General features: G+C 71.4%; 99 protein-coding genes and 1 pseudogene (2 of these 100 only partly in view). 49 read left to right on the forward strand and 51 right to left on the reverse strand.

Going from position 1 to position 115,343, the window contains the following annotated elements; translation table 11 throughout:
- Positions 1-1,616, reverse strand: partial view of an acyltransferase family protein gene (locus AMYBE_RS41850; RefSeq protein ID WP_020660671.1) — the 5' portion only. 433 nt of this gene lie to the left of the window's left edge; only the first 1,616 of its 2,049 coding nucleotides appear in the window; it begins with the start codon at positions 1,614-1,616; its stop codon lies off the left edge, out of view.
- A gap of 151 nt (positions 1,617-1,767) precedes the next feature.
- On the opposite strand from AMYBE_RS41850, the gene AMYBE_RS0117420 reads away from it, so the two are divergent.
- Positions 1,768-2,292 (forward strand): amino-acid N-acetyltransferase, encoded by a 525-nt coding sequence (locus AMYBE_RS0117420; protein WP_020660672.1) that lies wholly within the window; start codon positions 1,768-1,770, stop codon positions 2,290-2,292.
- 30 nt (positions 2,293-2,322) lie between these two features.
- On the opposite strand, the gene AMYBE_RS0117425 is transcribed toward AMYBE_RS0117420, so the two are convergent.
- The gene (locus tag AMYBE_RS0117425; RefSeq protein ID WP_027927752.1) at positions 2,323-2,727 is read right to left on the reverse strand and encodes a hypothetical protein; all 405 of its coding nucleotides are present in this window, start codon (positions 2,725-2,727) and stop codon (positions 2,323-2,325) included.
- Positions 2,728-2,770: 43 nt separating this feature from the next.
- The gene (locus AMYBE_RS41855; protein ID WP_051124733.1) at positions 2,771-5,362 is read right to left on the reverse strand and encodes a DNA translocase FtsK; all 2,592 of its coding nucleotides are present in this window, start codon (positions 5,360-5,362) and stop codon (positions 2,771-2,773) included.
- 183 nt (positions 5,363-5,545) lie between these two features.
- Between AMYBE_RS41855 and AMYBE_RS0117435 the strand changes: the two genes are divergently transcribed.
- From AMYBE_RS0117435 to AMYBE_RS0117445, 3 genes are all read left to right on the forward strand, one after another.
- A complete protein-coding gene (locus tag AMYBE_RS0117435) occupies positions 5,546-6,385 on the forward strand; it encodes a lysophospholipid acyltransferase family protein (RefSeq protein ID WP_020660676.1) in 840 nt (279 codons plus the stop codon).
- A 34-nt stretch (positions 6,386-6,419) separates the two neighbouring features.
- Entirely contained in the window at positions 6,420-6,917 is a 498-nt protein-coding gene (locus tag AMYBE_RS0117440; RefSeq protein WP_020660677.1) for a flavodoxin family protein, read from the forward strand.
- A 246-nt stretch (positions 6,918-7,163) separates the two neighbouring features.
- The gene (locus AMYBE_RS0117445; protein ID WP_020660678.1) at positions 7,164-8,108 is read left to right on the forward strand and encodes an EamA family transporter; all 945 of its coding nucleotides are present in this window, start codon (positions 7,164-7,166) and stop codon (positions 8,106-8,108) included.
- Between the two features lie 203 nt (positions 8,109-8,311).
- Here the strand turns inward: AMYBE_RS0117445 and AMYBE_RS0117455 are convergent, their stop codons facing one another.
- The 6 genes from AMYBE_RS0117455 to thyX form a co-directional block, all read right to left on the reverse strand.
- Positions 8,312-10,009: a ribonuclease J gene (locus AMYBE_RS0117455; protein WP_020660680.1), complete on the reverse strand. Its 1,698-nt coding sequence runs from the start codon at positions 10,007-10,009 to the stop codon at positions 8,312-8,314.
- Positions 10,006-11,019, reverse strand: a complete 1,014-nt coding sequence (gene dapA / locus AMYBE_RS0117460) for a 4-hydroxy-tetrahydrodipicolinate synthase (protein ID WP_020660681.1) — start codon at positions 11,017-11,019, stop codon at positions 10,006-10,008. The genes AMYBE_RS0117455 and dapA overlap by 4 nt, the downstream gene beginning before the upstream one ends.
- A 112-nt stretch (positions 11,020-11,131) precedes the next feature.
- Complete coding sequence (locus tag AMYBE_RS0117465; RefSeq protein WP_020660682.1) at positions 11,132-12,652, reverse strand: serine/threonine-protein kinase; 1,521 nt, start codon at positions 12,650-12,652, stop codon at positions 11,132-11,134.
- An 84-nt stretch (positions 12,653-12,736) separates the two neighbouring features.
- A complete protein-coding gene (locus AMYBE_RS0117470) occupies positions 12,737-13,978 on the reverse strand; it encodes an Nramp family divalent metal transporter (protein WP_020660683.1) in 1,242 nt (413 codons plus the stop codon).
- A 220-nt stretch (positions 13,979-14,198) separates the two neighbouring features.
- Positions 14,199-14,597 carry an ACT domain-containing protein gene (locus tag AMYBE_RS0117475; RefSeq protein ID WP_020660684.1) on the reverse strand — a complete coding sequence of 133 codons (399 nt, stop codon included), beginning with the start codon at positions 14,595-14,597 and terminating at the stop codon, positions 14,199-14,201.
- Complete coding sequence (gene thyX, locus AMYBE_RS0117480) at positions 14,597-15,355, reverse strand: FAD-dependent thymidylate synthase (RefSeq protein WP_034287077.1); 759 nt, start codon at positions 15,353-15,355, stop codon at positions 14,597-14,599. Before thyX ends, AMYBE_RS0117475 begins: the two co-directional genes overlap by 1 nt.
- 83 nt (positions 15,356-15,438) lie before the next feature.
- Between thyX and AMYBE_RS0117485 the strand changes: the two genes are divergently transcribed.
- The 3 genes from AMYBE_RS0117485 to AMYBE_RS41860 all read left to right on the forward strand — a co-directional run bounded on the left by AMYBE_RS0117485 (position 15,439) and on the right by AMYBE_RS41860 (position 18,537).
- Positions 15,439-15,966: a toxin-antitoxin system HicB family antitoxin gene (locus AMYBE_RS0117485; RefSeq protein ID WP_020660686.1), complete on the forward strand. Its 528-nt coding sequence runs from the start codon at positions 15,439-15,441 to the stop codon at positions 15,964-15,966.
- 12 nt (positions 15,967-15,978) lie between these two features.
- A complete protein-coding gene (locus AMYBE_RS0117490; RefSeq protein ID WP_020660687.1) occupies positions 15,979-17,217 on the forward strand; it encodes a DUF4097 family beta strand repeat-containing protein in 1,239 nt (412 codons plus the stop codon).
- 222 nt (positions 17,218-17,439) lie between these two features.
- Positions 17,440-18,537: an ADP-ribosylglycohydrolase family protein gene (locus AMYBE_RS41860; protein WP_020660688.1), complete on the forward strand. Its 1,098-nt coding sequence runs from the start codon at positions 17,440-17,442 to the stop codon at positions 18,535-18,537.
- A 91-nt stretch (positions 18,538-18,628) separates the two neighbouring features.
- Here the strand turns inward: AMYBE_RS41860 and AMYBE_RS0117500 are convergent, their stop codons facing one another.
- The gene (locus tag AMYBE_RS0117500; RefSeq protein ID WP_020660689.1) at positions 18,629-19,843 is read right to left on the reverse strand and encodes a winged helix-turn-helix domain-containing protein; all 1,215 of its coding nucleotides are present in this window, start codon (positions 19,841-19,843) and stop codon (positions 18,629-18,631) included.
- Positions 19,844-19,893: 50 nt separating this feature from the next.
- On the opposite strand from AMYBE_RS0117500, the gene AMYBE_RS0117505 reads away from it, so the two are divergent.
- Positions 19,894-20,448: a GNAT family N-acetyltransferase gene (locus AMYBE_RS0117505; protein ID WP_020660690.1), complete on the forward strand. Its 555-nt coding sequence runs from the start codon at positions 19,894-19,896 to the stop codon at positions 20,446-20,448.
- Here AMYBE_RS0117505 and AMYBE_RS0117510 read toward each other — a convergent pair.
- Positions 20,438-20,914, reverse strand: a complete 477-nt coding sequence (locus AMYBE_RS0117510) for a GtrA family protein (RefSeq protein ID WP_020660691.1) — start codon at positions 20,912-20,914, stop codon at positions 20,438-20,440. The two genes, AMYBE_RS0117505 and AMYBE_RS0117510, sit on opposite strands and share 11 nt — an antisense overlap.
- A 153-nt stretch (positions 20,915-21,067) precedes the next feature.
- Here AMYBE_RS0117510 and AMYBE_RS0117515 point away from each other — a divergent pair, with 153 nt between their 5' ends.
- Positions 21,068-21,583 (forward strand): YqaA family protein, encoded by a 516-nt coding sequence (locus tag AMYBE_RS0117515; RefSeq protein WP_020660692.1) that lies wholly within the window; start codon positions 21,068-21,070, stop codon positions 21,581-21,583.
- Between the two features lie 95 nt (positions 21,584-21,678).
- Here AMYBE_RS0117515 and AMYBE_RS0117520 read toward each other — a convergent pair whose 3' ends face one another.
- From AMYBE_RS0117520 to AMYBE_RS0117600, 17 genes are all read right to left on the reverse strand, one after another.
- Positions 21,679-22,842 carry an IS30 family transposase gene (locus AMYBE_RS0117520; RefSeq protein WP_020660034.1) on the reverse strand — a complete coding sequence of 388 codons (1,164 nt, stop codon included), beginning with the start codon at positions 22,840-22,842 and terminating at the stop codon, positions 21,679-21,681.
- A gap of 178 nt (positions 22,843-23,020) precedes the next feature.
- The gene (locus AMYBE_RS0117525; RefSeq protein ID WP_020660693.1) at positions 23,021-23,470 is read right to left on the reverse strand and encodes a tetratricopeptide repeat protein; all 450 of its coding nucleotides are present in this window, start codon (positions 23,468-23,470) and stop codon (positions 23,021-23,023) included.
- The gene (gene dapB / locus AMYBE_RS0117530) at positions 23,467-24,216 is read right to left on the reverse strand and encodes a 4-hydroxy-tetrahydrodipicolinate reductase (RefSeq protein ID WP_020660694.1); all 750 of its coding nucleotides are present in this window, start codon (positions 24,214-24,216) and stop codon (positions 23,467-23,469) included. The genes AMYBE_RS0117525 and dapB overlap by 4 nt, the downstream gene beginning before the upstream one ends.
- Entirely contained in the window at positions 24,213-25,577 is a 1,365-nt protein-coding gene (locus AMYBE_RS0117535) for a M16 family metallopeptidase (RefSeq protein WP_020660695.1), read from the reverse strand. The genes dapB and AMYBE_RS0117535 overlap by 4 nt, the downstream gene beginning before the upstream one ends.
- A gap of 286 nt (positions 25,578-25,863) precedes the next feature.
- The gene (locus tag AMYBE_RS0117540; RefSeq protein ID WP_020660696.1) at positions 25,864-28,122 is read right to left on the reverse strand and encodes a polyribonucleotide nucleotidyltransferase; all 2,259 of its coding nucleotides are present in this window, start codon (positions 28,120-28,122) and stop codon (positions 25,864-25,866) included.
- 232 nt (positions 28,123-28,354) lie between these two features.
- Positions 28,355-28,624 carry a 30S ribosomal protein S15 gene (gene rpsO / locus AMYBE_RS0117545; RefSeq protein ID WP_020660697.1) on the reverse strand — a complete coding sequence of 90 codons (270 nt, stop codon included), beginning with the start codon at positions 28,622-28,624 and terminating at the stop codon, positions 28,355-28,357.
- Between the two features lie 169 nt (positions 28,625-28,793).
- Positions 28,794-29,276: an RNA 2',3'-cyclic phosphodiesterase gene (gene thpR, locus AMYBE_RS0117550; RefSeq protein WP_020660698.1), complete on the reverse strand. Its 483-nt coding sequence runs from the start codon at positions 29,274-29,276 to the stop codon at positions 28,794-28,796.
- A 6-nt stretch (positions 29,277-29,282) separates the two neighbouring features.
- A complete protein-coding gene (locus AMYBE_RS0117555; protein ID WP_020660699.1) occupies positions 29,283-29,759 on the reverse strand; it encodes a helix-turn-helix domain-containing protein in 477 nt (158 codons plus the stop codon).
- Positions 29,760-29,903: 144 nt separating this feature from the next.
- Positions 29,904-30,869 (reverse strand): bifunctional riboflavin kinase/FAD synthetase, encoded by a 966-nt coding sequence (locus AMYBE_RS0117560; protein WP_084470056.1) that lies wholly within the window; start codon positions 30,867-30,869, stop codon positions 29,904-29,906.
- A 40-nt stretch (positions 30,870-30,909) separates the two neighbouring features.
- On the reverse strand, positions 30,910-31,824 hold the full coding sequence (truB, locus tag AMYBE_RS0117565; protein ID WP_084470058.1) for a tRNA pseudouridine(55) synthase TruB: 915 nt from the start codon (positions 31,822-31,824) through the stop codon (positions 30,910-30,912).
- Positions 31,825-31,967: 143 nt separating this feature from the next.
- Complete coding sequence (locus AMYBE_RS0117570) at positions 31,968-33,284, reverse strand: MFS transporter (protein ID WP_020660702.1); 1,317 nt, start codon at positions 33,282-33,284, stop codon at positions 31,968-31,970.
- A 122-nt stretch (positions 33,285-33,406) separates the two neighbouring features.
- A complete protein-coding gene (locus AMYBE_RS0117575) occupies positions 33,407-34,231 on the reverse strand; it encodes a PhzF family phenazine biosynthesis protein (RefSeq protein WP_020660703.1) in 825 nt (274 codons plus the stop codon).
- 231 nt (positions 34,232-34,462) lie between these two features.
- Positions 34,463-35,800, reverse strand: a complete 1,338-nt coding sequence (locus tag AMYBE_RS0117580; RefSeq protein WP_020660704.1) for an MATE family efflux transporter — start codon at positions 35,798-35,800, stop codon at positions 34,463-34,465.
- A 179-nt stretch (positions 35,801-35,979) separates the two neighbouring features.
- Positions 35,980-36,666, reverse strand: coding sequence for an MBL fold metallo-hydrolase (locus AMYBE_RS0117585; RefSeq protein WP_020660705.1), 687 nt, complete (start codon positions 36,664-36,666; stop codon positions 35,980-35,982).
- Positions 36,667-36,679: 13 nt separating this feature from the next.
- Positions 36,680-38,032, reverse strand: a complete 1,353-nt coding sequence (locus AMYBE_RS0117590; protein WP_020660706.1) for an MFS transporter — start codon at positions 38,030-38,032, stop codon at positions 36,680-36,682.
- Positions 38,029-38,457, reverse strand: coding sequence for a MarR family winged helix-turn-helix transcriptional regulator (locus AMYBE_RS0117595; RefSeq protein WP_020660707.1), 429 nt, complete (start codon positions 38,455-38,457; stop codon positions 38,029-38,031). Before AMYBE_RS0117595 ends, AMYBE_RS0117590 begins: the two co-directional genes overlap by 4 nt.
- A gap of 42 nt (positions 38,458-38,499) precedes the next feature.
- Positions 38,500-39,510: a DHH family phosphoesterase gene (locus tag AMYBE_RS0117600; RefSeq protein WP_020660708.1), complete on the reverse strand. Its 1,011-nt coding sequence runs from the start codon at positions 39,508-39,510 to the stop codon at positions 38,500-38,502.
- Between the two features lie 25 nt (positions 39,511-39,535).
- Between AMYBE_RS0117600 and AMYBE_RS0117605 the strand changes: the two genes are divergently transcribed.
- Positions 39,536-40,570, forward strand: coding sequence for a TRM11 family SAM-dependent methyltransferase (locus tag AMYBE_RS0117605; protein ID WP_020660709.1), 1,035 nt, complete (start codon positions 39,536-39,538; stop codon positions 40,568-40,570).
- A gap of 5 nt (positions 40,571-40,575) precedes the next feature.
- Here the strand turns inward: AMYBE_RS0117605 and AMYBE_RS0117610 are convergent, their stop codons facing one another.
- The 7 genes from AMYBE_RS0117610 to rimP all read right to left on the reverse strand — a co-directional run bounded on the left by AMYBE_RS0117610 (position 40,576) and on the right by rimP (position 47,307).
- Positions 40,576-41,409: an alpha/beta hydrolase gene (locus AMYBE_RS0117610; protein WP_020660710.1), complete on the reverse strand. Its 834-nt coding sequence runs from the start codon at positions 41,407-41,409 to the stop codon at positions 40,576-40,578.
- Between the two features lie 4 nt (positions 41,410-41,413).
- Entirely contained in the window at positions 41,414-41,887 is a 474-nt protein-coding gene (gene rbfA, locus AMYBE_RS0117615) for a 30S ribosome-binding factor RbfA (protein WP_020660711.1), read from the reverse strand.
- Between the two features lie 33 nt (positions 41,888-41,920).
- Positions 41,921-42,214, reverse strand: a complete 294-nt coding sequence (locus tag AMYBE_RS0117620; RefSeq protein ID WP_020660712.1) for a DUF503 domain-containing protein — start codon at positions 42,212-42,214, stop codon at positions 41,921-41,923.
- 66 nt (positions 42,215-42,280) lie between these two features.
- Positions 42,281-45,265 carry a translation initiation factor IF-2 gene (gene infB, locus AMYBE_RS0117625; protein WP_020660713.1) on the reverse strand — a complete coding sequence of 995 codons (2,985 nt, stop codon included), beginning with the start codon at positions 45,263-45,265 and terminating at the stop codon, positions 42,281-42,283.
- A gap of 88 nt (positions 45,266-45,353) precedes the next feature.
- A complete protein-coding gene (locus tag AMYBE_RS0117630; protein ID WP_051124735.1) occupies positions 45,354-45,656 on the reverse strand; it encodes a YlxR family protein in 303 nt (100 codons plus the stop codon).
- 89 nt (positions 45,657-45,745) lie between these two features.
- Positions 45,746-46,792: a transcription termination factor NusA gene (gene nusA, locus AMYBE_RS0117635; RefSeq protein ID WP_020660715.1), complete on the reverse strand. Its 1,047-nt coding sequence runs from the start codon at positions 46,790-46,792 to the stop codon at positions 45,746-45,748.
- Positions 46,789-47,307, reverse strand: a complete 519-nt coding sequence (gene rimP / locus AMYBE_RS0117640) for a ribosome maturation factor RimP (protein ID WP_020660716.1) — start codon at positions 47,305-47,307, stop codon at positions 46,789-46,791. Before rimP ends, nusA begins: the two co-directional genes overlap by 4 nt.
- Before the next feature lie 112 nt (positions 47,308-47,419).
- Between rimP and AMYBE_RS0117645 the strand changes: the two genes are divergently transcribed.
- Complete coding sequence (locus AMYBE_RS0117645) at positions 47,420-48,349, forward strand: ferritin-like domain-containing protein (RefSeq protein WP_027927759.1); 930 nt, start codon at positions 47,420-47,422, stop codon at positions 48,347-48,349.
- 96 nt (positions 48,350-48,445) lie between these two features.
- Here AMYBE_RS0117645 and AMYBE_RS0117650 read toward each other — a convergent pair whose 3' ends face one another.
- The 5 genes from AMYBE_RS0117650 to AMYBE_RS0117670 form a co-directional block, all read right to left on the reverse strand.
- Positions 48,446-49,111, reverse strand: coding sequence for a hypothetical protein (locus AMYBE_RS0117650; RefSeq protein WP_020660718.1), 666 nt, complete (start codon positions 49,109-49,111; stop codon positions 48,446-48,448).
- Positions 49,112-49,143: 32 nt separating this feature from the next.
- Positions 49,144-50,154, reverse strand: a complete 1,011-nt coding sequence (locus tag AMYBE_RS0117655) for an aminotransferase class V-fold PLP-dependent enzyme (protein ID WP_020660719.1) — start codon at positions 50,152-50,154, stop codon at positions 49,144-49,146.
- Between the two features lie 171 nt (positions 50,155-50,325).
- The gene (locus AMYBE_RS0117660; RefSeq protein ID WP_020660720.1) at positions 50,326-51,090 is read right to left on the reverse strand and encodes an isocitrate lyase/PEP mutase family protein; all 765 of its coding nucleotides are present in this window, start codon (positions 51,088-51,090) and stop codon (positions 50,326-50,328) included.
- A gap of 79 nt (positions 51,091-51,169) precedes the next feature.
- Entirely contained in the window at positions 51,170-51,748 is a 579-nt protein-coding gene (locus AMYBE_RS0117665) for a GPP34 family phosphoprotein (protein ID WP_020660721.1), read from the reverse strand.
- Complete coding sequence (locus tag AMYBE_RS0117670) at positions 51,745-53,187, reverse strand: ArnT family glycosyltransferase (protein ID WP_020660722.1); 1,443 nt, start codon at positions 53,185-53,187, stop codon at positions 51,745-51,747. The genes AMYBE_RS0117665 and AMYBE_RS0117670 overlap by 4 nt, the downstream gene beginning before the upstream one ends.
- 167 nt (positions 53,188-53,354) lie before the next feature.
- Here AMYBE_RS0117670 and AMYBE_RS0117675 point away from each other — a divergent pair, with 167 nt between their 5' ends.
- Positions 53,355-54,566: a sensor histidine kinase gene (locus AMYBE_RS0117675; RefSeq protein WP_020660723.1), complete on the forward strand. Its 1,212-nt coding sequence runs from the start codon at positions 53,355-53,357 to the stop codon at positions 54,564-54,566.
- The gene (locus AMYBE_RS0117680; protein WP_020660724.1) at positions 54,563-55,213 is read left to right on the forward strand and encodes a response regulator transcription factor; all 651 of its coding nucleotides are present in this window, start codon (positions 54,563-54,565) and stop codon (positions 55,211-55,213) included. Before AMYBE_RS0117675 ends, AMYBE_RS0117680 begins: the two co-directional genes overlap by 4 nt.
- Here AMYBE_RS0117680 and AMYBE_RS0117685 read toward each other — a convergent pair whose 3' ends face one another.
- Entirely contained in the window at positions 55,214-55,891 is a 678-nt protein-coding gene (locus tag AMYBE_RS0117685; RefSeq protein ID WP_020660725.1) for an IclR family transcriptional regulator, read from the reverse strand.
- Between the two features lie 120 nt (positions 55,892-56,011).
- Here AMYBE_RS0117685 and AMYBE_RS0117690 point away from each other — a divergent pair, with 120 nt between their 5' ends.
- The 9 genes from AMYBE_RS0117690 to fahA all read left to right on the forward strand — a co-directional run bounded on the left by AMYBE_RS0117690 (position 56,012) and on the right by fahA (position 64,810).
- Positions 56,012-56,431, forward strand: coding sequence for a nuclear transport factor 2 family protein (locus tag AMYBE_RS0117690; protein WP_020660726.1), 420 nt, complete (start codon positions 56,012-56,014; stop codon positions 56,429-56,431).
- A 24-nt stretch (positions 56,432-56,455) separates the two neighbouring features.
- The gene (locus tag AMYBE_RS0117695; protein ID WP_020660727.1) at positions 56,456-57,289 is read left to right on the forward strand and encodes an SDR family NAD(P)-dependent oxidoreductase; all 834 of its coding nucleotides are present in this window, start codon (positions 56,456-56,458) and stop codon (positions 57,287-57,289) included.
- On the forward strand, positions 57,282-58,076 hold the full coding sequence (locus tag AMYBE_RS0117700; protein ID WP_020660728.1) for an SDR family NAD(P)-dependent oxidoreductase: 795 nt from the start codon (positions 57,282-57,284) through the stop codon (positions 58,074-58,076). Before AMYBE_RS0117695 ends, AMYBE_RS0117700 begins: the two co-directional genes overlap by 8 nt.
- Positions 58,073-59,479, forward strand: a complete 1,407-nt coding sequence (locus AMYBE_RS0117705; protein WP_020660729.1) for an FAD-dependent oxidoreductase — start codon at positions 58,073-58,075, stop codon at positions 59,477-59,479. Before AMYBE_RS0117700 ends, AMYBE_RS0117705 begins: the two co-directional genes overlap by 4 nt.
- Before the next feature lie 37 nt (positions 59,480-59,516).
- The gene (locus AMYBE_RS0117710; RefSeq protein WP_020660730.1) at positions 59,517-60,854 is read left to right on the forward strand and encodes an MFS transporter; all 1,338 of its coding nucleotides are present in this window, start codon (positions 59,517-59,519) and stop codon (positions 60,852-60,854) included.
- Between the two features lie 42 nt (positions 60,855-60,896).
- A complete protein-coding gene (locus AMYBE_RS0117715) occupies positions 60,897-61,436 on the forward strand; it encodes a MarR family winged helix-turn-helix transcriptional regulator (RefSeq protein WP_020660731.1) in 540 nt (179 codons plus the stop codon).
- A gap of 184 nt (positions 61,437-61,620) precedes the next feature.
- On the forward strand, positions 61,621-62,820 hold the full coding sequence (locus AMYBE_RS0117720) for a homogentisate 1,2-dioxygenase (RefSeq protein ID WP_020660732.1): 1,200 nt from the start codon (positions 61,621-61,623) through the stop codon (positions 62,818-62,820).
- Positions 62,787-63,644 carry a hypothetical protein gene (locus AMYBE_RS0117725; RefSeq protein ID WP_020660733.1) on the forward strand — a complete coding sequence of 286 codons (858 nt, stop codon included), beginning with the start codon at positions 62,787-62,789 and terminating at the stop codon, positions 63,642-63,644. The genes AMYBE_RS0117720 and AMYBE_RS0117725 overlap by 34 nt, the downstream gene beginning before the upstream one ends.
- The gene (gene fahA / locus AMYBE_RS0117730) at positions 63,641-64,810 is read left to right on the forward strand and encodes a fumarylacetoacetase (RefSeq protein ID WP_020660734.1); all 1,170 of its coding nucleotides are present in this window, start codon (positions 63,641-63,643) and stop codon (positions 64,808-64,810) included. The genes AMYBE_RS0117725 and fahA overlap by 4 nt, the downstream gene beginning before the upstream one ends.
- A 59-nt stretch (positions 64,811-64,869) precedes the next feature.
- Here fahA and AMYBE_RS0117735 read toward each other — a convergent pair whose 3' ends face one another.
- Positions 64,870-65,238, reverse strand: a complete 369-nt coding sequence (locus AMYBE_RS0117735; RefSeq protein WP_020660735.1) for a VOC family protein — start codon at positions 65,236-65,238, stop codon at positions 64,870-64,872.
- A gap of 62 nt (positions 65,239-65,300) precedes the next feature.
- On the opposite strand from AMYBE_RS0117735, the gene AMYBE_RS0117740 reads away from it, so the two are divergent.
- Positions 65,301-65,753 carry a MarR family winged helix-turn-helix transcriptional regulator gene (locus AMYBE_RS0117740; RefSeq protein ID WP_020660736.1) on the forward strand — a complete coding sequence of 151 codons (453 nt, stop codon included), beginning with the start codon at positions 65,301-65,303 and terminating at the stop codon, positions 65,751-65,753.
- A gap of 175 nt (positions 65,754-65,928) precedes the next feature.
- Here AMYBE_RS0117740 and AMYBE_RS0117745 read toward each other — a convergent pair whose 3' ends face one another.
- Together AMYBE_RS0117745 and AMYBE_RS0117750 are read right to left on the reverse strand one after the other, a co-directional pair.
- Positions 65,929-66,558 carry a CoA transferase subunit B gene (locus tag AMYBE_RS0117745; protein ID WP_020660737.1) on the reverse strand — a complete coding sequence of 210 codons (630 nt, stop codon included), beginning with the start codon at positions 66,556-66,558 and terminating at the stop codon, positions 65,929-65,931.
- Entirely contained in the window at positions 66,555-67,265 is a 711-nt protein-coding gene (locus AMYBE_RS0117750) for a CoA transferase subunit A (protein WP_020660738.1), read from the reverse strand. Before AMYBE_RS0117750 ends, AMYBE_RS0117745 begins: the two co-directional genes overlap by 4 nt.
- A 156-nt stretch (positions 67,266-67,421) precedes the next feature.
- On the opposite strand from AMYBE_RS0117750, the gene AMYBE_RS0117755 reads away from it, so the two are divergent.
- Positions 67,422-68,189 carry an IclR family transcriptional regulator gene (locus AMYBE_RS0117755; RefSeq protein ID WP_020660739.1) on the forward strand — a complete coding sequence of 256 codons (768 nt, stop codon included), beginning with the start codon at positions 67,422-67,424 and terminating at the stop codon, positions 68,187-68,189.
- A gap of 169 nt (positions 68,190-68,358) precedes the next feature.
- Here AMYBE_RS0117755 and AMYBE_RS0117760 read toward each other — a convergent pair whose 3' ends face one another.
- Complete coding sequence (locus AMYBE_RS0117760; RefSeq protein ID WP_020660740.1) at positions 68,359-68,730, reverse strand: winged helix-turn-helix transcriptional regulator; 372 nt, start codon at positions 68,728-68,730, stop codon at positions 68,359-68,361.
- 146 nt (positions 68,731-68,876) lie between these two features.
- Here AMYBE_RS0117760 and AMYBE_RS0117765 point away from each other — a divergent pair, with 146 nt between their 5' ends.
- The 4 genes from AMYBE_RS0117765 to AMYBE_RS0117780 are packed head-to-tail and all read left to right on the forward strand — an operon-like array spanning position 68,877 to position 71,544.
- Entirely contained in the window at positions 68,877-69,275 is a 399-nt protein-coding gene (locus tag AMYBE_RS0117765) for a hypothetical protein (RefSeq protein WP_027927762.1), read from the forward strand.
- Entirely contained in the window at positions 69,272-69,454 is a 183-nt protein-coding gene (locus AMYBE_RS0117770) for a hypothetical protein (RefSeq protein ID WP_020660742.1), read from the forward strand. The genes AMYBE_RS0117765 and AMYBE_RS0117770 overlap by 4 nt, the downstream gene beginning before the upstream one ends.
- Before the next feature lie 51 nt (positions 69,455-69,505).
- Positions 69,506-70,186 (forward strand): response regulator transcription factor, encoded by a 681-nt coding sequence (locus AMYBE_RS0117775; RefSeq protein ID WP_027927763.1) that lies wholly within the window; start codon positions 69,506-69,508, stop codon positions 70,184-70,186.
- Positions 70,183-71,544, forward strand: a complete 1,362-nt coding sequence (locus AMYBE_RS0117780; protein ID WP_020660744.1) for a sensor histidine kinase — start codon at positions 70,183-70,185, stop codon at positions 71,542-71,544. The genes AMYBE_RS0117775 and AMYBE_RS0117780 overlap by 4 nt, the downstream gene beginning before the upstream one ends.
- Positions 71,545-71,763: 219 nt before the next feature.
- On the opposite strand, the gene AMYBE_RS0117785 is transcribed toward AMYBE_RS0117780, so the two are convergent.
- Together AMYBE_RS0117785 and dprE2 are read right to left on the reverse strand one after the other, a co-directional pair.
- Positions 71,764-73,017 carry an LCP family protein gene (locus AMYBE_RS0117785; protein WP_020660745.1) on the reverse strand — a complete coding sequence of 418 codons (1,254 nt, stop codon included), beginning with the start codon at positions 73,015-73,017 and terminating at the stop codon, positions 71,764-71,766.
- 197 nt (positions 73,018-73,214) lie between these two features.
- The gene (gene dprE2 / locus AMYBE_RS0117790) at positions 73,215-73,958 is read right to left on the reverse strand and encodes a decaprenylphospho-beta-D-erythro-pentofuranosid-2-ulose 2-reductase (RefSeq protein ID WP_027927764.1); all 744 of its coding nucleotides are present in this window, start codon (positions 73,956-73,958) and stop codon (positions 73,215-73,217) included.
- Between the two features lie 91 nt (positions 73,959-74,049).
- Here dprE2 and AMYBE_RS0117795 point away from each other — a divergent pair, with 91 nt between their 5' ends.
- The 3 genes from AMYBE_RS0117795 to AMYBE_RS0117805 are packed head-to-tail and all read left to right on the forward strand — an operon-like array spanning position 74,050 to position 77,253.
- Positions 74,050-74,658, forward strand: coding sequence for a TetR/AcrR family transcriptional regulator (locus tag AMYBE_RS0117795; protein ID WP_020660747.1), 609 nt, complete (start codon positions 74,050-74,052; stop codon positions 74,656-74,658).
- A 34-nt stretch (positions 74,659-74,692) separates the two neighbouring features.
- On the forward strand, positions 74,693-76,252 hold the full coding sequence (locus AMYBE_RS0117800; RefSeq protein ID WP_020660748.1) for an MDR family MFS transporter: 1,560 nt from the start codon (positions 74,693-74,695) through the stop codon (positions 76,250-76,252).
- A 14-nt stretch (positions 76,253-76,266) separates the two neighbouring features.
- Complete coding sequence (locus AMYBE_RS0117805; RefSeq protein WP_020660749.1) at positions 76,267-77,253, forward strand: RNA polymerase subunit sigma-70; 987 nt, start codon at positions 76,267-76,269, stop codon at positions 77,251-77,253.
- Positions 77,254-77,448: 195 nt separating this feature from the next.
- Here AMYBE_RS0117805 and AMYBE_RS0117810 read toward each other — a convergent pair whose 3' ends face one another.
- Entirely contained in the window at positions 77,449-77,718 is a 270-nt protein-coding gene (locus AMYBE_RS0117810; RefSeq protein WP_020660750.1) for a WhiB family transcriptional regulator, read from the reverse strand.
- 431 nt (positions 77,719-78,149) lie between these two features.
- On the opposite strand from AMYBE_RS0117810, the pseudogene AMYBE_RS46185 reads away from it, so the two are divergent.
- Both AMYBE_RS46185 and shbA read left to right on the forward strand, forming a co-directional pair.
- A pseudogene (locus tag AMYBE_RS46185) lies at positions 78,150-78,542 on the forward strand (sigma factor-like helix-turn-helix DNA-binding protein); the annotation flags it as partial.
- Between the two features lie 168 nt (positions 78,543-78,710).
- Positions 78,711-79,274, forward strand: a complete 564-nt coding sequence (shbA, locus tag AMYBE_RS46190; RefSeq protein WP_034288751.1) for an RNA polymerase sigma factor ShbA — start codon at positions 78,711-78,713, stop codon at positions 79,272-79,274.
- 139 nt (positions 79,275-79,413) lie between these two features.
- Here shbA and AMYBE_RS0117820 read toward each other — a convergent pair whose 3' ends face one another.
- Positions 79,414-80,286, reverse strand: a complete 873-nt coding sequence (locus AMYBE_RS0117820; RefSeq protein ID WP_020660752.1) for a LysR substrate-binding domain-containing protein — start codon at positions 80,284-80,286, stop codon at positions 79,414-79,416.
- A 97-nt stretch (positions 80,287-80,383) separates the two neighbouring features.
- Between AMYBE_RS0117820 and AMYBE_RS0117830 the strand changes: the two genes are divergently transcribed.
- A complete protein-coding gene (locus tag AMYBE_RS0117830) occupies positions 80,384-81,406 on the forward strand; it encodes a bile acid:sodium symporter family protein (RefSeq protein WP_020660754.1) in 1,023 nt (340 codons plus the stop codon).
- Between the two features lie 144 nt (positions 81,407-81,550).
- Here the strand turns inward: AMYBE_RS0117830 and AMYBE_RS0117835 are convergent, their stop codons facing one another.
- The gene (locus tag AMYBE_RS0117835) at positions 81,551-81,985 is read right to left on the reverse strand and encodes a VOC family protein (RefSeq protein ID WP_020660755.1); all 435 of its coding nucleotides are present in this window, start codon (positions 81,983-81,985) and stop codon (positions 81,551-81,553) included.
- Positions 81,986-82,389: 404 nt separating this feature from the next.
- On the opposite strand from AMYBE_RS0117835, the gene AMYBE_RS0117840 reads away from it, so the two are divergent.
- The 14 genes from AMYBE_RS0117840 (at position 82,390) to AMYBE_RS41880 (ending at position 114,189) form a co-directional block, all read left to right on the forward strand.
- Entirely contained in the window at positions 82,390-82,938 is a 549-nt protein-coding gene (locus AMYBE_RS0117840) for a DUF1062 domain-containing protein (protein ID WP_020660756.1), read from the forward strand.
- A gap of 887 nt (positions 82,939-83,825) precedes the next feature.
- Positions 83,826-84,164, forward strand: coding sequence for a WXG100 family type VII secretion target (locus AMYBE_RS0117850; protein WP_020660758.1), 339 nt, complete (start codon positions 83,826-83,828; stop codon positions 84,162-84,164).
- A 31-nt stretch (positions 84,165-84,195) separates the two neighbouring features.
- Complete coding sequence (locus tag AMYBE_RS0117855) at positions 84,196-84,489, forward strand: WXG100 family type VII secretion target (RefSeq protein ID WP_020660759.1); 294 nt, start codon at positions 84,196-84,198, stop codon at positions 84,487-84,489.
- 63 nt (positions 84,490-84,552) lie between these two features.
- Positions 84,553-85,095, forward strand: a complete 543-nt coding sequence (locus AMYBE_RS0117860; protein ID WP_020660760.1) for a hypothetical protein — start codon at positions 84,553-84,555, stop codon at positions 85,093-85,095.
- Between the two features lie 45 nt (positions 85,096-85,140).
- A complete protein-coding gene (locus AMYBE_RS45800; RefSeq protein WP_027927767.1) occupies positions 85,141-88,701 on the forward strand; it encodes a hypothetical protein in 3,561 nt (1,186 codons plus the stop codon).
- Between the two features lie 13 nt (positions 88,702-88,714).
- On the forward strand, positions 88,715-92,737 hold the full coding sequence (locus AMYBE_RS41870; protein WP_020660761.1) for a type VII secretion protein EccC: 4,023 nt from the start codon (positions 88,715-88,717) through the stop codon (positions 92,735-92,737).
- Complete coding sequence (eccD, locus tag AMYBE_RS0117875) at positions 92,734-94,119, forward strand: type VII secretion integral membrane protein EccD (protein ID WP_020660762.1); 1,386 nt, start codon at positions 92,734-92,736, stop codon at positions 94,117-94,119. Before AMYBE_RS41870 ends, eccD begins: the two co-directional genes overlap by 4 nt.
- A gap of 22 nt (positions 94,120-94,141) precedes the next feature.
- Positions 94,142-94,378, forward strand: coding sequence for a type VII secretion protein EccB (locus tag AMYBE_RS0117880; protein WP_020660763.1), 237 nt, complete (start codon positions 94,142-94,144; stop codon positions 94,376-94,378).
- Between the two features lie 29 nt (positions 94,379-94,407).
- Positions 94,408-97,098, forward strand: a complete 2,691-nt coding sequence (locus tag AMYBE_RS45805) for a hypothetical protein (protein WP_020660764.1) — start codon at positions 94,408-94,410, stop codon at positions 97,096-97,098.
- 19 nt (positions 97,099-97,117) lie between these two features.
- Positions 97,118-100,414 (forward strand): right-handed parallel beta-helix repeat-containing protein, encoded by a 3,297-nt coding sequence (locus AMYBE_RS0117890; RefSeq protein WP_020660765.1) that lies wholly within the window; start codon positions 97,118-97,120, stop codon positions 100,412-100,414.
- 16 nt (positions 100,415-100,430) lie between these two features.
- Positions 100,431-100,826 carry a YbaB/EbfC family nucleoid-associated protein gene (locus tag AMYBE_RS41875; RefSeq protein ID WP_020660766.1) on the forward strand — a complete coding sequence of 132 codons (396 nt, stop codon included), beginning with the start codon at positions 100,431-100,433 and terminating at the stop codon, positions 100,824-100,826.
- Positions 100,823-101,578 carry a hypothetical protein gene (locus AMYBE_RS45810; protein WP_020660767.1) on the forward strand — a complete coding sequence of 252 codons (756 nt, stop codon included), beginning with the start codon at positions 100,823-100,825 and terminating at the stop codon, positions 101,576-101,578. The genes AMYBE_RS41875 and AMYBE_RS45810 overlap by 4 nt, the downstream gene beginning before the upstream one ends.
- Before the next feature lie 37 nt (positions 101,579-101,615).
- The gene (locus AMYBE_RS0117905; RefSeq protein WP_027927769.1) at positions 101,616-113,648 is read left to right on the forward strand and encodes a WXG100-like domain-containing protein; all 12,033 of its coding nucleotides are present in this window, start codon (positions 101,616-101,618) and stop codon (positions 113,646-113,648) included.
- Positions 113,641-114,189 (forward strand): type VII secretion system-associated protein, encoded by a 549-nt coding sequence (locus AMYBE_RS41880; RefSeq protein WP_020660768.1) that lies wholly within the window; start codon positions 113,641-113,643, stop codon positions 114,187-114,189. The genes AMYBE_RS0117905 and AMYBE_RS41880 overlap by 8 nt, the downstream gene beginning before the upstream one ends.
- Here the strand turns inward: AMYBE_RS41880 and AMYBE_RS0117915 are convergent.
- Complete coding sequence (locus AMYBE_RS0117915) at positions 114,175-115,185, reverse strand: helix-turn-helix domain-containing protein (protein WP_020660769.1); 1,011 nt, start codon at positions 115,183-115,185, stop codon at positions 114,175-114,177. The genes AMYBE_RS41880 and AMYBE_RS0117915 overlap by 15 nt on opposite strands.
- 137 nt (positions 115,186-115,322) lie before the next feature.
- Here AMYBE_RS0117915 and AMYBE_RS0117920 point away from each other — a divergent pair, with 137 nt between their 5' ends.
- On the forward strand, positions 115,323-115,343 hold the 5' portion of the coding sequence (locus AMYBE_RS0117920) for a putative Ig domain-containing protein (RefSeq protein WP_020660770.1). Its footprint extends 1,902 nt past the window's final position; 21 of the gene's 1,923 nt are visible here — the first part of the coding sequence; the start codon lies at positions 115,323-115,325; its stop codon lies beyond the right edge, outside the window.

The following is a 115,343-nucleotide window of genomic DNA, read 5'->3' on the forward strand; positions in this document are numbered from 1 at the left end:
GTCTCGAGCAGTTCGTCGGTCACCGCCTTGTTCCAGGCGACGCAGCCCGGGTCGCCCGGCATCAGGTCGGAACCGGCCGAGTACGGGCAGGCGCCCTTCAGCATGGTCTTGATCTGCCAGCCGTCGGAGACGATCGCGGGACGGAACGTCGCCAGGTACTGCTGGATGTGCGAATCCCCGACCAGCACGACGCTCTTGGTCGGCGGCCCTTCCGGGTCCTCGGTGCAGATCTGCAGCTCCTTGTTGCGCGGCGACGTCGAGCACTGGTCTTTCGAGCTGCGGGCCCAGTCGTCGGCGAGCTTCACGGTGGGCGGCACGATCGACGGGGCCGGCCCGCCGCGGTAGACATACCCCTGCGCGTGCGCGACCGCGCCCGGGTGGTCCGGGTCGCCGACAGCGATCTCGAAGTTCGCCCGCGTGCTGCTCACGCCCTGCCAGACCCCGCTCGCGACCAGCACCGGGGCGAGCGCGAGGACGCCGAACCGGTAGGCGCCCGACGGCTTGACGGCGCCGATCGCCGACAGCCGGACCGGGTTTTCGATGAGGTGGTAGGTCACGATCGCCAGCAGGAACGACACGCCGACGACGAACGTCCCGCCGAGCAGGCCGACCGCCGGCCGGTCGCGGGCGACCAGGTAGAACACCAGTACCGGCCAGTGCCAGAGGTAGAGCGAGAAGCTCAGGTTCCCGACGTAGTTCATGGACTTCGAGCTGAGCCAACGGTCCGCGCCGAGCGCGCTCTCGGTCTGGCCCGCCATCAGCACCAGGCCCGCCGCGACGGTCGGCCACAGCGCGATCCAGCCGGGGAACGAGCGGTCGACGTCGAGCAGCGCACCGCACAGCACGATCCCGGCTACGCCCGCCCAGCCGAGCACGATCCGCAGCAGCCGGGGCAGCGCGACCGCGTCGATGAACATCGCCAGCAGCCCGCCGAGCGCGAACTCCCAGACCCGGGTCAGGCCGTGGAAGTAGGCCAGCGGCTGGTCCGCCGAGGTCAGGTAGACCGAATAGGCCAGCGACGAGACGAACAGCAACCCCAGCACGAGGTTCACGGTGCGCCGCAACGACCAGCCGAGCCTGCGCACCAGCAGGCCGAGACCGGCGAACAACAGCGGCCAGAGGAGGTAGAACTGGCCCTGGATGGACAGCGACCAGAAGTGCTGCACCAGGCTCGCGCTGTTGTGCTGCGCGAAGTAGTCCACCGAATCGGACGCGAGCTGCCAGTTCTCGTAGAACAGCGCCGCCGCGACGACCTCGCGGATGGTCTGGAACCAGCGGTCCTGCGGCAGCAGGAACTGCGACACGACCACGATCGTCAGCAGGACGGTCATCGCGGCCGGGAAGAGCCGCTTGATCATCCGTCCCCAGGTGGCGCGCAGCTCGATCCGGCCGCGCAGCAGCGCCCGGTACACCTGGCCGGTGATCAGGAACCCGGAGATCAGGAAGAAGATGTCGAGTCCGCCGGAGATCCGGTCGAACCACACGTGGTAGACCACGACCAGCACCGACGCCAGCGCGCGCACGCCCTGCAGTTCGGGGCGGAACCGGGCCCTGGCGGCCGGGCCGGCCGGCGGTTTGCCGGGTCGCTCCGGGGCGGCCACGGTGCTACCGGACATGCGCTGTTCCCCTCCCGACGGCCGGCAGCCGCCGGCGCGGGCGGCTACGGGTCATGTGCGCCCATTAGCTATACGTGACATCCCGGGCCGCAACGCACCCGGGGGTCCCCGACACTCTTGCCCAGCCGCGGCGGTCGTTAATCTTGGCCGGGTGTCCCCCGAAGCCCGACCGCCGTCCGTCCGCCGCGCGCGGATCGCCGACGTCCGCAAGATCAAGGCCCTGGTCGATTCCGACGCGGGGCGGGTGCTCCTGGAAAAGGACCTGGTCACGCTTTACGAGGCGGTGCAGGAGTTCTGGGTGGTGACCGACGAGCGGGAAGGTTCGGCCGACGTGCTCGGCGCGGCCGCCCTGCACGTGCTGTGGGAGGACATCGGCGAACTTCGCACCGTGGTGGTCGACAAGGCGGCCCGCGGCCGCGGGATCGGCCACGCGCTGGTCGGACGGCTCGTCGAAGAAGCCCGGGAGCTGGGCTTGAAGCGGCTGTTCGTGCTCACCTTCGAGACGTCGTTCTTCTCCGGGCACGGGTTCGTGGAGATCGACGGCGCGCCGGTGTCGCACGAGGTGTACGAGGAGATGCGGCGCTCGCTCGACCCGGGCGTGGCGGAGTTCCTCGACCTGCCGTACGTGAAGCCGAACACGCTCGGCAATTCGCGGATGCTGCTCGAGTTCTCCTGAGGGCCGAGGCGGTTCTCCCGTCCTCGACCATTACGAGACGCGCAGCGTGACCCGGGTCCCGTCCGGGCTGACGCCGGCCAGCTTGACAGTCGTGCCCGCGAAATTCGCCTCGTGCGGGCCCGGCCGGTCGGTGTGCAGCTGGACCGTCGTGTGCTCGCCGCGGCCCGGCTCGGTCAGGACCAGCGCGACGACCGCGTCGCCGGCGACGAAACATTGCCGGCCCGGGCGGCAGCGCGAATCCGACACCAGGCCCCGGTAGCGCACCGTCAAGTCCCGCCCGGCGACGTGGACCTCCTGGCCGGTCCTGAGCACCGCGTCGCGGCCCGGCTCGGCCGTCGGGGGCGGCGGCTGCTGGGCGAGGGCTACTGAACCGCCGGCACACCCGGCCAGCGTCGCGGCTGCCGCGACGCCCACTGCGAGTTTCCTGAAGTCCATGCTTCCCGGACGGCCCGGCCGGGCCGTCCGGTTGCACCGCGGCTCAGAAGTCTTCGTCCTCGCCGCCGGCCGGTGCGCCGCCCGCGTCGGAGCCGCCGCGGATCATGAACAGCACCGACTCCAGTTCCTCCGGCTTGATCAGCACGTCGCGGGCCTTCGAGCCCTCGGACGGGCCGACCACGCCGCGGCTTTCCAGCAGGTCCATCAGCCGGCCCGCCTTGGCGAAGCCGACCCGCAGCTTGCGCTGCAGCATCGACGTGGACCCGAACTGCGACGTGACGATCAGCTCGGCGGCCTGCAGCAGGACGTCGAGGTCGTCGCCGATGTCCGCGTCGATCTCCTTCTTCTCGCCGGCCTTGGCGCTGGTGACGCCGTCGTTGTAGTCCGGCTGCGCCTGTTCCTTGGCGAAGTTGACGACCGCGGCGATCTCTTCGTCGCCTACGAACGCGCCCTGGATGCGGACCGGTTTCCCGGCCCCCATCGGCAGGTAGAGCGCGTCGCCCATGCCGATCAGTTTCTCCGCGCCCGGCTGGTCGAGGATGACCCGCGAGTCGGTGAGCGACGAGGTGGCGAACGCGAGCCGCGAGGGCACGTTCGTCTTGATCAGGCCGGTGACCACGTCGACCGACGGCCGCTGGGTCGCGAGCACCAGGTGGATGCCGGCGGCGCGGGCCTTCTGGGTGATCCGGACGATCGCGTCCTCGACGTCGCGGGGCGCGGTCATCATCAGGTCGGCCAGCTCGTCGACGATCGCCATGATGTACGGGTAGGGCTGGTAGACGCGTTCGCTGCCGGGCGGCGCGGTGATGTCGCCGGAGCGCACCTTGGCGTTGAAGTCGTCGATGTGCCGGACCCGGTTGGCCTGCATGTCCTGATACCGCTGCTCCATCTCCTCCACCAGCCAGGCCAGCGCGGCGGCGGCCTTCTTCGGCTGGGTGATGATGGGCGTGATCAGGTGCGGGATGCCCTCGTACGGCGTCAGCTCGACCATCTTCGGGTCGATCAGGATCATCCGGCACTCGTCCGGCGTCGCCCGGGCCAGCAGCGACACCAGCATCGAGTTCACGAAACTGGATTTACCGGAGCCAGTGGAACCGGCCACCAGCAAGTGCGGCATCTTCGTCAGGTTCGCGGTGACGAACTCGCCCTCGATGTCCTTGCCCAGCCCGATCAGCATCGGGTGGTTGTCCCGGACGGTGGACGGCGCGCGCAGCACGTCGCCGAGGCGCACCATCTCGCGGTCGGAGTTCGGCACCTCGATGCCGACCGCGGACTTGCCCGGGATCGGCGCGAGCAGCCGGACGTTGTCGGTCGCCACCGCGTAGGCGATGTTCTTGGTCAGCGCGGTGATCTTCTCGACCTTCACGCCTGGGCCGAGCTCGACCTCGTACCGGGTGACCGTCGGGCCCCGGGTGAAGCCGGTGACTTGCGCGTCGACGTTGAACTGCTCGAGGACGCCGGTGATCGCCTCGATCATCTGGTCGTTGGCCTTGCTGCGCGACTTCGGCGCGTCGCCGAGCTTCAGCAGGTCCGGCGGGGGCAGCGCGTAGTCGCCCTCGACCGCGCGGGTGACCGACAGCGCGGGCTCCGGAGCCTTCTTCGGCTTCTTCTCCGGAATCTCGGCCGGCGGCGCGACCGGCTTCGGCGGCCGGATCGGCATCGCCGGCTCGGCGAGCGCGGCTTCGATGTCGAGCTGCTCGCCTTCCTGGTCGGACGTAGCTTGCCGGCGGCGCGACGGCTTGCGCAGCCGCACCGGCTTCGGTTCGGCCTCGGGGACCGGGTCCGGCTCGAGTCCGGCTTCCTCGCCGTCGCCCTCGTACTCGGCCAGTTCGTGCTCGTCGAGGCCCCAGGTGCGCAGGCGGTGCGGGATGTCACGGACCGGAGTGCCGGTGAACACGAGGATGCCGAACAGCAGCGCGAGGATCAGCAGCGGCACCGCGACCCATGTCGTGACGCCCGCGGTCAGCAGGCCGCCGGAGAACGCGCCGATAATGCCGCCGGCGTACATCCGGCCGTCGTTGGTGTCCGGAAGCGCGGTGAAGATGTGCAGCATTCCGAGCACGGCCAGCACGACCAGCACGGTGCCGACGACCATCCGCGGCCGCACCTCCGGCCTCGGCTCGGACCGCATCAGCGCGACCGCGACCACCACCAGCACCAGCGGCAGGGTGACCGAGCCCGCGCCGAAGACGGTCCGGGCGGCGATCTCGACGCCGGTCCCGATCGGCCCGGCCGCCCGCCACCACACGCCGACCGCGGCGACGATGGCCAGCGCGATCAGCCCGAGCGCGAGCCCGTCGCGCCGGTGTTCGGCTTCCAGCTCCCGGGTGCGCCCGACCGTGCGGGCCAGCGAGCCGAGCCCCTTCGCAGCGAGGTTCCAGGCGCCGCGGACGCCGCGGCCGAACGCGCCGGTCGAGCTCGTGCGCTTCGCGGGCCTGCGGGCGGAGCTGCGGGGCCGGGCGGAGGAGCCGCCTCGGGACGAGCCCGACCGGGAGGACGATGCCCTGGTCGAGCCGCCTTTCGACGACCTGCTGGCAGCACCGGCCCGGGACTTCGCCGGCGTACGCGAACTGCGCGCCGGTGCCTTCCCGCCGCTTCCTGCCGTGCTCCGCTTCCTTGTCGCCGACCCAGCCATGTCTCCACGGTAACCGGCGAACCCCGATAGTCCCACGTGCCACTCGCAGCGCACCGGAAACAATCGTCCCGGGGAGCGTTGTGCGGGGCCGCCGGGAGAGCCCCGTCCCCCGGAGCCCGAGAGCTGCCCGCCGACAGCCGACCGTGCCGCCGGTCCGTCCCGGAAGCATGAAATGCTCTGCTCATGTTCGCGCTGCAACAGGACGATGTCCCGGCTCCGCGCCGCGCCCCGGCGATCTGGCGGACGATGCTCAACCTCGACCGCGGGCTGGTGAACCTCGTCGGGCAGCTCACCGTGACCGGTTCGGTGCCGCGCGAACTGCGCGGCAAGCCGCTGCTGATGGCCGCCAACCACATCGGCGTGTTCGACGCCTTCGTGCTCATGGCCGCCTGCAAGCGGATCGGCATCAACCCGCGGTTCATGCTGGCCGGCGGGATCCTGGACGCGCCGGTCATCGGACCGGCGCTGCGAGTCAGCGGGCACCTGCGGGTGGACCGGAAGGAAGCCGCGGCGCAGGCGACCACCGCGCGGGGCCAGTTCGACGAGGCGGCCGAAGCGCTGCGCACCACCCGGGAGCCGATCATCGTCTACCCGGAGGGCCGGATCAGCCACGACCCGGGACTGTGGCCGGAACGAGGCAAAACCGGCGCCGCACGGCTCGCGCTCGCCGCGGGCGTGCCGGTGATCCCGATCAGCCAGTGGGGCGCGCACGAGGCGGTGTACTGGGGCACCGAAACCGTGAACGGCCCCGGCGACCTGCTCCCGCTGGTCCGGTCCGGACTCAGCGCCCCGCTGCGCCGGCCGCGGTTCCAGGTGCATTTCGGCGCGCCGGTAGACCTCTCCGGCGTCGAACCGGAGCGACCCGGGGCGGGCGTGCGCGCGCACGCGAAGATCATGCAGGCGATCACCGACGGGCTGATCCCGCTGCGTCGCCAGGAACCGATCCGGCCGCGCTTCTACGACCCGACCCGGCCGACCGACACGGTCAGCCCGTGGAAGCCCCGGCGCCAGCCCGGACGGTGAGACGCTTTCCGTTGCGCAGCTAGGGTCTCGAGGGGTGAGCACTCGCATTCTCGTCGTGTACTACAGCGCCACCGGGAACACCGCCGCTCTCGCCGGCGCGCTCGCCGAGGGAGCTGCCTCGACTGGCGCCGAAGTTCGGGTCCGGACCGTCCCGGAATCCGCGCCCGCGGAAGCCGTGGCCAGCAATCGGCGCTGGCAAGCCTGGGTCGGCACCGGGCCGCACCACGACCTCGCGGCTCTCGCCGACCTCGAGTGGGCCGATGGCCTGGCGCTGGGCAGCCCGACCCGGTTCGGCGGGCCCGCCGCCCAGCTGAAGTCCTTTGTGGACACCACGGGTGGACTGTGGGCGCAAGGGAAGCTGGCGGACAAGGTCGCGACGTCGTTCACGAGTCGGGGAATCCGTACGGGATCGTTCGTGTCGGGCAAGTCGGCGGCACCGGATTCGGTTGCGCTGCAAGCATTGCGGCTTCAGGGGCAGCGGCTGGCTACGGTGGCTTCCCACGTGGCGACGGGGTTGAAGAAGCTGGATTAAGGCAGGTCTCGCCTGGTGCTGTCGTGCTGTCTGGGCGGCCGACTGCCCGTTTGCCGGTCTGTCCGTGCGGGGCCGGTTGAGGGAATCCAAGTCCCCCAACGGCCCCCTCACGGACAGACCAGCGCGGACCACGCCCTCGCCCACCGCACCGGGTCGTCAGCCCGACGGGACAACGGACCGCGACGGCGGACAATCCCGCACAAAAACGGCTGGCTTCGCCCGGTCCCCGATCCTTAGAGTCCGTCCGTGACCGCCGAGCTTCCCCTCCTCGCCCCGCCCCGCGCCGTCCACCGCGGCCGGGGCCTGGTGTTCGTCGTTCTCGCCGCCGTGCTGTTCAGCACCTCCGGGTCGTTGGCCAAACCCGCCATGACCGCCGGTCTCACCCCGGAACAGGTAGCCACCCTGCGGATCGGCCTGGCCGGCGTTCTCCTCCTCGCCGGCACCGCGCTGTTCGCCCCGCGCGCGCTGCGCATCCGACGCGGCGAGTGGCCGGTCCTGCTCGGCTACGGCGCGCTCGGCGTGGCCGGCACCCAGCTTCTCTACTTCATCGCCGCGGCAAGGATTCCGGTCGGCATCGCCATCCTGCTCGAGTTCATGTCGCCGGTGCTGATCGCGCTCTGGGTGCGCGTCGTGCGCAAGAAACGGCTCCCCGGCGTGCTCTGGCTGGGAATCGGGCTCGCGATGGCCGGGCTGGCCCTCGTCGCCCAGGTCTGGCAGGGACTCCGGCTCGACTTCGTCGGCCTGCTCGCCGGACTGGGCGCGGCCGTCTGCTCCGCCGGGTACTTCCTGCTCGGCGAGCGCGCGCTCGCCGACCGCGAGCCGCTCGGGCTGGTCACCTGGGGGATGGTGATCGGCGCGGTCCTGGTCAGTGTCGCGGCGCCGCCGTGGACGGTTCCGGTGAAAGCCACCGTGCAGACCGTCCCGTTCGGCCCCTGGACGCCGCCGTTGTGGCTGCTGCTCGCCGGGCTCGTCGTGCTCTCGACGGCGCTCGCCTACCTCGCCGGGATCACCGCGCTGCGGCATCTGCCGGCGTCGGTCGCGAGCGTCGTGGGGCTGGTCGAACCGATCGCGGCCGCCGCGTTCGCGTGGGCGTTTCTCGGCGAGGCACTCGCCTGGCCGCAGGCGCTCGGCGCGGTCCTCCTGCTCAGCGGCGCTTTCCTGGTCCAGCGGCGGACCGCCGCGCTCGCCTGACGCCCTCTCCCGGGGGAACGGGAACCAACCGCAAGCGGGATGTGTCTCAGTGTCCGACCGGGCACACTGGTCCGGTCGAATCTAGGGGGATCTCATGAAGAACCGGCCCAGCCGATCCGAGCAGCGGCGAGCCCGCAACGCGCTCGCCCGCCAGACAGCCACCGTCGTGTTCGCGTTGCTGCTGGCGGGCGCGCGGCGCTGAATCAGACCGGGATCACCGTCGGCACGATCATCGGCCGGCGGCGATAGGTGTCGGCCACCCACCGGCCGACCACCCGGCGCACCGCCTGCGCGATCCGGTGGGTGTCGGTGATCGCCTCGGCTTCGGTGCGGGCCAGTTCCATCTCCACCAGCGGCACGACGGCGGCCAGCGCCTTCGGGTCGTCGGAGAACCCGCGCCCGGAAACGGTCGGGCTGGTCACCGCCCGGCCGGTGTTCGAATCGACCGCCACGGTGATCGCGATGAAGCCGCCCTCGCCCAGCACCAGCCGGTCGGACAGGGTGGACTCGCCGACGTCGCCGACGGACAGGCCGTCCACGTACACGTGCCCGACCTCGACCCGGCCGGTGCGCGACGCCTTGCCGTCGACCAGGTCGACGACCACGCCGTCCTCGGCGATCACGACGTTGTCCGGCGCGACGCCGGTGCGGATGGCCAGCTCGCCGTTGGCGCACAGGTGCTTCCACTCGCCGTGCACCGGCATCACGTTGCTCGGCCGGACCGCGTTGTACAGGTAGAGCAGCTCGCCCGCGGACGCGTGCCCGGAGACGTGCACCTTCGCGTTGCCCTGGTGCACCACGTTCGCGCCGAGCCGGGTCAGGCCGTTCACCACGCCGAAGACCGCGGTCTCATTGCCCGGGATCATCGAGCTGGCCAGCACGACCGTGTCGCCGGCCCGGATCGAGATCTGCCGGTGCTCGCCACGCGCCATCCGGGACAGCGCGGACAGCGGCTCGCCCTGCGAACCGGTCGAGACGAACAGAACCTTGCTCTCCGGCAGGTTGCTCGCCTGGTCCAGGTCCACCAGCAGGCCCTCGGGAACCTCCAGCAGGCCCAGCTCGGCCGCGATGCCCATGTTCCGGACCATCGACCGGCCCACGAACGCGACGCGCCGGCCGTGCCGCGCGGCGGCCGCGAGCACCTGCTGCACGCGGTGCACGTGGCTGGCGAAACAGGCGACGATCACCCGCTGGTCGACCTTGCGGATCACGTCGTCGAGCACCGGGCCGATGTCGCGCTCGGGCATCACGAACCCGGGCACCTCGGCGTTGGTGGAGTCGACGCAGAACAGGTCCACGCCCTCGTCGCCGAGCCGCGAGAAACCGGCCAGGTCGGTCAGCCTGCCGTCGAGCGGCAGCTGGTCCAGCTTGATGTCGCCGGTGTGCAGCACGACGCCGGCCGGGGTGCGGATGGCGACCGCGAGCGCGTCCGGGATCGAGTGGTTGACGGCGAAGAACTCCAGGTCGAACGCGCCGACCTTGCGCCGCTCCCCCTCGCGCACCTCGATCAGCTTCGGCCGCTGGCGGTGTTCCTTGGCCTTGGCCGCGAGCAGTGCGTTGGTGAAGCGCGAGCCGTAGATCGGCACGTCCGGGCGCAGCCGGAGCAGGAACGGGACGGCGCCGATGTGGTCCTCGTGGCCGTGCGTGAGCACGAGGCCGTCGATGTCGTCGAGCCGGTCCTCGATCGCACGGAAATCGGGCAGGATCAGGTCGACGCCCGGCTGGTCGTCCTCCGGGAAGAGGACGCCGCAGTCGACGATCAGGAGCCTGCCGTCGTATTCGAAGACGGTCATGTTGCGCCCGACCTCGCCGATGCCGCCGAGCGCGACGACGCGCAGGGCTCCCTCGGGAAGGGCGGGCGGGAGGTGCGTCGGGCCGGGTCCGGCGGGAAGTGAGCTCACCGGGGCATTGTCCCAACGCTGGTGTGCGAGGTGGGGGCGGTGTAGGCCGCCTGCGAATCTGCTTGTGCCACCCGTGCACCATGCCAGGCCGAAGCCCCGCTGTCCTCCAGCGGCACGCCGCCCTGGGCGAGATCGGCCGCGATCTGGTCCAGCTGGTCCTCGGAAGGCGCCACGATGGGCAGCCGCGGGTCGCCGATCTCGAAGCCGCGCAGCCGCAGCGCCGCCTTGCTGAACGCGACGCCGCCGACCCGCGACATCGCACGCAGCACCGGCAGCATCCCGCGGTGGTTCGTGCGCGCGGTGGACGCGTCGCCCGCGTCGTAGGCGTCGAACATCGCACGGATCCGGCCGGCCACGACGTGCCCGATCACGCTGACCGCGCCGACCGCGCCGACCGACAGCCACGGCAGATTCAGTCCGTCGTCGCCGGAGTAGTAGGCGAGCTGGGTGTTCGCGATGACCTCGGACCCGGCGATCAGGTCGCCCTTGGCGTCCTTCACCGCGACGATCCGCGGGTGCTCGGCCAGCCGTTGCAGCGTGTCGACCTCGATCGGCACGATCGAGCGCGGCGGGATGTCGTAGAGCATCACCGGCAGCTCGGTGGCGTCGGCGACGGCGGTGAAGTGCGCGTACAGCCCGGCCTGGCTCGGCCGCGAGTAGTACGGGGTGACCACGAGCAGGCCGTGCGCGCCCGCTTCGGCGGCGGCGTGCGCCTGCTCGATGCTGTGCGCGGTGTTGTTGGTGCCCGCGCCGGCCACGACGGTCGCGCGGTCGCCGACCGCCTCGACGACGGCGCGGACCAGCGCGGCCTTCTCCTCGTCGGAAGTGGTCGGGCTTTCGCCGGTGGTGCCGTTGACGACGAGGCCGTCGTTGCCGAGGTCCACGAGGTATTCGGCGAGTTCCTGGGCCCGCTTCACGTCCAGCGCGCCGGCTCGGTCGAAGGGGGTGGCCATCGCGGTGAGCACGCGGCCGAACGGGCGTCCGGGCGCGGCGGCAGGTGAGGTGGACATGGTGACGACGGTACCTCGTGAGACCGGCAAACCCGGGCCCGACCTGGTGCGGCACAGCCAACCGCGGAGAATTTCCGCCGCCCGCGCTCCGGCGGCGGAACTTCTCGCGCGGTTACTTGACCTTGGCGGTGATCTGCGCCGGAATCTGGTCGTTGTTGGTGCGCGCCAGCACGCAGTAGAAGTCGCGGTTCGGGCCGCTGCCGCTGTCCTCGGACGGGGCCACCTGCCAAGCCTGCGCGGTCGGCACGATCGCCCGGTAGGTCAGGTCCCGGCGCCGCTGCTCGGGCACCGCCGCGGAATGGAACGTCAGCGCGCAGCGCGCCTCGGCCGCCCGGCTGACCTGTTCCAACCCGGGGTACGGCGCGACGGCCGCGTCGTTGGACGACCAGTTCTCCAGCGCCAGCGGCTCCGCGGTGTCGAAGACCTCGAGGGTGTGGTTGCGCTTGCAGTCGACGCTGTTGTCCGAGCTGATCACGACACCCTGCTGGACCACCGCGTTGTAGCAGACCTGGTACGAGGAGAGATCCGTCTTGAGGTAGCCGTCCGGGCCGTAGGTGACCGTTTCGAGCTGCTGGGCGTCCTTCGCCGGCGACCACACCGGCTTGCCGAGGAAGAACCCGCCGGCCAGAGCGGCGACGATCAGCGCCGCGAGCACGCCTGTCCACAAGCCGCGCCGGCTTCCCCGCTGCGGCTTCGCCGCCGCCCGGGTCGGCTGGCCGCCGACGCGAGTCATCTGCTGCGGCATGGCCGCGGTGGGCGGGTTGGCCGGCCGCGCCTGCGGACCGGTGGCGTACGCGAGCTGGGCCCGCGCCTGGTTCGCGGTGAGCCGGGCGTCCGGATTCGCCACCAGCAGGCCGAGGATGACCGCGCCGAGCGGGCCATGGACCCGCGTCAGGTACGGCACTTCGGTCATGATCGCGTGCAGCGTCGCGGCGGTGGTGGGCCGTTCGAACGCGACGATGCCCTCCACCGCGAAGTACAGCGTCGCGCCGAGAGACCACAGGTCCGATTCCGGCATCGCCTCGCGGCCTTCGACCCGCTCCGGGGCCATGAACGCGGGCGAGCCGACGATCATCCCGCTCGTGGTGAGCCGCGGGTCGTCGATCGCGTGCGCGATGCCGAAGTCGGTGAGCTTCACCCGCCCGTCCGGCGCGACCATGATGTTGGCCGGCTTGACGTCGCGGTGCACGATCCCGGCGGCGTGCGCGGCCTGCAGCGCCGACAGCACCCGTTCGCCGATCATCGCGACCTGCTGTTCCGGCATCGGCCCCTGCGAGCGCACCAGGTCGGCCAGCGTCGGGGCCTCCACCAGCTCCATGACGATCCAGGTGGTGCCCTGGTCGGCGACCACGTCGTAGACGGTCACCACGGCCGGGTCGTTCAGCCGCCCGCCGGCCCGCACCTCGCGCAGGATCCGCTCGGACAGCACTGCGGAACCCTCCACCGCGTCTTCGGGGGGCAGCCGCAGTTCTTTGATCGCGACGTGACGTCCGATGACCTGGTCCTGCGCGCGCCACACGATGCCCATGCCGCCGCGGCCCAGCTCCCCGAGCACCAGGTAGCGGCCGGCCACGACGCGGCCGGTCGGGGCCGTGCGGGACGGATCGTGCGGGCGGGTCTGTTCGTGGGTCACGGGGGCGGGCTCCTCGGTCGGCGTTCGCGCAGATGCTAGTCGGACCGCTTCGCCCGGCCGCCGGTTCCGTCCGGTTTCGCGACCTCAGCGGGAGAACGTGAGCGCGATCAGCACGACGTTGAGCGCGACGATGACGCCGGCGACGACGGCGGCGAGCACGGTCGTGGAGCGGCGGTTGACGTCCGCGCCCATCACGCCGCGGTCCGCGGTCAGCCGGATCAGCGGGACCAGCGCGAACGGGATGCCGAACGACAGCACCACCTGCGACACCACCAGCGCCGCGCTCGGATCGGCGCCAAGCGCGAGCACCACGATCGCCGGCGTGAGCGTCGCGAGGCGGCGCGCCAGGATCGGAATCCTCTTGCGCAGCAAGCCTTGCATGATCATCGCGCCCGCGTACGCACCGACCGAAGTGGACGCCAGGCCGGATGCGAGCAGCCCGATCGCGAACAGCAGCGCGACCCCCGGCCCGAGCGCGGCGGCGACCGCGCCGTGCGCGCCCTCGATCGTGTCGACGCCTTGCTGCCCTTGCAGATTCGTCGCGGCGACCAGGAGCATGCCGAGATTCACCGCGCCCGCCAGGAACATCGCGAATCCGACGTCGTAGCGCGTGGCTCGCAACAGCTTCCGGCGGCGCTCGGGCCCGGGTTTGCCGTGCCGGTCGCGGACGAGTCCGGAGTGGAGGTACACCGCGTGCGGCATGACCGTCGCGCCCAGCATCGCGGCCGCGATGAGGACGCTGTCGCCGCCCGCGAACCGCGGCACCAGGCCGTGCACGACCCCGGCCGCGGACGGCGGTTCGACGACCAGGCTGGCCAGGAACCCGACCGCGATCACCACGAGCAGGCCGGTCACGACGCGTTCGAACGGGCGCTGGCCGCCGCGGTCCTGCACCGCGAGCAGCACCAGGGAGACCAGGCCGGTGATCAGGCCGCCGAGGACGAGCGGGAGCCCGAAAAGGAGATTCAGCGCGATCGCGCCGCCGACGACCTCGGCCAGATCGGTGGCTACCGCGACGATTTCGGCCTGCGCCCAGTACGCGAGCCGCCCCGGGCCGGACAGCCGGTCGCGCAGCGCTTCAGGCAGCGACTGGCCGGTGACCAGACCGAGCTTCGCGGAGAGGTACTGGACGAGCACGGCCATCAGATTCGCGGCGACGATCACCCAGACCAGCAGATAGCCGTAGCGCGCGCCGGCGCTGACGTTGGCCGCGACGTTGCCCGGGTCCACGTAGGCGATCGACGCGACGAAGGCCGGGCCGAGCAGCGCCCAGCCCGCGCGCAGCCGGGCCACTCCGCGCGGGCGCACTGCCTCTGCCACCGCCATGCGCGCACGCTCCCTTGGTATTCGGTCGCCCCTAATCTCAAGTTTAGGCATGCCGAACTTTTCTGGGCAAGCGTGTGCTGCGCCACTCGGGCGACTGCCCCGGACCCTGACCGCCCTCTCCCCCGCGGCCAACGGTGCGTGAAGGGAACATTGAGGGAATCTGAGTCCCTCAATGTTCCCTTCACGCACCTGCTGTCAGCGGCCCAATGCGGCCGCGGGGTCAGCCCGGCAGCAGCACCTCGTGCCCCGCCTCGCGGAACGCGGCCGCCGCCCGGTCCAGGTCGTCCGCGCGGACCAGGATGTGGTCGGTGTCGTAGGTCGACAGCGAGAACAGCGCGACCCCCGCCGCAGCCAGTTCCGAGGCCAGGGCGGAGATGATGCCGGTCAGCGTGAACTCCAGAGGCCCGCGCACGGTGAACAGCCGCCAGGCGTTTTCGACGGTTGCGCTCCGCGGCTCGCGGCCCGACGGGCAGATCACCGACAGTTCGTCCGGCGTCCGGGTGACCGACACCAGACCGGGCTGCCCGGGTTCCAGCAGGTCGGCGGGGACCGGCGCGTCGGCCGGCAGCCGCACGACGGAGTAGGCGTCCGGGCGGAGGTCGATCGTCAGGTGTTTCATCAGCCTTCCAGCACCTTCGGGCTCGTGGCGATCTCGGTGCCGTCGGGCAACGTCGAAATCGTGAAGTCGGCGAACACGTTGGCCGCCGCTTTCTGCAGCTGCCGCAAGCATTCGACGGCCAGCGAACGGATCTCCACATCGGCGTGCTCGGTCGCACGCATCGCGACGAAATGCCGCCAGGCCCGGTAGTTGCCGGTGACGACGATGCGGGTCTCGGTCGCGTTCGGCAGCACGGCGCGGGCGGCCTGGCGCGCCTGCTTGCGGCGCAGGGTGGCGCTCGGCGTGTCCGCGAACTTCTCTTCGAGACCGGCGAGCAGTTCGTCGTACGCGGCCGCGCTCGCCTGCGTGGCCTTGACGAATTTCTCGTGCAGCACCGGATCGTCCGCGATCACGTCCGGCTCGACGAACTCGGCGTCGCGCTCGGGCACGTAGCGCTGCGACAGCTGGGAGTACGAAAAATGCCGGTGCCGGATCAGCTCGTGCGTCAGCGACCGGGAGATCCCGGTCAGGTAGAAGCTGACCGATCCGTGCTCCAGCACCGAGAGGTGGCCGACGTCGATGACGTGGCCGAGGTAGCCCGCGTTCGTCGCGGTCGCCGGGTTCGGCTTCTTCCACGACTGGTAGCAGGCCCGGCCGGCGAACTCGGCGAGGGCTTCGCCCCCGTCCGCGTCGGTCGACCACGGGACGTCGTCGGGCGGGAAGAACTCGGTTTTCGCGATCAGCTGCACCTTGGGCGGCACCGTTATCGCTCCCCTCATCTCGGCTCCGCCAGCCTAACCCGGAGTCACGGGTGACATCACCGCGCCTTGACATGACGTCACAGCGACGTCATAGTGGTGTCATGGATCTGACGCCGTACATCGCGAACCTTCGCGAAGACCTCGCGAACACGGCCTCCGCCGGGGACGAGCAGACCCGGCGGGCGGCCGCACTGCTGTCGTCTGCTCTGGAACCGGCGGTCCGGCTCACCTTGATGAACGCGCTGGCCGACCTGGCCGCCGAGGTGACCGCCGCGCTGCCCGGGCAGGTCGTCGACGTCCGGCTCGACGGCCGCGACGTCCGCGTGGTCGTGACCGGCGGCGAGGAACCGGCGCGCGGCGGGCCGCAGGCGCCTCCGCCCCCGCCTCCGGTCGACGGCGGCGACATTTCGCGGATCACCCTTCGCCTGGTCGAGCAGATCAAGGGTCAGGCCGAGCAGGCGGCGGCCGCGCAGGGGGTTTCGCTGAACACGTTCGTCGCGCAGGCCGTGCAGGGCGCGCTCGGCCAGGCGCAAGCGCACCAGCAGCGGCACCAGCGCTGGCAGGACCGCGGCACCGGCGGCGGGAGCCGCGGTGCCGAGTCCAAGCTGCACGGCTGGGTCGAAGGCTAGGAGGGGATCACCATGGGCGACAACAGGGATGACCAGGGGAAGAACGCCGAAGGCCGGGCTGGGGAGCCAGGATTCGGCACGGAAAGCCCGACGGGCGCCGCAGCCGCGGGCGGGTCTGGTGCCGCAGCTGAAGCCAGCGCGGCAGAGGCGATCGGGGCTGCGAGCGGCGCCGGAGCCGGGGGAACCGCCGATGCCGCGGACCAGACTGGTGCCGCGGAAGACGCGGGTGCCGCCGGCCAGCCGGCGGGCGAGGCGAGCCCCGACGAGTCCACTTCGGACAGTGCGCCGGGTGCCGGGACTGGCGCCGCCGGGGCCGAGGCCGCGGAAACCAGTGCCGGGACTGACGAGTCGGCGTCTGAGCCGGGGCCATACGTGCGGCTGCAGGACTTCGCCGCCGACGGTCCGGTGGAGCTGGACCTGGGCGTGACGATCGGCCGGGTCTCCGTAGAGCTCGACCGCGAATCCGGGGTGAGCGTGCGGTTGCAGCACGACACCGGCGAGCAGCCGTCCTGGGTGAACGGGGTCAGCAGCCTGCTGTCCTGGGTCGGCGAGAAGTTCGGCGACCAGTTCGGCGGCGGCCTGCCCGAGTTCTCGGCCGCCGACGCTGTGCGGCAGGCGCAGATCGAGCAGACCGGCAACCGGATCGTGGTGCGCGCGGCCAAAGCGTGGCAGCTGCGCAACGTGCCGATCTCGGTGACCGTGCACGCGCCGGCGGGCTCGCACGTCGAAGTCCGCGCTGGTTCGGCGGACGTGACGGTCAGCGGGCCGGCCGGGCGAGCCGACATCCTGACCGGTTCGGGCGAGGTCACGCTGGAGCGCGCGGACGGTGCCGCCACCGTGCGCACCGGCACTGGCGCGATCAAGCTCGGCCCGACGCTGGCCAGCCTGCAGCTGCGCAGCGGCAGCGGCTCGGTGCGGGCCTCGTCGATCGGCGGTCCGGCGACGCTCGCGACCGGCACCGGCGACGTCTGGCTCGGCGTGGTCGCCGGCGACGTGATGGCGCGTACCGGCAGCGGGAACCTCTCGGTCGCCGAGGCCGCGTCCGGCTCGCTGGAACTGATCACCGGCTCCGGCGAGGTGCGAGTGGGAATCCGCAGCAAGGTCCGGGCGGAACTCGAACTGGCCTCCGCGGCCGGGCGGGTGTCCAGCGAGCTGGAGGTGTCCGACACGCCGCCGGAGGGAGACGTCGCGCTGCGGGTGCGAGCGCGGACCGGCACCGGCGACGCGGTAGTCACCCGCGCGGCCGGCTGAACGGACGAGGTGCACAGGGGGCGGGCATCGCCCGCTGCGCATCGCCGCGCTCTCAGCCGGGGCAGGCACGGGCATCGCCCGCCTCGGCTGGCCAGCGGCGGACCGGGGACGCCCGGACGCTGTGCAAGGGGGAGACGGCGGACCGTCGCTGGGGCCGGGGGTGGCTCCACGGCGGTCCGCCGTCCGCTTGGTCTGACAGAATCCCGGCCAAGGGGGTATGCCATGCGACGCGACATAGCCGGCCAGGCCACGCATCTGTCCCGGGTGCGCGGCAGTCTGCTGGGCGGCGCGCTCGGCGACGCGCTGGGCAATCCGGTGGAATTCCTTTCCCTCGCCGGCATTCGCGACCGCTACGGCGATCGCGGCATCACCGAGCTGGCCACGAATCGCGCCGGCCTCGCCGAGATCACCGACGACACGCAGATGTCGCTGTTCACGATCGAGGGCCTGCGCGACGGGTACTACCGGGCCAGGACGCGGGGCATCGGCGGTGCGATCGCGAGCTTCGTGCACGCGTCGTACCTGCGCTGGCTCGACACCCAGGACTATCCGGAGCCGCCGGCCGCGGACAGCCTGCCGCACCGCACCGGCAGTCTCCGGAAGGAATCTTGGCTGTACGCGGTGCGCGCGCCGGGCAACGCTTGCCTGTCCGGCTTGCGGTCCGGGCAGACCGTCGAGCCGTTCGCGGAGCTGACCGGCAAGCCCGGCCCGGTGAACCCTGACTCCAAGGGCTGCGGAACGGTGATGCGTTCGGCGCCGTTCGGCTTCCTCGGCGACCCGCGCTCGGCGTTCCTGCTCGCGGGCAACTGCGCGCAGCTCACCCACGGCCATCCGACCGGCTACTACGCGGCCGCCTCGTTCGCCGAGATCATCGCCTGGCTGATGAACGGCGAGTCCCTGCGCGGTGCGGTCTTGCAGAGCCTGCGCACCCTCGCGAGCCACCCCGGCCACGAGGAGACCTCCGCCGCCTTGCGTGCGGCGCTCGACCTCGCCGACGAAGGAGACCCCACCGCGGGCAAGGTGGAGCGGCTCGGTGCCGGGTGGATCGCGGAGGAGGCACTCGCGATCGGGGTGTACTCCGCGTTGGCGACGGTGACCGGGTCCGACGAGTTCGACATCGTGAAGGCACGGCTTCGCCTGTCGGTGAACCACTCGGGCGACAGCGATTCGACGGGTTCGGTGTGCGGCAACCTGATCGGGGCCGTCCGAGGCGACGTCGGCCTGCCCTTCGACTGGCTCCGGCTCGTCGAAGCGCGCGGCCAGATCAGCGCGGTCGCGGACGACTTCGTCCTTTCCACCGGCCAGGCCCGAAGCTGGTGACCCGGGGCGCGCCCCGCTCCCGCTTGCCGCGGCAGCTGCGCCACTCGTCCCCGCAGCAGCGGCACCACCAGCCCGCAGCAGCACCACCGTCTCAACGCAAGGCACGCTTCAACGGCGCAGCGAGATCGCCCCGCTCCCCCACCGCCACGCCGGCCAGCCCGAGCCACTCCGCCATCCCGCGCAGTTCTCCGGCCAGCTCCGCCGCCACCCTTGCCTGCGCGGCCCCGGGTTCCGCGAACGCGCCCTGCACGCGCAGCACCCCGGCGGCCCGGTCCGATTTCAGGTCCACCCGGGCGGAGAGCGCGCCGTCCAGCAGGAACGGAAACACGTAGTAGCCGTACTCCCGCTTCGGCTCCGGCACGTAAATCTCGATCCGGTACCGGAACCCGAACAGCCGTTCGGTCCGGGCGCGTTCCCAGATCAGCGGGTCGAACGGGCACAGCAACGCCCGTCCGGACACCGCGCGCGGCGTGCGCGCCTCGCTGTGCCGGTAGGCGACCGCGCGCCAGTCGCCTACCTGGACCGGCTCCAGCACGCCCTCGGCCACCAGTTCCTGGACCGCGACGCGGCTGACGTCCGGGCCCAGCCGGTAGTAGTCGCGCAGGTCGGTTTCCGTTGCCACGCCGAGCGCCCGCGCGGAACGCTCGACCAGCCCGCGCGCCCCCTCCTCCGCGGACACCTTGCGGGACAAGATCTCCGGCGGCACGACCCGCTCCGTCAAGTCGTACAGCCGCTCGAACGACCGGCGCGTTCCGGTGCTCAGCTCGCCGACGCCGAACAGGTACTCGCACGCCTTCTTCACCACCGAGCGTTCCCACCACGCGCCCGGACCGCGTCGCGTCGCCTCGCTCTCCAGCTCCTTCTCGATCGCCCCGGCTCCGATCGGGCCTTGTTCCTTCACCACCGCCAGCACGTCTTCGATCAGGCCCGGCACCGTCTCGACGACCTTCGTGTAGTTCCGCCACCAGCCGTCCCGTTTCGCGCCGGAGCGCAGCAGCGGCCAGTCTTCGACCGGCAGCAGGCTCGCTTCGTGCGCCCACGACTCCACGAGCATCCGCGGTTTGCGGGCCCGATGGCTCCAGGCGGCATCGTCCACCAGTGCCGGGTCGTAGCCGCCCAGGCGGGAGAACAGCGGCATGTAGTGCGCGCGCACGGCGACGTTGACGGAGTCCAGCTGCAGCAACTGGACCCGGGACAGCACCTTGGCGAGGTGCCGCCGGGTCGGGGCCGCGGCGGGCCGGGGGTCGGCGAAACCCTGCGCGGCCAATGCGGTGCGCCGGGCGGCGGAAAGGCTGATCGTCTGCATGATGCGGCCATGGTGCCAGCCGCCACCGACAGTTTCGGTACATTGCCCGCGTGAGTGCCGCCGAAGTCCGCCCCGCGAAGCCGTCCGACGCCGCCGAGATCGCCCGAATCCAGCGGTTGACCTGGCGGACGGCCTACGCCGGCCTCCTGGGCACCGAAGCCATCGCCGAACTGGACGCCGCCGACCTCGAAGGCACCTGGGCGGAGACGATCGAGTACCCGGACTCCCAGGTCTACCTGGCCGCCGAAGGCACGTTCACGGTCGGCTACTGCGTGGCCGGCCCGGCACCGCGGGAAGAAGCCGCCGCGGCCGACGGGACGCAGCCGGAGGACGCGCCCGGGCTGATCGCGGCGCTGGTGGTCGAGCCGCGATGGGGACGGCGCGGGCACGGCGGGCGGCTGCTCGGGACCGCGGCCAAGGACCTCCGCGAGAACGGCCTGAGCCGCGGCATCGCCTGGGTCGCCCAGTCCGACCACGCGACGCTCAGTTTCTACCGCCGCGCCGGCTGGAACCCCGACGGCACCGTCCGCACCCTCGACACCGGCCGCGGCACGCTGCGCGAAGTCCGGCTCACCGGCACGCTCGAATTCGAGCTCACGCGCTGACCGGCTCCTGCTGCTTCGCGAACACCACCCAGCGCATCACCGAGTACATGAAGACGCCCTCGCACGCGCCGGCGATGATCCGCGACAGGTGGTATTCCAGGCCCAGCGCGGATAATCCGGCGCCGAGCCCGAGCAGGAACGCCGCATAGTTGACCACGATCGCGAGCACGTACCGCGCGGCCTGGCGGCCGACCGGTGCGTGCGAACGGAAGTTGAGCGCGCGGTTCAAGACGAAGCTCAGCCCGAACGCGATCAGGTAACCCAAGCTGATCGACAGCCACACCGGCCAGCCGAGACCGCCGTGGAACAGTGTCAGCAGCAGCAGATCGACGCCGAACGTGAAGCCGTTGATGACGGCGAAGCCGAGGAAGCTCGGCGCGACGATCCGGGGCAGCCCGAACGGCAGGATCCGCACCGCCGTTTCGCAGAGTCGGGCGAAACGGTCGGCGATCGGCACGGCGGGCACGGGTCCGATCCTGGCAGCGGAAGGTGTCCGAAACCGGTCCGGCAGGTGATGTTCTGGGGTCGGCCCCCAGGTGAAGAGTAGGGCCAACCCCCGTGATCTTTTCGTGACGGCTGCTAGCTTGGAGTGAGCGGGGACACGAAAGGAGGCGACACCATGGGATGGGTGCTCTTGACCCTCGGCGTCGCCTTCGGGTCGGCGATCGTCCCGCTGGTCAACGCCGAACTTTTCGTCATCGGGCTGTGCGCTAGCCAGCACAACGTGCACTGGCTGTGGCTCGGCGGAGCGGTGGCGGTGGGGCAGATCGCCGGAAAGCTGCTGTACTACCTCGCCGCGCGCGGCACGCTCCCGCTCCCCCGTTTCCTGCACGACCGGCTGCACCGCGAACGCCCGCTCACGCCGCGCCGCGTCCGATGGCAGCAGCGCACGAAACTGATCCGCGGCAAAGTCGAAGCGCTGCGCGAACGCTGCCAGCGCCACCCGCATTGGATGACGGGCACGTACGGGGTCAGCTCGCTGGTCGGACTCCCGCCGTTCATGGCGACGAGCGTCTTGGCCGGTGTGGTCCGGATGCGGCTGTCGACGTTCCTCGCGGCCGGACTGGCCGGGCGCTGGGTGCGGTTCAGCTTGATCGCGGCTTCGCCGGCCATGTTCGCCGGATGGCTGCGGTGACCCGCCCCTCGGGCCGCGCGACTCAAGCCTGTTCCGTGAAGGGCCCCTTGCGGGAATCAGGGCGGATTCGAGGGGTCGTCGCAACACAGGCTGGATTAGCTGGTTTCGGTGAGGAGTGTAGCGAGGCGTTCGGCTGGGGTGTCCCAGCCGAGCGTTTTGCGTGGGCGGCAGTTGAGCTCTGCGGCGACGGCGGCGAGGTGTTCGGGGCTGTGGAGGGAGAGGTCGGTGCCTTTGGGGAAGTACTGGCGCAGCAGGCCGTTGGTGTTTTCGTTGCTGCCGCGTTGCCAGGGGCTGTGGGGGTCGCAGAAGTAGACGGGGATGCCGGTGGCGATGGTGAATTCGCGGTGTCGGCCCATTTCCGAGCCTTGGTCCCAGGTCAGGGACCGTGTCAGGTGGTCGGGCAGGGTGTGCATGGCGGTGACGAGGGCGTCGCGGACGGCGTCGGCGCCGCGGCCGTGGGGCAGGGGGACCAGGAGCGTGTAGCGGGTGGCGCGTTCGACCAGGGTGGCGATGGCGGAGGCTCCGTCCTTGCCGATGATCAGGTCGCCTTCCCAGTGGCCGGGGACGGCGCGGTCGGCGGCTTCGGCGGGGCGTTCGCTGATCATGACCATGGGTTCGGCGAAGCGGGGCCGGCGGGCTTCGCCGGTGCGGCGGGGTTTGCGCACGGCGCGGCCGGTGCGCAGCGCGCGGTGCAGTTCGCGGCGCAGTTCGCCGCGGCCTTGGACGTAGAGGGCCTGGTAGACGGTTTCGGGGGTCACGTGCAGCTCCGGGCGGTCGGGGTGGTCGCGGCGCAGCCGCTGGCTGATCTGCTCCGGGCTGAACTTCTTGCGCAGCATGCCCTGCACGAGGTCGCGCAGCTCGGGACAGGCCGCGATCTTGCCGGTCTTGGGCCGTTTGCGGCGCGCGTCGGCGCGGGCCTGGGCGGCGTAGGGCCGGTAGCCGCGGCTGCCGGGACGGGCGTTGCGGGCCAGTTCGCGGCTGATCGTGGCGGGATCGCGGCCCAGTTCCCGGGCGATCGCGCGGACCCCGGCCCCTGCCCGGCGCAGGTCGGCGATCGCCAGCCGTTCCTGCTGCGTCAGGAACCGCGACTGCGCCTCGGGGCGGGCATCGGCGACGGGGGCCGGACGCGAGGGCGGGGCCGGCGACCGCACGGCCGTCCGCCCCGCCCGGCTCGGCCGCCCGTGCCGCCACCGGTGCCCGGTCCGCCGGTCGACCCCGACAACCCGGCACGCCTCGACAGTGCCCACGCCTTCCGCCACAAGATCAAAATACCGGCGGCGTTCCGCCGCCAACCTCCCCCGACCCCGCGACGCTGCAACCTCCCGGACCCCCGCCACGGCAACCCCTCAACAACTCAGGCGTTGCAACCACCACTAGAACCCAAGCAGATTCCCTCAAGGGGCCCTTCACGGACATCCAGCACCTGTCGCGGACGGCTTACTTGCGCTCCGCGGCCTCCAGCTCGACCGCCTTCCGCATGGTCGCCCGAGCCCGTCGCCGGTCTCCCGCGACGTCATAGGCGTACGCCAGCCGATACCACACCCGCCAGTTCTCCGGATCTGCCTCGACTTCTTCGCGGCGCTGCTCGAACCAGGCGTCCGCCGCGTCCCGGTCGACGCGGCCGGACGGGCGGCGCGGCAGGTCCGAGACGTCCGGCAACCCGCCCTCGGCGTCCAGCCGGCGCGACAGCCGCATGATCTGCACGCCGGAGCGCCAGGTCGTCCAGACCGTCCAGACCCCCAGCAACGGGAGCAGGAACACGCCGATGCCGAGTGCGATCCCGGTCGGCTTCCCGGTGCCGATCAAGGCCACGCCCCGGTCCGCCAGCAGGACCAGGTACACCACCAGCGCCGCCGTCATCAGCAGCGCGACATTGCGAGCTTTCACAGGTCGAGCACGTTCTCCAGGCCGACCGTCAGGCCGGGCCGCGCGAGCACCGAGCGCACGCCGAGCAGCACGCCCGGCATGAACGACGTGCGGTCCAGCGAATCGTGCCGGATGGTCAGCGTTTCGCCTTCGCCGCCGAAGAGGATTTCCTCGTGCGCCACCAGCCCCGGCAGACGAACCGAGTGCACGTGGACGTCCTCCACCGTCGCGCCGCGGGCACCGTCCAATTCGGACGTCGTGGCGTCCGGCCCCGGGACGACGCCGGCCTCGGCGCGCGCGGCGGCGATCATCCGCGCGGTGTGCGCGGCGGTGCCGGACGGAGCGTCGGCCTTGCGGTTGTGGTGCAGCTCGATGATCTCGGCCGAGGCGTAGAACTTCGCCGCCTGTGCCGCGAACCGCATCGCCAGCACCGCGCCGAGCGCGAAGTTCGGCGCGATCAGCACGCCCACCGACGGCTTCTCCGCCAGCAGGCCGCGCAGCTGCGCGAGCCGCTCCTCGCTGAACCCGGTCGTGCCGACCACCCCGTGCAGGTCGTGCGCGATGAGCCAGCGCAGGTTGTCCATCACTGCGTCCGGGTGCGTGAAGTCCACGACCACCTGGGCGTTCGCCAGCGCGGCGAAGTCGTCGCCGGCGTCCAGCGCGGCCACCAGTTCCTGGTCCGCGGCGCCTTCCACGGCTTTCACCACGGTCGCGCCCATGCGGCCGCGTGCGCCCAGCACGCCGACGCGGATCGGGGACTCGGTCATGACGCGATCACCTCGTGCAGATCGTCGGGAAGGTCGTCGGCGTGAGCGTACGGCCCCACCACCGCCGCGGACGACACCCCGCCGGGACTGCGCAGCAGAGTGCGAGCGAGCGCACACACGTCCTCGGTGGTGACCGCGTCGATCCGCGCGATCGTGTCGTCGACGCCCAGGTAGCGGCCGTAGTTCAGTTCGTTCTTGCCGATCCGGGACATCCGCGAGGAGGTGTCCTCCAGGCCCAGCACCAGCCCGCCGCGCAGCTGCCCCTTGGCACGCATGACCTCGGCGTCGGTGAGACCGTCCGCGGCCACCCCGTCGAGTACCTCGCGGATCACGCCGGCGACCTGGCCGAGCCGTTCCGGCTGGCAACCCGCATACACCGACATGTGGCCGAGGTCGGCGTAGCTCGCCACCGACGAGTACACCTGGTAGGCCAGGCCGCGCCGCTCGCGGATCTCCTGGAACAGCCGGGAGCTCATCCCTCCGCCCAGCGCCGCGTTGAGCACCGACAGGGTGAAGCGGCGGTCGTCGTGCCGCGGCAGCGCCCGGAAGCCGAGCATCACGTGCGCCTGCTCGGTGTCGTCCGAGTGCAGCGCCAGCTTCGGCACCGTCTTCAGCCGCGCGCGGCCGGCTCGCGGGGCGACCGGCGTCGCGGCACCCCCGAGACGTTCCTTCAGCGCGCGCTTGACCAGCCGCAGCACCTGGCCGTGCTCGATGTTCCCGGCGACCGCGAGGACCATCCGCGGCAGCGTGTACCGGCGACGGTAGAACCCGCGCAGCGCAACCGGGGACATCTCGGTGATGGACTTCTCCGTGCCGAGCACCGGACGGCCGAGCGGGTGCTCGCCGAGGATCGCGCTGACGAATTCCTCGTGCAGCAGGTCTTCCGGGTCGTCGTCGCGCATCGCGATCTCTTCGAGCACGACGCTGCGTTCCATGTCCATGTCGCGGTCGGTGCACTGCGCTTCGAAAACCACGTCGGTGACGAGGTCGAGCGCGAGCGGCAGGTCCGCGTCGAGCACCTGCGCGTAGTAGCAGGTGTGCTCTTTCGCGGTGAACGCGTTGAATTCGCCGCCGACCGCGTCGATCTCCTCGGCGATCTGGGTGGCATCGCGGTTGGCGGTTCCCTTGAACAGCAAGTGTTCCAGGTAGTGCGCCGCGCCCGCGACGGCGAGCGGCTCGTCACGCGAACCGACGCCGACCCACAGCCCGACCGTCGCCGAACGGGACGCGGGCACGTGCTCGGTGATCACCCGCAGGCCGCCGGGCAGCACGCTCCGCTTGACGACCGCACCGTCCGCAGTGGACTCGAGCGTACGGGTGGTGCCGACGGGCTGCTCGTGCCCGGAAACCTGCCGTGCCAAAAGAACCTCTGTGTGTGATTGCGCCGGCTCCGCCGTCGCGGGCGGGATCGCCTTCAGGTCGGCGGTTGGAGGAGCAGTGCACCCGGCCGAGGGGCCGTGCGCACTGCTCCTCCAACCGCCGACGCGATCCCGCGTTGGGCTGAAATCAGAGGTGCTGCGCGGCCGGGTCGAGCCGGTGTGACACGGGCCTCCGGACCGGGGCTCGTGAGTGGCCATCCCGATGAGAACCGGTTCTGCCACTCACGAGCCGCCTCGGGTCAGGAGGCCCTCGATGGAACTGCGAGCCTTACTTGGCTTCGGTCTTCTCCGCCGCGTCGGCGTCGCCTTCGGCCGGCTTGGCGGCCTCTTCTTCCTTGACGACGATCAGGCTGATCTTGCCGCGGTTGTCGATGTCGGCGATCTCGACGCGGATCTTGTCGCCGACGTTCACCACGTCCTCGACCTTCGCGATCCGCTTGCCGTTGCCCAGCTTCGAGATGTGCACGAGGCCGTCCTTGCCCGGCAGCAGCGAGACGAACGCGCCGAACGCGGCCGTCTTCACCACGGTGCCGAGGAAGCGCTCGCCGACCTTCGGCAGCTGCGGGTTGGCGATGGCGTTGATCTTGTCGATCGCCGCCTCCGCCGACGGGCCGTCGGCCGCGCCCACGTAGATCGTGCCGTCGTCCTCGATCGAGATGTCGGCGCCGGTCTCCTCGGTGATCGAGTTGATCATCTTGCCCTTCGGGCCGATGACCTCGCCGATCTTGTCGACCGGGATCTTCACCGAGGTGACGCGCGGGGCGTACGGGCTCATCTCGTCCGGGCCGTCGATCGCCTCGGCGATGACTTCCAGGATGGTGAGGCGAGCGTCCTTCGCCTGCTTCAGCGCGGCGGCGAGCACCTCGGACGGGATGCCGTCGAGCTTGGTGTCCAGCTGCAGCGCGGTGATGATGTCCTTCGTGCCGGCGACCTTGAAGTCCATGTCGCCCAGCGCGTCTTCGGCGCCCAGGATGTCGGTGAGGGCGACGTAGCGGGTCTCGCCGTCCACCTCGTCGGACACCAGGCCCATCGCGATGCCCGCGACCGGGGCCTTCAGCGGCACGCCGGCGTTGAACAGGCCCATGGTGGACGCGCAGACCGAGCCCATCGAGGTGGAGCCGTTGGAGCCCAGCGCCTCGGAGACCTGGCGGATCGCGTACGGGAACTCGTCCCGCTTCGGCAGCACCGGCACCAGGGCGCGCTCGGCGAGCATGCCGTGGCCGATCTCGCGCCGCTTCGGCGAGCCGACGCGGCCGGTCTCGCCGGTGGAGAACGGCGGGAAGTTGTAGTGGTGCAGGTAGCGCTTCGTGGTCTCCGGGGAGAGCGAGTCGATCTGCTGCTCCATCCGGAGCATGTTCAGCGTGGTGACGCCCAGGATCTGGGTCTCGCCGCGCTCGAACAGCGCCGAGCCGTGCGCCCGCGGGATGACCGCGACCTCGGCCGAGAGCTGGCGGATGTCGGTCAGGCCGCGGCCGTCCATCCGGATCTTCTCGGTGAGCACGCGGGTGCGCATGATCTTCTTGGTCAGCGCTTTGAACGCACCGCCGACCTCCTTGTCACGGCCTTCGAAGGCTTCGCCCTCGCCGAGGCCGAGCTTGGCCAGCACGGTCGCCTTGACCTCGTCGGTCGCGGCGTCGCGCTCCTGCTTGCCGGCGATCTGCAGAGCCTTGGCCAGTTCGTCGGACGCGATCGCGGCGACGGCCTCGTAGATGTCCGGCTGGTAGGCCGGGTACACCGGGAACTCGCCGGTCGGCTTCGCGGCGTCGGCGGCCAGGCGCTGCTGCGCCTCGCACAGCACGCGGATGAACGGCTTCGCGGCCTCGAGGCCCTGCGCGACGGTGATCTCGTCCGGCGCGGTGCCGCCCGCGGCGATCAGGTCGAGGGTGTGCTCGGTGCCCTCGGCCTCGACCATCATGATCGCGACGTCATCGGCACCGTCACCGACGATGCGACCGGCGACGACCATGTTGAAGGTCGCCTTCTCGAGCTGCGACCAGGTCGGGAACGCGACCCACTGGCCTTCGATCAGCCCGACGCGCACGCCGCCGACCGGGCCGGAGAACGGCAGGCCGGCGATCTGGGTGGAGGCCGACGCGGCGTTGATCGCCAGCACGTCGTACGGGTCGTCCGGGTTCAGGCTCTGGACGGTGATGACGACCTGGATCTCGTTGCGCAGGCCGTCGGCGAACGACGGGCGCAGCGGGCGGTCGATCAGGCGGCAGGTGAGGATCGCGTCGGTCGACGGGCGGCCCTCGCGGCGGAAGAACGCGCCGGGGATGCGGCCGGCGGCGTACATCCGCTCTTCGACGTCCACGGTCAGCGGGAAGAAGTCGAAGTGCTCCTTCGGGTGCTTCGACGCCGTGGTCGCCGACAGCAGCATGGTCTCTTCGTCCAGGTACGCGACGACAGCGCCGGCGGCCTGCTTGGCGAGCCGGCCGGTCTCGAACCGGACGGTGCGGGTGCCGAAACGGCCGTTGTCGAGAACGGCTTCGGTTTCGAACACGGTGACTCCGGTGGAGTCGGTCATATGGTCAATCTCCTCTTTGGTTCCTTCTGTCGGCGCGAGTCTCCCACCTTGGGACTCGTTGTGCCCGAGAACGCTTGAGGAGCAGGCCGGTCTTCGATCGAAGCCCCCGGGCCCGTGCCCGGGAACCACTACCGAGGACCGGCGAAACCTTCCTCCAGCGCGCTCGCGCCGTGTAGTGCCGTGCTTGCGGCGAGGGGGAGCGACCCGGTGGCCACTCCCCCTCGTCAGCACGCTATCGACGCAGGCCGAGCCGCTTGATCAGCTCGCGGTACCGCGCCACGTCCACCTTCTCCGTGTAGTTCAGCAGCCGGCGGCGACGGCCGACCAGCAGCAGGAGACCACGGCGGGAGTGGTGGTCGTGCTTGTGGGTCTTCAGGTGTTCGGTGAGGCCGACGATCCGCTTGGTCAGCAGAGCGACCTGGGCCTCGGGGGATCCGGTGTCCGAGTCGTGCAGGCCGTACTCGGCGAGGATCGACTTCTTCTCTTCGGTGGACAGCGCCACTGGTGGTGCTCCTTGTGCATCTAGTGCCGTGAGGCCCGCACCGCGCCACGCGGCCGGGTAAGACGGTCTCGGCCGCCACGGACTGCAGCCGGACCCAGTTGTCAAGGCTACCAGCCGCTTTGCCCTGCCCTTCACTCACGTGCGGCTACCGAGGCGCGGCCGCGCCCGCTCAGCTGCCCGGCCGGCCCAGCGGCCAGCTGGCGAGCGTGCGGTACGGGCTGCCGCCGCCCATCAGCTCGACCCGGTCCACGGTCCAGACCCGGCTGCGGAATTCCGCGAGCCGCTCCGTCCAGGCAGCCGGATCGTGTGCGCGGGCGAGCCGGGCGAGCGTCAGGTGCGGGCGGTACTCCCGTTCCGGCTCGGCACCGGCGGCGGCGGCGAGACCGGCGAGGCCCTCCCCCGCCACTCCCAGCCACAGCACTCCCGGGAATGTTCCCGAACCGGACAGCCGGACGTCAACGGAGTTACGGCCGGCCAGCGCGGCGGCGAGGAACCTGGTGCGTTCGGCCGGGTCGGCTTGGCCGTAGAAAGCGAGCGTGACGTGCCATCCGGCCGGATCCGTCCAGCGCAGCGACTCGCCTCGCGGGCCGAGTGCGCGCGCGACCTCCGCCGCGACGTCGGCGGGCGGGCGCAGCGCGGAGAACAGCCGCACCGGCGGTTACGGAGCGGCCGCGCCGGCCCGGCGGAGCAGGTCGGCGATCGCCGGGAAATCCTCGTCGAGCAGTTTCGCCGCCTCCCCGAGGTCCTCGTCCTCGGCCACGTCGCGGATCGCGGCGAGCAGCCGCTTCTCGTTCGAGTTGACCGGGATGTTGTCGCGTCCGACGGTCGGCCGGGAGTCGCGGACGTCCTCCAGCGCGGCCTGCATCGCGTCGCGGTCGCCGGCGGCGACCTCGGGCACCAGGATCTTGCGTTCCAGCATGATCATCCGGGCCAGCACCACCGGGTTGCCGATCTTCGCCCGCCGCCCGCTCATCACCTGGCTGAGCATCGGCGCGCTGATGCCGAGCACCTCGGCCAGGAACGCCTGCGACACGTCGAAAGCGACCACCAGCCTGCGCACCCGATCGCCCAGCGGCTCCCCGTACCACTCCCGTTGCAGCGCGATGTTCCGCTGGACGATCTTGTGGTCCTCCACCTGCTCCGCTCCCCTAGCGCTGTCGTCTCGCGGCGGGTGCCGCGCGACCTGCTGTCCCGCCCCGGCGCCGGGGCTCATCTTGCCATCTGGAACGCCCGGGCACGGGCGGAACGCCCGAATCCGTCCGTGCTCCGCCGCGGCGGTTCAGCCGTCCGAGCCGAGCGTTTCCCTGGTCCGGGCCACGTCCTCGTCGATTTTGCGCACCAGATCGCCCGCCTGGACGAACCGCTCCTGGTCGCGCAACCGGGTGACGAAGTCCAGCGCGACGTGCTGGCCGTAGAAGTCCTCGTCGACGTCCAGCACGAACGCCTCGACAGTGCGCTCGCGTCCGGAAAACGTCGGGTTCGTCCCGACCGACACCGCGGCGCGCAGCCGCCGGGCCGGGTCGTTGAGCCGGCTGAACCAAGCCGTGTAGACGCCGTCGGCGGGCACCGCCGCGAACCGCGCGGTGGACAGGTTGGCGGTCGGGTAGCCGAGGTCGTGGCCGCGCCCGTCGCCGCGGACGACGATGCCCTCCAGCCGGTGCGGCCTGCCCAGCGCGTCCGCCGCCGCGACCACGTCGCCGGCGTCGATGCACGAGCGGACGTAGGTGGAGGAGAAGGTGATGTCGTTGGCGCCGCGGTCTTCGTCGAGCGAGCGGCCCTGCAGTTCGGCGCCGAACGCGACGAAGCCGAACCGGCGGCCCAGCTCGCGCAGCAGCGCGACGTTGCCCGCGGCCTTGGCCCCGAACGTGAAGTTGTCGCCGACCAGCACCGCGGCCGCGTGCAGCCGGTCCACCAGGACCTCGTGCACGAACTCGTGCGGGCTGAGCCGGGACAGCTCCAGGGTGAACGGCAGCACGCAGAAGACGTCCACGCCGAGCCCTTCGACCAGCTGTGCCTTGCGGCGCAACGTGGTCAGCTGCGCGGGATGGCTGCCCGGGCGGAGCACCTCGGACGGATGCGGGTCGAAAGTGAGCACCACGCTCGGCACGCCGCGCTCGGCGGCCGCCTGCACGGTGCGCTTGATCAGTTCCTGATGCCCTCGGTGCACGCCGTCGAACACGCCGATGGTGACCACGCACCGGCCCCAGCCGCCCGGGAGGTCCCCGAGCCCACGCCAACGCTGCACTGTCGTCAACTCTCCCCGCACCCGTGCTGTTTGCCCCACCCTATGCGGGCAGGAGGACCACGACCGAGCGGGCCACGCCCTCGGCGTCGGCCGCCAGCGCGAGAACATGGCCGTCCGGACCGAACAGGCCGTAGGTGCCGTCGATGCCCGCGGCCGGGATGCGCCGGCCGTACTGGACGGCCTTGGCGGTGGCCCCGTCGAGGTCCCGGCGCGGGAACGCGGCGGCGACGGCGGCATCGAGGTCGAGGGAGAGTTCGGGTGCCTCTTCAAGCTGGTCGAGAGTGCGCGCGCGAGCGAGCGAGAACGGCCCGACCGTGGTGCGGCGCAAGGCTTTCAGGTGCCCGCCAATGCCGAGCCCGGCGCCCAGGTCGCGGGCCAGCGCGCGGACGTAGGTGCCGGACGAGCACTCGACGACGGCGTCGATTTCGATCCGGTCCGTTTCGCGGCGAAGGCCGAGAACGTCGAACCGGAACACCGTGACCGGCCGGGGCGGCAGGACGACGTCTTCCCCCGCGCGGACCCGCGCGTAGGCGCGTTTCCCGTCGATCTTGACCGCGGAAACGGCGCTCGGCACCTGCTGGATGTCCCCGGTGAGGGCGGCGATTCCTGCGCCGATCTGCTCTTCCGTGACCGCGGCGATGGCCTCCGGGGCAGCCTCGGCCAAGCCCTCGCCCTCGGCGTCGTCGGTCGTGGTGGATCGGCCGAGCTGCAGGGTGGCGAGGTAGGTCTTGCGGTCGAGCGCGAGATGGCCGAGCAGTTTGGTCGCGCGTTCGATGCCGAGCACGAGGACGCCGGTGGCCATCGGATCGAGCGTGCCGGCGTGGCCGACCTTGCGGGTGCCCATGATCCGCCGTGCGCGTGCGACCACGTCGTGGGAGGTCATTCCGGCCGGCTTGTCGACGATCAGGAGTCCGGGCGGCGGGGCGGGACGGGACGGTTTTTTCGGGCTGGGCACGGCGGGAACCCTACCCAGGGCGGGAGTCGGTGCGACGGCTGGGTTTCGGCCGGGGCTGGTTGTCGCGGCGGGTGCCGTGAAGGGAACAGTGAGGTACTCAGAGTCCCTCAATGTTCCCTTCACGGACTTGGGGCGGGGCTCGGTCAGGCGGCCGCGCCGACCGGTTCCAGCGCGCGATCCCAGCGACGCCGCCGGATGTGCACCGGAACTTCTTCCCCTCGTGCTTCCGCTTCGAACACCGACGCCCGGGCCCGTCGCCACCACACCAGCATCCGGAACGAGCCGACCGCCAGCACGGCCACCACCGCGAGCAGCGCGATCCGGAAGTTGCCGCCGGTCCACTGCAGCAGGACGCCGATCGCCAGCGCGGTCACGGTAGTCGCCAGGAATCCGCCGACGTTCACCACGCCGGTTGCCGTCCCGACGCGCGACAGCGGGTTGTAGTCGCGCGCCAGCGCGAAACCGATCATCGACGCCGGGCCGCCCAGGGTGAGGAAGGCGAACGCGGGCACCAGCACGCCCACCGGGATGTGGCCGTTCCAGCCGAGCAGCACCGCCCACACGCCGGCCGCGCCGATCAGGTAGCCGATGACCAGCGGGACCCGCGCCACCGGGTACCGGCCGATCACCGCGCCCAGCAGCGGGCCGCCGGCCATCGAGCCGAACACGAAGACGGTCAGCAAAGCGCTCGCGGTAGCTGGCGGCAGGCCCTGTCCCTGCACGAGGAAAGGCAGGCCCCACAGCAACGTCAGCACGTTCGGCGCGAACATCGTCGCGAAGTGGACCCAGAAGCCGAGCCGGGTGCCGGGCGTCTGCCAGGCCAGCCGGATCTGCTCGCGCAGGTGTCCCACGCGCACCGGTTCGCGCCTCTTCTCCGGCACGCCTTCCGGGGTGTCGCGGACGCGCAGGGCGACCGGGACCGAGTACAGCACCGTCACCGCGCCGACGGCGAGGAAGGTGACTGTCCAACCTGGACCGTCGAGGAGCAGGGTGAGCGGTACCGTCGCGGCGAGGTTGCCGAGGTAGCCGACGGCGGACGTGAAGGACGCGAGCAGCGGGTAGCGGTGCGCCGGGAAATGCGCTGCGACGAGGCGCAGGACGCTCACGAAGGTGAGCGCGTCGCCGAGACCGAGAACTCCGCGGGCGACCAGGCCGAGGGCGTAGCTGTCGGCCAGGCCGAGCAGCAGCTGGCCGCTGCCGAGGATCAGGGCGGCGGCGGTCAGAACGCGGCGCGGGCCGTAGCGGTCGACCAGGACGCCGGTGGGGATCTGCATCGCGGCGTACACACCGACCTGCAGGACGGTGAAGATGCCGAGCGCCGCGGACCCGACGCCGAAGCGTTCGGCCGCCTTCAGCCCGGCGACGCCGAACGAGGTGCGGTGAAAGACGGCGAGCAGGTACACCGTCACCGCGGTGAGCCAGATGAGCCAGGACCGGACAGGGGCGCAGCCGGCGGGCAACAAGGGTTCCTCCAGGGAGCAGGCGGGCGGGCGGGTTCGGGCAGGGAAAGACGCCGACGCTGCCGCCCCGACAGTTGTATCGCCTCAGCAACCTCGATACGTACCTGTTACCCCGGTGGCATTCACCACAGATCAACTTCTCCCCGGATTCCGACGACCGTGTCGCCGCCGACCCAGACGTCCTCGCCGTCCCGCCGGACGTGCACCCGGCCCCGCCGGCCGAGCCGCGTGCCCTGCGCCGCGACGTACGACTCGGGCGCGATTCCGTCGCCGATCAGCCACTGGCCGAGCGCCGCGTTGAGGCTGCCGGTGACCGGGTCCTCGACGGTGTCGCTGAACGCGCGGACCTCGAACGCGGTCTCCGCGCCGGCCGGCTGCTCCCCCGCGACGCCGACCTTGAACCGGCCGAGCGCGGCGAAGTCCGGCTCGATCGCGAGGACGGTCGCGGCGTCGCGCAGCAGCAACGCGACCCAGCCGGGTCCGTTGTCCGCCCAGGCCGCGCCGAGGACGTCGGCGTCGGCGAGGTGCAGACCGCGCTTGACGACGGCGAGGTCGGCGTCGTCCACTGGACCGCTGCGCCGCAACGGAGGCGCGGCGAACGCCAGCCGGTCCTGCTCGTCCCGCCGCACCCGCACCAGACCGGCTCCGCATTCCTGCACGAGGTGCCCCGCTTTCGGCACTCCCCCGGCGGCCAGCCACGCCCGCGCCGAGCCGAGCGTGGGATGCCCGGCGAACGGCAGCTCGCCGCCCGGGGTGAAGATCCGCACGCGGTAGTCGGCGGCCGGGTCGGACGGCGGCAGCAGGAAGGTGGTCTCGCTGAGGTTCGTCCAGCGGGCGAACGCGGCGAGCCGCTCGTCGGCGAGGCGGTCCGCGTCGTGCACTACGGCGAGGGGGTTGCCAAGGGTGAGCTCGTCGGTGAAAACGTCGATCTGGGTGAACTTCGGCATGTGCCCCAGCCTTGCATCCCGTCGCCGGGCGGGGCGAGCGAGTTATCCCGGCCGGGGCGGCGGGCTGAGGCGACGGGCGGGAGCGGCGGGCCCGGGGGGCGGCCGAGGGTACGGGCCCAGCGCGGCGGCAGAGGTGCCCGCTCCTCCTCCGGCGGGATGCGGCTGGACACCGAGGCACCACCTCGGCGGCAAGCGGTGCGGCCCAGCGTCTGCCCGCCCGGACTCAGACCGTCAAGCCTCCCGTACCGCGCCGACCACGGCCCACCGTCCGGACCGCCATCGGGCCACCACGGCAGCCAGACGGAACAGCATGAACAGCGACAACCCGGTCCAGATCCCGCTCAGTCCCCAGCCGAAGGCGAGCGACAGCCAGATCAGCGGCAGGAAGCCGACACCGGCGCTGACCAGCGTCGCCGTGCGGAGGAAGGCGGCGTCCCCGGCGCCGAGCAGCACCCCGTCGAGAGCGAAGACCACTCCGGCGATCGGTTGCAGCGCCACGAAGAACCACCAGGCGTGCGGGATCTGTCCGAGCACGCCCGGATCGGACGTGAACGCGTGCGGCAGGACGCTCCACAGCGCGGCGAACACGACGCACAGGAAGCAGCCGAAGATCAGGCCGTAGCCGGTGATCTGGTTCGCGACGCCGCGGGCCTGCCGTTCGCGGCCGCCGCCGAGTGCGGCGCCGACCAGCGATTGCGCGGCGATCGCGACCGAGTCCAGGACCAGCGACAGGAACGTCCAGAGCTGCAGCACGACCTGGTGCGCGCCGACCGCCTCGGTGGACGTGCGCGCGGCGACCGCGGCGGCCGACACGAAGCACGCCTGGAACGCGAAGCTGCGCAGCACCAGGTCCCGGCCGAGGCCGAGCTGTGCGCGCATCACCGGGAAGTCCGGCCGCAGCGGCACCCGTTCCCGCACCAGCGCGGCGATGAACAGGGACGCCGACACGACCTGCGCGACCACGTTCGCGATCGCCGAACCCTCCAGCCCGAGACCGGCGACGTAGACCAGGACCGGGCACAGCACGGCGGAGATTCCGTTGCCCGCCAACACATATCGCAACGGCCGGGCCGCGTCCTGCACGCCGCGCATCCAGCCGTTGCCTGCCATCGTGACCAGGATCAGCGGCGCGCCGAACAGAGCGATCCGCAGCCAGGACACGGCCGCCGCGGCGATTTCGTCGCTGCCGGAAAGCGCACGGGCGATCGGGCCGGCCAGCAACTGCCCCGCGACCAGCAGCACCAAGCCGACCAGCACGGCCAGCCAGGTGGCCTGCACGCCTTCCCGGACCGCGTCGGGGCGCCGGCCGGCGCCGTGCAGCCGGGCGGTGCGCGAAGTGGTGCCGTAGGACAGGAACGTCAGCTGGGTGGAGACCTGGGACAGCACCACTCCGCCCAGCGCGAGACCGGCGAGCGGCAGCGCGCCGAGATGGCCGACGACAGCGGTGTCGACCAGCACGTAGAGCGGCTCGGCGGCGAGCACGCCGAGCGCGGGCACGGCGAGCCCGAACACCCGGCGGGGCGGAATGCGGTCGTCGCGCAAGGCGGCGGCCGTGGCGTTTTCGGACACGAGGAAAGGGTAACGAGCAGGACCGACAATTCCGGCAGGGAGGAGCGCGAAGACACCGGAGAAGCCGGATTCCGAGAGTAATTCCGCTTGGCCGGCAACGAGAATCACACCTTCGGGAAGGAGGTGGCCGCCCCGGGCACGACCGCGCCGCTCACGACCGCGCCACCGAGGACGACCCGTCAGGCCAGGTTCGCCGCCAACCGGCTGAGCGCAGCGGCCGCATCACGCAGAACCGGCCCGTGCCCGCAACACACTGTGCGAGGCTGAAGATCAGCCAGCCAGCGGACCGCCTCGCGGTTGCGCCGCGGATCGGGCGTGAAGGGCCGAGGCGGTTCGTACAAGCCGGGCTTCCCGGTCAGCGGATGCTGTGTGGTGAGCACGTCGCCGCAGACGAGCAGGCGGTCGCGTTCGCGCCAGAGCACCACGTGGCCCGCCGAATGGCCGGGCGTCTCCCGCACCACGAAGCCGGGGCCGACCAGGTCGCCTTCCACCGCCCGCCGGGTCACCGCGACCGGCGGGAATCCGCCGGCGCCCAGCCGGCGCAGCAGGCGTCCGGACAGGGCGCGCGAGAAGACCTGCCGCCCATCCCGCGCCGCGGGCGCATCTCCAGCACCCACTGCGATGCCCTCCAGCCCGAAGCGCTCGACCACGCCCGCGGAACCGCCGATGTGGTCGCCGTGGGCGTGGGTGACCACGTGCGCGGCGACCGCGCGCCCGTCCAGCGCCGCGAGCAGTTGAGGCAGGCTGGCCGAAGTCCCGGCATCGACCAGGACGTCCCCGAGCAGGTACGCGTGCACCTCGACGCGCGCCGAGAGGGTGATTTGCAGTACGTCGTCCGCCACCGCGCGGACCGAGGCGGGTTTCATCTGAAGCACCTTTCTACCGAGGAGAGCGGTCGAATACGACGACCGCGGCAAGCAGCACCGCTACGCCGGCGACGGCCAAGGCGAGCCGGTGCAGCCCGGTGTCGCCGACCGGAGAGCCGAGAGTGAACGCGAGCAGGCTGGCGGACAAGATCGCGCCGAGGTACTGCGCGGTGCGCAGCAATCCGGCGGCCACGCCGACCTGCCCGGGCGGGGCTTGGGCGTACATCGCGGCCTGGTTGCCGACCGGATTGAGCCCGCTGGCCATGCCGGTCGCCGCCATCACCGCGACCACCAGCACGAGGGAACTGTCCGCGCGCACCCAGAGCAGCAGACCCGCGGCGAGCAGCAGGACCGCGGCGCCGGCCTGGATCGGCCCTCGGACGCGACGACCGCGCGCCGCCCAGGCGGCGCCCGCCGCGGAGAGGACCGACATCGGGAGCAAAACCAGTCCGGCTGCCGCCGAGGACAAGCCGCGCGCGGTTTCCAGCCATTGGGTCAGCCCGTAGATCACCCCGTAGGACCCGAGAAACGCCAGCCCGTTGCGGAGATAGGTCATCAGCAACGGCCGGTTGCCGGCCAGCACGCGCAGGTCGAGGAACGGGAACTCCCGGCCCCGCTCCCAGCACGCCAGCGCCGCGAGCAGAGCCGCCAGGACCGGCGTCAGCCACCAGCGCAGGCTCATGAGGAGGAACGCCAGCGTCGTGACCACCGCCGCGAACAGCACCGCGCCGAGCACGTCGAACCGGCTGCGCGGCCGCTCGGAGTCCGGCGGCGGATCAGGCGGCAGCCAACGCAGCGCGGTGCCGAACCCGATCGCGGCCAGCGGGACGTTCACCGCGAAGACGGCGGGCCAGCCGGCCGCGCTGACCAGCAATCCGCCCAGGAGCGGCCCGACGGTCGCGGCGGTCATCGAGGCGAAGGCCAGCGAGCCCAGCACCCGGCCGGGCGCGGTGCGGCCCAGCCGCTGTTCCTGCGCGGCGATCATGCTGATCGCGGCCGGATACGCGGTCGAGGTGCCGATACCGATCAGCACCCGCACGACCACCAGCCAGCCGAACGGCGGTCCGGCCGCCCCGGCCAGCCCGGCGGCGCCGACGAGAACGAGCCCTCCGAGATACACCCGGCGCGGCCCGGCCGCGTCGGCCAGGCGGCCCATCACCGGCTGCGCGACCGCGCTCGCCAGGTAGAGCCCGGACAGCAGCCACGCGACGTCTCCCGCCGGCACCGCGTAGTCCCGGCCGATCGGGGCCAGCGCGGTCGCGATCATCGTCGAGTTGACCGGGTTGAGCATCGACCCGAGGAACACCGGGGCGAGGAACCGCGCCCCGAAACCGATGCCATCCGCCGGCGTCGCGACCGCAGTCACTCGGTGACGCCCAGCCGCTCCAGCAACCCGATCACCGCGACCAGCTCAGCGCGTTCGGCCTCGTTCAGCCGGGTCCGCATCGCCTCGACCAGCCACGCCTGCCGCAACTCCCGGCCGTGCGCCAATGCTTCCGCGCCCGATTCGGTCAACGACAGCAGCACCCGCCGCCGGTCCTCGGCATCCGGCAGCCGGGCCGCCCAGCCGCGCGTCACGAGTGCGTCCACCACGTGCGCCATCGACTGCGGCCGCACCCGCTCCAGGTCCGCCAGTTCCTTGGCGGTCAGCGCTCCCCGCTCGGACAGCCAGCCCAGTACCGCCTGTTGCTGCCCGGTCAGCCCGCCCGCCGCGGTGACGCTCTCGGCGCGCCTGGCCAGCACCCGGATCGCCCCGCGCAGGCGGGCAGCCGCTTCCTCCAGCTCTTCCATATAGACAGCATAGCTGTTTAACAGCAAGGCTGTCTATCCTCGTCAGGACGCCCGCAGCAGCGGAGCCCTCCCCAGCGCCTCCCGCAGCCGGTCCAGGACCTCGTCCGCCGAGCCGGCCACCGTACAGCCCGCCGCCCTCCGGTGCCCTCCCCCGCCGAACTCCGCGGCCGCCGCCGAGACATCGACGTCGCCGGCCGAACGCAACGAGACCGTCCACACTGGACCCGGCGCGGTTTCCTTGAGCACCGCCGCCACCCCGGCTTCCCGCGTCGCGCGCACGACGTCGATCACCGACTCGACCTCTTCGCTGCGCACCGTCGCCGCCTCGGCGGCCCGCACCACCGTGTGGACAAGGCCAAACCCTTGCGCCCCTTCGGGTTCCAGACACGCCTCGGCCAGCACCGCGGACAGCATCGGCAGCCACGCGAACGGGTGGTCGTCGACGATCCGCCGCGACACCTCGCCCGGGTCGGCGCCCGCCTCCAGCAGGCGTGCGGCGATCCGGTGCGTGTCCGGGCTGGCTCGCCGGAAACCGCTCGTGTCGGTGACGATCCCGGCGTACAGCGACCGCGCGGCGGGCGCGTCCAGCTCGGCCCCCATCGCCTCGATGATCCGGGCCACGAGCACCGCCGTCGCTTCCGCGCTTTCGGTCACGACATGGTGGGTGCCGTAATAACCGTTCGTGGCGTGATGATCGACCACCAGCACCGAACCGCCCGATTCCCGGGCCGCGGCGACCCTCGGCGCCAGCCTTCCCAGCCTCGACAGCGTCGGCGTGTCCAGCGCGACCAGCAGTCCGTCGACCGGCGGGAGGTCGACTGGCTTGGTCAGCAGGCCGTCGACGTCCAGCCAGGCCAGGGTTTCCGGGGCTTCGTCCGGCTCACCGAAGGAGACCCGCACCTTCGCGCCGCGACGATGCAGCACGTGGCCGAGGGCGAGCGCGCTGCCGAGCGCGTCGGCGTCCGGGCGCACGTGGCCGAGCAGCGTCACATCGGTGGCCCCGGCCAGCAGGCCGGCGGCGGTCTCAATGTCCTGTACCAGGGAAGGCGTCACGATGCGTCACGCTACGCTCTGCGGAATGCCTGAGTACGTGATCCTCGTCCTTCCCTCCGCCAACCGGGTGTACGCCGCGTCGTCGCCGGCGCTGCTGCGTGCCGAACTGGCGGCGTTCGGTGCCGGCCTCTCCGCTGAGCTGTCGGCGATCGACGAGGTCGAACTCGGCGGCGTCGGCTACGTCAAGTTCGCCTGCGCCGCTCCGCTCGGCGAGCGCGACCTGGCGCTGCTGTCGAACTTGTCCTCGCTCTACGCCCTGTTCGAACTGGGCGACGGCATGCTGCGGCCGGTACCGGTCCATCCGCTCGCGCACGCGGACTCGGACCTGCTGACCATCCAGAAGTACCCGGGCAAGACCAACGAGCAGTTCACCAAGCTGCTGCTCAACCTCACCCTGCTGGCGACCGCCTGGCCGGCCGACTGGACCGAGCGGCCGCTGCACCTGCTCGACCCGCTGTGCGGGCGCGGAACCACACTGAACCAAGCCATGATGTACGGCTTCGACGCGACCGGACTCGACGTCGACGGGCGCGATTTCGAAGCGTACGAACAGTTCATGAAGACGTGGCTGCGCACCAAACGCGTGAAACACACCGCGGAGTCCGGCCAGCTGCGCCGCAACAAGGCCCGCCTCGGCCGCCGGCTGGACATCGAGTACGCGTTCGACAAGGACGACTACAAGGCAGGCCGCACCCGCAAGCTGAGCTACCTCAACGCGGACACGCTCACCACCGACGAGGTGCTCCGCCCGGCGTCCGTGGACCTCATCGTGACCGACGCGCCGTACGGCGTGCAGCACGGCAGCCACCGCGAGACCGGCCTGGCCCGCAGCCCGCGCGACCTGCTCGCCGCGGCGATTCCGGTGTGGAACCGGGTGCTCCGGCCCGGCGGGGCGATCGGGATCTCCTGGAACACGCACGTGCTGCCGCGCGAAGAGCTGGTGGAGATCCTGGAACGGGCGGGGCTGCAAGTGCGGTCCGGCGGACCGTACGAGGAACTGGCGCACCGGGTGGACCAGGCGATCGAGCGGGATCTCGTGGTGGCGGGGAAACCGGCCTGAGCGGGCTACTTCAGCCGCGGGCCGACGAATCGCAGCACGTCCGGCAGGACTGCGCGCCAGTAGTCCGCGGTGTGCCCGCCCGGGTCGACGTGCGAAACCGCCGGCCGGGCGCCGCTGATCAGTTGCCGGTTCGCGGCCAGGAACGGGTCGCTCGACCCGCACCACACGCCCAGGCCGGACGACGGGAGTTCGTCCAGGTGCTGCAGCGGCTCGACCGCCGACCAGTCCGCTGACGACGCGAAGATGCCGCGGGCCCGTGCTTCCGGCCAACTGCGGAACAGGGCCGCGCTGCACGTCGCGACGGTCGTCACCGAGCGTTGGCGCCGGGCAAGGTTCAGCGCTCCGAAGCCGCCCATCGAGATGCCGAGGGCTCCGGTCATCGGGCCGAAGCCCGCTTCGGCGATCCAGCCGGGAAGTTCGTCGGTGAGCATCCGGTACGGGTCGTCGTCGCCGTCGGGCACCCAGTAGTGCTCGCCGTCGACCGCGACCACCGCGAAGGGCCGGACCCCGGACCGCACCGCCGCGGTGAGGGCGGCGGGCAGTCCGAGGTCCAGGAAAGAGCGGGCGTTCGACCCGCGGCCGTGCAGTGCGACGCAGACCGGCAGTCCGGTGCCCGGCACGCCTTCCGGCGTCACCAGCACCACGTCGACGTCCTTGCCGCGGGCCATCGACCGCCTGCGGCGGATCGTGACCGGCGGGGTCAGGGGCGCCCGGCCGGCGGACGAGGCAGCCGGGGGCGGCGCAGCCACCGGGGCGGAGTGCCCGGAGCAGGCGGCGAGGAGCGCCACGGCACTGCCGAGCAGCACTCCGCGTCGCGAGACACCGGGCTTCGAACGCATCGCTTCAGCCGCGCGTCTCCTCTTCAGCGGGCTCCTCGTCCTCTTCGGTGCGAGGAGCCTTGTACGGATCCGCTTCGCCGGCGTGCTGCGCGCCGGTGGCCTGGCGGGCCACCTCAGCGTCCGCTTCGCGGGCCTTCGCGAGCAGTTCCTCGATGCGGCGGGCGTCGTCGGGGACGCTGTCCGCGACGAAGGTGAGCGTCGGGGTGTAGCGAACGCCGGTGCCCTGCCCCACCTTGGTGCGCAGGACGCCGCGGGCGGCCTCCAGCGCGGCGGCGGCGCTCGGCAAGTCCGGCTCCGCGTCGACGGTCTCGCCGAGCACCGTGTAGTACACCGTGGCGTCGTGCAGGTCCGCGGTGACGCGGGCGTCGGTGATGGTCACCGCACCCAGCCGCGGGTCCTTGATGTCGTGTTCGATCGCCGACGCCACGATCTGCGAGATCCGCTTGGCGAGCTTGCGAGCCCGAGCAGGATCAGCCATGGCTTGTGATCTCCTTCTCCGGATTTCGTGGTTCTAGTCGTCCGGACCCAGCAGCCGACGGCGGGCGGACAGGAGTTCGAACTCCGGGCGGCCCGCCGCGAACCGCTCGCACGAGTCAAGCAGGTCCCGGACGTGTTCGCCGTCCGCGGCCACCGCCGCTACCCCGATCAGGGCGCGCCGGTGCAGGTCCAGATGTCCCGCCTCGGCGACCGAGACGGCGAACCGTTTCCGCAGTTCGGCCACGATCGGCCGGACCACGGATCGCTTCTGCTTCAACGAATGCACGTCGTCGAGCAGCAGGTCGAGCTCGAGGGCTCCGACAAACATAGGCAGCGAAGTTGTGCCGTGAGCGCGGTCCGGGGTGCGCACTGGGCGCACCCCGGACCGGGTCACTCACGCGCGGGGCTTCTCCCGCTGTTCGTAGGTCTCGATCACGTCGTCGACCTTGATGTCGCTGTACGAGCCCAGCGTGAGACCGCACTCGTACCCTTCCCGGACCTCGACCACGTCGTCCTTGAACCGGCGCAGCGAGTTGATCGGGAGGTTCTGCGCGATGACGGCGCCGTCGCGCAGCAGGCGGGCCTTGGCGTTGCGCCGGATCTCGCCGGACATGACCAGGCAACCCGCGATCGTGCCGATCTTGGAGGACTTGAAGACGTCGCGGACCTCGGCGCGGCCGAGCTCCACCTCCTCGTACTCCGGCTTGAGCATGCCCTTGAGGGCCTGCTCGATCTCGTCGATCGCCTGGTAGATGACCGTGTAGTACCGGACGTCGACGCCCTCGCGGGTGGCCCGCTCGGTCGCCTTGCCCTGTGCCCGGACGTTGAACCCGAGGACGATCGCGTCGGACGCGGTCGCCAGGTCGATGTCCGACTCGGTCACGCCGCCGACGCCGCGGTGAACCACGTTCAGTTCGACGTCTTCGCCGACGTCCAGCTGCAGCAGCGCCGCTTCCAGAGCCTCGACCGTACCCGAGTTGTCACCCTTGATGATCAGGTTGAGGCTGCTCGTCTCCTTCAAGGCGGAGTCGAGGTCCTCGAGGCTGACCCGCTTGCGCCGCGACGCGTTGAGCGCGTTGCGGGTGCGAGCCGACCGGCGCTCGGCGATCTGCCGGGCGACGCGGTCCTCGTCGACCACCAGGAAGGTGTCGCCCGCGCCGGGCACCGAGGTGAACCCGATGACCTGGACCGGACGCGAGGGCAGCGCCTCGGTGACGTCGACGTTGTGCTCGTCGACCATCCGGCGGACGCGGCCGTAGGCGTCGCCCGCCACGACCGAGTCGCCGACCCGCAGCGTGCCGCGCTGGACCAGCACGGTCGCCACCGGGCCGCGGCCGCGGTCGAGGTGCGCCTCGATCGCGACGCCCTGGGCCTCCATGTCCGGGTTGGCCCGGAGGTCCAGCGCGGCGTCCGCGGTCAGCAGGATCGCCTCGAGCAGGCCGTCGATGTTGATGTTCTGCCGCGCGGAGATCTCGACGAACATCGTGTCGCCGCCGTACTCCTCGGCGACCAGGCCGTACTCGGTCAGCTGCTGCCGGATCTTGTCCGGGTTCGCGCCTTCCTTGTCGATCTTGTTGATCGCGACCACGATCGGGGCCTTGGCGGCCTGCGCGTGGTTGATCGCCTCGACCGTCTGCGGCATCACTCCGTCGTCGGCCGCCACCACGATCACCGCGATGTCGGTGGAGTTCGCGCCACGGGCACGCATGGCGGTGAACGCCTCGTGACCCGGGGTGTCGATGAAGGTGATCAGGCGCGGGTTGCCCTCGAGCTCGGTCTCGATCTGGTACGCACCGATGTGCTGCGTGATGCCGCCGGCCTCGCTCTCGCGGACCTTCGTCTTCCGGATCGTGTCCAGCAGGCGGGTCTTACCGTGGTCGACGTGACCCATGATGGTCACGACCGGCGGCCGCACCTGCAGCTCGTCCTCGCCGCCCTCGTCCTCGCCATACGTGATGTCGAAGGTCTCGAGCAGCTCGCGGTCCTCCTCTTCGGGGGACACGACCTGGACGACGTAGTTCATCTCGCCGCCGAGCAGCTCCAGGATGTCGTCCGACACGGACTGCGTCGCGGTGACCATCTCGCCGAGGTGGAAGAGCACCTGCACCAGCGAAGCCGGGTTGGCGTCGATCTTCTCCGCGAAGTCGGTCAGCGAAGCGCCGCGCGGCAGCCGGATCGTCTCGCCCTGGCCCTTGGGCAGGCGGACGCCGCCGACGCTGGGCGCCTGCATGTTGTCCATGTACTCCTGGCGCTTCTGCCGCTTCGACTTGCGGCCCTTGCGCGAGGGTCCACCGGGACGGCCGAACGCGCCGGCCGTGCCGCCGCGACCACCGGGGCCGCCACGGCCGCCGCCGCCACCGCGGAAGCCGCCGCCGCCACCGGCCGGAGCGCCGCCACCGGCGCCGCCCGGACGGAAGCCGCCGCCGCCACCGCCGCCACCGGGGCCACCGCCACCGGGACGGAAGCCGCCGCCACCGCCGCCGCCACCGGGGCCGCCGCGGAAGCCGCCGCCGCCACCACCGGGACGACCGCCGCCACCCGGACGACCTGCGCCGCCAGGGCCGCCACGGCCGCCGGCCGGTCCGGCCGGACGAGCGCGGCCCGGCATCATGCCGGGGTTCGGACGCGGGGGCATGTTGCCCGGGCTCGGCCGGTTGCCGCCGCCCTGGCCGCCGCCGGGACGCGGAGCCGGGCGGTCGCCGCCCTGGCCGCCGCCCGGACGCGGCGGACGGTTGTCGCCGCCCTGACCCGGACCGGGGCGCGGAGCCGGCGGACGCGGGGCCGGGGCGCCGGAGCCGACGCCGAACGGGTTGTTGCCGACCCGCGGGGTGCGCGGACCGGGCTTGGGGCCGCCGGGCTTGGGGCCCTGCGGCTTCGGCGGCACGACCGAGCCCGCGGACGGAGCGTCCTGCGGCTTCGGGGCCGGCTTCGCGGCGGCGGGCTCGGCCTTGGCGGCCGGGACCTGCGGCTGCTCCTGCGGGGCCGGAGTCTGGGCCGGCGCGGGCGGGCGCGGGCCGGGACGCGGACCGCCGGGCTTGGGGCCCGGGGCAGCCGGTTTGCCGGCCTGCTGGCCCGGCTTGCTCGCCGGGACCTGCTGCTGGGCAGCCGGGGCGGGCGCGGCACTCGGCTGCGGGGCAGCCGGACGCGGCGCGGCGCCGCCGGACGACGGGGCCGGAGCGGGCCGCGGGCCCGGGGTCGGGCCGGGCTTCTTCCCGCCCTTGGCGGGGTAAGCGTCGCGCAGCCGACGGGCGACGGGCGCCTCGACGGTGGACGACGCGGACTTCACGAACTCGCCCTGCTCCTTCAGCTTGGCGAGAACTTCTTTACTGGTGATCCCGAGCTCCTTAGCGAGCTCGTGTACACGGGCCTTGCCTGGCACAGCTCTCCTCATCTAGGGGAGGCCAGGCGGGGACCCGCTGACCTCGTCCTTATCGTCGCGCGTTCATGGCTTCAGCTTCACGGCTGACTCATGACGGGTCGACCTGCTTCCTTGTTTCCCGCGGCCCCGAGAACATCCCGGAGCCGTTGTCCGCGGCGAACGCGGCGTGCTCGTGCAGCCCGGCGGCGTCGAGCGCGCCCGGAGCCCGCAGGGCCCGGGGGAACGCTCGCTTCCGCTCGGCTTTGGCCAGGCAGTCCGGCCCGGGGTGCAACCATGCTCCCCGGCCCGGCAGCCGCCGACGTTCGTCGACGACCAGCCGCCCGTCCACCGCGACCACGCGCAGCAGTTCACCGGCCAATTCCCGTTTCCGGCAGCCGACACACGTGCGCACCGGTGACTGACGGTGACGCTGGAGGTCGGGGGTGTCCCCAGTAGCCGTTGGCGGGTCTTGCGCCGTTGTAGAGTCTAGCGCCTGCACCTTCAGTCAGCCGAACCGGTTGCCGCTGCGGGCCGCTCCCGGTCGGCGTGTGCTTGGTCACCCTCGGCCTCGGCGGGCGCGGCGTCGCTGCGGATGTCGATCCGCCAGCCGGTCAGCCGGGCCGCCAAGCGGGCGTTCTGGCCCTCCTTGCCGATGGCGAGCGACAACTGGAAGTCGGGCACTACGACCCGGGCCGTCTTCGCTCGCTCGTCGACGACCCGTACCGACACAACCTTCGCCGGCGACAGCGCATTCCCGACGAACTTCGCCGGGTCGTCCGACCAGTCGATGATGTCGATCTTCTCGCCGGACAGCTCGCTCATCACGTTGCGCACCCGCGCGCCCATCGGGCCGATGCAGGCGCCCTTGGCGTTCAGGCCGGGAACGGTGGAGCGGACCGCGATCTTCGAGCGGTGCCCGGGCTCGCGCGCCACCGCGGCGATCTCGACGCTGCCGTCGGCGATCTCTGGGACCTCCAGCGCGAACAGCTTGCGCACCAGGTTCGGGTGCGAGCGCGACAGCATGATCTGCGGCCCGCGGTTGCTGCGCGAGACGCCGAACACGAACGCCTTGATCCGGGTGCCGTGCTCGTAGGACTCCCCCGCGACCTGCTCGGCCTGCGGCAGCACGCCCTCGGTGTCGCCGACCTGGATCACGACCATGCCGCGGGCGTTGGCGCGCGCGTCGCGCTGGACGATCCCGGCGACGATCTCGCCTTCCTTGGCGGAGAACTCGCCGTAGGTCTTCTCGTGCTCCGCGTCGCGCAGCCGCTGCAGGATGACCTGGCGCGCGGTGGTGGCGGCGATCCGGCCGAAGCCTTCCGGGGTGTCGTCCCACTCCTCGTCGGTCTCGCCGTCCGAGGTGAGGGTGCGGGCGAGCACGCGGACCAGGCCGGACTTGCGGTCGATGTCGATCCGGGCGTGCGGCTGGTGGCCCTCGGTGTGCTTGTACGCGGTGAGCAGCGCGGTCTCGATGGCCTCGATGACCGTCTCGAAGGGGATGTCCTTGTCCCGTTCGATCGCCCGCAGCGCGGCGATGTCCACGTTCACTTCGACTCCTCCTTCTTCTGTTCTTCGTCCGCGGTCAGCTGTTTGAGGTCTTCCGCGGGCGGTTGCTTGAACTCGACCTCCACGACCGCCTTCGCGACGGACTGGTAGGACACGTCGGAAATCCGGCCCTCGGCAAGCACCCGCACGCTCTTCTCGCCGGCGTACCCGACCCGGGCGACGTAGCCGGCTCCCTCCACCGGGGTGATCTTGACCAGCCGGAAGCGCGCGCGCCGCCAGTGCCGATGCTGGGTGAGCGGCCGGTCCAGGCCCGGCGACGTAACCTCGAGCGTGTAGGCGCTCGCCAGCACGTGCTCGTTCTCGTCGAGGGCGGCGGAGACGGTGCGGCTGACCGCGGCGACCTCGTCCAGCCCGACCCCGTCGTCGGAGTCGACGACGACCTTCACCAGCTGTCGCCTGCCGGCTTGCTGCACCTCGAGCGAGTCGAGGTCGAAACCCGCGGTCTCGACGGCTGCGGCCACTATCGGCTCCAGCCGGCTGGCGAGTTCGTTGGGCACGTGGAGCACTCCTGTTCGGCAAGGTTGTCGGTGGAGGGACAAGCTTATCCTGCGCCCCCGCCTGGACGCGCGAGCGGCGGCGCACCCGGGCCGCCTGGCAGGATGGGCCGACGTGACCGCAAGACCGACGAACCTCTCCCGGCGCGCCGTGCTGCGCCTGGGCGCATTGGGCGGCGCTGTCGCCGCGGCCCTGCCGCTGGCCGCTTGCTCCGGTGCCAAGGACGACTCCCCCGATCCGCTGGCCGCGCTGCTGGCGATGGCGGAGGCGGACGCCGCCGCGGCCCGGAAGCTGGCCGCTGACGGCCCGGCCGGCCAGGTAGCCGACGCCCGGGCGGCGCAAGCCGCCGCGCTGAAGGCCGAAGTGGACCGGCTGAACCGGCCGAAGAAGGACACCGCGCCGGCTCCCGGGCCGACGTCGCTCGGCGGGTTCAAGGACCGGCTCGCTGCCGCCCGGCAGCAGGCCGAGAGCCTGGTGCCCACGCTGCCCGCGTACCGCGCCGGGCTGGTCGCGGCGGTGGCCGCCGGCTGTGCCGGACTGCAGCGGGTCTCGCCTGAGCTCGGCCCGGGCGCGGACGCGAAAGCGGTGTCCGCGCTGCCGGGCTCGGCGGCGAAGGACGCAGTCGACTCTCTGCAGAAGGCGCTGGCCGCCGAACACGCCTCGCTGTGGGTCTACGGCTTGGTGACGGCGTTCCTTCCGGGTGATTTCGGCGAGGCGCTGAAGGCCGGACGTGCCGAGCACACCGCGCGGCGGGACGCGCTGACGCAGATGATCAGCGCGGCTTCGGCTACTCCAGTGGCACCGGAAGCCGCGTACGTGCCGCCGAAGCCGGTCACCGACACGGCCTCGGCCGCTGCGCTGGTCGCCAGCGCCGAAGCGGACACCTCGGCCGCGTGGCAGGCCGTGGTGACGCACACCGACGACGCCGGGCTGCGCGGGATGGCGCTGCAAGCGTTGATCGCCGCGGCGCGGCGGGGGACTCCGTGGCGGCAGGAAGCCGGGGCAAAGCCCACCGCGGTCGCGTTGCCGGGTCAGCCGGCTTGACCGGCCGCCCGCACGCTCCGCGTCAGGTCCGTGAAGGGCCCCTTGAGGGAATCCAAGTTCCGCAAGGGGCCCTTCACGGACTGGTCGCGAATCGGGTCAGCGGAGCTTCGCGGAGAGTTTCAGCGCGTTCTTCGCGATGCGGTTGAGCAGCGGCTTGTCGTGATGGCCGTAGTAGAAGTCGGTCAGCACGATCGTCACCTCGCCGCCATTGGCCTGCGATTCGTACTCGGCCTGGTCGCCGCTCAGCTTCGGCGCGTCGGCGTCGTGGAACGTGCCGTCGCGGACGAGGTCGCTCACGTTGCCAGTGCCGTCACGGTCGGTGAGGTCCTTGAGCGCGGTGGCCTTCGCCGCGTCCGGCATGGTGACCAGCACGACCGACACGAGCGCCTTCGCGTCCCCGGACTGCACCGTGTACAGCGCGCGGGCCAGCGATTTGCACGGGTTGCCCTGGAAGTAGTTCTTCGCGCCCGAGTAGGCGTTGGCGGCGCAGTCGGTGGCCTTGACCGGGCCTTCGACCAGCTTGTAGTCGAACGCGGGCTGGGTCGTCGCGGGCGGCTCCTCGGCGACCGGCTGCGCCGGCGTGCTGTCGTGCCGGATCAGGTACCAGACGAGCCCGGCCACGACGGCGATCGCCACGAGCCCGGCGCCGCGCAGCAGCAGGGCGCGGTTGCGCGGCGGACCGGACGGCGGACCCGGGTGCGCGGGCACCGCCGGGATCGGGGCCGTGTCCGAGGGACCGGGGGTGAAGTGCGGATGGGACACGGGCCCACCGTAGTTCACCGCTGTCCCGGCGCTCAGCCCAATGCGCTCAGAACGCGTTCTACGTCGTCAGGACCGTTGTAGAGATGGAAGCCGACGCGCACCCGCCCGTTGCGCACCCCGGCGACGACCCCGGCGGCCTCGACCTGGGCCGGATCGGCTTCCAGCGCGACGATCGCGCTGTTCTGCGGAGCCAGTCCGGCAGCGGCGCGCAGGGAATCGGCGAGCCCGGCGTTGTGTTCGCGGACCGCGGCGAGGTCCAGTGACGTGACGTAGTCGAGCGCTTCCGCGGCGCCGAGATGCGCCAGCCAGACCGGCGAAAGATCGAAGGCGCGGGCGTCTTTCGCCAGCCGCAGTGGCATTCCGTACACCGTGGACCACGGATCGTCGCCTGCGTACCAGTTCGCGGCGACCGGGCGGGTGCGTTCGCGAGCACGCGGGTGCACGGCGAGCCAGGCGCAGCCGCGCGGAGAGAACAGCCATTTGTAGCCGCCGCAGACGACCCAGTCCGCCCACGCGACGTCGAGCGGGAGCCAGCCGGCGGCTTGGGTGACGTCGATGAGCACCGGCACGCCCGCGGCTTCGGCGGCGGCGCGGAGGGCGGCGGTGTCGAGAATCGCGCCGTCGGCGGATTGGACGAGGCTGACCGCGACGAGGTCGTGGCCTTCCACGTGGTCCGGCAGGTCGGCGAGCAGAACCTCGGTGACCGCGGCGCGCTGCGCGAACGGGAAGGTGACGCTGGTGAACTCGTTCTCGGCGGCCAGGACGCGAGCGTCAGCCGGGAGAGCCGCCGCCACGTTGGCGGCGAGCTGGGAAACGGAGGCGCCGATCGCCACCTCGCCGGGCTGGACTCCGGCGAGACGGGCGAACCCGGCTCGGGAACGGGAGACGGCTTCGTCGAAGCTGGCAGGAGTGTCTTGCCCGGTGCGCCAGCGCTCGACGGCGGCAGCTACCGCATCGGCGACCGGAGCGGGCGGGATGCCGATGCTGGGGGTGTTGAGGTAACCGGCGGGGACGGCGAAATCGGTGCTTCCTCCGAAGATCATGCGCTCACCGTACGAGAAAACGGCCGGGGCAGGGCGCCGGTCACGGACCGCGGCCGTCCCGGAGGTCCGTGAAGGGAACATCGAGGGACTCTGATTCCCTCGATGTTCCCTTCACGGACTGCTCGCCCGGCCGCGCGGGACGAGGTCGGGCCAGCGGTTCCCGGCACAGAGTCACTCCGGCAGCAGCGCAGTCACCTCGTCGTAAGACGGCGCCACCAGCGACTCCGTCCCCTCCCGAGCGGCGTCCACCGCCGCCAGCGCGGCCCCGAGCGCCGCCCGGTACGGTCCCGACCCCAGGCTCACCCGCGCCACCCCCGACTCCGCCAGCCCGGCCACCGTCACCTTCCCCGGCAGGTACAGCACATTCAACGGCGCCTCCACCGCGGTGACCAGCGCACTCACCTCCGCCGGATCGTGCACACCGGGCACGAACACCCCGTCGGCGCCGGCCGAGGCGTAGGCGCGGGCGCGGGCGACGGCCTCGTCCGCTCCGCCGGCACCGAGCCAATGCGTGTCGGTACGGGCATTCAGGAAGACGCCGGGGACTCGCCCCTTGACCGCCCGCAGCAGCCCGCACTGGACTTCGACCGGAGCCAGCGCATCGGCTCGGCCGTCCTCCAGATTCACCCCGACCGCTCCTGCCTCCGCCAGCTCCGCGACCAGATCAGCCACCGCGGCCGGGTCGGCGCTGAACCCGTCGGCGATGTCCACCGTCACCAAGATGTCCAGCGACGACAGCGTTTTCGCCAACGCAACTGTCGCCGCCCGGGAAGACGGCGCACCGTCGGGCAGTCCGGCGGCGGCCGAGACCCCCAGACTGGTGGTCCCGACCGCTGGGCAACCCGCAGCGGCGAGCGCGGCGGCGAAACCGAACTCCCAGACATTCGGCAGCAACAGCGGACGACCAGGCACGTGCAAAGCAGCGAATGAGGTCATGCCAGCAGGCTACGGCGACGACGGTTCGGCGACCGCCGAAGCGTTGGCCAGCCCCCTCGGCTGGCCAACGCTTCGCCGATCAGGAAGAGAACGCGGCACGCCGGCCGCTCACCGCTTTGCGCAAGGCAGGAAGCACCGGCCCGGCAACACTTTCCAGCTCAGCGAGCCGGGAAGAATGCCTCGGCCGGACTATGCCGACCGCGGCGGCCAGAGCCGCGAGTGCAGCGGCCGAGGAGTCCACTTCGGACAGCGGGGCGGCCAGCGCGTGCTCGCAGCGCACGTGCGCTTCCCGCACCAGGGAACGAGTGGGCACCAGGATTGTCCGGCGCAGGACGGCGCTGCTGCTTTCGACCAGCATTCCCGCGGCGGAGAGTTGCGTTTCCAGCGCCTGCAACGTGTCATTCCGGCCGTGGCGCAGGAGCGCGCGCCAGGTGTCCGGTCGCAAGCCGGACAGCAGGTCGTCCAGTACCAGGTCGCCGGTGGCGGCGGCGGGAGTGCGTTCGGCATGCCCGCGCTGGTCGCGCAGGTTGCCGCGCAGGAGCAGATCGGCGAGCGCGGCAGCGCGGACCAGGAGGGCCGCTCGCCCGCGGCGGGCAAGCGGCCCGCCGTCCGGGTCGCAGGCGAGGAAATACGCCTGCGCGGGAAGGGAATTGCTCATTGTTTCTTCACCTCTGGCCAGATCGTTTCCCAGGATTTCTCGCGCCCGGTGTACAACCACATCAGCCCGGGCACGACTTCGGTCACAGAAGAGAAGTACGGCCGCAGCAGCGCCGGGTCGAAGCCCACGAAGAGGACGTTTTCCGCACTGTCCGGCGGACGGCCGAAATACCAGTAGCCTCGGTGTCCACTGTAGACATCGGTGATCCCGTACTTCGGCCCGTAATACTCCACGGCGGCGGCGAACGGGTAGATTTCCGCGTATACCGCGGTTTCCCGCCGCATCGGGGCGGGCAGCGACTGGTATGCCTGCCCGACGCCGTCCGCCGCTTGCTGTTGCGCCGTTTCTCCGGCGGCGAACACCGTGCCGAGCGGGAACGGCCCGAACGACGTCGCTTTCACCGACTCCGGCCACACCGGCAGTCCGGCCACGGTGACCGCGGCCGACAGCGCGAAGGCGATTCCCGCCGGGAACTTCCACCAGCGCGCCAGGTTCCGCCGGGAGAGCTCCGCGGCCGCCGCGGCGAACGGCAGCGAGTACAGGCTCATCAGGTAGTACGCCCGGCCATGCGTCGCCGCGATCACGGCAACCACCAGCAGCAACGCCACCGCGAGGTACCGGTACTGCCTGAGATCGGGCGATCGGAACAGCCGCCACGACCCGTACAGCAGCGCCAGGACGCCGACGGCGATCCCTGCGCCGAGCAGGCCGTCTCGGGCGAACGCCAGGTAGCCGGGGAATTCGGCGGCGACGACCTCGCTCATCTGTGCGTAGGCCCAGCCGTGGGCGGCTTGCCAGACCAGCGTCGGGACGGTGGCGGCGACAGCGATCAGCGCGCCCAGCCACAGTTTCGGCCGGGTCAGCAGACGACGGGGGCCGAGTACCAGTGCCGACAGCAGGACGGCGGCCCACAGTGCCGGAATCAGGAACTTGGTCTGCAGTGAAACGGCGGTGACCAGCCCGGCCCACAGCAGCAAGCCGTCGCGGCGGGTCCGGGTCCAGCGCACGAGCAGGAACACGACGAGCGTCCAGAAGAGCGGGTCCAGCGCGTAGGTGGCGACCCAGTGGCTGATGATCATCAGCCCGGAAGTCGCGTACGCCCCGGCCGCCATCACCTGCGCGCCGCGGCCGCCGCCCAGTTCGCGGGCAGTCAGCGCGGTCGCTACCGCCCCGGCGCCGGCCGCGAGCGCCATCGGCAGGCGCAGGGCCGCCAGCGAACCGGGGAACCACTGGTCGAGAGTCCCGGCCAGCAGCGGGACGAGCGGCGGCTGGTCGAAATACCCCCAGGCCGAGTGATCTCGACCAGCCACCAGGAAATAGAGCTCGTCGAACCCGTGCGCGTACCGGAAGCTCGTCGCGACCAGCAAGGCGACGGCGCCAGCCGCGACGGCCAGCACCGGCAGCCGGGCGAACGGCGGCACTTCCTCGGTCTCTCGCATGCCGATCAGTGCACCGCCGCACGGGGATGCGGGGGAACCGGGATCGGTAGCCGTTTCGGGCGACGAAAGTGGATCAGCGCGGCGGCGGCCACAACTTTCGGCGGTACTCGCCGTCCGGGAGGTGCGGATCCGGCGCGGACGGCCGGACAAGCGGATACCGTGATCCGGTGACCCGAACCCGCCACGCCTGGCCGCAGCCGACCGACTGGCTGTGGCTCGGCGGCGCGACGCTCGTGTTCGTCTGCCTCGACGTCGGGCTCTTCGCCGCCGCCGGGCCGACCACCGGGTTCCTCGGGCCGTACGCGATGCTCGTGCTGTCCTTGGTCTGCGACGTGTCGCTGCTGTTGCTGTGGCGATTCCCGAACGGGGTGCCCAGCCTGCTCGTCGCAGCCGCGCTGGCGATGCTCGCGTCCGACCTGTTCTCCCCCGGACTGCTCGTCCCGATCGACCAGCCGACCCTGATGACCGTCCCGACGGTCACCCCGATCGTGCTCGCCCAACTCGTCTGCCGGGTCGACCGGCGGCGGCTGCTGTGGTTCGCCGGGATACTGGCGCTGCTCGCGACGCGGCCGTGGAACCCGGCCTGGAACACGACGCCGTTCGGGCTGTTGAGCACCGCGCTGCCCGTGGCGGTCTCGCTGTACCTCGAAGCGCGGCGGCAGCTGCTCACCTCGTTGCGTGACCGGGCCGAGCGCGCCGAACGCGAACAGCATCTGCTCGCCGAGCAGGCTCGGGCCGCGGAACGGCGGCGGCTGGCCAGCGAGATGCACGACGTGGTCACGCACCGGCTCAGCCTGATGGTGCTGCACGCGGGCGCGCTGGGCGTGACGTCGGCGGACCCGGGGGTGAAAACCGCGGCCGAGGACATCCGGCGGGAAGGCGCTCAGGCGCTGGACGAGCTGCGCGACCTGGTCGGCGTGCTGCGCAACGGCGCGGGGATCGAACCGCCCGTGGCGGACCCGCCGCTGCCGGGAGATGTCGCGGACCTGGTCGCCGAGTCGGTCGCGGTCGGCATCGCGACCGAGCTTTCCGTTGCCGGGGAACGAGATTCGGTTTCGCCGACGGTAGCGCGCACCGCCTACCGGGTGGTTCAGGAGGCGCTCACGAACATCCGCAAGCACGCGCCGGGCTGCTCGGCGGCCGTCTCGCTGCGCTACCACTCGGGCGGGCTGGACGTGGCCGTCGCCAACACCCGCGCGACGCGGCCGCCGGACCCGGCGCTCGCGGGCAGCGGCTCCGGCGCGGGGCTCAGCGGGCTGCGCCAGCGGGTCGAGCTGGTCGGCGGGACTTTCGAGGCGGGCGCGGCGGTGGGCGGCGGATTCCGGGTCGGTGCCATACTGCCCGCCTACGTCCCGACCGCGGAAGGCGCCGCCCGGTGATCACCGTCGTAGTGGCCGACGACGAGCCGATGGTGTGCGCGCACCTGCGCACGATCCTCGGCTCGGCCGGCGACCTCGAAGTCGTCGCCCAGGCGCAGGACGGGGCCGAGGCGGTCGAGGCGGTGATCCGGCACCGGCCCGCGGTCGTGCTGATGGACCTGCGAATGCCCGGCGTCGACGGGCTGACCGCGATCGAGCGGATCTGCGCGCTGCCGGAGCCGCCTGCCGTCGTCGCGCTGACGACGTTCGACGCGGACGCCTACGTGATCCGCGCGCTGCGCGCCGGGGCGTCCGGATTCCTGGTGAAGTCGACGCCGCCGGAGGACTTGATCGGGCTGGTGCGCGTCGCCGCCGACGGGCATACCGTGCTCTCGCCGGCGGCCGCGCGCCGGTTGGTGGCGATGTCCGCGGACAGCCACCAGCGCGACGGCGAGGCGCGCAAGCGGATCTCCGGATTGACCGAGCGCGAGCGAGAAGTGTTGTCGTGCCTGGGCGAAGGACTGTCCAATGCGGACATCGCGGGACGGCTGCACCTGGCCGAGGCGACGGTGAAGAGCTACGTGTCGCGGATGCTGGTCAAGCTGGACTGCACCAACCGCACCCAGGCCGGGCTGCTGGCGCACGAGGCGGGGCTGGTCGGCCGCTGATCAGCGCAGCAGCGACCCCAGCCGCTGCGCGGCCGCGACCACCAGCCGGCCCAGTTCTTCCAGGTCCGGAGTCTCGAACAGGGACAGCCCGATGCTCGTGCCCGGCTGGTCGCGGCTGGTCGGCACCATCGCGGAGATGCCGGTGATGCCGGGCGCGATCTCGCCGACCGACACCGCGTAGCCGCGGCTGCGGGCGCGGGCGATCTCCTCGCGTTCGCCCTCCACCGGCGGCTCCGCGGCGAGCAGCGCGAGCCCGGCCGAACCGCGGCCGATCGGGTCCAGCTGGCCGCTGCGGAACGACACGTGCATCCGCGCCTGCCGCGGTTCCACGATCATCAGCATCCGCACCTGCTCGGCGTTTTCGCGGACCACCAGGTGCGCCGAGGCGCGGCCGGCGTCGGACAGCTCCTCCAGCACCGGACGGGCCAGCGTGCGCAGGTCCTGCTCCACCGGCTCGGCCAGCCGGACCAGGCCGGTGCCGAGCGAGATCCGCTTGAACCGGTCGCGCCGGCACAGGTGGTGCTCCTCCAGCGTGCGGACCAGCCGGTGCGCGACCGTCCGGTGCACGCCGATGCCGTCGGCGATTTCCGTGACGGTGAGCCCTCGCGGGTGCACCACCAGCAGCTCCAGCACCTCAAGCCCGTGGTGCAGCGTCTTCGAGGTTCCGGTCTCGGACACACGACTCCCTTGACGACAGCTTTCCGGCGACTTACTGTTCCTACATATCGCACGGTGCGTGCGAATATAGCACGTTTGCCGCCCCAGGCAACTCCCCCGAGCGGATCGAGGTTTCCGGACATGGCCGAAGTCCCCGCCGAAACGGTGCTGGCGGTGCATCAGCTCTACGGACGCCAGAGTCACGCCATCGACTCCGGGCAGGCCAGGCGCTGGGCCGGCACCTTCACGCCGGACGGCGAGTTCGTCTCGCCCAGCTACCCGGAACCCGCCGTCGGCACCGAGGCGCTGACCGCGTTCGCCGAGCGGTTCCACACCGGCTGCGTCGCATCGGGTGAACGGCTCCGGCACGTGGTGTCCACAGTGGAAGTCCGAACCGGACCGTCAGCGGATGCCGTGCGGGCGCTGGCCTATCTGCAGCTCGTCGGGACGCCGGAAGGCGGAGCGGCGCGGCTGCACCGGATCACCGTGCTCGACGACGAGCTCGTGCGCACCGCGGACGGCTGGCGGGTGCGCCGCCGCACCGTGCACCGCGAGCCCTGAGAAAGAACAAGGAGAAACCGCCAGATGAGCACTCTCGAGCCCACCGGCCCCGGCCGGGTGCTGCACCAGCCCGCGACCGCGCGCTACCCGGAGATGCCGGGCAAGGTCGCCGTGGTCACCGGCGCGGCGCGCGGCATGGGCGCGCGGTTCGCCGCCGGCCTCGCCACCCGCGGCGTGCACGTGGTGGCCGGCGACCTCGACGCCGCTGCCATGACGACCACCGCGGACGACCTCACCGCCGCACTCGCCGCCGGGTCCGTCGAGGACAAGCCGGGCCGGATCGTCGCGTCCGCACTGGACGTCACCCGCGCCGAAGACCACGTCGAGCTCGCGCGGCGGGCGGTCGAGGAGTTCGGCCGGATCGACTTCTGGGTCAACAACGCCGGCATCTTCCCCTACGGCGAGATCCCGGACATCACGCCGGAACAGATTCGCGCGACACTCGCGGTGAACGTCGAGGGCGTCCTGTTCGGCGCGCAGGCCGCGGCCGCGCGAATGGAGCCCGGCAGCGCGATCGTCAACATGGCTTCGGTGTCCGCGGTACGCGTCCGCAAGGGCCGCGCGGCCTATTGCAGCTCGAAGGCGGCCGTCGCGCACCTGACCGAATCTCTCGCTGTCGAACTGGGCGACCAGGGCATCCGCGTCAACTCGATCGCGCCCGGTTTCATCGACACCGAGATGACGCGCTGGATCCAGGACGACGCTCCGGCGCTGGAGAAGGCACTGGACGCGGTGCCGCTGCACCGGATCGGCTCGCCGGAAGAGGTCTGCGGAGTGCTGCTCTTCCTGCTGTCGGACAGCGCGCGGTACGTCACCGGGCACTGCCTCGCGGTCGACGGCGGCTCACGGCATGTCTGACACCACCGAAACCGTGTGCTACCCGGACGTCGTGCTCGTGACGGGCGCGGCGAACGGGATGGGCGCGGAACACTCCCGAGCGCTCGGCGCACGCGGTGTACACGTCTGCGTCGCGGATTTCGCTGGCGCCGCGGACATCGCGGACGAGATCCGCGCGGCGGGCGGCTCGGCCACCGAGTACACAATGGACGTCGTCGAACCGGGCCAGTGGGCGCGGGTGATCGACCGGATCCGGGCCGAGCACGGCAGTCTCGGCGGCCTGGTGAACAACGCCGGGATCTCGCGCCGGCTGGAATTCCAGGACACCACCGCCGAAGTCTGGGACCGGGTGCTGGCGGTGAACCTGTCCGGGCCGTTCCACGGGATGCGCGCGGCCGCGCCGCTGATGCGCGACTCCGGCGGCGGGTCGATCGTGAACATTTCCTCGATTTCCGGTCAGATCGGCTACTTCTCCCCCGCCTACTCGGCGAGCAAGTGGGGCCTGACCGGACTGTCCAAATCGGCCGCGGGCAACTTCGCGAAGTGGCGGATCCGGGTCAACTCGGTCCACCCGGGGCTGGTCGGCACCGGGCTGCTGGCCGGCGCGGACGCGTTCGTCAAGTCCGCTGTGGACAGTGTGCCGGCCGGGCGGATGGCGGATCCGGCGGAAATCACCGACACGGTGCTGTTCCTGCTGTCGGACCGTTCCAGCTATCTGACCGGAAGCGAGGTCACCGTGGACGGCGGCCTCGTCTCGAACGGTCTCTACCATCGCATCCTCGCCGAAGCCGGAGGTGATCTGGGATGAGCGTCGACACCGACGTCGTGGTGGTCGGCGGCGGCGGCGCGGGACTCGCCGCCGCGGTGTCCGCCGCGGAGCACGGTGCGTCCGTGCTGTTGTTCGAAGCGGAAACGGAACTCGGCGGGTCCACTCAGCTGTCCGCCGGCATGCTGACCGCGGCAGGCACCAGCGTCCAGCGCGAACTCGGCATCGAGGACACGCCGGAACGCTTCCTCCAGCACTATCTCGACCTGAACCAGTGGCAGCTGAAACCCGGCCTGCTGCGGACGTTCTGCCGCGAAGCCGGTCCCGCCGTGGAATGGCTGATCGGCCTCGGCGCGGAGATCCCGGCGAAGGTTTCGCACGACGCGCACACTCCGGGACTGACCCGCGCGGGCGTCGAGGACGTCTGGCGCGGCCACGTGCCGAAGGACCAGGGCTACGGCCTCGTCCAGGTGCTCGACCGCGCCCGCCGCCGGGCTGGTGCCGAGGCGGTACTGAACACCCGGGTCGAGCGGCTGCTGGTGGCCGACGGCCGGGTGGCCGGCGTCGTCGCTGACGGCGTCGAGGTCCGGGCGAACGCGGTGATCGTCACCACCGGCGGGTTCGCGCAGGATCCCGTGCTGCGCACGCGGTACTACCCGGACGCGGACGCGGCCGGGGACGACCTGTTCGTCGTCGCCGCGCCCGGCTCCCGGGGCGATCACTTCGCGTTCGGCGAGCAGGTCTCCGCTTCGATCACCGGCCAGGGCTGGGGACTGCTGCTGCCGACCGCGTATTTCCAGCGGCTGCACCACTGGCAGTCCGGCTTCCCGCCCCGCTCCCGGGTCTTGGTGAACTCGCGCGGGCGCCGGTTCATGGACGAAGACGCGTCGTATGCGGTGTCCAGCGGCATCATGGCGGCGCAGGACGGTCCGGTGTGGATGGTCTTCGACGAGCGCGCTCGCCGCGATCTGCCGCCCGGTTACGCACACTGGAACGCGGGGCACGTCGAGTCCGAAGCAGAGGCCGGGCGCACCTTGCGAGCCGGCACCCTGGAAGAACTCGCCGGCAAGATGGGCGTTCCCGCGGACGCCTTGCGGTCCACCGTGGACCGCTGGAACTCAATGCTGCCCCATGGCGAGGACCCGGATTTCCTGCGGCACGAAACGCTGGCCGCCAAGGGCGCGACCGAACCGCCGGCCGAAATCGCGACCGGGCCGTACTACGCCGCCCGCACCCTGCCCGCCGAACTGGTGTGCACGCACGCCGGGCTGGAAATCGACTCCGCCGCGGCGGTGCTCGACCTCCGCGGCGACCGGGTTCCCGGCCTGTACGCCGCGGGCGAAGCCGGGGCCGGCGTCCTCGGTTTCCGTTACGTCGGCGGCGGCAACGCGGTCGCCAACGCCGTGACGATGGGCCGCATCGCCGGCCGCTCCGCCGCTGCCTGACCCCCCAGATTCACTGCTCACCGTCGAGGAGAATCCCATGTCCGTCCCCGCCGCCCCGCCGGACTCACCGCTGGCCAGACGAACCGTCCGCAAGGTCGGCCTGCGCGTCATGCCGATCGTGCTGCTGCTGTACGTCTTCAACTACATGGACCGGGCGAACATCGGCTACGCCCAGCTCGGCATGGCCAAGGAACTCACCATCACCGCCGCGACGTTCGGCGGCGCGTCGGCGATCTTCTTCCTCGCCTACGTGGTGTTCGAGGTCCCCAGCAACATGATCATGAAGAAGGTCGGGGCCCGGCTGTGGCTCAGCCGGATCGCGGTCAGCTGGGGCATCGTGACGGTGCTGACCGGGTTCGTCGCCAGCATCACGCACCTGATGATCGCGCGGATCCTGCTCGGCGTCGCCGAGGCCGGCCTGTTCCCCGGGCTGCTGCTGTACTTGACCTACTGGTTCCGCGGCAAGGAGCGCGGCCGGGCCATCGCCACGCTCGCGCTGGCGCAGCCGGTGGCGCTGATCCTGGGCAGCCTGTTCGGCGGATGGATCCTGGACAACATCCACTGGTTCGGGATGAGCAGCTGGCAGTGGGTGTTCGTCCTGCAGGGCGCGCCCGCGGTGCTGATCGGCCTGCTGACCTTCTTCTGGCTGCCGAACAAGCCGGCCGACGCGAAGTTCCTCACCGAGGAAGAGCGCACCTGGCTGCAGACCGAGATCGACCGCGAGTACGTGCCGGAGGAGAAGGAGACCTTCCTCGGCCAGCTGCGCGCGGTCCGCGACGGCAAGGTTCTGCTGCTGGCGGTGTCCAACCTGTTCATCGCCTGCGGCCTGTACGGCTTGACGTTCTTCCTGCCGCTGATCGTGAAGCAGCTCGACCCGAAGTACTCCTCCACCAACATCGGCCTGCTCGGCGCGATCCCATACGTCGTCGGCGCGATCGGCATGCTGCTGATCGCCCGCAACTCCGATCGCACCGGCGAACGCAAGGGCCACGTGATCACCGCGGTGCTGGTGGCGGCGATCGGGTTCTTCGGCGCCATCCAGTTCAAGACGGTGCCGTCGCTGTCGCTGATCAGCCTGTCGCTGGCGGCGATCGGCGTGCTCGGCTACCTGGCGCCGTACTGGGCGATGGCCGCGCGGGTGCTGTCGAAGGAGCACACCGCGGTCGGCCTCGCCGCGATCAACTCGATCGCCGCGCTCGGCGGCTTCTTCGGGCCGTACGCGATCGGGCTGGCGGCGACCGAGAGCGACGTGACGGTCGGGTTGTACTTCCCGATCGGCTGCCTGGTGGTCGCCGCGGCGATGCTGACGTTCCTCAAGGTGCCTCGCGATGCCGGGGCCAAGCTCACCGAGGTGCCCAGGGTTCCGGCAAAGTAGTTTTCAGTTTGATTATCCCGGCGGCGCGGTTACAGTGCTGGCATGCAGGACTCCGCCGCGCCGCCGGACCCGGACACGCTCGACTTCTGGTCGTTCATCGCGCTGGCCAACCGCAGGCTCTCGGAGGAGTTCGGGTTCCGGCACCAGCTCGCGACCGAGGTGCTGCTGACGCTGAACCGGGCGTCGAACTTGGTGACCTACGACCTGGAATCCGCGGTGCACCGGCCCCGCGGGCGGTCGTGGTCGGCGTTTCGGGTGTTGTTCGTGGTGTGGCTGGCCGGCCCGCTGGAGCCGTCCGCCGCCGCCCGGCTGACCGGCATGAGCCGGGCCGCGGTCTCCAATCTGGCGAAGACACTGGTCGGCGAGGGGTTGCTGGCCCGAACGCCGGGCGAGACGGACGGCCGGTCGGTGCGGCTTTCGCTGACCGAAGCGGGGCAGGCCGAGATGCTCCAGGTGTTCCAGGCGCAGAACGAGCGCGAGGCGGGCTGGGTCGAGGTGCTGACCGAGGCCGAGCAGCGGGTGCTGGTCATGCTGCTGGACAAGCTGATCTCGGGAAGAGCCGGATTTGCCACCCGCCGCTGAGCGGCTCCCGCCCCGTCCGTGATGGGCCCCTTCAGGGAATCTGATTCCCTGAAGGGGCCCATCACGGACCGCCAGCCCGCGCCTCACCGGCAGGGGCGCGACCCCTTCCCTCAACCACAACACTCGACTACGCTGATCTCAAAGTAATACATACTTTTACTACTTCGCGCCGAGGAGGCAACCCATGGCCTACTACCGCAGCGCGGGCAGCATCCCGCCGAAGCGGCACACTCAGCACCGGACTCCCGAGGGCGGGCTCTACTCCGAGGAGCTGATGGGCGAAGAAGGCTTCTCGTCCGATTCGTCGCTGCTCTACCACCGCGGCATCCCGTCCGCGATCGTCGACGCGACTCCGTGGGAACTGCCGGACCAGACGCTCACCGAGAACCGTCCGCTCAAACCGTTGCACCTCAAGCTGCACACGCTCTTCGACGGCGAGGAGTGGAAGAGCAAGGACGTGGTCACCGGCCGCCGGCTGGTGCTCGGCAACGGAGACGTGCGAATCTCCTACGTCGCGGCCGGCGAGGCTTCTCCGCTCTACCGCAACGCCATCGGCGACGAGTGCGTGTACATCGAGTCCGGCGAGGCGGTGGTCGAGACGGTGTTCGGCGCGCTGCCGGCCCGCACCGGCGACTACGTCATCCTTCCCCGCGCCACCACGCACCGCTGGGTTCCGCAGGGACCAGAGCCGCTGCGGGCGTATGCGATCGAGGCGAACTCGCACATCGCACCGCCGAAGCGCTACCTCTCCCGCTACGGCCAGCTGCTGGAACACTCCCCCTACTGCGAGCGCGACTTGCACGGCCCGGCCGAGCCGCTGGTCGTCGAAGGCACGGACGTCGAGGTGCTGGTGAAGCACCGCGGCTCGCGCGGCGTCGTCGGCACCCGCTACGTGTACCCGACGCACCCGTTCGACGTGGTCGGCTGGGACGGCTGCCTCTACCCGTACACGTTCAACGTCTCCGATTTCGAGCCCATCACCGGCCGCGTGCACCAGCCGCCGCCGGTGCACCAGGTGTTCGAGGGCAACAACTTCGTCATCTGCAACTTCGTGCCGCGCAAGGTCGACTACCACCCGCTGTCCATCCCGGTGCCGTACTACCACTCCAATGTGGACTCGGACGAGGTGATGTTCTACTGCGGCGGCAACTACGAGGCGCGCAAGGGCTCCGGCATCGGCCAGGGCTCGATCAGCCTGCACCCGGGCGGACACAGCCACGGCCCGCAGCCGGGCGCTGTGGAACGCTCGATCGGCGCGGAGTTCTTCGACGAGCTGGCGGTCATGGTCGACACGTTCCGTCCGCTGGAGATCGGCGAGGGCGGCTACGCGAGCGAGGACCCGGGCTACGCGTGGACCTGGGCCGGGCGGGGGCCGCTGTCGTGACCGACGCGCTCACTCGCGGTCTGCTGGACGACGCGGCGGTGTTCCCGCCCGGCCTCGCGCCGTTGCCGGACGCCGTCGCCGCGCACGACAAGCACACCGCTTCGGCCTACGCCGCGATGGTCGGCCCGCTGGTGGTCTCGGCCGCCGGCCTGGCCGAGCTCTCGGAGGTCGTCGCCGGGCGGGAAACGCGGCTGTCGCTCACCGTGACGCTGCCCGGCGGCCCGGCCGGGATCGCCGACGTGCTCAACGCCGTCGACGGTCTGCCGGTCACCGTCGATTCGCTGGAAATCGCGGTGCCGCAAGGCATGCCGGTCGCCGAGTTCCTGTCCGCGGTGGACGGCTGCCCGGTCCCGGTCGCGGTGGAGATCCCGCGCGACGAACGCCGGATCCCGCTGCTGCAAGCGCTTGCCGGCACGCCGCACAAGGCGAAGTTCCGCACCGGCGGCACCTCCGCCGAGTACTACCCGGACGAGGCCGAGCTGGCCGCCGCGATCCGCGCGGCTGTCGAGGCGGGCGTGCCGTTCAAGGCGACCGCCGGGCTGCACCACGCGGTCCGCAACACCGACCCGGCGACCGGTTTCGAGCAGCACGGTTTCCTGAACCTGCTGCTCGCCGCCGAAGCGGCGGACCGCGCCGCCAGCACCGAAGAAGTCGTCGCCCTGCTTGCCGAACGGGACGGCGCGGTGGTCGCCGGCCGGATCCGCGACCTGGCCCCGGAGCGGTTGGCGGCGGCCCGCGCGCGGTTCACCTCGTTCGGCACCTGCAGCATCACCGACCCGCTCACCGAACTCACCGGCCTCGGCCTGATCGGAGACCCCGCATGACCGTGCTCGACATCCCCGCCGGCTCGCTGTTCGGCGTCGAAAACCTGCCGTACGGCGTGTTTTCGGCCGGCGAGGGCAGCCCGAGGGTGGGCGTGCGCGTCGGCGAGCACGTGCTGGACCTGTCGATCGCCCTCGGCGACGAGGTGTTCGCCCAGCCGAGCCTGAACGCGTTCATGGCGCAGGGCTACGACCGCTGGGTCGAAGTCCGCGCGCGGATCCAGGAACTGGTGACCGGCGAGGTGCCCGCCGAAGCGGTGCACGCGGTCGGCGACGTAACGCTGCACCTGCCGATCGAGGTCGCGGACTACGTCGACTTCTACGCGTCGGAGCACCACGCGTCGAACGTGGGCCGGCTGTTCCGTCCGGACGCGGAACCGTTGCTGCCCAACTGGAAGCACCTCCCGGTCGGCTACCACGGCCGCTCCGGCACGGTGTATGTGTCCGGCACCGACGTGATCCGCCCGAACGGCCAGCGCAAGGGCGAGGACGGCCCGGTGTTCGGCCCGAGCGCGCGCCTGGACATCGAAGCCGAACTGGGCTTCGTCGTCGGCGCCGGCACCGCGCCGAACACGCCGATCACGCCGGACGAGTTCCCGAAGCACGTCTTCGGCGCGGTGCTGCTCAACGACTGGTCCGCCCGCGACATCCAAGCCTGGGAGTACGTGCCGCTCGGCCCGAATCTGGGCAAGAGCTTCGCGACGTCGATCTCGGCGTGGGTGGTGCCGATCCTGGCACTGGCCGGGGCCCGGGTGCCGCTGCCCGGCCAGACCGCCCCGGTACCGCTGCCTTACCTGCGGGAATCGGAGCCGTGGGGGCTGGACGTCGACCTGGCGGTGGAGTGGAACGGCCAGCAGGTCGCCCGCCCGCCGTACCGCGAGATGTACTGGTCCCCCGCCCAGATGCTGGCCCACCTGACCGTCAACGGCGCCTCGGCCCGCACCGGCGACCTCTACGGCTCCGGCACGATCTCCGGCGCGGAACCCGCCCAGCGCGGCTCGTTCCTGGAACTCTGCTGGGGCGGCCGCGATCCGCTGACCGTGAACGGCGAACAGCGGACCTTCCTGCAGGACGGCGACGAGGTGGTCATCACTGGCTCGGCCACCGCGGCGAACGGCGCGAAAATCGGCTTCGGCGAGGTCCGGGGCCGGATCCTGCCCGCGAAGTAGGCGCCGCCGGGAAGGGGCTCTTCGGCAGCGGCCGGGGAGCCCCTGCTGCGGTCCGTTGCTCAGCTGCGGTCGTGCAGCGTCACGTGGTACCCGTCCGGGTCGGCGAAGGTGAACGTCCGGCCGAAGGGGCCGTCGATCGGCGCGGACACGATCCGGTGCCCGTCGGCGGCCAGCGCGTCGTGAATGCCCTGGACGTCGGTGGCATGCAGCCAGATCGCGGCGCCGATGCCTGGCTGGGCGACGGACGCGAGATCGGTGCCGGGAATGACCTCGCGCAACGCGAACGCGATCGGCTTCGTCTCGAAGACGACCGCGTGCGGCGGTCCGGCCGGCGAGCGGACGAGACCGAGGTACTGCTCGTAGAACGCTTGCGACGCATCGAGGTCACGCGCCTGGAACGAGACGAAGTCGGGGCCGGTGGCGGGCATGGCGGCAATCCTTTCGTTGTGTCAGATTACTGACACGAGCCACCTTATGTCAGAATGCTGACATGAGTCAAGACGGGCCCGGAGTCGACCTGACGACCTCGCTGGGCTACCTGCTGAAGGAAGCTTCGAGCGCCCTCCGCGCAGCCATGGAGGAGGTGCTGCGGCCGCTGGGCATGAACGTGACGCACTACTCGTGCCTGGAACTGCTCGCACAACGTCCGGGACTGTCCAACTCCGAACTGGCCCGCGGCGCGTTCGTGACCCGGCAAACAATGAATGTCCTGCTCCAGGCCCTGGAACGGGACGGCTTCGTCACCCGGCCGGCGGAAGCCCCGGTCGGAAAGGCCCTCCCCGCAAGACTCACCCCGCGCGGACGGCGAAGCCTGGAAAAGGCGACCGCAGCAGTCCGATCGGTGGAAATCAGAATGCTGTCCGGCCTGACCGAAACCGAACAGCAAGCCGCCACCCGCATCCTCCGCAGCATGATTCGCTCACTGCACGACGACCCCGCATAGCTCCACCGCACGAGCACCCAGGTCAGCCAGCCCCGCCCAGCGTCTCGATCCGAAACCGCTCATCATGGTTCGAGCCGGGCCGGCAAGGCATCTTTCCCGCCTCGCCAACCCGGCTCGAACCACAGCGACATTCAGGCTTCCGGGCGCCCGGCCGCGACCACGGCCCGGGAACACCTCACACGGCCACCGGAGCCCCGGTCTTCTCCAGGACCTCCTCGACAGAGACCCCCGGCGCAGTCTTCACCAAGCGCAACCCGTCCTCGGTCACGTCCAGCACCGCGAGATTGGTGATGATCCGGCTGACCACCCCGACCCCGGTCAACGGCAGCGTGCACTTCTCCACGATCTTCGGAGTCCCGTCCTTGGCGGTGTGATCGGTGATCACCACCACCCGGCGCGCCCCGGCGACCAGGTCCATCGCCCCGCCCATCCCCTTGACCAGCGCACCGGGAACAGTCCAGTTGGCCAGGTCCCCGTTAGCCCCGACCTGCAACGCGCCCAGCAGCGCCAGGTCGATGTGCCCGCCCCGGATCATCGCGAACGACTCCGCCGAGTCGAACAGACTCGCCCCCGGCTGCAGCGTCACCGTCTGCTTCCCGGCATTGACGAGATCCGGGTCCTCCTCGCCTTCCCACGGGAACGGCCCGAGCCCGAGGATCCCGTTCTCGCTGTGCAACGTGACGTGCACGCCGTCGGGCAGGTGATTGGCGACCTGGGTCGGAATCCCGATGCCGAGATTCACGTAATCGCCGTCGCGCAATTCGAGCGCGGCGACCGCGGCCATTTCGTCCCGGTTCCAGCTCACGCCGACGCCTCCTCACGCACCCGCACGGTCCGCTTCTCGATCTGCTTTTCCCGCGCCACGGCCTGAATCAGCCGCTGCACGTAAATCCCCGGCGTCACGATCCGCTCCGGGTCCAGGTACTCGTCCGAGATCTCCTCGGCCTCGACCAGCGACACCTTCCCGCAGGTGGCCACCAGCGGGTTGAAGTTGCGCGAGGCGTACCGGTAGATCAGGTTCCCGGCCGGATCGGCCACGTACGCGTGCACCAGCGAAAGATCGGCCACGATCCCGCGCTCCTGCACGTAGGTGACGCCGTCGAACTCGGCGTGCGGCTTGCCCTCGGCGATCGGCGTGCCGACCCCGGACCGGGTGTAGAACGCCGGGATTCCGGCGCCGCCGGCCCGCATCCGCTCGGCGAGCGTGCCCTGCGGGGTGAACTCGACCTCGACCGTCCCGTCGAGGTACTGCTGCGCGAACAGCTTGTTCTCCCCGACGTAGGAGGCGATGACGCGGCGGACCTGCTGGTTCTCCAGCAGGATCCCGAGCCCGGCTCCGTCGACTCCCATGTTGTTCGAGACGATCGTCAGGTCGCGCACGCCCGAATCCCGGACCGCCTCGATGAGGTCGTTGGGGTTCCCGGTGAGGCCGAAGCCCCCGACCGCGATCGTCTGCCCGTCCTCGAGCAGCCCGTCGAGGGCCTCCGCGGCGCTGCGGTACTTCGTCGGCACGGCATCCTCTCCACTTCGTCCGTTGAGTGGTCAGCTCCCGCATCGAACCCAGCGCAGGGGAAACCGGTCAACCGACACGCCGGGTTCCCTGATAAACCTCTCGCGCACCGAACACCCGCGGCCGATGCGTTCACTGAGCGGACGTACCCTCGATGCGTGCACACCTCGCCTCCGGACCACGTCGTCGGCCGGGTGTCCGCGGTCCTGCGCGCATTGTCCACCCGTCGCGACGGAGCGTCGACTTCCGAGCTGGCCCGCCAGTGCGGCCTGGCCCGGCCGACCGTGCACCGGCTGCTCGCCACGCTGGCCGCGGAGGGGTACGTGGACCGCGACCGGCAGAGCGGGCGTTGGTACCTGGGTCCGGAGCTGTACCTGCTGGGCGAAGCCGCCGCGCCGCGCTACGACGTCACGCAGCAGGCCCGCGCGAGCGTCCACCGGCTGGCCGCGGCCACCGGGGAGAGCGCGTTCTTCTCCGCCCGCCGCGGCGACGAGACGGTCTGCCTGCTGCGCGAGGACGGCGACTTCCCGATCCGGTCCTTCGTGCTCTACGAGGGCGCGCGGTTCCCGCTGGGCGTCGTTTCGGCCGGGCTGGTGGTGCTGTCGATGCTGCCGGACCGCGAGGTCGAGGCGTACCTGTCGGCGGTGGACCTGACCGCGAAATGGGGCACGGCACACCGAGCGGAGGCAGTGCGGGCGCGGATCGCGCGGACGCGGGAGGATGGGTACTCGACCAATCCGGGCCTGGTGGTCGAGGGAAGCTGGGGAATGGCGGCGGCGGTGTTCACCCCGTCCGGCGAGCCGGCCTGGGCGTTGACGCTGACCGGGGTGGAGTCGCGGTTCCGGGAGGAACGGCGAGCCGAGCTGGGCGCGTTGCTGCTCAAGGAGGCGCATACGCTGACGAACGTGCTCCGGCAGCCTTCGTGACTGGCGATGTCGAGTTCAGGACAGTGCATCGCACGCACCCAATGTGGCATTCGGTGCATCGCACGCACCCAATGTGGCATTCGGTGCATCGCACGCACCCAATGTGGCATTCGGTGCATCGCACGCACCCAATGTGGCATTGGGGTCCGGTCAGCTGCGGGGCGCGCGATCAGGAAGCGGTGGCCGCGTTCCCGGCGTCGTAAGCCGCCCGCGCCGCCGTCACCTGGTCCATGTTGCGGCGGGCCCAATGGTCCAGCAGTTCCAGCGGTTCGGACAGGTTCCGCCCCAGCTGGGTCAGTTCGTATTCGACCTTCGGCGGGATCACCGGGTACGCGGTGCGGATCAGGATGCCATCGCGGACCAGGCTGCGCAGCGTCTGCGTGAGCACCTTCTGCGAGATGCCGTCGACGCGCTTGCCGATCTCGGTGAACCGCAGCGGGCCGTCCACCAGGGCCCCGACGATCAGGACCGTCCACTGGTCGCCGATCCGGTCGAGCAGCTGACGGGTCGGGCAGTCGCGGTCGTACGGATTTCCCAGCACGGCGTCCTCCTCGCTTTCTCCCGGAGAGTAACACTCCGCCGGGTCACCGGGGTTTACCGAACCCGAACACTCAGCCCACACCGCTCGTACACCCGGGCGCGACCGTGAACCGGGAAGAGGAAAACACCGAACGGGAGGACGCGACCATGCGAACCACGAGGCGACTGGCCCTGGCGGGCTGCGGCATCGCGACCGGACTGCTGATCGCCGCGCCGATCGCCAGCGCCGACACGCAGGCTCCGGCGCCCGCGCCGATCACGCTGAGCCCGCAAGAGGCGCAGCAGGTCTGCACGGTCTGGGTGCCGAAGCTGCGCAAGCAGGCCCAAAATCTGACGAACCGGATCAACGGCGGACCGGAGGTCGCCGGATCGCTCGCGAATCTCAAGGCCCGGGCGAACGACGCGCGCACGAAGGGGCGCACCGCGGAGGCAGACCGGCTGCAGAAGCGAGCGGACAAGCGGCAGAGCCAGGTCGGCCAGCTGGCCGGCGCGGCAAAGCAGCTCGACTCGTTCGCTTCGGCGCACTGCCAGGCGGCTCCGAAGTGAGGCGGTTCGTCGCGGCGGCCGCGGTCGTCGCGCTGGCCGGGCTCGGCTGCGCCGCGTGCGACAACGGCTCGACGCCGGCCTCGTCCGGCACCGGCGCCGCGGCGCCCGGTGATCTGAGCGGCGTCCAGTCGACACTCCAGTCCATCGAGAACGACATGGCGGGCGACGGTTCGAAATGACGCGCGTACCGTTTCCTCCGACGTAGCCCGCTGGAGAAACCGGGAGCCCGCATGGGGTCAGCTGGCCGCGGTCTCGTCCTCGTAGTGGAGGACGAGACCGCGATCGCCGAGCTCGCCGCGCTGTATCTGCGGCGCGACGGGTTCGGCGTAGCGGTCGAGCCGGACGGCGCGAAAGCGCTCGCCGAGATCCGCCGGCTGCGGCCGGTGGCCGTGGTGCTCGACATCGGACTGTCCGGAATGGACGGCATTGAGATCTGCCGGGCCTTGCGCGCGGCAGGCGACTGGACGCCGGTGCTGTTCGTCACCGCGCGCGACGACGAGCTGGATCGCTTGCTGGGACTGGAAATCGGCGCGGACGACTACCTCACCAAGCCGTTCAGCCCGCGCGAGCTCGCCGCCCGCGTCCGGACCGTGCTGCGCCGGGCGTCCGGCGGTCCGGTCTCCGCGCTGGCCTGCGCAGGAGTGCGGATCGACGTGGCCAGCCGCCGGGCCTGGGCCGGGGAGGCCGAGGTCGTGCTCACTTCCACCGAGTTCGACCTGCTCGCCTACCTGCTGCGCCACCCCGGTCAGGTGCTGTCGCGCGACCAGCTGCTCAGCGCGGTCTGGGGCTACGCCGCGGCGGCCGGCACCCGCACCGTCGACGTGCATGTCGCGCAGCTGCGGGCGAAACTCGGCGCGGAAAGTCCCATTCGGACAGTCCGGGGCATCGGGTACGCGGCGGACGCCGGATGAAAACCACCCTGGCGCTCCGGATCACCGTGGTCTGCCTGGCGGTCGCCGGCATCGCGGTGCTCGTCGCCGGGCTGGTCGCGTCCCGGCTGGTGCGCAGCACCGCGGATTCGGTGCTGCAGCAGTCGTTGCGAGCCCAGGCCGACGTCGTCGCCGGGCAGCTCGACGACACCGGCATCGGCAGCCGGCTGGCGATCGGCAAGGTCGCCGCTGTCGTGCGGGGGCAAGGGATCGAGGTCGTCGTGCACCGGATCACCGGGCAGAACACCGGCCAGGCCACCGCACTGCACGCCGCCGAACAAGCCGGGCTTACGTCCGGTGCGGACCATTCGGCCCGGGTCGCCGTCGGGGATCTCGACTACCTGGTGGAGGTCCGGACGGTCGGCACGCAAGCCGCGTTCGCGCTCGTCCAGCCGGTGCGCAGCGCCGAGGCGACGCAACGGGCGCTTGTGCGCAACATCCTGCTCGCACTGGGCATCGGCCTGCTCGTGGCGGCCGCCGCCGGGTACGTTTCCGGACGGCTCCTCGGCCGCCCGCTCCGCCGTGCCGCCGCCGCGGCCGGCAGTCTGAGCGCCGGAAGACGGGACGTGCGCGTGCCGGTCGAAGGGCCCGCGGAGGTCGCGCAGGTCGCCGGGTCGCTGAACGAACTGGCCGACGCGCTCGCCCGCAGCGAGGCGCGGCAACGGGAATTCCTGCTGTCGGTGTCGCACGAACTTCGCACCCCGCTGACCGCGGTGACCGGTTTCTCCGAAGCGATCGCCGATGGCGTCGCCGAAGGAGCGGACGCGCGGCACGCAGGCGCGACGATTCACCGCGAAGCGCTGCGACTGGAGCGGCTGGTGTCCGATCTGCTCGAACTCGCCCGGCTCGGCGCCGACGAATTCCGGCTCGACCTGGGGCCGCTCGATCTCACCGCACTGGTCCGGGATTGCGCCGAGGTGTGGCAACTGCGGTGCGCGCGGGAGAACGTCCGGCTGACGGTCGAGGTGCCGCCCGCGCCGACGATGGCGACGGCCGACGCGCGTCGGCTGCATCAGGTGGTGGACGGGTTGGCGGAGAACGCCTTGCGGGTCACCCCGGCGGGCGCGCCCATCGTGTTCGCACTGGAGGTGACGCAGGGCCAGGCCCGGCTGTCGGTCCGCGACGGCGGCCCGGGGCTGGCGGCCGAGGACTATCCGGTGGCCTTCGAGCGAGGAGTGCTGAACGCGCGGTACCGCGACCGGCGGCCGGTGGGTTCCGGGATCGGGTTGGCGCTGGCGCACGGTCTGGTGACGCGGATGGGCGGAACGCTGACCGCCGGGCCGGCGGCGGAGGGCGGGGCCGCGTTCACTATCGGGCTGCCGGTCGAGGGAGCGGGGTGACCGGCGGGGCTGACCGGGCCAGTGCGGCGGATACTTCGATCGACGAGGCAGAAAGTGTTGCCGTGGGCGAAGAAATCCGGAGCTGCGCACCCGCCGCGCTCAGCTCCCGCACCCTCCGCCCTATCGGGCCTCAGCTCGCGCGCCCTCGCGCCGCAGTCGTGAGCGCGACCGCATTGCCCTACCGGGCCTCAGCTCCCGCGCCCACCGCCCAGGCGGGCCTCAGTTCACGCAACCGCTGGCCGTGGTCATCTTCGGCTGTGCCGGAGTGCCCGCCGGAGGGGTCGACGAGGTCGGTGTGGACGACGTGGTCGCCGCGATCGGGCGGACGCCGCCCTCGCGGGTCGCGGACGAGGCCGACGGCTGGACGCTCCCCGAATCCGGCGCCTCGCCCGAGGCGGCCGCTTCCGGCGAGCTGATCTGCGTCTGCACGAACGCCTTGACCTGCGCCGGGTCCACCTTCACCGCGTCCCCGTCGGCCGGGGTGGCCAGCGACAGGCTCTGCACCGGAATCGTCACGAAGCCGATCGAGCCCGCGCTCAGGCCGTGCAGCTGCTGCGCGAAGCCCAGCAGGCTCCACCCGTGGTCCAGCGTCACCGCGCCTTCCAGCGCGTCCACCAAGGCGGACAGCCGGGCCGGGTCGGTGAAGGTGCCGGAATCGAGGACGCTCCGCGCCATCGCGGACATGAATGCCTGCTGCCTCGCGATGCGATCCAGGTCGCCGTTGGGCAGTCCGTGCCGCTGGCGGACGAAAGCCAGCGCCTGCGCGCCTGAGATGGTCTGCTCACCGGCCGGGAAGTTCGCGCCGGAGTACGAATCGTGCACCGGCGCCTTCAAACACACCTGCACGCCGCCGACCGCCTGGCTCAGCGCGTCGAAGCCGGCGAGATTCACCGCGGCGTAGTGGTTGATGGTGAGGCCGGTGAGATTCTGGACCGCGGCGATCGCGGACTTCGCACCTTCGGCGTCGGCCGCCGTTTCCAGCTGCGGGCCGCTCAGGCCCTGCTGGGCCATTTTTCCTCGAGCGTCGGCGCGGGCGCGGCTGTAGGCCGAATTGATCTTGTGCTTGCCGTAGCCCGGAATGTCCACATAGGAGTCCCGCGGGATGGAGATCGCGGTGGCGGCCGCGCCGCCCGCCGGGACGTGCACCACGATCATCGTGTCCGTGGTGTTGCCGCCGTCCTCGGTGCTTCCGGCGTGCAACGCGTCGAGCACGTTCTGTGGCAACGGATTGCCGTTCGCGTCGGTGCGCGAATCGAGGCCGACCAGCAGAATGTTCTGCGCGACGGTCAACGGCTGCCCGGCCGGCGCGTCCGGAACCTGTGCCGTGGGGTCGATGACGTCCGCTGTGGCGAGCTTCGTGTCGATCCGGTGCAGTTGCGTCCAGGCGAACCCGGTGGCCCCCAGCACCAGCGCCGACACGACGCCCAGCACAGCGCGGCCGCCGACGCGGCGGCCCCTGGACGTGAGCAGCACGGCTGGTTCCTCGCTTCCCCGCGGGATCGGATTTCGACCCCGCCTTCGAGGATCACCGCGTTAGCTGGGAAAAGCCTGAGAAACCTGTCGCGAAGATGTGATGCTGCCCGTTCGGCCGAGTGTCGGTGGACACACCGTGACCGGTGTTCACGTCCGCCGCGACAGCCGGTGCCCCTTCAGACACAGGGAGTTCGGGATCAGCGCGGCATCCGGCGCCACACCGCGCGCGGCACGAATCGCATCGCCGCGAACACCGGGCGCAGCACCGCGGGCACCCACACGACGGCGCGCCCGCGCCGCAGCGCGCGGACCGTCGCGTCGGCGACCTGGTCCGCGGTGCTGGAAAACGGTGCGGGCGACATGCCTTCGGTCATCCGGCCGATCACGAAGCCGGGCCGCACCAGCAGCAACCGGACACCGGTGCCGTGCAACGCGTCCGCCAGGCCGGACGCGAACCCGTCGAGACCGGCTTTCGCCGAGCCGTACACGTAGTTCGCGCGCCGCACCCGGATCCCGGCGACCGAGGAGAACACGACGATGCTTCCGGCCCCTTGGGCCCGCAGCAGTTCCGCCGTGTGAGTGAGCACCGACACCTGAGCGACGTAATCGGTGTGCACGATCGCGGTGGCGTGCGCGGCATCCGCCTCCGCCCGCGCCTGGTCGCCGAGAATGCCGAAGGCCAGCACCACGATCTCCAGCGGTCCGTGCTCCGCGAGCACCCGGTCGAGCAGCGGACGGTGCGCGGAGAGGTCGTCGGCGTCGAACTCCTCGATCGCCACCGTCTCCGCGCCTGCGTCTCGCAACGCGGCCGCCTGCTCCCCCAGGTCCGCCCCGGGCCGGGCGGCCAGCACGAACCGCCGCGCACCGCCGCGGGCCAGCCGCACGGCCACCGCCGTTCCGATTTCACTGCGTCCGCCGAGTACCAGCACAGTTCCGCTCACAGCCGGTGATTCTGCCAGCCCGCTCCGCGACGCGAATCACTTCACGAACTGCAACTTTGCAGACTCTGCAAGATTTTGTTACGCTAGCCGCATGCCCCCTCCCGGACTGCGCGAGCGCAAGAAGCTCGAAACCCACCGCACCATCGCTCTCGCGGCACTGCGGCTGGTCGACGAACATGGCCTGGACCGGGTAACCGTCGACGACATCGCGGCCGCGGCAGGTGTCTCCACTCGCACGTTCTTCAACTACTTCGCGTCCAAAGAGGACGCAGTGCTGATCGCGTACGCGGATCACGCAGAGCGAGCCGCGCGGACCATCGACCGGTTCGCCGCGCAACCGGCCGGGCTCGGCACCTTCGCCGCGCTGGTCGCGACCATGCGCGAGGAGATGGCCGAGATCGAGCAGAACGAGGCCGAATGGCTGGCCCGGCTGCGCATCGTCCAGGACGATCCGGCGCTGATGAGCCGCGCGACCGCGCTCAGCTCCCCGTCCCGCGAGCCGATGGTCCAGGCGATTGCCCGGCGCAGCGGCACCGACCCAGAGCAGGACCTCTACCCGTCGCTGGTGCTGGCCGTCCTGGGCGGGGTGCTCAACACCGCCCTCGGCCGCTGGTCCGCACTCGACGGCGCCCGGCCGCTGCACGCGCTCTTCGACGAGGCCGTCGCCATCGCCGCCGCCGGCCTGCCCGACCCGAGCTGAACCTCCTCCCCCTTCGAGTCCGGAAAGGACTGTCATGTCTTTGTCGACCGCGGATTCCCCGGCGACCGCCTCCCCGCCGATGACCCACCGGCAGGTACTGCAGGCGATGTCCGGCCTGATGATGGGCATCTTCGTCGCGATCCTGGCGTCCACTGTGGTCGCGAACGCGCTGCCGCGGATCGTTTCCGAACTGGGCGGCAGCCAGTCGTCCTACACCTGGGTGGTCACCACCGAACTGCTCGCGATGACCGCGACCGTGCCGCTCTGGGGCAAGCTTTCCGACCTGTACAACAAGAAACTGCTGATCCAGCTGTCGCTCGGGCTGTTCGTGGTCGGCTCGCTGGTGGCCGGGCTCGCGCAGAACATCGACATCCTCATCCTCAGCCGGATCGCCCAGGGCGTCGGCGGCGGCGGGCTGACCGCGCTCGCTCAGGTGATCATGGCGGCCATCGTGTCGCCGCGCGAACTCGGCAAGTTCTCCGGCGTCTTCGGCGCGGTCTTCGCGGTCGGCACGGTGGCCGGGCCGCTGATCGGCGGCGTGCTGGTGGACACCTCCTGGCTCGGCTGGCGCTGGTGTTTCTTCCTCGGCGTGCCGTTCGCGCTGGCGGCGATCCTGCTGCTGCAGCGCACGCTGGACCTGCCGACGCAGCGCCGCGAGGTGCAGGTGGACTACCTCGGCGCGTTCCTGATCATGCTCGGCGTGTCGACGCTGCTGGTGTGGTCGTCGCTGGCCGGATCGACGTTCGCCTGGGCCTCCTGGCAGACCGCGGCGCTGGTGCCGGCGGGCGTGCTGGTGCTGGTGCTCGCGGTGTGGGTGGAGTCGAAGGTGCCCGAACCGGTCGTGCCGCTCGGGCTGTTCCGCAACCGCACGGTCTCGCTGGCGACCGTCGCGAGCTTCCTGGTCGGCGTCGCGATGTTCGGCGGCACGGTGTTCCTGTCGCAGTACTTCCAGCTGTCGCTGGGCAAATCGCCGACGGTGGCCGGGCTGCTGAGCCTGCCGATGATCTTCGGCCTGCTGGTGTCGTCCACCGTGTCCGGCCAGCTGATCAGCCGTACCGGCAAGTGGAAGCCGTTCCTGCTGCTCGGCTCGGTGCTGATGGCCGCCGGGCTCGGCCTGCTCGGGCTGATCGACGCGCACACCTCGGTGCTGGAGCTGAGCCTGTTCATGCTGGTGCTCGGCGTTGGCGTGGGGATGCTCAACCAGAACCTGGTGCTGGTGGCGCAGAATGACGTTCCGGCGCAGGATCTCGGCGCGGCGACGTCGACGCTGTCCTTCTTCCGCAGCCTGGGCGGCTCGATCGGGGTCAGCGCGCTCGGCGCGGTGCTGGCCAGCCGGGTCGGCACGCTGATCTCCGACGGGCTCGGCCCGGCCGCGGCCGCCGCCTCGGGCAACGGCGGGAAGGTGCCGGATCTGTCGCTGCTGCCCGCGCCGGTGGTGACGGTGATCCGCGAGGCGTACGGCGTCGCGACAAGCGACCTGTTCCTGATCTGCGCTCCGATCGCCCTGCTGGTCACGGTCGCGGTGGCGTTCCTGAGGCACCTGCCGCTGAAGACGCAGAGCGGTCTGGAACGACTGGCGGACGAGGCCGCCTGAGCTACCGTGGCCCGGTGACCAGCGACGCGGAGTTCTCCGCCGCGCTCGAACGGCACCGCCGCGAGATCCGGGTGCACTGCTACCGGATGAGCGGCTCGTTCGAGGAGGCCGAGGACCTCACCCAGGAGGCGTTTCTCCGGGCTTGGAAAGGCCGTTCCGGCTTCGCCGGCCGGGCGAGCGTCCGGACCTGGCTGTACCGCATCGCCACCAACGTCTGTCTCGACGCGCTCGCCCGGCGGCCCGGACGCGTCCTGCCGGACGAGCTCGGACCGGCAGGCGACCCGGTCGGCTCGCCGCGCGCGCTCGACGTGCCGTGGCTCAGCCCGTTCCCCGACCTGCTGCTCGACCCCGCGGCACCGGACGACACCGGTGCCGCGGTCGTCGAGCGGGAGACCATCGAACTGGCTTTTCTCGCCACGATCCAGCTGCTGCCGCCGCGCCAGCGGGCCGCGCTGATCTTGCGCGACGTGCTCGACTGGTCCGCAAAGGACACTGCCGAACTGCTCGGCGCTTCGGTCGCCTCGGCGAACAGCGCGCTGCAACGGGCGCGGGAGACGTTGCGGACCCGGTTGCCGGCCCGGCGGGACGAATGGTCCGCGCCGGAGACCACCACCGCCGAGGAAGCGGCGCTGCTGCGGAAGTTCATCGCGGCTTACGAATCCGCGGACGTGCAGGCGGTCGCCGCGGTGCTGAGCGAGGACGCGCGCGCGGTGATGCCGCCGTACTCGTTGTGGTTCGACAGCCGCGAACGGATCCTCGGCGCGCTCCGGCCGAGCTTCGATCCCGCGTCGCCGCACTTCCGGGGCAGTTTCCGGATGGTGCCGGTGCGCGCGAACCGGCAGCTCGCGGTCGCCGGCTACCTGCGGCGGCCGGGCGAATCGGTGCACCGTGCGTTCGGCGTCACCGTGCTCACCGTACGCAATGGGCTGGTCACCGCGATGGCGGCGTTCGAAACAGCGGCATTGGCCCCGTACGGGCTCGCCGAAACGTTCGAAGAATAAACGCTGGGCGATCGAGAACTCACCCGGCGTCGTTTGCCTGGCCCCTCCCGGCGTCAGCGCGAAGTAAAAATGCCCGGGCGGTGATCGCATTCGCGATCACCGCCCGGGCGGTCCACCGAGTTCCGGGCTGTTCAGCCGGCCGTGGCGGGGAAACTTCTTTGCCTTCGCCGCCGGGAAATGGTCACCGGCACGCGGTCAGGCGACTCGATGCTGTGCGGCGGCGGAGCCGGTGCGAACCAGCTTCCGGCGCTCCAGCTCGGTGGTTCCCCCGAAGATCCCGTTGCCGAGACCGTTGTCGAGAGCATAGGAAAGGCATTCCGCGCGGACCGGGCATCGTGCGCAGACCGCCTTGGCCTTCGCGACCTGCTGCGCCCCGGGTCCCATGTCGGAAATCGGGAAGAACAGTTCCGGGTCCTCGTCCTGGCACGCCGCGCGGGCAAGCCAGCTGGTGGCCGTGAGTTCCATTGTTGCTTTTCACCTCCTGTCCTCATTGTCGAACCGTGGTCAACCGACTTCTCCGCGCGCACAAGCCACTGTGCTTCGAGAAGGTGTTCGGTGGCTTTCGGCCGAACCGCCCCGCATCACGCGGACCGGGGGGCGACCGGTTTTCCAAGCTACCACCGATCACCGGCCGTGCGCGATATTTCGATTCACCTCACATCGCAGACGCGGTTGGCCCGCTGTCGTGCTAAGCCGCCGCCGGCCCCGCTCGCCGGTGCCGCCGAGCCCAAAATTTTGCTTACCCGGCAAGGGTTCCCGGTAAACCCAGCCCGCCCGCCCGGCCTCCCGGTGAGGTTCGCCCGTCCGGCGAACTCACAGTCACGCACGGTGCCGTGATCGGATCGTTACATCCGGGAGTTCGTCCACTGCACCTGTTTCGACGGGAGGGGGTGCACATGGCGGGCTTCGACGGGTTCTTCCGGGGCGATTTCCCGCGGCTGGTGGCGTTCCTGTGCACCGGCGGCGTCGGGCCGGGTGCGGCGCGCAGGGCCGCGGTGGCCGCATTCGTGCACGCGACCGGAACGTGGCCGCCGCACGGCGACCCGCGGGCGGCGGTCCGGCTGACCGCACTCCGGCTCGCCGCGGAAGAAGCGTGGTTCGAGGCACCGCCGGACCACCGGCTGGCAGCGGTCGTGGAACGGAACGCCCTCGGGGTCGAGCTGCTCGCGACGCTGCCGGAAACCCAGCGGACGGTGCTGTCCTGGTCTTTGGACGGGTTCCCGCCTGCCGCGATCGCCGCGGCACTTGGCATGGCAGGCACCACGGTCCGCTCCAACCTTCGGCACGCCCGGGAAAGGCTCCGGCATCGGCTCGGCCTGGCCGACCGCGACGAAGCTCTGCGGTCGGCGCTGCACGAAGCCGGAACCGCGCTGGTCAGCGCGCTGGCCGCGGCGCTGGACGTGGAAGACGCGCTGAGCCAGCTGAAAGCCGAGGCGAGCACACTGGCCGCGCCGCGCCTGCCGGCCGAACGCCTCGGCTACGACGGCCAGGTGCGCGCGGCCGTCGAGGGCGACCGCACGGCAGCGGAGGAACTGCTCGCCGCGGTCCGGCCGCTGGTCGTGCGCTACTGCCAGGCCCGGATAGGCAGGACGGAAGCGCTTTCGTCAGCGGACGACGTGGTCCAGGAGATCTGCCTGGCACTGCTCGCCGCACTGCCCGGCTACCGGCACCAGGGGCGGCCCTTCCTGGCCTTCGTCTACGGAATCGCCCAGCACAAGGTCGCGGACGCGCACCGGGCGACCGCACGCAACCGGGCCGAGCCGATGGCCGAACTGCCGGAATCGCCGGACCCCTCCGCCGGCCCGGAGCAACAGCTGCTGCGGACGGAGCTGAACGACCGGCTGACCCGGCTGCTGGAGGTGTTGCCGGAGCGACAGCGGGAAATCGTGCTGCTGCGCGTCGTGCTCGGACTGTCCGCGGAGGACACCGCGGTCACCGTCGGCTCGACACCGGGCGCGGTGCGGGTCGCACAGCACCGGGCGCTGCAACGGCTGCGGGCGGCGGTCGAGCGGCAAGCCTGATGACCCGGCAGCTCTGCTGACGCGGCGGGATTCTGGCGCGGTGGCCGTGAAGGGCCCCTTCACGGACTCAGATTCCCTCAAGGGGCCCTTCACGGACACAAGGCGCAGCCGGAACCTTGCCGACCATCTGCGGCAGCGCTCAGCCGTCGGCGCCGAATCCGCCGGGCTCGGCACCGACTTGCGCGACCACGAACTCCGCCAGCGCCGCCACCGGACCCTCCCCGCCGTCGCGGGACAGCAGCACGAAGTCGACCTCGCCCGGATCCGGCAGTCCCAGCTCCGCGGGCAGCTCCAGCAGATCCGCCGGCACCAGGTTCCGCGCGTGCACGGTGATCCCCAGCCCGGCGGCCGCCGCGGCGCGCAGGCCGGTGAGGCTCGACGTCAGGCAGGCCGCGCGCCATTCCAGGCCCGCCCGTTCCAGCGCCTCCACCGCCAACTGCCGCGTGACCGACGGCATCGGGTACTGCACCAGCGGCACTGGGTGACCGGGCAGCAGCTCGGTGGCCGCCGATCCGATCCACACCAGCGGTTCGCGGCGCAGCAGCCGCCCGGGCCCGGCCGCCTCCGGGCGGCGCTTGCCCAGCACCAGGTCGAGCCTCCCCTCGGCGATCCGGCGGGCCAGCACGTCGGACAGCTCCACGTGCAGCTCGACGTCCACCAGCGGGTGGCTTTCCCGCAACCGGCGCAGTACCCCGGGCAGTTCGCCGAGCGCGAAGTCCTCGGACACGCCGAACCGGACCCGGCCGCGTACCTGCGCACCGCGGAAGTGCCTGCTCGCGCGTTCCTCGGTGTCCACAATGGTCTGCGCGAAGCCGAGCATCGCCTGGCCGCGCGCGGTGAGATCGACCGCGTGCGTGTCGCGGGCGAAAAGCAGCCCGCCCGCTTCGGTCTCCAGCCGCCGGATGTGCTGGCTGACTGTGGGCTGGCCCACGCCGAGCCGCTTCGCCGCCGCGGTGAAGCTGCGGGTCTCCGCCACCGCGAGGAAGGAACGGCACAGCCGCGGGTCCAGCATGCGTCACATCTTATCGTCATCCACGATGGCAGTCAGTACGGTCATCGGGGTTCCGAATGACCGCGGCCCGTCGGAGAATAGCCGGGAAAGGAGCTCCATGACCACCGTGCTCGCCTCGCTCTCCCGTCCCGTCTCGACGCTGCTGGCCAAGCTGCGGATCGACCCGTTCATCGCCGCGATCCTCGCCACCGTGGGAGTGGCGTCGCTGCTGCCCGCCTCCGGCGCGGTCGCGACCGGGTTCGGGCTCGCGTCGAAGATCGCCGTCGGGCTGCTGTTCTTCCTTTACGGCGCACGGCTTTCCAGCCAGGAAGCGATCGAGGGGATGCGGCACTGGCGGCTGCACGTCACGGTGCTGGCCGCCACCTTCGTGGTGTTCCCGCTGCTGGGCCTGGCCGCGTCGTTCCTCTCCCCCGGCCTGCTGACCTCGCCGCTCTACACCGGCGTCCTGTTCCTCTGCCTGCTGCCCTCGACGGTCCAGTCGTCGATCGCGTTCACCTCGATCGCGAAGGGCAATGTCGCGGCGGCGATCTGCAGCGCGTCGGTGTCGAACCTGCTCGGCATCGTCGCGACCCCGCTGCTGGTCGCGCTCCTGCTGGCCGCCGACGGGCCGGGGGTGAGCGGATCCGCGGTGCTGGACATCGTGCTGCAGCTGCTGGTCCCGTTCGTCGCCGGCCAGTTCGCCCGCCGCTGGATCGGCGAGTGGGTGAAGCAGCACGCCGCGCCGCTGAAGCTGGTCGACCGCGGCTCGATCCTGCTGGTGGTGTACACCGCGTTCAGCGAGGGGATGACCGAAGGCATCTGGCACACACTCGACCTCGGCCCGCTGCTGGTCCTGGTCGCGGTCTGCTGCGTCCTGCTGGCCGCGGTGCTCGGCATCACGAGCGGAGGCGCGCGGCTGCTGGGGTTCGACCGCGCGGACCGGATCACGATCGTGTTCTGCGGGTCGAAGAAGAGCCTCGCGAGCGGCCTGCCGATGGCGACGGTGCTGTTCGGGCACGCCCAGGTAGGGCTCATCGTGCTGCCGCTGATGCTGTTCCACCAGATCCAGCTGATCGTGTGCGCCGCGATGGCCCGCCGGTACGCGCGGCAGGAGCCGGCCGAACTGGTCGCGGTCGGCTGAGCTGATCCCGGCCAGCCAAGCTGGTCGCGGTCAGCCGAGCTGGTCGCGGTCAGCCGAGCCGATTCCAACCAGCCGAGCTGATACCGGCCGGCGAAGCACGGCGACCGGGTTCCGGGCCGCCGTGCTCAGTCCGGGCTCAGCCCCTCAGTCGAGGCAGAACTCGTTGCCCTCGATGTCCTGCATGTTGATGCACGATTCGTTCTGGTCGTCGGCCTCGAGCACCTGTGTCTGCACCGCGCCGAGCGCGACCAGCCGGTCGCTTTCGGCCCGCAGCGCGGCGAGGCGCTCCGCTCCGACCAGTCCGGTGGCGGCCCGCACGTCGAGATGCACCCGGTTCTTCGCGACCTTGCCCTCGGGCACCCGCTGGAAGTACAGCCGCGGCCCGGCTCCGGCCGGGTCGACGCAGGCCGCCGCGCTGCCCTGCGCCTCCGGCGGCAACGACTGGTCGAACTCCTCCCAGCTGGCGAATCCCGGCGGAGGCGGCGGGAAGACGTACCCCAGCACCTCGCACCAGAACGTGGCGACGCGCATCGGTTCCGCGCAGTCGAACGTGACTTGAACCTGTTTGACCGACCCCATCGGGCTACCTTATCCGTTCCGCCCCGGTCCGCGCCGCTGTGCCGGCGAGCCCGATCGCGTGGACCGGTCGGGCGCGCGAACTTCGCCGGCAGCGGCACGGTCAGCGGGACAGCGGGGTCCCGGGCCCGCCGCCGCGGTGACCAAGCACGTGGCCGCCTTCGCCAGCCCGGCCATCCCCCTGCGGCGGCGGGATGCTCGCCGGGCCGGATTGCCTGCACGCCTGGTCCGGCGAAAAACCGGTGGCCGCGCGGACCGGGGCGCGGCTACTGTCCGCCCGGACCTGTCCGGCAAGGCAAGGACGTGCCGTTGTACCTCGCGTGAGTCATCCCAACCCCTGACGCGCCGCGCACCTGCGCCGCGCTGTTTCGTGCTGCGGATTTTCTCACTGGGAACGGTGTACTTCTATGCTCTGTCATTGGACAGTCCTGCCCACCTGCCTTCCGCTCGTCCGCCGGCGCTGCCATGCGTGCGCGGCGGAGAAGTTCCGGGCGGACGGCAAGTTCCGGGTCAACGCCAACCACAAGCTCGTCGACGCGTGGCTGCTCGTGCTCTGCACCGGCTGCGGGGACACCGCGAAGCTCACGGTCTTCGAGCGAGCACGCGTCCGTTCGGTCCGGCCGGATCTGCTGGACCGGTTGCACCACAACGATCCCGGCCTCGCCGCCGACCTGCTCCAGGAGCCGGTTCTCCAGCGCCGGAACCGGGTTTCGCTCGACTGGTCCGGGGCCTGGCGGCTGGACACACACGGTTCGGACCACCTGGATCGCGAGGCGGTCGACGTCGAAGTCCGTTTCGAAGCCCGGATCCCGGTCCGGCCGGCGCGGCTGATCGCCGAAGGGTTCGGGCTTTCCCGCGGCGAGGTCGAGCGGCTGGTCGAAGACGGCAAGGCGGTGTCGGCGAGCCGGCTGACCGGCAAGGTGACCGGCGATTTCGCGTTCACGCTGAAACACTGACGCTCGGCGCGCAGCGTCCGCTCGTGCCCGCCGGCAACGCCGGGCGCGAGCGGACGCCATCTCCGGTCCACGTCAGACAGCTCCCGGATAGGCTCGTCATCAGAGTTCGCTCATAAGAGCAAATGGGCGCGACACTTCACGGCTGGTCGAAGCGACACGGTGTTGGACGCCCGCAGGATAAATCCGCGTCCGAGACAGAGTGCGAGTCGAGCTGTTTTTCTTGATATATCGGGACAACTGGATTCAAACGGCTGCGGTTACCCTCATCGACCAACAACCGATGATCCAGAAGTTCTGCACGTTTGAGCGATACCGCCGGCAACTCAAGTCGTGCACTGACTTTGCCGAGAAGTTCGTCGGCCCGCCGCCGACCATGCAGCTTCCGCGGCTGAACGGGCTAATCCGCAGGCAGACTCCGTCGCCGCGGGAACCCGCGAACGTCCCGTAGTCACGGAGATTCCCGGCCGACACCTCCGGGCGGCCACCAGCCCGGTCAGCCCACCGTCCAACTGCGACCGTCCGCAGTGGACGATGTTACGAGAAGTTCTCGCTTGGAAGACCGGCGGATCTCGGCCCGCCGCGCGCCCCGGGTGCGCTCGGGCACACCAGCGCGGACAAAGGGGCAAGGCCGCGTATCCACCGCGAACTGACGACGTTTCCGCAGCTCAGTGCCACCAGCGAGGGATGATCGGGCAGGCCGTTGCCCAGCCGTCCGCCCGCCGGTGTCCAGAAGGGAACACCTCGGCGACAACGCTTAACCGTCCACTTACGGTGAGTCCGCGGTCTCGCTCTGTTCTTCGTTCGGCCGGACGAAGAACACCTGCGGCGACGTCATGCGCCCCGGACGCCCGGGGCGCTCATTTGATAACCCGACCAGAGGAGAGAGCATGGCTTCGCAGGACGGCGCTCGCGTCGACACCACCGTCATGCGCAAGGGCGCGCAGACGATCACCGACACCGGGCAGAACATCACCGGGGTGAACCAGCGGGTGGACAGCACCATGCAGACGCTGTTCGGCACCTGGCGGTCCGACTCGGCCACGGTGTTCACCCAGGCCATGACCCAGTTCGACCAGACGGTCCGCAAGATCGTGCAGAAACTGGACCAGCTCGCGCAGAACGTCCAGACCTCGGCCAGCGAATACGACAGCCGCGACTCGGACAACACCTCCACCGCGCACAGCAACGCCGCCGTCATCGGCGGCGGCGGCCTGCAGGGCTTCTGATCCCCTTCCCTTCCCTCGAAAGGACGTTCCCATGGCTTTGGGCCAGTTCCAGATCAGCTTCGCCACGATGCAGGACACCGTCGGGCAGGCGAAGCAGCAGTCCGGGCAGATCACCGAGCTGCTGGACCAGATGAAGGCAGTGATCGAAGGCCAGCGCGAGAACTGGACCGGCGTCGCCGCCGACATGTTCCACGAGACCTACAACTACTGCCACCAGGCTGCGCTCACCCTTCCGCAGGCGCTGGACGCCGCCTCGCAGACCCTCGCGCAGATCAACGAGGGCACTTCGAACACCGAAGGCAACAACGCCAAGCGATTCGCCTAGCACCGACGCTGTCGTCCGCGGCGCCGTGCCGCGGACGAGAACGAGGAAGGAGGTTGAACGGGCATGGCTAATTCAGCTGCCAATCCTTACGGGCGGAGCGACAACCACACACAGACGTCGTCCGACGGCAAGTTCCACAGCCCCGGCGACCAGGCTCCGCCAGACGTGAACAACCAGTGGATCCCGCCCGGCGACGTCGGCACCGCGCCGCCGGTGCCCGGCGGTTCCGAACATCCCGGCAGGGGCGTCACCGCGGTCAACACCGAGGCGATGCGCACGTTCGCGAAGAACATGCAGACGCTCGCGGACGGGCCGCTCAAGGATCTCCCGGCGAAACTCGACGGGGTCCAGCTGAAGCCGGGCGTGTTCCTGACGGCGCACGACAAGATCGTCACGCCGATCCAGGGCACGAACATGCTGGTGGACAACACCCGCACCGCGATCCACGACCTGTGCAAGGCACTGGACGAGGTCGCGGACGCGGTCACCAAGGCGTCGAAGGCGTACGACAACGCCGACGAGGTCAACAAGATGTCGGCCGACGACTACAACCAGTACTTCAACACAGTCAGCGGCCACATCACCAGCGCCGGTCAGAAACCCTGACCGGCGGGCGGCGGTCTCTCCCGGGTTCGAAGCGATCGAGGAACGATGTCGGACGACAACAACACCCACGGGTTCACCTCGGATGACAACGGGGTCTGGCCGGACACCACCCAGACCGGGAACCAGAACTCCACCGGCGACCCGTCGAAGGATTTCGACGGGCTGACGTGGAAGCAGATCGAAGCGGCGATTCTGGGCGGCGGCTCGCTGTCCGGCGGCCAGGACAACCTGGACAAGGCCTACGGCAATGTCAACTGGCAGTCGCTTCAGGACGCGGCCGGGGTGTTTCAGGAGACGCAGCAGAACCTCGCGATGGTCGCTCAGTCCATTCAGGACCAGACCGCCGCCCTCGCCGGCCCGGACGGCCCGTGGAAGGGCGACGCCGCGGACAAGTTCAAGACCATGATGACCACGCTGGGCAACAAGTTCTCGGATCTGGCCGACCGGATCGGGGACGGCGGCGGGTCCAACAACGTGCCGACGAACCTGGTCAATGCCGCGGCGTATCTCAAGTGGGCGCAGGACACGATCCGCTACATCGACAGCTACTACGCCAGCCAGGTGCTGGCGCAGGGCAGCAAATACCACCTCAGCGACGGGCGCGCGTACATTTCGCAGTTCCCCGAAGCGGTCACGATGATGACCAACGACATGCGCAAGGTGGGCGGCCAGCTCGCGCAGAAGTACCACACCGTGCACGTCAACGAGGGCAAGACGACGCCGCCCCCGACTCCCGACTCGACGCCCCCGCCGCCGCCGACCCCGCCGCCTCCTCCCCCGCCCCCGCCGCCGCCGGCCGACCCGCCTCCTCCGCCGCCGGTCACCCCGCCCCCTCCGGCGGCGCCGCCTCCCCCGACCACGCCGCCCCCGCCTTCGCCGACGCCGCCGCCGGTGTCTCCCCCGCCGGTGTCTCCCCCGCCGGGCGGCGGGAGCACGCCGCCTCCGGTGAACGCCGCGTCGATCCCGCCGCCGCCCAACGGCGTCAACGGGCCCGAGGGCACCGGTCCCGGCGGGAACAGCACGCCCCCGCCGCTCAAGAACGCGGTCGTGCAGCCGCCGCCGGCCGACCTGAACGGCCTGGGCGGAAACAGCACGCCTCCGCCGCTTGCCAACGCTGCCATCCCGCCGCCTCCGGGCGACGCCACCGGGCCGGGCGGCGCTGGCCTCAACCCGCCGAACCTGCAGAACCCGCCGGGCGACGGCGGCGCGCAGGTGCCGCCGCCGATCACGCCCGCCGTCCTTCCGCCGCCCCCGGGCGACAGCAGTGCGGTCAAGCCGCCCGGCGGGTCGAACGGCGGCCTCAACCTGAAGCCCCCCGCGGTCTCGCCGCCGCCCGGCGGGTCGAACGGCGGGTCGAACGGCGGCCTCAACCTGAAGCCGCCGGCCATCTCGCCGCCGCCCGCCGGGCCGGGCAGCCTCGGCAGCACCGGCCCCGGCGGGTCCGGGCACGTGGCTCCGCCGTCGATCCCGGCACCGCCGGGCGCCAGCGGCAACCTGGCCGGCAACGCACTCAATCCGGCGCACCTGCCACCGGGCTTGAACCCGCCGTCGGACAAGACGCCGGGCGGTGCGGGCATGCCGATGATGCCGCCGGGCGGCAGCGGCGGCAGCGGGCTGAACTCCCCGTCGTCAGAACGGCCGGATTCCTCCGGACTGCTCGGCAACATCAAGGAGCCGTGGCTGAGCAACCCGCCCGACGGCATCGGCAACCCCAATGCGCACGGCGAAACGCCTCCGCTGCACTCTGCCGAGTGGGCGCCCCCGCCCGGCGCGAGCGGCGGAACCGGTCCTGGCAGCGTCAGCGGACCCGGCGGTGTCGGCGGTCCAGGCGACGTCAGCGGTCCGGGCGCGATCAAGGGCCTCGGCGAAAGCACCGTGCCGAAAATGCCCGAACCACCCGCCAGCCACGACCAGCAGCCGCTCCCGGCCACCCCGCCGATGATGCCGCCCGGCGGCATGGGCGGCGGCAGCGGACTCAACACCCCCGCCGCCGAACGCCCGGACTCCTCCGGACTGCTCGGCAACATCAAGGAGCCGTGGCTGAGCAACCCGCCCGACGGCATCGGCAACCCCAATGCGCACGGCGAAACGCCCCCGCTGCACTCTGCCGAGTGGGCGCCCCCGCCCGGCGCGAGCGGCGGAACCGGCCACGGACCCGGCAGCATCGGCGGTCCGGGCAGCATCGGCGGACCTGGCGACGTCGGAGACCCGGGCGCGATCAAGGGCCTCGGCGAAAGCACCGTGCCGAAAATGCCCGAACCACCCGCGAACCACGACCAGCAGCCGCTCCCGGCCGCCCCGCCGATGATGCCGCCCGGCGGCATGGGCGGCGGCAGCGGACTCAACACCCCCGCCGCCGAACGCCCGGACTCGGCCGGACTGCTCGGCAACATCAAGGAGCCGTGGACCGCCGCTGCCCCTGACGGCATCGGAGACCCGGCTGCATCGGGAGACACCCCGCCAAGCCATGCCGCCGAATGGGCGCCGTCGCCGGACGCCGCAGCGCCCGGCGAGGCGGTCAAGGGCCTCGGCGAAAGCACCGTGCCGAAAATGCCCGAACCACCCGCCAGCCACGACCAGCAGCCGCTCCCGGCCACCCCGCCGATGATGCCGCCCGGCGGCATGGGCGGTAGCAGCGGACTCAACACCCCCGCCGCCGAACGCCCGGACTCCTCCGGACTGCTCGGCAACATCAAGGAGCCCTGGGCCGCGGCCAGCCCCGTCGGCGTCGGAGACCCGGCCGCGCTCGGCGACACCCCGTCGAGCCAAGCCGCCGAATGGGCGCCGCCCGCCGACAACGGCAGCGAACCCCAGCCGGCCCCCGGCGTGCCGATGACGCCGCCCGGCGGCGGGGCGAACACGCCCGCCGCCGAGCGCCCGGACTCGGCCGGCTTGCTCGGTGCCATCCAAGAACCGTGGGCCGCGGACCTTCCGGAAAACATCGGGGATCCCGGCGCGCACGAAGGTGCGGCGCCGCTGCCGACGGCACCGTGGGCCGGACCGTCCAGGGTGGGCACTCCCGCCTCGGAATCCGCTAAGGACACTCCGGCTCCACCGGAAGCCGTGCATCTGCTGCCCGCCGGTGCCGACCCGTGGACCAGCGCCGGTGCCGAGGCCGGCTGGGGCACTGGCGCACAACCGGGCCGGGCCGCCACCGGGGAAACCGGCGATCCGGTGCGGGTCGCGGTGGTCCGGCCGCTGGGCACCGAGGACACCTCCGCCTGGGACGTCGGCACCGCCGAGTTCCTGCCCGGCCTCCTTCCCGTCCCGGCCGCGGCCGACGAGCGGGCCGAGGAGATCCGCACCGACTTCGTCGAGCGCAGCGACGAACCGTGGCAGCCGGCGGGCACCGGGGAACCGGTGCTGGGCACTTACCAGCGGGTCCGCGGCGCGACGGCGGAGATCCTCTCCGACGAGATGCCCACCTGCGGCGACCTGCCCGAACCGCTGCGGTCCGAAGCGGACGACGCGGGCGAGGGGGACGCGGCAGCCGCCGAGGAAGAACCCGAAGAGGAAGAAGAACGCACCATGGCCGACCTGCTGCAGCAGGACGACTCGGCCTGGGGCCGGGCGGCGAACCAGGGCTCCTCCGGGGTGCTCGAATGAGAAGGGTGCGCCGATGAGCACGGAAACGGTGAAGCGGGGCCCGCGCGCGGCGGGCCCCGAGATGCCCGACGGCCAGGAGGAGCTGCAGGAACCGCCGGTGATGGCGGAGCCGGCGGCGCGCGATTTCAACTCGCTGCTGATGATGCTGCCGATGGCCATCGGGTCGCTGGTGATGGTGCTGGCGTTCTCCGGGGTCGCGGGCAGCTCGCCGTTCACCTACGTCATCGGCGGCGGCATGGGCGTGTCCATGATCGCGATGAGCCTCGGGCAGCTGTCCCGCGCGGCCGCCGAACGCAAGCGCAAGATGCAGGCCGAACGGCGCGACTACCTGCGCTACATCGCCCAGGTGCGGGACCGGGCGCGGTCGACCGCCGAGGAGCAGCGGCGGGCGGTGGCGTGGAACAACCCGTCGCCGGACTCGCTGTGGGCGCTCGCGACGGGGCCGCGGCTGTGGGAGCGGCGGATCAGCCACGAGGACTTCGCGCGGGTGCGGATCGGGCTCGGCGCCCAGCAGTCGGCGCTGGAGCTGGTGCCGCCGGTGACCAAGCCGATCGAGGACCTGGAACCGCTTTCGGCGATTTCGCTGCGCCGGTTCACCGAGACCTACCGCACGCTGTCCGGCATTCCGACCGCGGTCGGGCTGCGCAGTTTCACCAGCGTCGAGTTCGACGGCGATCCGGACGCGGCGGTCGCGCTGGTGCGCGCGATGCTCGCGCAACTGGTCGCCTTCCACTCGCCGGACGAACTGCGGCTGGCGGTGCTCACCGCCGAAACCGCGCAAGCCCAGTGGGACTGGGTGAAATGGCTGCCGCACAACAACCATCCGACGTTGCGCGACGCGGCCGGCCCGCTGCGGCTGCTCGCCGCCGACCACGACGAGCTGATGGACGTCCTCGGCCCGGACGTGGCCGACCGCGACGACCACGACAAGACCGTCGGGCCGACCACCACCGAACCGTTCGTGGTGATCGTGGCGCACCTGGCGGCGATCCCGGAGTCCTCGCGGCTGCTCGGCGCGGGGCTGCGCAACGTGGTGCTGCTGGACGTGACCGGTTCGCTGCCCGGCGGGCCCAAAGTCCTGCGGCTGACCGCCAAGGACGACCTGGTCGAATTCCCGGCGGGCAGCGGCGTGGGCTCGGCGGCTCGGGACGAGCTTTCGGTGACGCAGGCCGAGGGACTGGCCCGGCTGCTCGCGCCGAAGCGCACCAGCGGCACGCTGGAAATCGCCGACCAGCCCTTGGAAAGCGACTTCGGGCTCACCGCGCTGCTGGGCATCAAGGACGTGCACACCTTCGACGTGCCGGCGCAATGGCGGCCGCGCGCGGTGCAGCGGGCCCGGATGTCGGTGCCGATCGGCGTGACCGAGGACGGCGAGATCGTCGAGCTGGACCTCAAAGAGTCGGCGCAGGGCGGAATGGGCCCGCACGGGATGCTGATCGGCGCGACCGGCTCCGGCAAGTCCGAGCTGCTGCGCACCCTGGTGCTCGGGCTGGCCGCCACGCACTCGTCGGAGATCCTCAACTTCGTGCTCGTCGACTTCAAAGGCGGCGCGACGTTCCTCGGCATGGACCGGCTGCCGCACACCTCGGCGACGATCACCAACCTCGCCGACGAACTGCCGCTGGTCGACCGGATGCAGGACTCGCTCAACGGCGAAATGGTGCGGCGGCAGGAACAGCTGCGCGCGAGCGGCTATCCGTCGCTCTACGAATACGAAAAAGCGCGCGCCGCGGGCGAGCAGCTGGCCCCGATGCCGACGCTGTTCCTGGTCGTGGACGAGTTCTCCGAGCTGCTGAGCGCGAAGCCGGAGTTCATGGAGCTGTTCGTGTCGGTGGGACGGCTCGGCCGCAGCCTCGGCGTGCACCTGCTGCTCGCGTCGCAGCGGCTGGACGAGGGCCGCATCCACCGGGTGGAAGGCCATTTGTCCTACCGGATCGCGTTGCGCACGTTCTCCTCGATGGAGTCCCGCAGCGTGATCGGCGCGGGCAGCGCCTACGAACTTCCGCCGGAACCGGGCAACGGTTACCTGAAGATCGACACCACGAACCTGGTGCGGTTCAAGGCCGCCTACGTATCCGGTCCGGTGCCCGCGGGCAGCGGCGACACCTCGGCGACGGCCGCTGCACGGGCGAGCCGGGAGGTCGTCCCGTTCTTCACCCAGGCGCACCCCGCGAAGCTCATCGTGCGCGACGACGAGCCTGAGCAGGCCGAGAAGCGGTCCGACGCGGACGCGCTCGAAGCGGCCGCGCCGGGCGGGCCGACGCTCGCCGACGTGTTCATCGACCGGCTGACCGGCGCCGGTCCGGCGGCGCGGCAGGTGTGGCTGCCGCCGCTGGCGGAATCGCCGAGCCTGGATTCCCTGCTGCCGAGCGTGCTGCCGGACCCGGTGCGCGGGATGTCCGTGCAGGACCCGGCGCACTGGGGACGGCTGCGGGTGCCGATGGGCATGATCGACCGGCCGTTCGAGCAGGTGCGCGAACTGCTGATGGCCGACCTGTCGTCGGCGGCCGGGCACCTCGCGGTGGTCGGCGGGCCCAAGACCGGCAAATCGACGCTGCTGCGCACCCTGGTGCTGGCGCTGGCGATGACGCACACCCCGCAGGAGGTCCAGTTCTACGGGCTGGACTTCGGCGGCGGCGGGATCATGCCGCTGTCCGGGCTGCCGCACGTCGGCTCGGTCGCCACCCGGCTCGAACGCGACCGGGTGGTCCGGACCATCGAAGAGATCTCGCAGGTCATGGAACATCGCGAGGCGCTGTTCTCCGAGCACGGCATCGAATCCATGGAGGCTTACCGCGCGCTGCGCCGCAGCGGACGGATCGAGGATCCGTTCGGCGACGTGTTCCTGGTGGTGGACGGCTGGTACAGCCTCAAGAACGACTACGGCGAGCTGGAGCAGAAGATCGGCGAGCTGGCTTCGCGCGGCTTGTCGTTCGGGGTGCACGTGGCGATCGGCGCGACCCGCTGGTCGGAGATCCGGCCCTACCTGCGGGACCTGCTGCAGACCCGGTTCGAGCTGCGGCTCGGCGATCCGATGGAATCGGAAATCGGCTCCCGCAAAGCGAAAACCGTGCCTAACCAGCCGGGCCGCGGCCTGACCCCGGACGGCCTGCACTTCCTCGCCGGGCTGCCGCGGATGGACGGCAGCGGGGACACCGGGGACCTCGCCGCCGCTACCAAGGCGGTCGCCGAGGAGGTGCACCTGTTCTGGCCGGGCGCGCCCGCCCCGTCGGTGCGGCTGCTGCCGGCGAAACTGCCGATGGCGAAGCTGCCGCCGCCCGACGGCGACCTGCGGATCGCGCTGGGCCAGGACGAGCAGCGGCTGTTGCCGGTGTACCACGATTTCGCCGCCACCCCGCATCTGCTCGCGTTCGGCGACAACGAAACCGGCAAGACGAACCTGCTGCGCCTGGTGCTGCGCTCGGTGCTGGCGCGCTACCAGCCGAGCGAAGCGAAGATCGTGCTCGCCGACCCGGGACGGCTGCTGGACGCCGAGGTGCCCGAGGAGTACCGCGTCGGATACGCGACCACCACCGAGGCGCTGCAGGAGCTCGCGCAGCAGGCGAGCGTGTCGCTCACGCCGCGAGTGCCGGACCAGACCATCACCGCGGACCGGCTCAAGCGCCGCGACTGGTGGACCGGGCCGCGGCTGTTCTTCGTGATCGACGACTACCAGCTGCTGACCACCGGCATGGGGTCGCCGCTGGAACCGCTGCTTTCCTTGCTGTCGCAGGGTTCCTACATCGGGTTCCACCTGATCCTCGGCCGCAGCACCTCGGGCGCGATGCGTGCGCTGGCCGATCCGGTGGTGCGCCGGATCTGGGAGCTGGGCAGCCCGGGCGTGGTCTTCTCCTATCCCAAGGAGGAGGGCAAGTTCCTCGGCGAGGCGACGCCGCGGCAGCTGCCCGCCGGTCGCGCTCAGCTGGTCACCCGGCGCGGCGTGAAGGTGGTGCAGACCGGGTTCGTCCCGGAGGACGACGACCGGCCCGCCGACGGCCAGTTCCCGCTCGTGACGACCGACAGGGGTGTGCGATGACCGCTTCGACCGGCGAACTGTGCCGGATCACCGTGTACGGGCCGCAGGGCCGCGCGGACCTGGCGGTGCCGATGTCCGTGCCGTTGACCAGCCTGCTCCCGGTGCTGTTGCGGCACACCGGCGGCCGCGAGGACCTCGGCGGCTCCTGGGTGCTGCAGCGGCTCGGCGAAGACCCGCTCGACGCGTCCGGCACGCCGGAGTCGCTGGACTGGAAGGAAGGCGAGGAGTTCCACCTTCGCCCGCGCGAGGATCCGTTGCCGGAACTGGATTTCGACGACATCGCCGACGGGATGGCGACCGCGGTGGGCAGGCAGCCCGGCCGCTGGCGCCCGGAGTTCAACCGCGGCCTGTTCCTCGGGTTCGCGATCTTCTCCCTCGCGGTGCTCGCCCGGGTGCTGCTCTACCCGGGTTCGATCGGGCTGAGCGCGATCGGCGGCGGAGTGGTTTCGCTGGGATTGCTCGTCGCGGCGGTGGCGACCGGCGTGCGGTCGGAGGACCGCGCGCTGCTGACGCTGCTCGGGCTCGGCGGATGCGCGTTCGCCTTCGTGGCGGGCGCGGTCGCGGTCGCCGGGATCGGACCGGCTTTCGACCTGCAGAGCGCGCCGCTGCTGACCGGCTGCCTGACCTTCGCGCTGGCCGGCGGGCTCGTGCTCGGCGGACGGGCCGCCTGGTCGCCGTCGATCCCGTTCGTGCCGTTCGGCGCCGTGGTGGCGACCGGCGCCGGCGGGGCGATCGCGTTGTGGCTGCACCTGGGCGCGGAGTTCAGCACCGTGCAGACCGCCGGGCTGGTTTCCTTCGTGCTGGTCGGTTTCCTGGTGTTCGCGCCGCGGGTCGGCATCCGGTTCGCGCGCATCCGCGGGCCGCAGCTGCCTCGTTCGGCCGGGGAACTGCAGTACGACATCGAACCGGCACCGGCCGAGCAGATGGTGCGCCAGACCGGCTACGCCAACGGCTACCTGACCATCGCCTGCCTCGCCGCCGCGACGGTGTTCACCGCCTGCTTCCCGTTCCTCGTCGACGGCGGGCTCTTCCCGGCGATCCTGGGCGGGCTGGTGTCGGCTGCGGTGCTGATGCGCTCGCGCGCGCTGCTCGGCGGGTGGCAGCGGGTGCCGTTGGCGGTGGCCGGTGCGATCGGCCTGGTCCTGCTCGGGCTTTCGCTGATCGAGCCGCTGCCGACCGGGTGGCGCGGGGCCTGCCTCGCCGGGCTGGGCCTGGTGTTCTTCCTGCTCCTGCTGGCGATGCTGCGCCCGCCGCCGCGGCGGCTGCTGCCGATCTGGGGGCATCTGGCGAACTGGCTGGAAACGCTGAGCGCGGTGGCGATGATCCCGGTCCTGCTGCAGCTGTTCGGCGTCTATGTGTGGGCCGCCGGGCTCACCGGGTGAACGAGGGAGAGGCGGGCCGGACATGGTGCAGACGCAGAAAGACCACGTCGAGGCGTATTCGTTCCTGATCGGGCGGATGACCTCGGCACTCGTGCTGGGCGACGCGAGCCACCTGGAGGTGCCCGCGCGGCGGGCCTGGGTCGGCCTGCTGGTCGGGCTGGCGCTCGGCGTGCTGGTCGCGGTCGGGTTCTTCGTGTACGGGCTGATCGCGCACCGCACCGGCGCCGCGCCGGCCGCGCCCGCCGTCCGCCGGGTCTGAGCAGCACAAGCGCAGGAAGGAAGGCAGCTATGGGGCTCTCTCTGGTCCGCCGCGGCGACGCGGATCCGCAGTCGGCACTGGACAAGAAGACCGTCGGCAACGCGCTGGTAGTACACCTCGCGGAAGGGATGACCGGCGAGGCGCAAGCGCTCGCGCTGGGCGTCGCCGCCGACCCCGAGCACGACCTGGTGGTCGTGGACCTTCCGGTGGATTCGCCGATCTCGATGTGGGAATCGGTGGCCCGGGCGCTGCCGCGGCGCCGCCGCGGGGTGCGGCTGGTCATCGGCGGTCGCTCGCGCGAGACGACCGCACTGGCCGGGCAGTGGCTGGCCGAGCGGATCAACCGCACGGTGGTGGCTCCGGACGGCGCGGTGATCCCGAGCGCGGGCGGCGCGCTGTTCGTCCATTCCGGACGCGGCGGCGGCTGGGTGCGCTTCCGGCCGGGCCGCGCGCCGTCCTGGGAGGCGAAGCGGTTTCCCCGGCCCGCCTGGGATTCCGGGATCGCCTCCGAGCTGACTCCGACCAGTTCGCGCGGCGTGGCCGAGCCGCTGCCGGGCGGTCTGTGGATCCGCCCGGTCGGGTTCGACGCGGCGCAGCGCCAGCACCGCGGGGCGCTGGTCGCCCGCGTGCCCGCGCAGCACGACACGCTGACGATCGTCCTCGGCTGCCCCGGCTGCCCGCCGCTGGCGCTGGACGACGCGGCGCGGCTGTGGACGCGGCTGCCGGAGAACGTGCGGGCCAAAGCGCGGTTCGTGCAGTACGGCCCGATGGCGGTGGCCGGCGGCGGCGCGATCGGACAGGCGCTGGCAGACCTGCTGGGCAAGCCGGTCGCGTTCTACGCGGGCGTGCCGGTCGGTTCGCCGCGGCAGCCGGTCCTGCAGACGGTCCTGTCCGACGGCCGCCTCGGCTGGCGTCCGTTCGCCGGCGAACTCGGTTACCAGCCAAGGGAATCGGCCGAAGCGCCGCCGCTGCCCAGCCTGCTCGCGCACCGCCCGCCGATCCACGGCCTGGACCAGGTCGCACCCGCGGTCTACTGGTACTCGCCGGACGCGGTCGTGGAGGTCGTGCAGTCGGGACTGCTGGTGCGCCCGCCGCAGGGCGGACCGTCCACCGCCGCGGTCCGCGAGCTGACGCTGGACGCCGCGTCGCACACCCTTTCGTTCGACGCCGCCGACGAGGATTCCGCGCCCCGGATGCGGCTGCTGGCCGAAGACCTGCTGGCCCGGCTCGACGAGCAGACCCGACGGATGAGCCGGGTCCTGCCGGCGGCGGCGCTGCTGGCCGAACGTGCCCGCCCGCGGGTCGTCACAACGGCGCTCGAGCGGATCGAAACCGGACTGCTGATGCCCGCCGTCCTGTCCGCGGGCCCGGACAAGGCGGTGCCCCGGCCCGCGCTGCCGGCAGCCGCGTACCGTCCGGCCGCCCCGGCTGCGCTCGGCATCGCCGCGCCGACCGACGTGCCCGGCGCGATCGCCGCGAAACCCGCGCCGGCAACCAGCGCTGGTACGGCCCAGACCCCGGGAGCCGCGACCGAGACCGGTCCGGCCGCGGCTCCCGGCTCCAGCCCAGCCGCTGCTTCCGACGCGGTGGCCGACCCGCCGACCTCGGCCCCGGCCAGCCCGCCCACCTCAGCTGTCGTCGACATGCCCACCTCGGCCCCGGTTGACCCGCCCGCCTCGGCTGTCGTCGACATGCCCGCACCGACCCCGGCTGACCCGCGCGCCGCGGTTCCGCCCGTCGCCCCCGCCGAAGCGCCTCCCGCTCCCCCGGCGCCGTCCTTGGTGACCCCGGTGGACCTGCCCGGCACTGCCGTACCGGAGAAGCTGACGGCTTCCTCCGCGCCAGTCGCCGCGCCGAAAGCCCCGGCGGCTCCTGCGCGACCGGCCGCGCCGAAGGCCCCGGCGGAGCTGCGTTTCCAGCCGGTGCCCAGCGCGGAATCGACCGCTCTGCTGCCGCAACGGGGTGCGGACAAGGAACGCCAATGGCTGCGGAAATCGCTCGGAGCGGAGTACGGCCTGATGTCGAATACGGCGGCCCGGATCCTGTCCGAGCACCCGGGTTTCCAAGGCGTGCTGTCGACGGCGTCCTCGTCCGAGGTGCTGACCGACGCGGTGGCCGTGCAGCTCTACCTGTCCCCCAAGGGCTCGACGATCGACGCCGGACTGCGCCGCGGCGTGAACGGGCCGCACGTGCCGGTGGCACGGTGCGTGGTGGCCGGGCTGAGCCGGCTGCCTTCGCATCGCGGCCCGGCCGTTTTCACGACCGAACTGCCGCCGTCGGCGTGGTCGTTGCTGGACGGGCGGAAAGTGCTGACCGAATGGGGTTTCCTGAACGCGCTGACCCGGCCGCCGGCCGCCGCGGCGGGCGGGACCGACGTGCTCGTGTGGTCGATCACCGGGCGGCGCACCAAATTGCTCGAACCGGCCGAGGGCGGCGTGGCCGACCGGGTGCTGTTCGTGCCGGGCACCAGCTTCAAGGTGCTGGAGACTCAGCCGCCGGCCGAGGGCACGCGCGGCGCGGTGCTGCTGCGCGAGCTGACCGCGAGCGAGATCGACGAAACCGGGCGGGTGGCCGGAGACCGGGCGGCACTGGACGAACTGGCGATGACCTCGCTGCGGCGGACGCTCGAAACCTGGGCGGAAGCCGGCGACGAGGCGGACCGGACGGTCCTGGACGAGCAGGCGGCGGAGCGGTTCGGGGCCCTCCCCGGACTGGCCTGAGTGCGGAGAGGCGGAAACGATGAACCGACAGCTGCTCGTGGTCGGCGGCGACCGGCCGGGTGCGTTCGGCACCATCGGCGCGGCGCTGGCGCAGGCACAGCCGGGCGCGACGATCAGCGTGCACCCGGGCCGCTACGAGGAAAACCTCGTGGTGGACCGGATGGTTTCGCTGGTGGCCGAGCAGGGCGCGGGCACGGTGGAAGTCGTGGCGGCGCAGGGCAGCGTGCTCGTGGCGAACTCCGAAGCGGTGCAGCTGAGCGGATTCACGCTGACCGGCCTGGACGACCAGCTGGTCACGGTGGACGTGGTCCGCGGCGAGGCGGCGCTGGACGGCTGCCGGCTCTCCGGGGCCTCCTGGGCCACCCTGCTCGCCCGGCTGGAGGGTTCGCTCGCGGTGCGGGGCTGCACGGTGACCAGCACCGGCGGTGCCGGAGTGGTGATCGCGTCGCCGGTGCAGTCGACCATCGAGGACACCGAGATCGTGGACGCCGCGTCGTCCGGGGTGGTGGTGGCCGAGTCCGGTTCGGTACTGCTGCGCCGATGCGCGGTGCGCGGCGCGGCGGGCAACGGGGTGTGCGTCAACGGCGAAGCGGCCGCGGTCGTCGAGCACTGCGAGATCACCGGTGCGCAGAAACCGGCGATGGTCGTGGAGCAGCAGGGGCGCGCGACGATCACCGGGCTGACCGTCCGGGACAGCGCGAACGTCGACCTGTACGTGACCAGCCAGGGCCGCGTGTCCGTCGTCGCCTCGCAGTTCCGCTCGGCGCCGATGCAGGCCGCGCACATCGCCGCCTCCGCCGCTCCGCTGCTGCGCGAATGCGTATTCGCCGACGCGGGCGCAAACGCGGTGCAGGCCACCGGAACTTCCGCGCCCCAGTTCGTCGACTGCACCTTCGAGGGTTCTCCGATCACGATCCTGGCCGACGGACAGGCCCGGCCGCGGTTCGAACGGGCGACGGTAAGGGGATCGGCGCAGACCGCGATGGCGGTCGGCGCGGACGCCGCAGTCACCGTGCGCGGGCTCCGGATGAATCCGGAACACGGCACCGGGATCCTCCTTTCCGGACAGTCCGCACTGGAGCTCGCGGACGCGTCCATCGAGACCGGCCGGGAAAGCGGACTGCAGGTCACCGAGGACGCCCGGCTCACCGCCGTCGACATCCGGGTCGTCTCGACCGCGGAGAAAGCGGTCTCGTTCGCCTCCAGCGCGGCGTCCTCAGCGAAATCGGTCCTGCTCCGCGGCGGCGGCCTGGAGATCGCCGGCACCGCGGAAACGTCCTTGCAGGACTGCGAAATATCCGACTCCGCGGCAGACGGGATCACCGTCGTCGAGGGCGCGGCGCTGCTCGCTTCCCGGTGCCGGGTGCGCAACGCGCGCGGCAACGGCGCGCACCTCGCCGCGCGTGCGTCGTTCACCGAATGCGAGATCCTCGGCGCCGGGCTGGACGGGTTCCACGTGGCTACCGGCGAGCCGGTCAGCATCCGCGACTGTGTGGTCAACGACGCCGAAGGCGAGCTCGTGAGCGGCGGCGAGCAGGCGGACGTCGACAACCTGAGCACCGATTCCTCCCGCGCCTCCGGACCGGCGGCCGCGGACCTGCCGGGCGAGTTCGCCGCCGAGCAGACGGTCAGCGAGGCGGCCGGCGGCGAGGTGCTCGAAGGGCCGCTGGGCGAGCTGGAGGAACTGGTCGGGCTGGCCGGGGTGAAGAAGGAAGTCACCGGCCTGATCAACCTGATCAAGATGTCCCAGATGCGCGAGCGGATGGGGCTGCCGATGCCGCCGATGAGCCGGCACCTGGTGTTCGCCGGACCGCCCGGCACCGGCAAGACGACGGTCGCCCGGCTCTACGGCACGGTGCTCGCCGAGCTCGGCATCCTGTCCAAGGGGCACATGATCGAGGTGGCCCGCCAGGACCTGGTCGGCCAGTACATCGGCTCCACCGCGATCAAGACCACCGAGGTCGTGGAAAAGGCCGTCGGCGGCGTGCTGTTCATCGACGAGGCGTACACGCTGAGCGCACCGACCGGCGGGTCCGGTCCGGACTTCGGCCGGGAGGCGATCGACGCGCTGATGAAGATCATGGAGGACCAGCGCGACTCGCTGGTGGTGATCGTCGCCGGCTACTCCGAGCAGATGGAGCAGTTCCTCCAGTCGAACCCCGGTCTCGCGTCGCGGTTCACCCGCACCGTCGAGTTCCCGAACTACAGCGTCGACGAGCTGGTCACCATCACCACCGGGCTGACCCGCAAGCACTACTACGAGATGACCGACGACGCGCTGGCCGCGCTGCGCGACTACTTCGAGCGGGTGCCGAAGACCTCGACGTTCGGCAACGGCCGGGTGGCGCGGAAGCTGTTCGAGGCGATGGTGAACAACCAAGCCTCGCGGCTCGCCTTGCACCCGCCCGCCAAAGACATCGAGCTGAACCGGCTGACCGCCGAAGACCTGCGCGCGGAGCTGGCGCAGCTGCCGACCGCGGTGCCGGCGACGGTGTCGGCCGCCGCCGACCCGGCCGCCGCGCTCAAGACGAGCGCGGGCTGGAAGCGGCTCGGCGGGCTCGTCGGGCAGTCCTTGGTGCGGGAGAACGCGGAACGGCTGCTGCTCAAGCTCGGCCGGCTCCGGCACGAGCGGCAGCCGCTGGAGCACCAGGCGAACCTGGTGGTCAGCGGGAAGCCCGGCACCGGCCGGTCGGAGTACGCGAAGCGGTACGCGCAGGTCCTTTCGGAGTTCGGTCTCGTCCCGATGGGGCAGCTGGTGCGCCGAAACCTCGCCGAAGACCTGTCGCCGCGCTGGCCCGGCCAGGCCGAACACCTCGTGCGGGCCGCGATGGACGACGCGTCGGGCGGCACGCTCGCGGTCGATCTGGACGGGGATTGGGACACCGCGCCGCACTCGCCGGGGATGGAGGCGCTGGAGGCGCTGGCCGAGGCGATCGGCCGCCGCCCGGCCGACCCGGTGGTGGTGCTCACCGGCGAGAGCGACCGGGCCGGTCAGGTGCTCGCGCAGCTGCCCGCCCTGCGGGACGCGTTCCCGTACGGCTGGCAGCTCGGCGAGTACACCGAAGACGAACTCGCCGAAATCGCGGTGCGGCTGCTGGTGCGGCGCGGACACGAGGTGCCCGACGACGTCCGCGACGCACTGGCCCACGAGCTGTCCGCGTCGCCCGACCGCACCGCGTTCGCCGCGCACGAGCTCGCCCGCACGCTGTCCGCCGCCGCCGCGTCCCGCACGCTCGCCGCGGCCGATCTGCGGGGCATCCGCCCGCCCGACACCGGAGCGCTGGCCCTCGGGCCGGGGCTGGCGTCGGTCGGCTGAACCGGGAAGGACGTCGATGACGCACTACGAAAAGATGCTCGAAGACGCGCTCGGCGCCTACCAGCGCCAGCGGGACCACTACGACGAGACGCGCCGTGAGATCGAAAACGCCACCAGCACCGCGACTTCCGCTCGCCGCGAGGTGACCGCGACCGTCGGCCGCACCGGCGAGCTGACCGAACTTTCCTTTCCCACCAGCGCCTACAAGCGGATGGCTCCGGCGGAACTGGCCTCGGTGATCGTGCAGACGATCTCCGCCGCGCGGCAGCAGTCGATGGCCGCGGCGGCGGAGCTGATGGCCCCGATGCTGCCGCCGGGGATCTCCGCCGCGGACCTGATGAGCGGGAAAGCGGACGTGCACACCCTGTTCTCGGCGCGGGTGCCGGGATTCGAGGAAGGGAACCTGCCGTGACCGACCAGTTCTTCGTCGACGCCGACGGACTCGACGGCGGCCGCGACGGATTCGACGGCAAGAGCGCCGAACTGCGCACGCTCGCGCAGTACCTGCAGAGCCTGTCCAATCCGGGCCGGATCCAGGACGCGGCCGGGAACGACAAGAACGGCAACGACTTCGCCAAGACGCACATCCAGTCGTCGGCGGAGATCTACAACGGCATCACTGCCTGGGCGCTGGCGGTGGAGGCGACCCGCGACGCGATCGGCGACATGGCGAAGTCATTCCGTGATGTCGACCAGGGCGCCTACGACGCGTCGAACGCGCTGTTCAAGAGCTTCACGGACCTGAACGCCAAAGTGCGCCGCGCCGATCCGGGCGACGGTCAGGACTCGCTGCCAGAGGACTACGATCGCCAGGCCCGGATGCCGGAATCGGTGCTGGCGCAGCAACCGGCGACCGGGAACGGCGGCCAGGACCCGCTGCCGGAGAACTACGATCGCCAGGCTCGGCGACCGGAATCGGTACTGGCGCAGCAACCGGCGACCGAGGGCGGCGGCTCGCCTCCGGTCAGGACTCTCCGGAAGCTGCCCGCGGACCCCGGCGAAGAGCCGCTGCCCCGGTTGCACCGGCGGATAGTCGAGCAGCCGGAAGAGAAGCTGTTCGTGCGGTCGGAGAAACCGACGGTGAAGCTGCGCGGCTACGCGCTCGAGGGCCGGACGGCGGCACGCGAGGAGGAGGTCGCGAAGCCGGAAGAACCGCAGCCCTGACCGTTGTCCGCACGCCCGGCAAGGAAGTGAACCCGCGATGAGCCTGATGGTCGACCCCAGCCTGAACTGGGTCTTCTACATCATCGCGGGTGACGCCTGGCCGCAGGGCGACGAGGACAAGGCCCGCGAGCTGGCCGCCGAATGGGATCAGGCGGCGCAGCGGATCGCGGCCGCGGGCCAGGGGTTCAGCCAGCTGGCGCAGCAGGTGGTCGCGAACGTCGGCGGCGACGTCGCGACCAATTTCGCGAACTTCGCGAACAACCTGAGCACGATGGGCGCCGGCTACGCGGCGAGCGCCCAGCAGCAGGCGGCCGCGCTGCGCGAATACGCGCTGAACGTGGAAAACGCGAAGTACGGCATCCTGATCTCGATCGCGGTGACCGCCGCCGACCTGATCTGGGCGATGTCGAACCCGTTCACCGCCCCGCTGATCCCGGGCATCTGGGCAGCCGGCCGGACCGCGGTGATGCAGGTCGAGCGGTCGCTGATGTCGCGGCTGATGAGCCTGCTGTCGAGGGTCGCCCGGGAAGCCGCACAGGAAGCGGCCGAAGAGGCGGCCGAGGAAATGCTGGCCGAGTTCATCCAGATCGCCCAAGGCAACCGCGACGGCTTCGACTGGAATCAGATCGGCCAGAACGCCGCGCTGGGCGCGATCGGCGGCGCGTTCGCCGCGGGCGCGCACAGCGGGCTGGGGAAATGGGGACACAACGTCTTCGGCGCGGCCGGTGTGGAAGCCGCCACCGAGGTCGTAGTCGGCCTGTCCGGCGCGGGCCTGTTCGGCAACGACCTCGACAGCCTCGGCTGGGGTGCCCTCAACGGCGGCCTGACCGGCGCGGCGACACACGGCGCGCACCACGCCGGGCAGAACCTCCACGACCACCTGAACGGCGGCGGGGACTCGGGAAGCAGCGGCAAGGGCCCGAACGATCCGGGCGGGGACGGGAAGGTCAACGTCAATCCGGTGGACGGGCCGGTCGCTCCCGGAGGACCCGGAGACCGTTCCGGGCCGTCGCCGGTCGGCGGTTCGGACAGCGGCGGCGGCGCGGGCTCTGGCGGGTCGGGCCCGGCGGGAGGCGCACATCCGGCGGCGGGGTCCGGCAGCGGGTCCTCCTCGTCGAACGGGTCGAACCCCGCGGGCGGCGCGCACTCCTCGGCCAGTCCCCAACCTGCCAGCAACCCCGGCTCCGGCAACGGATCCGGCCCGGCGAACGGATCCAGCCCAGCGGGCGGAAACCACTCCTCCCCCGGCACCAACCTGACCAGCAACCCCGGCCCCGGCAACGGATCCGCCCCGGCGAACGGATCCAACCCAGCGGGCGGCGCCCACTCGCCGTCCAGCCCCGGACCTGCCAGCAACCCCGGCTCCGGCACCGGACCTCACCCGGCAACCGGTTCCAGCCCAGCGGCCGGAAACCACCCCTCGACCAGCGCCAATCCGACCAGCCCGAACGGGTCCGCACCGACCGGCGGCCGCGGCCCGGCGAGCGGGCCGCACTCCCCCGCCGCCCCCGCGTCCAACGGCGGCTCGCACTCCGCTGGCGGATCCGGCCCGGCCAGCGGATCCGGCCCGGCAACCAGCCCGCACTCGCCGGGCGGTCCCGCGTCCACGACGGGCGACAACCGCTCCCCCGGCAACGTCGGCCAGCCCGGCGACAACCGTTCCGCCGGCACCGGAAATCCCGGCGGCTCCGACCGAAACACCACCGGCGCCACTCCCCCCGCCGTCGATTCCAACGGCAGCCAGTCCGCCGGTGCCAGCGATCCTCGCTCGAACGCCGCCGACCCGAGTTCCGCCGACCCCAGCACGCGCACCGGCTCGGTCTCGAACCCCGGCCAGCACACCGGTCCCGGCTCGGCACCGGAAACCGCGCCCAACGGCGGCACCGCCCCGCGACCGTCCACATCGGACTCCGTGGTGACCGGATCGCCGGTCGACGTCAACCACGGCGGCACCGGGAACCAGATCGCTCCGCCGGCCTCGGCCGACCACGCCGGGCCGGGACTGTCCGCGACCGGCACGCCTGTCGCCTCGCATCACGACACCGGTGCCGGCGGCAGCGAAAACCTCACCCCGCACCACGACATCAGCGTCGGCAGCGGCCAAAACCCCACCCCGCATCACGACACCGGCATCAACAGCAGCCAAAACAGCACCCCGAACCACGGCAGCACCCGGCTCGGAAACGAATCGCCGGCCCCGGCGACCGACCACGTTGCTCCGCGGCCTCCCGCCGCGCCGCCGCATTCCAGCACCTCCGCCGACCAGCACCCGGGCGTATCCGGGAACTCCGGCTCCGAGGTCCGTCCGAGCCCGGACCGCACTCCGGCTCCGGACGTGCGCCCTGGTCCGAATACCACCCCCGGCCAGAACGGCTCCGGCCCGAACTTGTCCCCGAGCCAGAACACCGCCTCGACCGTCCGGCCAAGCCCGGCGACGGCCGTCTCCCCGGGGGCGAACACCGGGTCCGCTCCCAACCCCGCCGTCAACTCGGGGCCCGCATCGTCGACGACCGGCACGAACCACACCGAGCCGGGACTCGACGCGCGGCCCGCCGCCGGGACGTCGTCCAAGGCAGTGCCGCCGGCGACCTCCGACAGCGTCGCGGGCGTCGAGTCCAACTCCGGCCCAAGGACCAGTGTCGACGGGCCGAATCCTGGTCTGGCTTCCGGCACACCGAGGCCCATCTCAGCCACCGACGTGGAACCGGTCTCGCCACCCGGGCCGAGCATCAGCCAGCCGAGTCCGAGCACCGCACAGGCTGGTCCGAGCACCAGCCCGGCCAGTCCAGCACCGGAAACCGCCGTTCGTCCGACGCCGTCCAGCGGCGGCAACCCGCCGCCGGCCGGTGGCCAGAACACTCGCCCCGCGCCCGGGGCGAACCCCGGCCCGACCACGTCTGCCAGCCCGAATCCCGTTCCGGCCGCCAAGCCGGGCCTCGTTCCGTCCGCCGCCCCGGCACCGGGACCGAAACCCGCCACCAACCCAACTTCCGCCGCTAAACCTTCCACCAACCCAACTTCCGCACCCACCTCCGCCGCCAAGCCCACCACCGGCCCGAAACCCGCCCCTGGCTCGGCTGGACCGCGACAACCGGCTCCGGCGAAACCCCTCGCCGCCACGCCGGTCCCCGCCCCCGCCCGGCCCCAGCCGCACAGTCTCCACACTCCGGTCGCCGCGCCGAAGAAACCCGCCGCCGACGCGGGGCAGCGGCCCCCCGCTGTCGGCGGCAAGAACGATTTCGCCCAGCACCACCAGAACTTCTCCTACACCATCGTCCGCGAGAGCGGCATCATCGGCGACCTCGGCGCCCGCACCCCGGACAACCGGAACGGCATCGGCGTCGTGGCCACCGTCCCGGCGACGATCGGCGACGACCTGCGCGCGCTCGCCGAGAAGTACTCCACCGGGTTCGCCGGGGATTCCGCGCGGGGCCGGTTCGGTCTCGTCATCGGGCTCAACGGCACCCCTGGCTCGGAAAACGCGATCAGCCAGAAGATCCAGCAGTTCCAGAGCAGCTGGGACAACCGGTTCCCGGTGGCGGTCGTCGGCTTCACCTGGAAGAACCCGACCACCTCGGCGCTCGACCAGAAGAGCATCCCCTACGGCGGCATCCGCGAGACGATCGCACGCAATCCGGTCGTCGGCGAGCTGGCCGGGAAGATCCGCGACGCGGGCGGCGACGCCGAGGTCTACCTCCACACCGGCGACGCCGACGTGCAGTCGCTCGACACTCCCCACGGCCCCCTCTTCGACGCGGCCACCACCGCGGTGCACGACAACCCGGACGGCCCGCCGGAAGTGCTCAGCGGCGGCTACCAAGTCCGTCCGGACGACGGCGCTCTCGCCAACGAGGCGGTCCGGCTCGACCTCGACGTGCGGCAGGCGCTCGCCGGAGTCGATCCCCGCTCGGTGTACTTCCCGGAGCCGAACACCTTCGTCCGGCTGGCCGGGACCAAGCTCGAGAACGACGCGACGTTCGGCACGAAGAACCCGAACACCGGAAAGTTCGACTACGGCGCGAAAGAAGGCCAGGGACTGGTCGATTCGGTCCTGTCCCAGCGCGACCCGAACTGGCGTTACGGCGACCACCCGCAAGCCATCGCGAAATTCGACAGCGGGCTCGCCGTGCGGACCGACGGCACGCGCATCGCGCAGAACCTCGGGACCGACCCGGCCAATCTCGGCAAGCTGGCCCAGAGCCACGCGAACGAAACGACCTGGGCCGACCAGATCGGCCACTACCTGGGCGCGCACACCTCCCTCGACCCGAACCTGGCGAAGGTCGCGGCGAAAGCCGCCTTCAACGGCATCACCCTGCGCGGTCCGGTTCCCCGCCCGCCAAAGCAGCTCCCCGACCTCACCAACGGGCTGTCCGAGGACGAAAAAGCCACGCTGACCCAAGGAATCAAACAACCCGATGGCAAAACACTCGGCCGCCTGATCGTCGCCACCCGCCGAGCGCTCATCGCCAACCGCAACGCCCAGAACACCGCCCCGAACCCGGCCGCGCACACGCCCTCCGCCGCGCCGCGCACCGGTTCGGACCCGCGCCCGGTCGCGCGGCCGGACGGTGCGAAAGACCTGCCCGGGCCCCGGGACTGGCAGGACCGGCGCGACTCCGCCCCGGTCACCCGGTTTTCCTCGGAACGGTTCGACCCGGGCAAGCAGATCGCCGGACAATTCTCCGGGAACCGCGAAGGGCTGCGCGGCGGGCAGCTCACCGGGGCGATCGCGCACATCCGGTTCGACGTGCGCCGGTTCGAGGTCTCGCCGGGACAGTGGGTGCGCGAGCACACCATTCCGATCGACCTCACCTCGCAGTCCGGCTCAGTTTCCCCGGAGCAGCGCGAACAGTTCGTCCAGAACCTGCGAAACCACCTCGACGAATGGGTCAACCAGACGGCGCGGCTGCCCGGCGGCGACCAGCTGCACGTGGGCATCGACGTCCGGGTCGCCGACGACGTCCGCCCGGACGACACCGGCTGGGAATCCGATCCGGCGCGCCGGATCCCGGTGAACCTGCACGACTCCGCGGTGGACGAGAACGCCCCGGAAACGAACCAGCTCAACTGGGATGTGCACGATTCCGCCTTCGGCGTCACGCACGAGCTGATGCACTTCCTCGGACTCGGCGACGGCTACCGCAACGACGAAATGCTGTTCCCCCGCGAAGACCAGGCCGGTGTGATGGGGCCGGACGCGTGGCACGACTCCCGGCTCACCCCGGGCGATCTCGGCCAGCTCGAATCCGTCTCCAACACCGCGCGCCTGCAGGACCACCCGCTCGTCGGCCACCAGGACGGCACCGTCCTCGTCGCCGACGAGGACACCGCGGAGACACCCGACAATCGCCCGCTCGCCGACCGGCTGCCCGAGTTCGCCCGCACCGGCAAGGCGCTCGGATCGATCGTTCCGGTCGACGTCCGAGGCGCGAAAGACGTCGGCGCCGCCATCGAAAACCTCCTCCGCGGGCTGAACCCGAGCCAGTCGGACCCGCCGAAGGCCCGCGGTGTCGACGCGATCACCGAATCGTTGTCCGGCCCGGAGTTCGAGTCCTTCCTCGGCGACGGGCGCAGGTCCATGGTGCAGGTCGGCGAGAAGTGGTACGAGGTGCACGTCACCGCGGACCCGGACCTCGCCTCGACCACCGCGGACCAGATCTCGAAACTGCCGCAGCCGACCATCGGCGACGTGAAGAACGAGGTCAAAACCACGCACGCCGGAGCGAACACCGACACCACCGCGAACGCCGTCGGCACTTCGTACTTCGGGATGTTCCCGGCCGGCCCGTACGCCTCGGTCGGCGGTACCGTGCAGCTGGCGACCCCGTCCGCAGAGCACACCGGCACCACGACTGGCACCGAACAGCGGGTGATCCGCTCGGCCGGCGACATGCAGCGCGCCGACGTCCCGGTCGCCTACCGGATCACCGTGCGCACCGAGACCGGCGGACTCGTCGGCTCCACTGTGGATGGACGGGTCGGACTCGTGCTCTCCACTGACCTGTCGAACCTGAAACACGAGCAGACCGCCGGCGGGGCCGAGCCGAAACCCGGCTGGGCCAAGCACATCGAGTTCCTCTCTCCCGAAGCGCTGGACTTCGACGAGAACGCGCTCTTCGATCAGGTGAGCAAGAACCTGCACCCGTCGGTGACGAAGTTCGGTGCGCCGGGCCGCACCGCGCTGCGCGATTTCCTCAGCCGCGGCGGCGTCCGCAGCGTGCTCGGCACCGCGATGCAGGGCACTCCGGTCGTCTCGAACGACCTGCTCAGCCCGCACGGCGCGCACCGCGACGCGGTGCGGATCGAGGTGCGGCCGACGAACGTCGAGTACCTCGGCACGATTCCCGGCGACAGCGAACTGCGGTTCAACGATTCCGCGGTGACCGGCGGGAGCACCGCGGTCTCCTCCAAATACGGCGGCGACGTGAACGCGATCTTCGGCGGCGGGTCCACGGTGCCCGGTTCGGTCGGCGGAGTCGCCGGGGTCAGCGCCAGCTTCTCCCGGAAGGTCACCCAGCAGTCCACGAGCGGCACGAGCTTCACGAACAAGTCGGCGGTGAACGCGAAGGGCGACATCGGCCTGTACAAGGTGACGGCCGACCTCGAGGTGACCGCGTCCAACGGCGAGAAGGTGACCGTACCGGCCGTTTCGTACCAGCGGATGGGCTTGCCGGAGGCCAAGGCGCAGGGGCTGCCGGTCCCGAAGAACACCGGCCCGAAGTTCAAAGACGTCGGGCCGCGGTACGAACCGCCGTACCTCGCCGCCTCGGCGGCGGCGGGCACCGTGCGCGCCGGATCGTTCGAACCGGCGGCCCGGGTGCAGCCGCAGATCGAGAACGCGCTGCGGAATCTCCCTGGCTTCGACAAGTTCCTGCCCCGCTGGGACAAGTTCCAGGGCGACGCCCGCGGGTCCAGCCAGGACGTCGGCGATCGGTTCGCGAACCTGCGGAAGATCGCTTCGGTGTTCTCGCCCGCCTCGCTGCGGGGCAAAATGGACAGTCTGCTGTCGCAAGGGGTTTCGGCTCAGCTGAAGCGAAGCGGGTTGTTCACCGACGAATACGTCAACGTGACGGTGAAAGCGAAACCCGGCCCGGGAACGCACCTCGGCCAGGCGGACGGGCGTTCGGTCAAGAACAGCAACGAGGTGAGCCCGTCCCTGACCAGTGCGACCACCACCGAGCGGGGCTGGTCGGCGGGCATCGAAGGCCGGGTCATCGTCCCCGGGGCCTCGGCGGTGGCGAATCTGGGGATCAGCCCGACCGTCACCCCATTGCAGTACTCGGACAACCGGACCTGGAAGAACTCCGGCGGCCCGACGGTGACCACCACGACCGGCAAGGGCGGCAGCCCGGATTCCCAGGTGTTCCAGCACGATGTCGAATTCGAGGTGGAGATCACCAGCTACACCCGGCCCCGGCCGTGGGTGCGCCGGCTGACCCCCGGTTCGCCGCTGCGGGTCACGCCCACGGTGTCCACTGTGGCCAGCACCGGGGACCCGCTGCTGCCCAAGATCTCCGGCAAGGTCGACCTGTGGGTCAACGACGGAGCGGCGCTGACCAAGAATCCCGCGGAGTTCGCCCCGGGCAAGCCCGGGATCGTCTCGCACTCGCCCGCTCACACCCCCGGCATCGACAGCCTGCTGGCTCAGCAGCAGAACCAGACGACGCCCAGCTTCCGGCACGTGGAAGCGTTCGCGAACACCGAGGCGTTACGGGACGAGGCGCTGCGTCAGTTGCAGCGCGCGGCGGGCGGCGACGCGGTGCTCGGATTGCCCGGCAGCGAAGCCCGCGCTCGCGTCGACCGGATGTTCTCCCCGGAAAACCTCCGCGGGCTGACCCCGAAGCTGCTGCGACAAGGCGTGCGGGCGAACGGGTTCCGGCACGAACGCCGGGTCGCCGACCGGGTCGGCGGGCTCGGCATGGGAATGTCGCTGAGCAACCCGAAACTGGTCGCGGTGGCCGAGACAGGCGGCGGCGAGCGGACGTACTCCGGCGGCACGAAGGCCGGGTACGAAGGCACGCACAAACGGTCCGTCGAGGCCAACGCGCAGCTCGGCGTCACGATCCGGCCCAACGGCGGCGACCCGCACGGCCAGGGACAGATCGCCGCCACCGCGAAGTGGAGCCCGTGGCAGCGCTCCTCCGGCTCGTCCGCCGAGATCACCGCGAGCGTCGACCACACCAGCCGGACGCCGTCGACCGGCCGCTCCGTGCTGGTGCAGTACGACGCGAACGTCCGCCTGATCGCCGAAAGCCGCCAGGAAAGCCTGGTCAACGGCTCGATCACGCGGGCCGGCGCGGACGTGCACCTGCCCGGCTCGGTCTTCGTCGAAATGACCGAGAACGAAGCCCGCGCCGAGGGATTGCTGCCCTCGGTCGAGCCGCGCACGCCCACCCCCGGCACGCTGTCCGCGCCGCCGCTGGTCGGCGGCAAGTCCAGCTCGCTCGGCGCGGCCGTGCTGGAGGACGCACCCGATCTGTCGAAACTGGTGCAGGACGCGCGCGGGCAACTCGGCAAGCTCGGCGACCGGCTGCTGCCGAAGTCGGTGCTGGACGACTCGATGAACAACCTGCAGCGGACCCTCGACACCGCGTCCCCGGAAGCCGTCACGTCGTTGGTGGACAGCGCGCTGGACGGCGGCGTTTCGCTGCTGGCGCAGGATCCGGGCCGGCTCTGGTCGGACAACTACCAGCTGCTGCTGACGGCGAAGATCGTCGACACCCAGTTCCTCGACGTGCGCCACGACGGCAGCGAGGTCGACCACGTCGTCACCGCGTCCCGGACGGACAAGCGCAACTCGGGGCACGGTTCGTCCTACGGCGGCCAGCTCCGCGGCGCCGGTCGCGGCCTGTTCCAGGACAGCCAGCCGAAGGTCAACGGGTACGACGGCGCGTACCTCGGTGTGTCCGGGACCCGGGCGAAAACCGATCAGACGGTCGAGAACACCGCCTCGACCACGGCAGTCACCGCCTCGTCCAGTGGCCCGTCGGCGCGCTACCAGCACCAGATCCGCTTCGAGCTGGTGGTCGCCGGGGAGGGCCGGACCCATCCGGTAGCCGCGCAGGAAGCGACGGTGACGTCGAAGTCGTCCGCGGACGATCAGAAGATCTCCGGCGACGATCCGTACCGCACCCGGCTCTACGGTTCTCGGACGTCCGAGCTCGACGCCGCACAGGCCGCTCCGGACCGGCTGGAATCCTGGCAGCGGGAGGGTTTCGGCCCGCTGCCGAAGTCTTCGGTCGTGGAAGGCGTCCGCGGCGCCGCGGACGTGCGGGCCGGCGCGATCCGCGCGTTGCGGCTGGCCGGCGCGGGCAACGGGCTGACCGCACCGGGCACCGGCGCGCACAACATGCTTTCGTCCGCCATCACCAACGAGACTCTCCAGGCGCACCTGCCGGACATGGTTGCCAAGCCGTTCTCGACCCCGGACCTGCACTCCTCCGCGGTGACCGGGCCCGGCCACGCTTCAGTGCGGATCTACACCCGGGTCGCGCGCCCGGACCTGAGCGGGCTGAGCGATTCGGTGAAACTGGAGCGCTCCGACCAGTCCTCGTCGACCTTCACCGGCGAGGCCAAGGCGACGGTCAGCGGCGAACGACAGGGCAACGTCGGCGTCGGCGGGATCACCGATCCGGGCCGCAACGCCCATTCCTGGGGCGGGCTCGACGTGCGCGGCCCGCTCGCCCGGACCGATCCGACGTCCAGCACCAGCCCGGCGCAGCGGTCCGTGGTCGGCAAGGACAAGGGCCGCACCGGCCTGGTCGGCTTCGACGTCGAGTACCGGATCGTCGCGACGGTCGGCGCCAAGACCGCCGCAGTCGAGGTGCGGGTGCCGCAGTCCTCGCGGACGCGGATGAGCGACACCGATCTCGAACAGTCGCTGGGCCAGCCGTTGCCGGAACCGCTGACGACGGCGCAGGACGCGGTGCAGAAAGCCGCCGAGGAATGGCGCACCGCCGAAGAGGAGCTCGAGAAAGCACAGCGCGACTTCGACGATGCCTGGCTTTCCGGACATGACAACGCGCGCGCGGCGACCGACGGCGCGCGGGGCTTGCACCTCACCGCAGGCGACAACGACCCGATGCGGCAGATGCGGCAAGCCCTGCAAAACGCGGAGAACGACGCGCGCGCGGCGGGACTGGCGCTGCGCGAGGGCAACGCCGAGATCGCCCGGCTCAACGAACTCGACGACCAGATTCTTTCGCTCGCGCTGGGCGAAGAGCCGGGCTCGGTCGAGCAAAGCGATCTGGTCGCGAGGGCCTGGAACGCGCAGCGGGAAGCACAGCAGATCCGCACCGACCAGGCGGCCCTGGTCCAGCAGCGGCAGGCAGCACAGGACCGCGCCGCGGAAATCGCTGCTGTGCTGGACGAACACCGCAACAACCATTCGGATCAGACCGCGCGCCAAGACGACGCGGCGACCCGGATCGAGCAGGCCCGGGACAAGGCCGACGAGGCTCGCCGGGCGTGGTGGCAGGCCAAGGCCGAAGCGGACGCTCAGATCGCCGCGCACGCGTGGCCGCGCCCGGCCGGAGACGAACACCACGACGGCACCGTCGAGGCCGGAGACGTCAGCGTGGTGTCCACTGCGGACATTGCGCGCCAGAACGCGTACGATTTCGGCTCGGCCGAGATCCAGGCACGGCAGATCACCGACAGCTCCGGCCGGGTCCGCGCCGTTTCCTTCCTTCCCGCGAACGAAAACACCGAGCGCATCGAACGAGACTGGCTGGCCGGGAATTCCGGTACCGTCGCCACCCTGCCGGCCGGGGCGACGAGCCGGCAGATCAATCCGCTGCTGCGCCAGGCCGCCGCCGGAGCGAGCCCGAGTCTCGACGGACGCCGTTTCGGCGAGTGGGCCGACTTGTCCGCCGCGCCGTGGGACGACGATTCCCTGTTCGTCTTCGCGCACGGCAAGCCGCAGTCGGTGAAGGTGACTCTGCTGGGCGGCCGCACCGTCCGCGTGGACGGCGACGCGTTCGCCCGCATCGTCGCGCAATCCGCGCCGCTCGCGCAGTCCCGTTCGATCACGCTGATTTCCTGCAGCACCGGCCAGACCGACGGTCCGGGCGGGCTCGCGCACGATTTTCAGCGTGCCCTCCGCGAACTCGGCGGACCGTCCATTGTGCACGCTCCGACGAAACCCGCGTTGTTCGGCCGCGAATCCGCGACGCTCGGCCAGGCGGTCGGCTCGACACGCGGGTTCACCGCAGTCACCGACGGCGGCCGTTTCGCCACCTTCGGCGGCGATTCGCTCACCGAGCTGACCGACGCCCTCCGTTCCGGCACGACCGCGCCGATCGAGGTGACCGGCACCGGACCGGACGGGCGAGCGCACGCTACCGCGGCCGCCCGCGAACTGGCCGCGCATCTGGCCGACGCGCTCGGCCCGGACGCGCTGCGCCAGGTGCCGGTGAAGATCCAGGCCGCCGAAGGCGATGGCCAGGTGCGGCTGTCTTTCCGGCCGTCCGACGGACCGCCGATCGAAGCGACCACCGCCGCGCCGATCCCGGCCGAGCTCGCCGAACACCACACACTGCTGCAGCTGCACGGCGTGAGCGACACCTTGCTGGGCAAGGGAAACCCGAACTCCTCCGGGGTACTCGCCAGCCTGGCCGCGGCCACCCGCGACGGCGCGGACGTCAGCGGCCTCGCCGGCGCGGTGGAAGTGCTGGACCGGCATGGCGCACTGGACGGCCTGCTCGCCGATCCCGAGGTGCTGCTGGACGAGATCGCCCGGACCGCGTCCAGCCCGGATCCCGAACAGCACGCCGGGGAATTGGCGGCGGCGGTCCGGACTCTGTCGGCGGAAAGCCTGCCCGCAGAGGTATTCCGCGCCGCCCTGCGCAGCACGGCGGACCACGGGCTCGCCCAGACCCGCGAGACCCTTTCGGTCCTGCGCCGGCTGAGTGTCGTCGGCCTGGGCTGGCTGGACCGCTGGCACACCGCCGAAGACATCCGCCGCTACGCGGAACAGGAACGCGCGGCCTCCGCCCGCCGGGCGGCCGAACTGGCCGAGCTGGAGCGCGAGGCCAGCGAGCTCACCGGAGGTGCCGGCCATGCCTGACCGCCAATGGATCTTGCTGGTCGACCCGGCGTGGCGGCCAGCCTCAACCGAGGACGGCGCCGAGGTCCCGAGCCCGCCGCCGGAAGCGGTCGTCGGCGGCTGGCTGGCCGGCGAGGACGGTTCGGTCAGCCGGTTCGAGCCCAACCCCGGCTACGCGCCGGCCGCCGAGGACTCGCCAGCCGACCCGCTCGACGCGGTGCTCCGCCTGACCGCCCGCGGAGCGGCCGGCTTCGATCAGCTGGCGGCCGCCTTCCGCGAGTCGCCCTTCGCGGTGGCACTCGACCGCGCGGAAACGCCGATCGTCGCCCCGTCCCCGGACGACATCCCGTGCCTGCTCGTCACGACCGCACCGGCGCACCGCCGCCGCGTCCGCGCGGACGGCTGGCTTCCGGCCACCCCGGCGGACCTGCTGCAGCTGATGGACCGGTACCCCGACACCGACCTGTTGCTCAACCCCGGTACCCCCGGCTGCCTCCGGCTGGCAGCCGACAGTGTGCGCGAGATGGCGGCTGAGCCCGGCCCGTCTTCAGGACGGCACTGACCGCACCGGCGCCTGGCCCGGCTCGGCCGCGACGGGCAGCCAGTCGTTGCGCGTCGCGTGCAGGGCCAGCTGGAACCGGTTCGCCGCACCGGTGCGAGCCATCAGGTTCTCCAGGTACCGGAACATCGTCCGCCTGCTCACGCCGAGCACCCGGGCGGCCTGGTCGTCGGTCAGCCCGGCCGCCAGCAAGCCCAGCAGCCGGCGTTCGCTGGGCCGGATCGGGGCACCCTCGCCGTCGCTGGACAGTCCCAGCGGAAGTGCCATCTGCCAGCACATGTCGAACAGCCCGGTCAGCGCGTCGAGCAGGCCGCCCGGCCTGATCAGCAGCACCGTGCGATCCGCGCCGGACAGCGCCGCGCAATCGTCGTCGACGATCAACAGCTTCACCGGCACCTCGGGCAGGACACGCGCCTCCTCGCCGCGTTTCCCGCACGGCAGAATGTTTTCCGCGACGTACTCCGCTCGCTCCACCGCGAGCCGGCCGTAGACCGCGCGATAGCGGACGCCTCGGCCGAGATTCTCCAGTTCGATCTCGTTCGCGTCCGCGTCCGCGTAGTACGGCGGCGAATCCAGGCCGCGCACCTCGTGCCGCGCCGCCCGTTCCAGCTGCCGCACGCGTTCGGCCGCCGCGGCCCCGCTCACCGTTTCGATCATCGGGCCGGTGTCTTCCCGGACCGGCCGGCGGAACTGCTCGTACAGCCGGGTCATCGCCAGCCGGGCGCGGACGAGTTCGGTTTCGCGCTGGCGGCTCAGCACTTCCAGCACCGGTTCCGGGCGGAGCGCGGACACCGGCGAGCCGGGGCCGTCCACCGCGCCGACCAGGCCGACCGCGGTCAGCGCGGCGAGCAGCCGGCACGCTTCGCCGAGTTCGCGGCCGGTGTCCTCGGCGAGCTTTTCGACCCGGATCGGGCCCGACGAAAGTAGGTCCAGATAGATTTCCGCTTCGTCCGGTTTGAGGCCAAGAGTCATCAAATAGCCGGTTGCTTCGGGAACCATTCGGAGGCACCTCCACCGGGACGAACCGACACCATTGCGCCAGTGGCACCAGCACGTCACCGCCGGGGCCGAACGAACTGTAGACAACGGGGCGTCGAACGCCACCGCCGTTCGCCGAAAATCCCCCGGGAGGAAAAGTGGCCCGTACCCCTCGAAGA

It is taken from the genome of Amycolatopsis benzoatilytica AK 16/65 (assembly GCF_000383915.1).
GTDB lineage: Bacteria > Actinomycetota > Actinomycetes > Mycobacteriales > Pseudonocardiaceae > Amycolatopsis > Amycolatopsis benzoatilytica.

Excerpts from the sequence above, each read along its gene's own strand:
- AMYBE_RS0117425 (WP_027927752.1), bottom strand. The coding sequence starts at position 2,727 with ATGGACTTCAGGAAACTCGCAGTGGGCGTCGCGGCAGCCGCGACGCTG.
- AMYBE_RS41855 (WP_051124733.1), bottom strand. The coding sequence starts at position 5,362 with ATGGCTGGGTCGGCGACAAGGAAGCGGAGCACGGCAGGAAGCGGCGGG.
- AMYBE_RS0117435 (WP_020660676.1), top strand. The coding sequence starts at position 5,546 with ATGTTCGCGCTGCAACAGGACGATGTCCCGGCTCCGCGCCGCGCCCCG.
- dapA (WP_020660681.1), bottom strand. The coding sequence starts at position 11,019 with ATGTCCACCTCACCTGCCGCCGCGCCCGGACGCCCGTTCGGCCGCGTG.
- AMYBE_RS0117470 (WP_020660683.1), bottom strand. The coding sequence starts at position 13,978 with ATGGCGGTGGCAGAGGCAGTGCGCCCGCGCGGAGTGGCCCGGCTGCGC.
- AMYBE_RS0117475 (WP_020660684.1), bottom strand. The coding sequence starts at position 14,597 with ATGAAACACCTGACGATCGACCTCCGCCCGGACGCCTACTCCGTCGTG.
- thyX (WP_034287077.1), bottom strand. The coding sequence starts at position 15,355 with ATGAGGGGAGCGATAACGGTGCCGCCCAAGGTGCAGCTGATCGCGAAA.
- AMYBE_RS0117485 (WP_020660686.1), top strand. The coding sequence starts at position 15,439 with ATGGATCTGACGCCGTACATCGCGAACCTTCGCGAAGACCTCGCGAAC.
- AMYBE_RS0117490 (WP_020660687.1), top strand. The coding sequence starts at position 15,979 with ATGGGCGACAACAGGGATGACCAGGGGAAGAACGCCGAAGGCCGGGCT.
- AMYBE_RS41860 (WP_020660688.1), top strand. The coding sequence starts at position 17,440 with ATGCGACGCGACATAGCCGGCCAGGCCACGCATCTGTCCCGGGTGCGC.
- AMYBE_RS0117500 (WP_020660689.1), bottom strand. The coding sequence starts at position 19,843 with ATGCAGACGATCAGCCTTTCCGCCGCCCGGCGCACCGCATTGGCCGCG.
- AMYBE_RS0117515 (WP_020660692.1), top strand. The coding sequence starts at position 21,068 with ATGGGATGGGTGCTCTTGACCCTCGGCGTCGCCTTCGGGTCGGCGATC.
- dapB (WP_020660694.1), bottom strand. The coding sequence starts at position 24,216 with ATGACCGAGTCCCCGATCCGCGTCGGCGTGCTGGGCGCACGCGGCCGC.
- AMYBE_RS0117540 (WP_020660696.1), bottom strand. The coding sequence starts at position 28,122 with ATGACCGACTCCACCGGAGTCACCGTGTTCGAAACCGAAGCCGTTCTC.
- AMYBE_RS0117575 (WP_020660703.1), bottom strand. The coding sequence starts at position 34,231 with ATGCCGAAGTTCACCCAGATCGACGTTTTCACCGACGAGCTCACCCTT.
- AMYBE_RS0117585 (WP_020660705.1), bottom strand. The coding sequence starts at position 36,666 with ATGAAACCCGCCTCGGTCCGCGCGGTGGCGGACGACGTACTGCAAATC.
- AMYBE_RS0117595 (WP_020660707.1), bottom strand. The coding sequence starts at position 38,457 with ATGGAAGAGCTGGAGGAAGCGGCTGCCCGCCTGCGCGGGGCGATCCGG.
- AMYBE_RS0117605 (WP_020660709.1), top strand. The coding sequence starts at position 39,536 with ATGCCTGAGTACGTGATCCTCGTCCTTCCCTCCGCCAACCGGGTGTAC.
- AMYBE_RS0117610 (WP_020660710.1), bottom strand. The coding sequence starts at position 41,409 with ATGCGTTCGAAGCCCGGTGTCTCGCGACGCGGAGTGCTGCTCGGCAGT.
- rbfA (WP_020660711.1), bottom strand. The coding sequence starts at position 41,887 with ATGGCTGATCCTGCTCGGGCTCGCAAGCTCGCCAAGCGGATCTCGCAG.
- AMYBE_RS0117620 (WP_020660712.1), bottom strand. The coding sequence starts at position 42,214 with ATGTTTGTCGGAGCCCTCGAGCTCGACCTGCTGCTCGACGACGTGCAT.
- AMYBE_RS0117655 (WP_020660719.1), bottom strand. The coding sequence starts at position 50,154 with ATGATCTTCGGAGGAAGCACCGATTTCGCCGTCCCCGCCGGTTACCTC.
- AMYBE_RS0117660 (WP_020660720.1), bottom strand. The coding sequence starts at position 51,090 with ATGACCTCATTCGCTGCTTTGCACGTGCCTGGTCGTCCGCTGTTGCTG.
- AMYBE_RS0117665 (WP_020660721.1), bottom strand. The coding sequence starts at position 51,748 with ATGAGCAATTCCCTTCCCGCGCAGGCGTATTTCCTCGCCTGCGACCCG.
- AMYBE_RS0117670 (WP_020660722.1), bottom strand. The coding sequence starts at position 53,187 with ATGCGAGAGACCGAGGAAGTGCCGCCGTTCGCCCGGCTGCCGGTGCTG.
- AMYBE_RS0117690 (WP_020660726.1), top strand. The coding sequence starts at position 56,012 with ATGGCCGAAGTCCCCGCCGAAACGGTGCTGGCGGTGCATCAGCTCTAC.
- AMYBE_RS0117695 (WP_020660727.1), top strand. The coding sequence starts at position 56,456 with ATGAGCACTCTCGAGCCCACCGGCCCCGGCCGGGTGCTGCACCAGCCC.
- AMYBE_RS0117700 (WP_020660728.1), top strand. The coding sequence starts at position 57,282 with ATGTCTGACACCACCGAAACCGTGTGCTACCCGGACGTCGTGCTCGTG.
- AMYBE_RS0117705 (WP_020660729.1), top strand. The coding sequence starts at position 58,073 with ATGAGCGTCGACACCGACGTCGTGGTGGTCGGCGGCGGCGGCGCGGGA.
- AMYBE_RS0117710 (WP_020660730.1), top strand. The coding sequence starts at position 59,517 with ATGTCCGTCCCCGCCGCCCCGCCGGACTCACCGCTGGCCAGACGAACC.
- AMYBE_RS0117715 (WP_020660731.1), top strand. The coding sequence starts at position 60,897 with ATGCAGGACTCCGCCGCGCCGCCGGACCCGGACACGCTCGACTTCTGG.
- AMYBE_RS0117720 (WP_020660732.1), top strand. The coding sequence starts at position 61,621 with ATGGCCTACTACCGCAGCGCGGGCAGCATCCCGCCGAAGCGGCACACT.
- fahA (WP_020660734.1), top strand. The coding sequence starts at position 63,641 with ATGACCGTGCTCGACATCCCCGCCGGCTCGCTGTTCGGCGTCGAAAAC.
- AMYBE_RS0117735 (WP_020660735.1), bottom strand. The coding sequence starts at position 65,238 with ATGCCCGCCACCGGCCCCGACTTCGTCTCGTTCCAGGCGCGTGACCTC.
- AMYBE_RS0117740 (WP_020660736.1), top strand. The coding sequence starts at position 65,301 with ATGAGTCAAGACGGGCCCGGAGTCGACCTGACGACCTCGCTGGGCTAC.
- AMYBE_RS0117765 (WP_027927762.1), top strand. The coding sequence starts at position 68,877 with ATGCGAACCACGAGGCGACTGGCCCTGGCGGGCTGCGGCATCGCGACC.
- AMYBE_RS0117775 (WP_027927763.1), top strand. The coding sequence starts at position 69,506 with ATGGGGTCAGCTGGCCGCGGTCTCGTCCTCGTAGTGGAGGACGAGACC.
- AMYBE_RS0117780 (WP_020660744.1), top strand. The coding sequence starts at position 70,183 with ATGAAAACCACCCTGGCGCTCCGGATCACCGTGGTCTGCCTGGCGGTC.
- AMYBE_RS0117795 (WP_020660747.1), top strand. The coding sequence starts at position 74,050 with ATGCCCCCTCCCGGACTGCGCGAGCGCAAGAAGCTCGAAACCCACCGC.
- AMYBE_RS0117800 (WP_020660748.1), top strand. The coding sequence starts at position 74,693 with ATGTCTTTGTCGACCGCGGATTCCCCGGCGACCGCCTCCCCGCCGATG.
- AMYBE_RS0117810 (WP_020660750.1), bottom strand. The coding sequence starts at position 77,718 with ATGGAACTCACGGCCACCAGCTGGCTTGCCCGCGCGGCGTGCCAGGAC.
- AMYBE_RS0117820 (WP_020660752.1), bottom strand. The coding sequence starts at position 80,286 with ATGCTGGACCCGCGGCTGTGCCGTTCCTTCCTCGCGGTGGCGGAGACC.
- AMYBE_RS0117830 (WP_020660754.1), top strand. The coding sequence starts at position 80,384 with ATGACCACCGTGCTCGCCTCGCTCTCCCGTCCCGTCTCGACGCTGCTG.
- AMYBE_RS0117835 (WP_020660755.1), bottom strand. The coding sequence starts at position 81,985 with ATGGGGTCGGTCAAACAGGTTCAAGTCACGTTCGACTGCGCGGAACCG.
- AMYBE_RS0117840 (WP_020660756.1), top strand. The coding sequence starts at position 82,390 with ATGCTCTGTCATTGGACAGTCCTGCCCACCTGCCTTCCGCTCGTCCGC.
- AMYBE_RS0117850 (WP_020660758.1), top strand. The coding sequence starts at position 83,826 with ATGGCTTCGCAGGACGGCGCTCGCGTCGACACCACCGTCATGCGCAAG.
- AMYBE_RS0117855 (WP_020660759.1), top strand. The coding sequence starts at position 84,196 with ATGGCTTTGGGCCAGTTCCAGATCAGCTTCGCCACGATGCAGGACACC.
- AMYBE_RS0117860 (WP_020660760.1), top strand. The coding sequence starts at position 84,553 with ATGGCTAATTCAGCTGCCAATCCTTACGGGCGGAGCGACAACCACACA.
- AMYBE_RS45800 (WP_027927767.1), top strand. The coding sequence starts at position 85,141 with ATGTCGGACGACAACAACACCCACGGGTTCACCTCGGATGACAACGGG.
- AMYBE_RS41870 (WP_020660761.1), top strand. The coding sequence starts at position 88,715 with ATGAGCACGGAAACGGTGAAGCGGGGCCCGCGCGCGGCGGGCCCCGAG.
- eccD (WP_020660762.1), top strand. The coding sequence starts at position 92,734 with ATGACCGCTTCGACCGGCGAACTGTGCCGGATCACCGTGTACGGGCCG.
- AMYBE_RS0117880 (WP_020660763.1), top strand. The coding sequence starts at position 94,142 with ATGGTGCAGACGCAGAAAGACCACGTCGAGGCGTATTCGTTCCTGATC.
- AMYBE_RS45805 (WP_020660764.1), top strand. The coding sequence starts at position 94,408 with ATGGGGCTCTCTCTGGTCCGCCGCGGCGACGCGGATCCGCAGTCGGCA.
- AMYBE_RS0117890 (WP_020660765.1), top strand. The coding sequence starts at position 97,118 with ATGAACCGACAGCTGCTCGTGGTCGGCGGCGACCGGCCGGGTGCGTTC.
- AMYBE_RS41875 (WP_020660766.1), top strand. The coding sequence starts at position 100,431 with ATGACGCACTACGAAAAGATGCTCGAAGACGCGCTCGGCGCCTACCAG.
- AMYBE_RS0117905 (WP_027927769.1), top strand. The coding sequence starts at position 101,616 with ATGAGCCTGATGGTCGACCCCAGCCTGAACTGGGTCTTCTACATCATC.
- AMYBE_RS41880 (WP_020660768.1), top strand. The coding sequence starts at position 113,641 with ATGCCTGACCGCCAATGGATCTTGCTGGTCGACCCGGCGTGGCGGCCA.
- AMYBE_RS0117915 (WP_020660769.1), bottom strand. The coding sequence starts at position 115,185 with ATGGTTCCCGAAGCAACCGGCTATTTGATGACTCTTGGCCTCAAACCG.